General features: G+C 49.7%; 106 protein-coding genes and 2 tRNA genes (2 of these 108 cut by a window edge). 62 read left to right on the plus strand and 46 right to left on the minus strand.

The features are described from left to right. The 7 genes from BW972_RS13330 to BW972_RS13360 all read left to right on the plus strand — a co-directional run. On the plus strand, positions 1-551 hold the end of the coding sequence (locus BW972_RS13330; RefSeq protein ID WP_234986380.1) for a glutathionylspermidine synthase family protein. Its footprint begins 637 nt before the window's first position; only the last 551 of its 1,188 coding nucleotides appear in the window; the start codon falls outside the window, past its left edge; it ends in the stop codon at positions 549-551. Between the two features lie 28 nt (positions 552-579). Beyond that, positions 580-1,338 (plus strand): type I methionyl aminopeptidase, encoded by a 759-nt coding sequence (gene map, locus BW972_RS13335; protein WP_076422503.1) that lies wholly within the window; start codon positions 580-582, stop codon positions 1,336-1,338. A 99-nt stretch (positions 1,339-1,437) separates the two neighbouring features. Continuing rightward, a complete protein-coding gene (locus tag BW972_RS13340) occupies positions 1,438-2,541 on the plus strand; it encodes a complex I subunit 1/NuoH family protein (protein WP_076422504.1) in 1,104 nt (367 codons plus the stop codon). 108 nt (positions 2,542-2,649) lie between these two features. Beyond that, a complete protein-coding gene (locus BW972_RS13345; RefSeq protein WP_076422505.1) occupies positions 2,650-3,255 on the plus strand; it encodes a NuoI/complex I 23 kDa subunit family protein in 606 nt (201 codons plus the stop codon). Between the two features lie 122 nt (positions 3,256-3,377). After that, a complete protein-coding gene (locus BW972_RS13350) occupies positions 3,378-3,890 on the plus strand; it encodes an NADH-quinone oxidoreductase subunit J family protein (protein ID WP_040574190.1) in 513 nt (170 codons plus the stop codon). Further along, positions 3,890-4,204 carry an NADH-quinone oxidoreductase subunit NuoK gene (nuoK, locus tag BW972_RS13355; RefSeq protein ID WP_007656695.1) on the plus strand — a complete coding sequence of 105 codons (315 nt, stop codon included), beginning with the start codon at positions 3,890-3,892 and terminating at the stop codon, positions 4,202-4,204. The genes BW972_RS13350 and nuoK overlap by 1 nt, the downstream gene beginning before the upstream one ends. A 310-nt stretch (positions 4,205-4,514) precedes the next feature. After that, positions 4,515-5,813 carry a T9SS type A sorting domain-containing protein gene (locus BW972_RS13360; protein WP_076422506.1) on the plus strand — a complete coding sequence of 433 codons (1,299 nt, stop codon included), beginning with the start codon at positions 4,515-4,517 and terminating at the stop codon, positions 5,811-5,813. Between the two features lie 130 nt (positions 5,814-5,943). Here the strand turns inward: BW972_RS13360 and BW972_RS13365 are convergent, their stop codons facing one another. The 4 genes from BW972_RS13365 to BW972_RS13380 all read right to left on the minus strand — a co-directional run bounded on the left by BW972_RS13365 (position 5,944) and on the right by BW972_RS13380 (position 8,428). Next, positions 5,944-6,270: a HesB/IscA family protein gene (locus BW972_RS13365; protein ID WP_007656691.1), complete on the minus strand. Its 327-nt coding sequence runs from the start codon at positions 6,268-6,270 to the stop codon at positions 5,944-5,946. Between the two features lie 13 nt (positions 6,271-6,283). Next, positions 6,284-6,691, minus strand: a complete 408-nt coding sequence (locus tag BW972_RS13370) for a hypothetical protein (protein ID WP_007656689.1) — start codon at positions 6,689-6,691, stop codon at positions 6,284-6,286. A 15-nt stretch (positions 6,692-6,706) separates the two neighbouring features. Then, positions 6,707-7,120, minus strand: coding sequence for a Fe-S cluster assembly scaffold IscU (iscU, locus tag BW972_RS13375; RefSeq protein ID WP_007656687.1), 414 nt, complete (start codon positions 7,118-7,120; stop codon positions 6,707-6,709). Between the two features lie 93 nt (positions 7,121-7,213). Then, a complete protein-coding gene (locus BW972_RS13380; RefSeq protein WP_076422507.1) occupies positions 7,214-8,428 on the minus strand; it encodes an IscS subfamily cysteine desulfurase in 1,215 nt (404 codons plus the stop codon). Positions 8,429-8,545: 117 nt separating this feature from the next. Here BW972_RS13380 and mce point away from each other — a divergent pair, with 117 nt between their 5' ends. From mce to BW972_RS13395, 3 genes are all read left to right on the plus strand, one after another. Continuing rightward, positions 8,546-8,947: a methylmalonyl-CoA epimerase gene (gene mce / locus BW972_RS13385; protein WP_076422508.1), complete on the plus strand. Its 402-nt coding sequence runs from the start codon at positions 8,546-8,548 to the stop codon at positions 8,945-8,947. Between the two features lie 89 nt (positions 8,948-9,036). Beyond that, the gene (locus tag BW972_RS13390) at positions 9,037-9,609 is read left to right on the plus strand and encodes an L-threonylcarbamoyladenylate synthase (RefSeq protein ID WP_076422509.1); all 573 of its coding nucleotides are present in this window, start codon (positions 9,037-9,039) and stop codon (positions 9,607-9,609) included. A 147-nt stretch (positions 9,610-9,756) separates the two neighbouring features. Continuing rightward, positions 9,757-11,184, plus strand: coding sequence for a CCA tRNA nucleotidyltransferase (locus BW972_RS13395; protein ID WP_076422510.1), 1,428 nt, complete (start codon positions 9,757-9,759; stop codon positions 11,182-11,184). A gap of 184 nt (positions 11,185-11,368) precedes the next feature. Here BW972_RS13395 and BW972_RS13400 read toward each other — a convergent pair whose 3' ends face one another. The 3 genes from BW972_RS13400 to BW972_RS13410 form a co-directional block, all read right to left on the minus strand. Beyond that, positions 11,369-11,734: a hypothetical protein gene (locus tag BW972_RS13400; RefSeq protein ID WP_076422511.1), complete on the minus strand. Its 366-nt coding sequence runs from the start codon at positions 11,732-11,734 to the stop codon at positions 11,369-11,371. A 114-nt stretch (positions 11,735-11,848) separates the two neighbouring features. Beyond that, positions 11,849-14,368 carry a GIN domain-containing protein gene (locus BW972_RS13405; protein WP_076422512.1) on the minus strand — a complete coding sequence of 840 codons (2,520 nt, stop codon included), beginning with the start codon at positions 14,366-14,368 and terminating at the stop codon, positions 11,849-11,851. After that, positions 14,365-14,709 (minus strand): PadR family transcriptional regulator, encoded by a 345-nt coding sequence (locus BW972_RS13410; protein WP_007656671.1) that lies wholly within the window; start codon positions 14,707-14,709, stop codon positions 14,365-14,367. Before BW972_RS13410 ends, BW972_RS13405 begins: the two co-directional genes overlap by 4 nt. A 281-nt stretch (positions 14,710-14,990) precedes the next feature. Between BW972_RS13410 and BW972_RS13415 the strand changes: the two genes are divergently transcribed. Together BW972_RS13415 and porU2 are read left to right on the plus strand one after the other, a co-directional pair. After that, positions 14,991-16,085, plus strand: a complete 1,095-nt coding sequence (locus BW972_RS13415; RefSeq protein WP_076422513.1) for a putative type IX sorting system protein PorV2 — start codon at positions 14,991-14,993, stop codon at positions 16,083-16,085. A gap of 28 nt (positions 16,086-16,113) precedes the next feature. Next, complete coding sequence (gene porU2 / locus BW972_RS13420; RefSeq protein WP_076422514.1) at positions 16,114-21,192, plus strand: putative type IX secretion system sortase PorU2; 5,079 nt, start codon at positions 16,114-16,116, stop codon at positions 21,190-21,192. 194 nt (positions 21,193-21,386) lie between these two features. Here porU2 and BW972_RS13425 read toward each other — a convergent pair whose 3' ends face one another. The 3 genes from BW972_RS13425 to BW972_RS13435 are packed head-to-tail and all read right to left on the minus strand — an operon-like array spanning position 21,387 to position 24,044. Further along, complete coding sequence (locus BW972_RS13425; RefSeq protein ID WP_076422515.1) at positions 21,387-21,878, minus strand: dihydrofolate reductase; 492 nt, start codon at positions 21,876-21,878, stop codon at positions 21,387-21,389. Next, positions 21,875-22,810 carry a methionyl-tRNA formyltransferase gene (gene fmt / locus BW972_RS13430; RefSeq protein ID WP_007653824.1) on the minus strand — a complete coding sequence of 312 codons (936 nt, stop codon included), beginning with the start codon at positions 22,808-22,810 and terminating at the stop codon, positions 21,875-21,877. The genes BW972_RS13425 and fmt overlap by 4 nt, the downstream gene beginning before the upstream one ends. Positions 22,811-22,814: 4 nt before the next feature. Continuing rightward, positions 22,815-24,044 carry an exo-beta-N-acetylmuramidase NamZ family protein gene (locus BW972_RS13435; RefSeq protein WP_007653826.1) on the minus strand — a complete coding sequence of 410 codons (1,230 nt, stop codon included), beginning with the start codon at positions 24,042-24,044 and terminating at the stop codon, positions 22,815-22,817. Positions 24,045-24,221: 177 nt separating this feature from the next. On the opposite strand from BW972_RS13435, the gene BW972_RS13440 reads away from it, so the two are divergent. Next, the gene (locus BW972_RS13440) at positions 24,222-25,370 is read left to right on the plus strand and encodes an ABC transporter permease (protein ID WP_234986381.1); all 1,149 of its coding nucleotides are present in this window, start codon (positions 24,222-24,224) and stop codon (positions 25,368-25,370) included. Between the two features lie 111 nt (positions 25,371-25,481). Here BW972_RS13440 and BW972_RS13445 read toward each other — a convergent pair whose 3' ends face one another. From BW972_RS13445 to BW972_RS13455, 3 genes are all read right to left on the minus strand, one after another. Continuing rightward, on the minus strand, positions 25,482-26,342 hold the full coding sequence (locus BW972_RS13445; protein WP_076422517.1) for a mechanosensitive ion channel family protein: 861 nt from the start codon (positions 26,340-26,342) through the stop codon (positions 25,482-25,484). Between the two features lie 92 nt (positions 26,343-26,434). Next, complete coding sequence (locus BW972_RS13450; RefSeq protein ID WP_076422518.1) at positions 26,435-27,136, minus strand: peptidoglycan DD-metalloendopeptidase family protein; 702 nt, start codon at positions 27,134-27,136, stop codon at positions 26,435-26,437. A 46-nt stretch (positions 27,137-27,182) separates the two neighbouring features. Next, on the minus strand, positions 27,183-27,737 hold the full coding sequence (locus BW972_RS13455; RefSeq protein ID WP_040573668.1) for an HNH endonuclease: 555 nt from the start codon (positions 27,735-27,737) through the stop codon (positions 27,183-27,185). A 258-nt stretch (positions 27,738-27,995) separates the two neighbouring features. On the opposite strand from BW972_RS13455, the gene BW972_RS13460 reads away from it, so the two are divergent. The 3 genes from BW972_RS13460 (at position 27,996) to BW972_RS13470 (ending at position 32,241) form a co-directional block, all read left to right on the plus strand. Then, the gene (locus BW972_RS13460) at positions 27,996-29,081 is read left to right on the plus strand and encodes a ferredoxin--NADP reductase (RefSeq protein WP_076422519.1); all 1,086 of its coding nucleotides are present in this window, start codon (positions 27,996-27,998) and stop codon (positions 29,079-29,081) included. Between the two features lie 116 nt (positions 29,082-29,197). Next, entirely contained in the window at positions 29,198-30,928 is a 1,731-nt protein-coding gene (locus tag BW972_RS13465; RefSeq protein WP_076422520.1) for a M3 family oligoendopeptidase, read from the plus strand. 188 nt (positions 30,929-31,116) lie between these two features. After that, on the plus strand, positions 31,117-32,241 hold the full coding sequence (locus BW972_RS13470) for a copper resistance protein NlpE N-terminal domain-containing protein (protein WP_076422521.1): 1,125 nt from the start codon (positions 31,117-31,119) through the stop codon (positions 32,239-32,241). Positions 32,242-32,480: 239 nt separating this feature from the next. Here BW972_RS13470 and paaD read toward each other — a convergent pair whose 3' ends face one another. From paaD to BW972_RS13495, 5 genes are all read right to left on the minus strand, one after another. Next, complete coding sequence (paaD, locus tag BW972_RS13475; protein ID WP_076422522.1) at positions 32,481-32,966, minus strand: 1,2-phenylacetyl-CoA epoxidase subunit PaaD; 486 nt, start codon at positions 32,964-32,966, stop codon at positions 32,481-32,483. A gap of 7 nt (positions 32,967-32,973) precedes the next feature. Continuing rightward, positions 32,974-33,729: a 1,2-phenylacetyl-CoA epoxidase subunit PaaC gene (gene paaC / locus BW972_RS13480; RefSeq protein ID WP_076422523.1), complete on the minus strand. Its 756-nt coding sequence runs from the start codon at positions 33,727-33,729 to the stop codon at positions 32,974-32,976. After that, positions 33,726-34,361: a phenylacetic acid degradation b gene (locus BW972_RS13485; RefSeq protein ID WP_076422524.1), complete on the minus strand. Its 636-nt coding sequence runs from the start codon at positions 34,359-34,361 to the stop codon at positions 33,726-33,728. Before BW972_RS13485 ends, paaC begins: the two co-directional genes overlap by 4 nt. A 91-nt stretch (positions 34,362-34,452) precedes the next feature. Then, positions 34,453-35,439 (minus strand): 1,2-phenylacetyl-CoA epoxidase subunit PaaA, encoded by a 987-nt coding sequence (paaA, locus tag BW972_RS13490; RefSeq protein WP_083674181.1) that lies wholly within the window; start codon positions 35,437-35,439, stop codon positions 34,453-34,455. Positions 35,440-35,520: 81 nt separating this feature from the next. Further along, a complete protein-coding gene (locus BW972_RS13495) occupies positions 35,521-36,093 on the minus strand; it encodes a TetR/AcrR family transcriptional regulator (protein WP_076422525.1) in 573 nt (190 codons plus the stop codon). A 349-nt stretch (positions 36,094-36,442) separates the two neighbouring features. Between BW972_RS13495 and BW972_RS13500 the strand changes: the two genes are divergently transcribed. From BW972_RS13500 to BW972_RS13545, 10 genes are all read left to right on the plus strand, one after another. Beyond that, positions 36,443-37,216, plus strand: a complete 774-nt coding sequence (locus BW972_RS13500; RefSeq protein ID WP_076422526.1) for an enoyl-CoA hydratase/isomerase family protein — start codon at positions 36,443-36,445, stop codon at positions 37,214-37,216. Positions 37,217-37,260: 44 nt separating this feature from the next. Continuing rightward, the gene (locus BW972_RS13505) at positions 37,261-37,767 is read left to right on the plus strand and encodes a sterol desaturase family protein (protein WP_076422527.1); all 507 of its coding nucleotides are present in this window, start codon (positions 37,261-37,263) and stop codon (positions 37,765-37,767) included. Next, positions 37,740-38,627, plus strand: a complete 888-nt coding sequence (locus BW972_RS13510; protein ID WP_076422528.1) for a MerR family transcriptional regulator — start codon at positions 37,740-37,742, stop codon at positions 38,625-38,627. Before BW972_RS13505 ends, BW972_RS13510 begins: the two co-directional genes overlap by 28 nt. A gap of 211 nt (positions 38,628-38,838) precedes the next feature. After that, positions 38,839-39,348, plus strand: coding sequence for an RNA polymerase sigma factor (locus BW972_RS13515; protein WP_007653845.1), 510 nt, complete (start codon positions 38,839-38,841; stop codon positions 39,346-39,348). Positions 39,349-39,384: 36 nt separating this feature from the next. Beyond that, on the plus strand, positions 39,385-40,893 hold the full coding sequence (locus BW972_RS13520) for a phytoene desaturase family protein (protein ID WP_076422529.1): 1,509 nt from the start codon (positions 39,385-39,387) through the stop codon (positions 40,891-40,893). A 16-nt stretch (positions 40,894-40,909) separates the two neighbouring features. Continuing rightward, complete coding sequence (locus tag BW972_RS13525) at positions 40,910-41,743, plus strand: phytoene/squalene synthase family protein (protein WP_007653847.1); 834 nt, start codon at positions 40,910-40,912, stop codon at positions 41,741-41,743. A 3-nt stretch (positions 41,744-41,746) separates the two neighbouring features. Next, a complete protein-coding gene (locus BW972_RS13530; RefSeq protein WP_007653848.1) occupies positions 41,747-42,283 on the plus strand; it encodes a hypothetical protein in 537 nt (178 codons plus the stop codon). A gap of 5 nt (positions 42,284-42,288) precedes the next feature. Then, positions 42,289-42,987 (plus strand): lycopene cyclase domain-containing protein, encoded by a 699-nt coding sequence (locus BW972_RS13535; protein ID WP_076422530.1) that lies wholly within the window; start codon positions 42,289-42,291, stop codon positions 42,985-42,987. 6 nt (positions 42,988-42,993) lie between these two features. Continuing rightward, positions 42,994-43,845: a 4-hydroxy-3-methylbut-2-enyl diphosphate reductase gene (locus tag BW972_RS13540; RefSeq protein ID WP_076422531.1), complete on the plus strand. Its 852-nt coding sequence runs from the start codon at positions 42,994-42,996 to the stop codon at positions 43,843-43,845. A gap of 119 nt (positions 43,846-43,964) precedes the next feature. Continuing rightward, the gene (locus BW972_RS13545) at positions 43,965-44,654 is read left to right on the plus strand and encodes a fatty acid desaturase (RefSeq protein WP_076422532.1); all 690 of its coding nucleotides are present in this window, start codon (positions 43,965-43,967) and stop codon (positions 44,652-44,654) included. Between the two features lie 47 nt (positions 44,655-44,701). On the opposite strand, the gene BW972_RS13550 is transcribed toward BW972_RS13545, so the two are convergent. From BW972_RS13550 to BW972_RS13560, 3 genes are all read right to left on the minus strand, one after another. Beyond that, entirely contained in the window at positions 44,702-45,052 is a 351-nt protein-coding gene (locus BW972_RS13550; protein WP_040574510.1) for a heavy-metal-associated domain-containing protein, read from the minus strand. An 87-nt stretch (positions 45,053-45,139) separates the two neighbouring features. Then, positions 45,140-47,359 (minus strand): TonB-dependent receptor, encoded by a 2,220-nt coding sequence (locus BW972_RS13555; protein WP_076422533.1) that lies wholly within the window; start codon positions 47,357-47,359, stop codon positions 45,140-45,142. A gap of 78 nt (positions 47,360-47,437) precedes the next feature. Beyond that, complete coding sequence (locus BW972_RS13560; protein ID WP_234986382.1) at positions 47,438-47,842, minus strand: HYC_CC_PP family protein; 405 nt, start codon at positions 47,840-47,842, stop codon at positions 47,438-47,440. A 394-nt stretch (positions 47,843-48,236) separates the two neighbouring features. On the opposite strand from BW972_RS13560, the gene mraZ reads away from it, so the two are divergent. From mraZ to ftsZ, 13 genes are all read left to right on the plus strand, one after another. Continuing rightward, complete coding sequence (gene mraZ / locus BW972_RS13565; protein WP_076422535.1) at positions 48,237-48,704, plus strand: division/cell wall cluster transcriptional repressor MraZ; 468 nt, start codon at positions 48,237-48,239, stop codon at positions 48,702-48,704. Positions 48,705-48,724: 20 nt separating this feature from the next. Beyond that, the gene (gene rsmH, locus BW972_RS13570; RefSeq protein ID WP_234986383.1) at positions 48,725-49,606 is read left to right on the plus strand and encodes a 16S rRNA (cytosine(1402)-N(4))-methyltransferase RsmH; all 882 of its coding nucleotides are present in this window, start codon (positions 48,725-48,727) and stop codon (positions 49,604-49,606) included. 72 nt (positions 49,607-49,678) lie between these two features. Next, on the plus strand, positions 49,679-50,101 hold the full coding sequence (locus BW972_RS13575; protein ID WP_040573407.1) for an FtsL-like putative cell division protein: 423 nt from the start codon (positions 49,679-49,681) through the stop codon (positions 50,099-50,101). Further along, positions 50,091-52,190, plus strand: a complete 2,100-nt coding sequence (locus BW972_RS13580) for a penicillin-binding protein (RefSeq protein ID WP_076422537.1) — start codon at positions 50,091-50,093, stop codon at positions 52,188-52,190. Before BW972_RS13575 ends, BW972_RS13580 begins: the two co-directional genes overlap by 11 nt. Continuing rightward, positions 52,190-53,656 carry a UDP-N-acetylmuramoyl-L-alanyl-D-glutamate--2,6-diaminopimelate ligase gene (locus BW972_RS13585; RefSeq protein WP_007652470.1) on the plus strand — a complete coding sequence of 489 codons (1,467 nt, stop codon included), beginning with the start codon at positions 52,190-52,192 and terminating at the stop codon, positions 53,654-53,656. The genes BW972_RS13580 and BW972_RS13585 overlap by 1 nt, the downstream gene beginning before the upstream one ends. A 40-nt stretch (positions 53,657-53,696) precedes the next feature. Beyond that, a complete protein-coding gene (gene mraY / locus BW972_RS13590; protein WP_007652469.1) occupies positions 53,697-54,917 on the plus strand; it encodes a phospho-N-acetylmuramoyl-pentapeptide-transferase in 1,221 nt (406 codons plus the stop codon). Positions 54,918-54,922: 5 nt separating this feature from the next. Then, positions 54,923-56,266, plus strand: coding sequence for a UDP-N-acetylmuramoyl-L-alanine--D-glutamate ligase (gene murD, locus BW972_RS13595; protein WP_007652468.1), 1,344 nt, complete (start codon positions 54,923-54,925; stop codon positions 56,264-56,266). A 27-nt stretch (positions 56,267-56,293) separates the two neighbouring features. Continuing rightward, entirely contained in the window at positions 56,294-57,442 is a 1,149-nt protein-coding gene (locus BW972_RS13600) for an FtsW/RodA/SpoVE family cell cycle protein (protein WP_007652467.1), read from the plus strand. Next, positions 57,435-58,547 (plus strand): undecaprenyldiphospho-muramoylpentapeptide beta-N-acetylglucosaminyltransferase, encoded by a 1,113-nt coding sequence (gene murG / locus BW972_RS13605; protein ID WP_076422538.1) that lies wholly within the window; start codon positions 57,435-57,437, stop codon positions 58,545-58,547. The genes BW972_RS13600 and murG overlap by 8 nt, the downstream gene beginning before the upstream one ends. After that, the gene (gene murC, locus BW972_RS13610) at positions 58,544-59,938 is read left to right on the plus strand and encodes a UDP-N-acetylmuramate--L-alanine ligase (RefSeq protein ID WP_076422539.1); all 1,395 of its coding nucleotides are present in this window, start codon (positions 58,544-58,546) and stop codon (positions 59,936-59,938) included. The genes murG and murC overlap by 4 nt, the downstream gene beginning before the upstream one ends. Before the next feature lies 1 nt (position 59,939). Beyond that, on the plus strand, positions 59,940-60,701 hold the full coding sequence (locus BW972_RS13615) for a cell division protein FtsQ/DivIB (RefSeq protein ID WP_007652464.1): 762 nt from the start codon (positions 59,940-59,942) through the stop codon (positions 60,699-60,701). A 12-nt stretch (positions 60,702-60,713) separates the two neighbouring features. Further along, positions 60,714-62,009 (plus strand): cell division protein FtsA, encoded by a 1,296-nt coding sequence (ftsA, locus tag BW972_RS13620; RefSeq protein WP_076422540.1) that lies wholly within the window; start codon positions 60,714-60,716, stop codon positions 62,007-62,009. Between the two features lie 46 nt (positions 62,010-62,055). Continuing rightward, a complete protein-coding gene (ftsZ, locus tag BW972_RS13625) occupies positions 62,056-63,672 on the plus strand; it encodes a cell division protein FtsZ (RefSeq protein ID WP_076422541.1) in 1,617 nt (538 codons plus the stop codon). A gap of 87 nt (positions 63,673-63,759) precedes the next feature. Here the strand turns inward: ftsZ and BW972_RS13630 are convergent, their stop codons facing one another. The 4 genes from BW972_RS13630 to BW972_RS13645 form a co-directional block, all read right to left on the minus strand. Further along, the gene (locus tag BW972_RS13630; RefSeq protein WP_076422542.1) at positions 63,760-64,284 is read right to left on the minus strand and encodes an NADPH-dependent FMN reductase; all 525 of its coding nucleotides are present in this window, start codon (positions 64,282-64,284) and stop codon (positions 63,760-63,762) included. A 147-nt stretch (positions 64,285-64,431) separates the two neighbouring features. Then, on the minus strand, positions 64,432-65,184 hold the full coding sequence (locus BW972_RS13635; protein ID WP_076422543.1) for a succinate dehydrogenase/fumarate reductase iron-sulfur subunit: 753 nt from the start codon (positions 65,182-65,184) through the stop codon (positions 64,432-64,434). A 123-nt stretch (positions 65,185-65,307) separates the two neighbouring features. Beyond that, entirely contained in the window at positions 65,308-67,242 is a 1,935-nt protein-coding gene (locus tag BW972_RS13640) for a fumarate reductase/succinate dehydrogenase flavoprotein subunit (RefSeq protein ID WP_007652459.1), read from the minus strand. Between the two features lie 21 nt (positions 67,243-67,263). After that, the gene (locus tag BW972_RS13645; RefSeq protein WP_007652458.1) at positions 67,264-67,953 is read right to left on the minus strand and encodes a succinate dehydrogenase cytochrome b subunit; all 690 of its coding nucleotides are present in this window, start codon (positions 67,951-67,953) and stop codon (positions 67,264-67,266) included. Between the two features lie 228 nt (positions 67,954-68,181). Between BW972_RS13645 and BW972_RS13650 the strand changes: the two genes are divergently transcribed. The 3 genes from BW972_RS13650 (at position 68,182) to fabD (ending at position 72,527) form a co-directional block, all read left to right on the plus strand. Further along, positions 68,182-70,944 carry a T9SS type B sorting domain-containing protein gene (locus BW972_RS13650; RefSeq protein WP_234986384.1) on the plus strand — a complete coding sequence of 921 codons (2,763 nt, stop codon included), beginning with the start codon at positions 68,182-68,184 and terminating at the stop codon, positions 70,942-70,944. Continuing rightward, positions 70,944-71,372, plus strand: coding sequence for a thiol-disulfide oxidoreductase DCC family protein (locus tag BW972_RS13655; protein WP_076422545.1), 429 nt, complete (start codon positions 70,944-70,946; stop codon positions 71,370-71,372). Before BW972_RS13650 ends, BW972_RS13655 begins: the two co-directional genes overlap by 1 nt. Before the next feature lie 273 nt (positions 71,373-71,645). Further along, positions 71,646-72,527, plus strand: coding sequence for an ACP S-malonyltransferase (gene fabD / locus BW972_RS13660; RefSeq protein WP_007652455.1), 882 nt, complete (start codon positions 71,646-71,648; stop codon positions 72,525-72,527). A 101-nt stretch (positions 72,528-72,628) separates the two neighbouring features. Here fabD and BW972_RS13665 read toward each other — a convergent pair whose 3' ends face one another. The 3 genes from BW972_RS13665 to BW972_RS13675 all read right to left on the minus strand — a co-directional run bounded on the left by BW972_RS13665 (position 72,629) and on the right by BW972_RS13675 (position 74,748). Beyond that, complete coding sequence (locus BW972_RS13665; RefSeq protein ID WP_007652454.1) at positions 72,629-73,249, minus strand: hypothetical protein; 621 nt, start codon at positions 73,247-73,249, stop codon at positions 72,629-72,631. A gap of 151 nt (positions 73,250-73,400) precedes the next feature. Beyond that, entirely contained in the window at positions 73,401-73,898 is a 498-nt protein-coding gene (folK, locus tag BW972_RS13670) for a 2-amino-4-hydroxy-6-hydroxymethyldihydropteridine diphosphokinase (protein ID WP_007652453.1), read from the minus strand. Next, positions 73,891-74,748, minus strand: a complete 858-nt coding sequence (locus BW972_RS13675) for an alpha/beta hydrolase family protein (RefSeq protein ID WP_076422546.1) — start codon at positions 74,746-74,748, stop codon at positions 73,891-73,893. The genes folK and BW972_RS13675 overlap by 8 nt, the downstream gene beginning before the upstream one ends. A gap of 176 nt (positions 74,749-74,924) precedes the next feature. Between BW972_RS13675 and BW972_RS13680 the strand changes: the two genes are divergently transcribed. Together BW972_RS13680 and BW972_RS13685 are read left to right on the plus strand one after the other, a co-directional pair. Then, the gene (locus BW972_RS13680; RefSeq protein WP_076422547.1) at positions 74,925-75,905 is read left to right on the plus strand and encodes a polyprenyl synthetase family protein; all 981 of its coding nucleotides are present in this window, start codon (positions 74,925-74,927) and stop codon (positions 75,903-75,905) included. Between the two features lie 425 nt (positions 75,906-76,330). Then, positions 76,331-76,954 (plus strand): class I SAM-dependent methyltransferase, encoded by a 624-nt coding sequence (locus BW972_RS13685; protein WP_076422548.1) that lies wholly within the window; start codon positions 76,331-76,333, stop codon positions 76,952-76,954. Between the two features lie 160 nt (positions 76,955-77,114). Here the strand turns inward: BW972_RS13685 and BW972_RS13690 are convergent, their stop codons facing one another. After that, positions 77,115-78,353, minus strand: a complete 1,239-nt coding sequence (locus BW972_RS13690) for a peroxiredoxin family protein (RefSeq protein WP_076422549.1) — start codon at positions 78,351-78,353, stop codon at positions 77,115-77,117. A gap of 196 nt (positions 78,354-78,549) precedes the next feature. On the opposite strand from BW972_RS13690, the gene BW972_RS13695 reads away from it, so the two are divergent. Next, positions 78,550-80,829, plus strand: coding sequence for an aconitate hydratase (locus BW972_RS13695; protein ID WP_076422550.1), 2,280 nt, complete (start codon positions 78,550-78,552; stop codon positions 80,827-80,829). 167 nt (positions 80,830-80,996) lie between these two features. Here the strand turns inward: BW972_RS13695 and BW972_RS13700 are convergent, their stop codons facing one another. Then, positions 80,997-84,122 (minus strand): S8 family serine peptidase, encoded by a 3,126-nt coding sequence (locus BW972_RS13700; RefSeq protein WP_234986385.1) that lies wholly within the window; start codon positions 84,120-84,122, stop codon positions 80,997-80,999. Between the two features lie 367 nt (positions 84,123-84,489). Here BW972_RS13700 and paaN point away from each other — a divergent pair, with 367 nt between their 5' ends. After that, positions 84,490-86,163 carry a phenylacetic acid degradation protein PaaN gene (gene paaN / locus BW972_RS13705; RefSeq protein WP_076422552.1) on the plus strand — a complete coding sequence of 558 codons (1,674 nt, stop codon included), beginning with the start codon at positions 84,490-84,492 and terminating at the stop codon, positions 86,161-86,163. Positions 86,164-86,227: 64 nt separating this feature from the next. Here the strand turns inward: paaN and BW972_RS13710 are convergent, their stop codons facing one another. Next, on the minus strand, positions 86,228-86,524 hold the full coding sequence (locus BW972_RS13710; protein WP_007652445.1) for a sll1863 family stress response protein: 297 nt from the start codon (positions 86,522-86,524) through the stop codon (positions 86,228-86,230). Positions 86,525-86,742: 218 nt separating this feature from the next. Between BW972_RS13710 and BW972_RS13715 the strand changes: the two genes are divergently transcribed. From BW972_RS13715 to BW972_RS13725, 3 genes are all read left to right on the plus strand, one after another. Continuing rightward, positions 86,743-89,073, plus strand: coding sequence for a TonB-dependent receptor (locus BW972_RS13715; protein ID WP_076422553.1), 2,331 nt, complete (start codon positions 86,743-86,745; stop codon positions 89,071-89,073). A gap of 79 nt (positions 89,074-89,152) precedes the next feature. Next, positions 89,153-90,316: a PepSY-associated TM helix domain-containing protein gene (locus tag BW972_RS13720; protein WP_076422554.1), complete on the plus strand. Its 1,164-nt coding sequence runs from the start codon at positions 89,153-89,155 to the stop codon at positions 90,314-90,316. Between the two features lie 212 nt (positions 90,317-90,528). Then, on the plus strand, positions 90,529-90,969 hold the full coding sequence (locus BW972_RS13725) for a response regulator (protein WP_007652442.1): 441 nt from the start codon (positions 90,529-90,531) through the stop codon (positions 90,967-90,969). 57 nt (positions 90,970-91,026) lie between these two features. Here BW972_RS13725 and BW972_RS13730 read toward each other — a convergent pair whose 3' ends face one another. The 5 genes from BW972_RS13730 to BW972_RS13750 are packed head-to-tail and all read right to left on the minus strand — an operon-like array spanning position 91,027 to position 95,106. After that, on the minus strand, positions 91,027-92,397 hold the full coding sequence (locus BW972_RS13730; RefSeq protein ID WP_076422555.1) for an ATP-binding protein: 1,371 nt from the start codon (positions 92,395-92,397) through the stop codon (positions 91,027-91,029). Positions 92,398-92,400: 3 nt separating this feature from the next. After that, entirely contained in the window at positions 92,401-93,432 is a 1,032-nt protein-coding gene (locus tag BW972_RS13735) for a PP2C family protein-serine/threonine phosphatase (RefSeq protein ID WP_076422556.1), read from the minus strand. Continuing rightward, complete coding sequence (locus BW972_RS13740; protein ID WP_007652439.1) at positions 93,422-93,826, minus strand: anti-sigma regulatory factor; 405 nt, start codon at positions 93,824-93,826, stop codon at positions 93,422-93,424. The genes BW972_RS13735 and BW972_RS13740 overlap by 11 nt, the downstream gene beginning before the upstream one ends. Further along, positions 93,819-94,229 (minus strand): STAS domain-containing protein, encoded by a 411-nt coding sequence (locus BW972_RS13745; RefSeq protein ID WP_007652438.1) that lies wholly within the window; start codon positions 94,227-94,229, stop codon positions 93,819-93,821. Before BW972_RS13745 ends, BW972_RS13740 begins: the two co-directional genes overlap by 8 nt. 4 nt (positions 94,230-94,233) lie before the next feature. After that, positions 94,234-95,106 (minus strand): STAS domain-containing protein, encoded by an 873-nt coding sequence (locus tag BW972_RS13750; RefSeq protein ID WP_007652437.1) that lies wholly within the window; start codon positions 95,104-95,106, stop codon positions 94,234-94,236. 184 nt (positions 95,107-95,290) lie between these two features. On the opposite strand from BW972_RS13750, the gene BW972_RS13755 reads away from it, so the two are divergent. Next, on the plus strand, positions 95,291-95,842 hold the full coding sequence (locus BW972_RS13755) for a DUF4136 domain-containing protein (RefSeq protein ID WP_040573402.1): 552 nt from the start codon (positions 95,291-95,293) through the stop codon (positions 95,840-95,842). A 60-nt stretch (positions 95,843-95,902) separates the two neighbouring features. On the opposite strand, the gene BW972_RS13760 is transcribed toward BW972_RS13755, so the two are convergent. The 3 genes from BW972_RS13760 to BW972_RS13770 form a co-directional block, all read right to left on the minus strand. Further along, a tRNA-Pro gene (locus tag BW972_RS13760) sits at positions 95,903-95,976 on the minus strand. A gap of 114 nt (positions 95,977-96,090) precedes the next feature. After that, positions 96,091-97,356: an APC family permease gene (locus tag BW972_RS13765; protein ID WP_076422557.1), complete on the minus strand. Its 1,266-nt coding sequence runs from the start codon at positions 97,354-97,356 to the stop codon at positions 96,091-96,093. A 364-nt stretch (positions 97,357-97,720) separates the two neighbouring features. Continuing rightward, a tRNA-Arg gene (locus BW972_RS13770) sits at positions 97,721-97,794 on the minus strand. A 191-nt stretch (positions 97,795-97,985) separates the two neighbouring features. Here BW972_RS13770 and BW972_RS13775 point away from each other — a divergent pair. Next, positions 97,986-98,402, plus strand: coding sequence for an organic hydroperoxide resistance protein (locus BW972_RS13775; RefSeq protein ID WP_007652433.1), 417 nt, complete (start codon positions 97,986-97,988; stop codon positions 98,400-98,402). Positions 98,403-98,457: 55 nt separating this feature from the next. On the opposite strand, the gene sucC is transcribed toward BW972_RS13775, so the two are convergent. Then, positions 98,458-99,660, minus strand: coding sequence for an ADP-forming succinate--CoA ligase subunit beta (sucC, locus tag BW972_RS13780; protein WP_076422558.1), 1,203 nt, complete (start codon positions 99,658-99,660; stop codon positions 98,458-98,460). A gap of 218 nt (positions 99,661-99,878) precedes the next feature. Further along, positions 99,879-100,415: an SRPBCC family protein gene (locus tag BW972_RS13785; RefSeq protein WP_076422559.1), complete on the minus strand. Its 537-nt coding sequence runs from the start codon at positions 100,413-100,415 to the stop codon at positions 99,879-99,881. A 563-nt stretch (positions 100,416-100,978) separates the two neighbouring features. Between BW972_RS13785 and BW972_RS13790 the strand changes: the two genes are divergently transcribed. The 8 genes from BW972_RS13790 to BW972_RS13825 all read left to right on the plus strand — a co-directional run bounded on the left by BW972_RS13790 (position 100,979) and on the right by BW972_RS13825 (position 110,885). Next, the gene (locus BW972_RS13790) at positions 100,979-102,061 is read left to right on the plus strand and encodes an AI-2E family transporter (protein ID WP_076422560.1); all 1,083 of its coding nucleotides are present in this window, start codon (positions 100,979-100,981) and stop codon (positions 102,059-102,061) included. 112 nt (positions 102,062-102,173) lie between these two features. Then, complete coding sequence (locus BW972_RS13795) at positions 102,174-102,839, plus strand: ABC transporter ATP-binding protein (RefSeq protein ID WP_076422561.1); 666 nt, start codon at positions 102,174-102,176, stop codon at positions 102,837-102,839. A gap of 295 nt (positions 102,840-103,134) precedes the next feature. Further along, positions 103,135-103,935 carry a hypothetical protein gene (locus BW972_RS13800; RefSeq protein ID WP_234986386.1) on the plus strand — a complete coding sequence of 267 codons (801 nt, stop codon included), beginning with the start codon at positions 103,135-103,137 and terminating at the stop codon, positions 103,933-103,935. Between the two features lie 144 nt (positions 103,936-104,079). Then, entirely contained in the window at positions 104,080-105,999 is a 1,920-nt protein-coding gene (locus BW972_RS13805; protein WP_076422562.1) for a RecQ family ATP-dependent DNA helicase, read from the plus strand. 54 nt (positions 106,000-106,053) lie between these two features. Beyond that, positions 106,054-107,046 (plus strand): 2-hydroxyacid dehydrogenase, encoded by a 993-nt coding sequence (locus BW972_RS13810; protein WP_076422563.1) that lies wholly within the window; start codon positions 106,054-106,056, stop codon positions 107,044-107,046. Between the two features lie 35 nt (positions 107,047-107,081). Further along, positions 107,082-108,533, plus strand: a complete 1,452-nt coding sequence (locus tag BW972_RS13815) for an L-lactate permease (RefSeq protein ID WP_076422564.1) — start codon at positions 107,082-107,084, stop codon at positions 108,531-108,533. Between the two features lie 447 nt (positions 108,534-108,980). After that, positions 108,981-109,733 (plus strand): helix-turn-helix domain-containing protein, encoded by a 753-nt coding sequence (locus tag BW972_RS13820; protein ID WP_234986387.1) that lies wholly within the window; start codon positions 108,981-108,983, stop codon positions 109,731-109,733. A gap of 90 nt (positions 109,734-109,823) precedes the next feature. After that, on the plus strand, positions 109,824-110,885 hold the full coding sequence (locus BW972_RS13825; protein WP_076422565.1) for a class I SAM-dependent methyltransferase: 1,062 nt from the start codon (positions 109,824-109,826) through the stop codon (positions 110,883-110,885). A 12-nt stretch (positions 110,886-110,897) separates the two neighbouring features. Here the strand turns inward: BW972_RS13825 and BW972_RS13830 are convergent, their stop codons facing one another. From BW972_RS13830 to BW972_RS13845, 4 genes are all read right to left on the minus strand, one after another. Then, positions 110,898-111,359: a hypothetical protein gene (locus BW972_RS13830; protein WP_076422566.1), complete on the minus strand. Its 462-nt coding sequence runs from the start codon at positions 111,357-111,359 to the stop codon at positions 110,898-110,900. A 95-nt stretch (positions 111,360-111,454) separates the two neighbouring features. Next, the gene (locus BW972_RS13835; protein ID WP_076422567.1) at positions 111,455-111,943 is read right to left on the minus strand and encodes a GNAT family N-acetyltransferase; all 489 of its coding nucleotides are present in this window, start codon (positions 111,941-111,943) and stop codon (positions 111,455-111,457) included. A gap of 10 nt (positions 111,944-111,953) precedes the next feature. Then, positions 111,954-112,583, minus strand: a complete 630-nt coding sequence (locus BW972_RS13840) for an HAD family hydrolase (protein ID WP_007652420.1) — start codon at positions 112,581-112,583, stop codon at positions 111,954-111,956. Further along, entirely contained in the window at positions 112,584-112,955 is a 372-nt protein-coding gene (locus tag BW972_RS13845; RefSeq protein ID WP_234986388.1) for a nuclear transport factor 2 family protein, read from the minus strand. Positions 112,956-113,076: 121 nt separating this feature from the next. Between BW972_RS13845 and BW972_RS13850 the strand changes: the two genes are divergently transcribed. After that, a complete protein-coding gene (locus tag BW972_RS13850) occupies positions 113,077-113,709 on the plus strand; it encodes a YdcF family protein (protein WP_007652417.1) in 633 nt (210 codons plus the stop codon). Positions 113,710-113,845: 136 nt separating this feature from the next. On the opposite strand, the gene BW972_RS13855 is transcribed toward BW972_RS13850, so the two are convergent. Next, positions 113,846-114,133 (minus strand): DUF1330 domain-containing protein, encoded by a 288-nt coding sequence (locus BW972_RS13855; RefSeq protein ID WP_076422569.1) that lies wholly within the window; start codon positions 114,131-114,133, stop codon positions 113,846-113,848. Between the two features lie 158 nt (positions 114,134-114,291). Between BW972_RS13855 and BW972_RS13860 the strand changes: the two genes are divergently transcribed. Both BW972_RS13860 and BW972_RS13865 read left to right on the plus strand, forming a co-directional pair. After that, positions 114,292-115,236, plus strand: a complete 945-nt coding sequence (locus tag BW972_RS13860) for an NADP-dependent oxidoreductase (protein ID WP_076422570.1) — start codon at positions 114,292-114,294, stop codon at positions 115,234-115,236. A 58-nt stretch (positions 115,237-115,294) separates the two neighbouring features. Then, positions 115,295-115,343 carry the beginning of a DinB family protein gene (locus BW972_RS13865; protein ID WP_076422571.1) on the plus strand. Its footprint extends 494 nt past the window's final position, so the window shows 49 of its 543 coding nt (coding positions 1-49); its start codon is at positions 115,295-115,297; its stop codon lies beyond the right edge, outside the window.

Raw genomic sequence — 115,343 nt, forward strand, 5'->3', positions numbered from 1 at the left:
TGAGCTTCTCTACAGAGGGTGACGAAAAAGGCGTGTGGGCACAAGTGGAGTCAGAGCAGTGGCGGCATTTTCCGTTCTTGTTTAAGTTACTGCCATGGGAGCAGATTGCCTGGGAGGAGCCAGAGCTGCTGCAAACCCTGACACTGCTTTCCCGTTCCCGCACCATCACGATTGCCAATCCGGCCTATACCTTGCTGTTCCAGAGCAAAGGCATGCTAGCCTGGCTTTGGAAGGCTTTTCCGTACCACCCTCTTCTGCTGGAGGCAGACATCGAGCCGCTGACAGGTAAGTACATCAAAAAGCCATATTTTGGCCGTGAGGGGCAGAGCGTAGAGGTAGTAGACCGTGGGCGCGTGACCAAAGTTCGTGGTGAATATGATAAGCAGCAGCAGGTATACCAGCGTTGGTGCGAGCTGCCTGAAGACGACAAAGGCTACCAGTACCAGGCCGGTGTATTCTGGTCAGGTGAAGGAGCCGCCATCGGCTTTCGCCGCGAAAAAGGCATCATCACCAACCTGTCGCAGTTTGTGCCGCATATTGTGGAAGGTTAGTATTTATCAATATTGAAAAGGTATAGCTATGTCAATAGACTCAAATGAGGATCTGGAAGGTATAAAAAAGGTGAGTGAAGCTGTGGCTATCACCCTCAGAAAAATGCGCGAACATGCCAGGCCAGGTATGACCACAAAGGAGTTGGATGACTTTGGATACAAGCTGCTGCAGTCTTACAATGCACAGTCGGCACCCAAGATCACCTATGATTTCCCCGGCTATACCTGTATCAGTATCAATTACGAAGCTGCACACGGTATACCCTCCGACAAAACCGTTCTTAAAGAAGGAGACCTGGTAAACATAGATGTGTCGGCGGAACTCAATGGATATTATGCGGACAACGGCGGTTCTTTTATTTTGGGAGAAGACGTGCATGGTTTGAACAAACTGGTAGATGCTTCTGTCACGGCACTGTATAAAGCGCTGAAAGAAATAAAGGGAGGCAAAAAGATAGCTGAAATAGGCCGCATTATAGAGACAGAAGCGAAGAAGAACGGTTTCAAGGTAATCAAGAATCTGGTTGGTCATGGCGTTGGTCGTAGCCTGCACGAAGAGCCGCACGAGATTCCATGCTTTTATGACAAGCAGGAGACCCGAAGGTTCCGCAAGAACACCGTGGTCGCTGTAGAAACCTTTATCTCCACCAAAGGAAGTTATGTGCATGAGAAAGGCGACGGCTGGACTCTATTGGCAGATGCAGGAGCTTTTGTAGCGCAGCACGAGCACACGATCCTGATAACTGACGGCGAGCCGATTATCCTGACCGCTGCTAATGGGATATAGTTATGATCAGCTAAGTAAAAGCTGACTGTAGTATCTGGCTCGACTAGCACATTAGCACATTAAAAACTACCTTTGCCCGTTCATAAAACCTAACCGCTTATGCTTGCCTTTCTGCTGACACTTATGCTATTGCTGGGTATCGTCATTGTGCTGGCGTATGCGGAGCGCAAGGTGGCAGCCTTTATGCAAGACCGCCTGGGACCAACCGAGGCGGGGCCCTACGGCTCGCTTCAGTCGGTGCTGGACGTACTAAAGCTGCTGCAGAAAGAAGACATTGTACCTGCCGCGGCTGACAAGAAGCTATTCAAACTGGCCCCCATCCTGATCTTCGCCGCAGTGTTTGCAGGCTTTGCCGTTATACCTTTCACACCTGAACTTATACCTGCCAGCATTGGCATCGGTGTTTTTTACCTGCTGGCTATTATTTCACTTGATGTAGTAGGCTTGCTGATGGCGGGGTGGGGCTCCAATAATAAGTACGCCATGCTGGGTGCCATGCGATCCGTGGCGCAAATTGTATCGTATGAAATACCAGCCGGATTGGCTATTCTCTCCGTTGTGATGATCTGCCAGTCACTGGACTTTCAGGAGATCAGCTATCAGCAAGGTATATTGCTAAACCGCTTTCCCGGACTTGAGTTTGAAAAGAACTGGCTCTTTGGTATCGAAGCGCTGGGTATAAACACGACAAACATAGGCGGTATCACTACCTGGAACATCTTCAGAGCTCCGCTTTTGCTTGTAGCCTTTGTGATCTATTTTATCGCATCCCTGGCAGAAAGTAACCGGGCACCATTCGATATACCGGAAGCGGAATCGGAACTGGTAGCCGGGTTTCATGTGGAGTATTCGGGCTTCCGGTTTGCCGTGCTGTTTCTGGCGGAATATAGCATGATGGTGCTGGTTAGCCTGGTAGCAGTTATTCTCTTCCTTGGGAGCTGGAATACGCCTTTGCCAAACCTGACTACGCTTAAGTTTGCAGACTGGACAACAGGCACAATAGGGTCACTTTCAGGTATACTATGGGGTGGCTTCTGGCTGCTCAGCAAGACCTTTGTGCTGCTGTTTCTGCAGTTACAGATCCGCTGGACCTACCCGCGTCTGCGCGTGGACCAACTCATGCACCTGTGCTGGAAGGTATTGACACCCGTTGCGCTGGGTGTAGTATTGCTAGCTGGTATTTGGCGTTTGCTAATGGTTTGAGTCCAGGAGTTTTAAGATTTATTGAGTTTAGAAGTAAGAGCATTGGTAATTTATTTCCTCTTGGTAGGGGCAGGGATGGGTTTCGACTTATACCCTTTTAAATAAGATATGGAGAAATCGTCTGTTCAACATAAAACCGGATTTTGGGAAGTGGTAAAGTCGCTGCTAAGCGGATTGCTACTGACATGGCGGCATTTCCGGAATGCGGACAAGCGGCGTGCGCCTGTGCCGGTCATGGACGATAATTACTTTAAGCAGCCAGAGGGCTTGGTAACGCTTACATACCCTTATGAGGCTATACCTGTTCCAGAAAACGGCCGCTACCGCCTGCACAACGAGATCGACGACTGCATTGTGTGTGATCTTTGCGCCAAGATTTGCCCAGTGAACTGCATCACAATTGAATCTGTGAAGGCAACGGAGGAGATCGGGGTGACGTCAGACGGTACAAAAAAGCGTCTTTATGCACCTGTGTTCGACATTGACATGGCTAAGTGCTGCTACTGCGGCCTCTGTACTACCGTTTGTCCAACAGATTGCCTGACTATGACTCCGGTATACGATTTCGCTGAAGTAGATATCAAGAACATGATTTACCACTTCACTGACCTTACTCCAGAACAGGCAGAGGAGAAAAAGCAATTGCTACAGAAGCAGCAGGAAGAAATGGCCGCAGCCAAAGCAGCGGCATTAGCGGCCCGAAAGCAGCAGTAAATTAAATTGTTAAATAGCTATACGGTTTCAACACATGCAGTATCTGATGCTGGGGAATGGTTTCCATTATCAGCTCGAATCTGACAAACCAAGTATTTAAAAACAGACGAATCAAAGAGAAGATGCTATTCTACGTTTTTGCTCTATTAGCCATAGTATCGGGTGCTTACATGGTGCTGACGCGGAACCTGCTATATGCAGGCTTCTCCCTGCTGCTCACCCTGCTGAGTGTAGCGGCCATTTATGTGTTGCTCTTTGCCGATTTTGTTGCTGTCACGCAGCTAATGGTGTACGTGGGTGGTGTGCTGGTGCTGATCCTGTTCGGTATTATGCTCAGCAGTAGGGTGCACGACAAGTCTGTCATGTCAGAGAATGTAAACGTAGGATGGGGAATTACTATTGCGCTTCTAACACTTGTTGGGCTGAGCTATACCATCTGGCAGGCAGGATTCAGTTCACTGCCATGGCTTCAACAAACTGACACCGATGTGCTGGCAGGCCAGAAAAGCACGGTGCAGCACATCGGTGTAAAACTGATGACCGACTTTGTGTTGCCTTTCGAAATAGCCTCTCTGCTACTGCTTATAGCACTGATGGGTGCAGCCTATATCGCCACAGACAAACAGAAGGTATAATGTTAGATCAGATTCCTTTAGAGCACATCCTGCTGTTGAGCGCAGCCTTGTTTACGATTGGCATTTTGGCTGTTATCACAAAGCGTCATGCAGTGGTGGTGCTGATGGGTATAGAATTAATTTTCAACGCCGCCAACCTGAACCTAGTAGCCTTCAGCCGTCACGATCCTGTGTTGATGCAAGGACAAATGTTCTCCCTTTTTGTTATCCTGGTTGCCGCTGCTGAGGCTGCCGTTGCCCTTGCTATCGTGCTGAGGGTATACCAGCATTTCAAAACTGCTAATCTTAATCAGATTGTGACTAAGGAGGGGTAGCCCTGAAATAACATCCAGATATTTGCCTGTCCTAAAAGTACTTAGGTTTCTCTTCTTATTTGACTGCTCATACCTCTTAAGTATAACAATACAAGTATAGCATTACCTCATATACCAACATTTTGGCACTATTCAGTTCATTCATTACTAGCTCCTTATATGCTTATATTTAGTGTTTAAACATGAAATTTAAGCTACAATAAAAGTGGGGATTGATTGAACTTAAGTAAGTAGCTAAAAGTTTAAGCTTTAATTTATTCAGAAGGTAGTATTACTGTAGTATGTTAAACTTTTACTTTTAGCTTTTCACATGAAAACAATTATTGCCCAAGCCGTAAGGTCTACGGCGCTGGGAGCTCTTTGGGTCATAGCTGGTTATACTATGCCTGTTTATGGGCAGGCAATTGAGATGGGCAGTTTTGTTACCACTTATGAACAAGATTTCAATACCCTGCCAAGAACAGGAACTACAGCAGAATTAGGTGTAAACGCATTTATACCTGACGGCTGGACTGTGCTGAGTTCTAAAATAGAGGTTAACACTATTAGTATTAGTACTGGCTCATCTAATACTGCTGCTTTGTTCAGTTATGGGCATACAAACTCTACTGATAGGGCATTGGGTGCTTTGACCGCAGACAAAGTCGGTGATTTTGCTTACAATCTACTGTTACAAAACACCTCCGGAAAGACGATTACTCAGCTCGATATAGCGTATGCAGCGGAGCAGTGGCGGGTGGGTAGTACTAATACAGATGTGCAAAGACTGCTTTTTATGTATGCTATTGCCGAGTATTCTTCCTCTTTTAATTTAACCGTTAACCTCAAAACGGGCGGGTGGACAACTGTTCCTTCTCTTCAATTTAACAGTCCTAAAAATAAAACTACAGCAGGCCATATTGACGGAAACATACCTGAAAACCGAAAGCAATTCAGCTATACCCTGCCCGAAGCTATACCCGATGGCTACTACGTAATGCTGCGCTGGTATGACCCCGACGAATTACAACAGGACCATGGACTTGCGATTGATGATGTACAGGTAACTTGGAAATTTCAGCCTGATTATGTGCCACTACCAGTAGAACTGACCAAGTTTACTGCCCGAACTATCGGCAAAGGCGTTGAACTTAACTGGACAACAGCTTCAGAACTCGATAGCAAACATTTTGAAATAGAGCGTAGTACCGATGCAAGAAACTTCGAGACTGTTGGCATTGTGAATGCAATGGGTACGACGAGCATGACCACAAACTATACCTTTCACGATAGAGAACCTCTCTTAGGTACGTCCTATTACCGACTTAAGCAAGTTGACGAAGATCTTTCTTATACCTACTACCATGTGGTTGCAGTAACAAATCGGCAGGCCAAAACAGCCACGGTATACCCAACCCTGGCACAGCAGGAGCTCAAGGTAGAACTACCGTTTGCGCACATACCTTACGATGCAGCTGTGTATGACAAGATGGGACGTGTGGTGCTGCGCCGAAACTTGAAGGGTTTTACTCATTCACTGGATGTCAGCCGTTTGGGGCATGGGAACTATACCTTGGTGCTCTCTGACGAAGCTGGGCAAAAGCAGACTTTACGGTTCCTGAAGAAATAACGCTATACTTGGGGAGTATCCTTACCTAAAAACTAACTATCCCTGAAGAGTGGCTATACCTGCCAAAGACATAAAATCAGAAGGGCCAGCTAGAATAGCTGGCCCTTCTGATTTTATAAGCTGTCGTTCCTTAAACGGAGAAGCTGTCGCCGCAACCGCAGGTACGGGAGGCGTTCGGGTTGTTGAAGTAGAAGCCCTTGCCGTTCAAGCCGTCCGAAAAGTCAAGTTCGGTGCCAGCCAGGTATAGGAAACTCTTCATGTCCACTACTACCTTGATACCTTTGTCCTCAAACTCCTGGTCCATCGGCTTTACCTCGTCGTCGAAGTCGAGGTTGTAGGAGAGCCCGGAACAACCACCTCCTGCCACAGATGCGCGCAGGCGAAACGTATCATCCAGCTGCGCATCTTGCTTCAGCTTCAATACTTTCTCTTTTGCTTTATCTGATACTGTTATCATAACAATTCGTTCTTTAAGACACTGGATTCAGTACCACACTGAAAACAGTAATCGTGTTCATGTCGCGACCAAAGTATAACTTGTCGAGGGCCTCGTACATATTACGAGCTCTGAAGTAAGAAGTATTCAACTCCTTGTCTCCGCGGGCCATCCACTGTACGGTATAAGGGCTCTCTTTTTCTTTATAACTCTGCACGTAGTCCCACATTTTACGGAGCGCGTCCACTCTGTCATACCCAACTTCTGTGTGGAAGAGGAAAGACTGCAAGTGACGCGGGTTTACCGTAATCAGGTCCAGACGCACTTTGTTATCCAGCTTTCTGAATTCGAAAAGCAGACTGTCGCCACTTAAGCCTAAGTGGTTTTCAATCTGCTTCTGAATGCGTGCACTTTCTACATGCACCTCGGTCGTTGACTCCATGCGTGAGTCCAGGTCTTAGTGGTGTGACTTCGGCATTTCCAGTGCTGGAAGGCCGTTCTTTACTCTATAGTCGTTGATGGCAGACTTAATTGCGTCTTCAGCCAGCACCGAGCAGTGAATTTTCACAGGAGGCAATGCCAGTTCTTCCACAATGTCCATGTTGTCGATGGCAAGGGCCTCGTCAACAGACTTTCCTTTCAGCCACTCGGTAGCTAAAGAAGAAGATGCGATAGCAGAACCACAACCGAAGGTTTTAAACTTCGCGTCAGTGATAATCTGGTTTTCGTCAACTTCAATCTGTAGGCGCATTACGTCACCGCACTCAGGCGCACCTACAAGGCCTGTACCCACGTTGTTCTTCGCCTTGTCAAGCGTACCAACGTTGCGTGGGTTGTTATAATGGTCAATTACTTTATCTGAATAAGCCATGGCTATTTATAATTACTAGTTGTTAATGATTAATGAATAATAAGGGGAGAGAACAATTCATCATTATTCATTCCCCATTATTAAATTAAACTCTTAGTGTTCTGCCCACTCAATTGAGTTCAAGTCGATGCCCTCTTTGAACATCTCCCACAGTGGCGACATCTCACGCAGTTTGGCAACAGCCTCTTTCACGTGGTCGATGGCGTAGTCTACTTCCTCGTCAGTCGTGAAGCGGCTTAAACCGAAGCGCAGCGAAGAGTGTGCCAGGTCGTCACTTAATCCTAACGCTTTTAGTACGTAAGAAGGTTCTAAAGATGCTGATGTACAGGCAGAACCAGAAGACACGGCGATGTCTTTCACACCCATCATCAGCCCTTCACCCTCTACATACTTAAAGGAAATGTTAGTTACGTGTGGGAGACGATGCTCACGCGAACCGTTTACATAAGACTCCTCGATTGTCAAAAGCTCTTTCTCGAGTCTGTCGCGCATGGCAGAAAGACGGGCTGTGTCTTTTTCCATGTCCTGCTTGGCAATCTCGCAAGCCTTACCCAGACCCACAATACCAGGCACGTTCAACGTACCAGAACGCATACCACGCTCATGTCCGCCACCGTCCATCTGGGCGGTTACTTTCACACGTGGGTTCTTACGACGTACATACAATGCACCAACACCTTTCGGTCCGTACATTTTGTGGCCAGAGAAAGCCATCAGGTCGATGCCGTCAGCTTCCACATCCACTGGAATTTTACCTACCGCCTGCGTAGCATCTGTAAAGAATAGCACGCCGTGCTTCTTGGCAATAGCAGAAATTTCACGGATCGGCTGGATAACACCAACCTCGTTGTTGCCATACATGATCGAAATCAGGATGGTCTTGTCCGTAATCGCTTCCTCCAGTTGCTTTAGGTCAATCAGGCCTTCTGCGTTCACAGGCAGATAAGTTACCTTTCCACCGATCTTCTCGATGTGCTTGCAGGTATCCAGAACTGCTTTGTGCTCTGTAGTAGCCGTGATGATGTGGTTACCTTTAGAGGCATACATCTCAAAGACACCTTTGATAGCCAGGTTGTCTGACTCAGTAGCGCCCGAAGTGAAGATGATTTCTTTTGGTGAACAGTTGATAAGTGAGGCGATTTGCTCACGTGCATAGTCAACAGCCTCCTCGGCATGCCAACCGAATGCGTGGTTACGGGAAGCGGCGTTACCAAACTTGCCTGTGAAGTATGGCATCATAGCCTCCAGCACGCGCGGGTCAAGCGGTGTAGTGGCGTTGTTGTCTAAGTATATCGGAAATGTTAGCATATCACTATTTTTTATCTCTTTTTGTCCTGTCTGATTAACAGTTGTGAGAAATTATTAGTTTTGAATTCCCTGCAAAATTAACAAAAAAAGGTTACTTAGACTAATTACAAATTGAAAATGGTAAACGTAGAACATATAGGTATAGCGGTTGAAAATTTCAGCGAGGCAAATGCCCTGTATTTTAAATTGCTGGGTGTGGAGCCTTACAAAACCGAGTTTGTGGAGTCAGAGGCAGTAAACACCTCTTTCTTTAAGGTAGGAGGCACTAAAATAGAGCTTTTAGAGGGTACGACACCCGATAGCGCCATCAGCAAGTTTATCGAAAAGCGTGGCGAGGGTATACACCATATTGCCTTTGAGGTGGAGGATATTTTGGCTGAGATGGAGCGGTTGAAAGGTGAGGGCTTCATTTTACTGAACGAAACGCCAAAGAAAGGCGCCGATAACAAGCTCGTATGCTTCGTGCATCCTAAAAGCGCCAACGGCGTGCTGGTAGAACTGACGCAGGAGATTAAGTAAATTTTGGTTGTTAATTGCTAGTTGTTTTTTTCAAATAATATGGGAAAACCACGAGGAGATCAAACAATCAACAGTAAACAATTAAAGCTATGAAACACTTACTGAAAGAGATTCAGGCAGCGGAAGAGGAGTTACTGATAGGTAACGTTATTTTGTACCCGACCGATACAGTTTGGGGAATCGGTTGCGATGCCGAAAATGCTGCGGCCGTCAAGAAGATTTTCAAGATAAAGGAACGGGAAGAGTCGAAGTCGATGATTGTGCTGATGAGCGACGTGGCTATGCTGCGGCGCTACATCGAACACGTGCCCGATGATTTTGAGAAACTGGTGGAGTCACAGGAGCGTCCGACAACTTTTGTGCTCTCTGGTGCTCAGAACCTGCCCAAAGAGCTGGTGGCTGACGACGGTAGCATCGGTGTGCGCATCGCCAAAGATGAATTCTGTCACCGCCTGATGCAGCAAATAGGCCGCCCGCTGGTATCCACCTCAGCCAATGTGAGCGGAGAGCCCTCGCCTCGTACCTTTGCCGAGGTGTCGGATACCATAAAAGAACGAGTTGACTACGTGGTGCAGTGGCGACAGGATGAAGATGTGGAATCGCGGCCATCGCGGATTATCAAGATTGATGAAAGCGGGAGGCAAACTGTAATCAGGGAGTAGGGTGTAGGTATAGCGCGTAACGGGCGGTGGGTTATACCTATGTTTCAGAGCCGTCTACGATTTTTTAGCCTTGCTCTGAATTTATCTCTTTATTTTTGTGCCTCAGGCGTATGTTTTCTGTACAGCCTGAGGTTTTGATTTTTCTGAATGGATACGATAAAATTACCTGAGCACCCCATATTCGATACCGTGGCCGCTGCGGCTGCAGAGGTAGGCGTAGACGCTTACGTGATTGGGGGCTTTGTGCGTGATCTGGTCCTCAAAAGGCCATCTAAAGATATTGACGTGGTATGTGTGGGCAATGGCATCGAGCTGGCTGAGCGGGTATCGCATAAGCTGCCGCACAAGCCCAAAGTGTCTGTTTTTAAGCACTTCGGTACGGCTATGCTGCGCTCAGGTGAATGGGAAGTGGAATTTGTGGGTGCCCGCAAGGAATCGTATCGCGAGGAATCCCGCAAGCCAGATGTAGAAACTGGTACGCTGGAGGACGACCTGAAACGCCGCGACTTCACCATCAACGCCTTAGGCATAAGCCTGAACGAAGGTACCTACGGACAGTTGATTGACCGCTTCGATGGGGTAAAAGACATGAAGCGCAAAATCATCCGTACGCCGTTGGAGCCGGGTATCACCTTCTCCGATGACCCGCTGCGCATGATGCGGGCCATCCGCTTCGCCTCTCAACTCAACTTCGATATCGCTCCCGAAACCTTCGATGCCATCATTGACAACAAGGAGCGCATCAAGATTGTATCACAGGAGCGAATCACGGATGAATTGAACAAGATCGTGCTCTCACCGGTGCCTTCTTACGGCTTCAAACTGCTTTTTGCTTCCGGTCTGTTGCAGCTTATTTTTCCGAAAATGGCAGAATTGCAAGGTGTGGAAACGATCAAAGGCAACTCGCATAAAGATAACTTCTACCATACTCTGCAGGTGCTTGATAATGTGTCGGAGGTTACGGATGACCTGTGGCTGCGTTGGTCGGCCATCATGCACGACATTGCCAAACCTGACACTAAGCGCTACCACGAGAAAGTAGGCTGGACTTTCCATGGTCATGAAGAGCGCGGCGCCCGTATGGTACCCAAGCTTTTTAAAGATCTGAAACTGCCACTGAACGATCACATGAAGTTTGTGCAAAAGCTGGTTCGCCTGCACCTACGCCCCATCGCGCTGGTAAAGGATACCGTAACCGACTCTGCCATTCGCAGACTTTTGTTTGAGGCGGGCGACGACATTGATGCGCTGATGAAACTATGCCGCGCTGACATCACTTCCAAAAACGACAGCAAGGTAAAGCGCTATCTGCAGAACTTCGATAAGGTGGAGAAGCGATTGGTAGAGGTAGAGGAGAGCGACAAGCTGCGTAACTTCCAGCCCGTGATTACAGGTGAGATTATCATGGAGACGTTCGACCTGAAGCCATCCAAGACAGTAGGGGAGTTGAAAGAGGCCCTGACGGAGGCGATACTGGAGGGGACTGTTAAAAACGAGTTTGGCGAAGCCTTTGCTTTTCTCCTCGAAAAAGGAAAAGAACTGGGACTTCGCCAGGTAAACTCACCAAACAACTAAACAAACAAATCACTTAGGTATAGAACCTGTAAGTGGGTATAAAGTTTTATTTTGTACAAAGTGGCAGGTATAGAAATAGGGCGGGCCGATAAGTTTGATTGTCCGCAGGGAAATTGGTACAGAAAGCAAGGACTTCAGCATTAAGACCAAATCAATTATTGTCTTTATTTGTTGCAGGACGAGTCTATTCGTACATCTGGAAGCTCACCGTGCTGCTGGTTCTAGATATGCCATAATTTTCTTCATCTCGGAAATTCACCACACCAGTTTTAATTGGTTCCTTGTCTTCCCGAAGTTCCTGTGCTAGCTTTCCAATTTCTCGAGCAACCTGCTCTTTTTTCGCTGGAGAGTAATCATCAAATTTTGAGTCAACAAGTGATACAGTTAGCTCACTTTTGTTTTTGATGTTTATTTCTACTTTATCGGTCTTATATCTTTCTGAGATAGACTTTTTTAGTTGATTCATATAGTTGAATTCTCCGCCCATCTCTGAACAGCTGAGCAAGCTGATTAGCAGCATCGTCAGGACTACGAAAGTATATTTTCTCATTCTTAGGTTTAGATTTATCAGGGAAGATTTATTATAACTTATACCCAACAGGTATGATACAGGTATAGAAAAGGGATAAGCCAAATGGCCTATCCCTTTTTTGTTGTAAAGCTCCTACATGCGAGACACCTTGCTAGCACCGCCAACATCGGTCACCACATTGCCTGGGTTGCCTTTGTAGCGTATTTTGCTGGCACCTGCAGCGTCGGCTCGCAGTGTATTCGTGGCGTGCACATCGGCAGAGCATGCGCCTGCAGCTTCAATTTCCACCGTGTTGGCAACCAGTCTGGAGGCGTCCATTTTGCTGGCTCCTGCAATATCCATATCTACATAGTCGGCACGACCCGTAAAAGTGCTCTTGGAGGCGCCTGCAATATCGGCTGTTAGTCGGTTTACGTTCACATCCACAAAAGCCTGCGTAGCACCCATCAGCGCGAGGTTGAGGTTGTTCGTCTTGATGTGCCCGATGTCTGCTTTGATGGCACCGCTCAGGTCGAGGCTGCGCAGCTCAGGCACGGTAATCTGAATCAATACCGTTTTCTGACGATCGAAGAGCTTGATGGTGCGGTCTTCGTGCTCAATCACCAGTTCGTTGCCGTCTTTTCTGATTTCCATCTTCTTCAGGTCATCGGCATCGCCGCTGGCTGTCACGCTGTACGTGCTGCCTTGTGTAATCTGTACGTGGTAGGCACCGTTCACGGTAATCGCGTCGAAATCGCTGAAATCATACGTCTGCTTATTCGAGCTATACTCTGACTCGTTCATCAGCACACTTCCTCCGGCGCCCATGGTGGCTGCCGCATTGTAGGTGAAATCGCTATCGGCTACGTCGAGCGTATCGGAGGCGCAAGTGATGCAGCTAAGGAGGTTGCCCTTTACCTGCCACAGGTTGCGCAGGGTCTTTTCACGGCTATACTCTTCCTCAAATGCACTGCTTGGCACCATGCGCAGGAAGTTGTTGGTCAGGCGTAGTTGCTTGTCCTGCGGTATAAGCAAGGTCACATCCATGCGCTGGCTACGGTAAGCTGCTCCGGATGCAAACTCGAAGCTGTCGTCGAAACGGAGTGTAGAGTCAGTTTGCACCACGCGGTAGGTTACCATGCGGGCGTTTTCCTGTGCCTCAGCCTCGGTTTTGCCTTTAGCCTGCAGGCGTTGCTGTACGTCTACACTGGAGCCATTGTGCCCCTGTACATCAAAATAGATGCGGTTTTCATACGACGAGTTCGTGTTGTACCCGTCCAGCGTAATGGTAGGGTATGGCCCCACCGGGAAGGACTGAGTCGTAACCACTTCGCCTGAACGGCGGAAGTTTTCAGCATGCGCCGCGATGAAGGCGATCATGGTAAACAAGCTAATCAACCAGATGCCGAACAGGGACCAACCTACCAATGGACGCATAAAGAAGCGCTTCGCCAAAAGACCAATTGCCAATAGAATTAGAAATAGTATTGGGATAAGACCTACAAAAAAACCAGCCACCAGTCCGAGCCGGGGAAAGCCCTCCAGAAAGATGGAGGCCGGAAAATCACCCATCATGAATGCGCTGTGTTCATCTACTATGCCCAAAGACACAAACAGGGAAGTGAAAAGAGCCACAGTAAGGCCTAGGGAAATGAACAACAACGTAATACCGGCAGCCACTCTGATCAGTGTGATAAGTACCGCAAGTATAGGGCCTAATGCTCTGCCCAGCCAGTTGATCACCTGGGAGATGATGCGAAAAGGCAGGAGCAATACCTTAGCAGCAGTGCTTTCCTCCCCGTCGTGATCCTTCATGTTCAGGTTCTCTTTCAGGGTGTGCTCAATACTGGCCAGCGTAACCGGGTTTCCCTGCATTTGCATACGTTCGGTCAGGCTGGCCGCCTCCGGGACCGCTACCCAGAGGATGATGTAAGCCAGTATACCAAAGCCACCCGCAAAAATCAGGGCCAGGAACAGGATGCGAATAACTGCAACATCCACCCCGAAATACTTAGCGATACCGCTCGCTACCCCCGCCAGTTTTTTGTCATCAGGGTCGCGGAACAGTTTTTTCACTGTGATCTCAGGCAGGGAGTAGTTCACAGGCAGCGCGATCCAGAGGATAATGTACAGGATCAGTCCAAAAGAACCCGAGATGCCGTCTGTGATAGGCGTGCCGATTACCAGGAACACGAAGATCAGGCGAATCCACACTGGGTCTACATTCAGGTAATTGGCTATACCTGATGACACACCGCTGATCACTTTGCGGCTTGCATCGCGGTACAGGCGCTTCGGACGGGCAGTTGCAGCAGCGGCTGCGGCTCCGCCAGCCTCGGCGTACTCTGGCTCAGGAGCACCGGCTCTGTATGCTTGTTTGGCATGCGGCATTTCCTCTTCCATTGGCTCCAGTATCTCGAAGTCGGTCACATCGCCCATTTGAGCAATCAGAGATTGTACATCCTCTATCGTGATGACCTGTTTGCCAGGAGAAAGGCGCGTCGAGAAAATCTCCGCTATGCGAGCCTCGATATCAGCCACGATTTCCTCATGCCCTTCGTAGCTCGAAAAGTAGTGGCGAATAGAAGCAAGATAGCGACTAAGTTGCTCATACCCATCCTCCTCAATGTGGAAGATAATGCCTTGCAGGTTGACGTTTATATTCTTTTTCATGATTGCTGCGCTTTCTTGTTGTGGATGATGAATTCGGTGGAAGCTACCAGTTCGCCCCATGTTTCCCGGAGTTGATCCAGAAAAGTGCGTCCGGTCTCGGTAAGCGTGTAGTACTTGCGGGGTGGTCCAGAGGTAGATTCGACCCAACTATAGTCGAGAAGCCCCGCGTTCTTGAGACGAGTAAGGAGAGGATAAAGAGTTCCCTCCACTACTATCATCTTGGCAGCTGTCAGCTCCTCCAACATATCGGACGCATATACCTCACCACGAGAGATAATCTCCAGTATGCAGAACTCCAGAATTCCCTTCCGCATCTGCACTTGTGTGTTTTCTACTTTCATGATGATTCCGTTTAATGTTGAAGCAAAGTTATTAAAAGGTACTATGTAAAACAAGGTACTGTTTAAAAATAATTACGAAAGTTTTTTCAAAGGGTTTAAGCGGCCGCTAATTGTGGATAAAAATGATTATTTTTGAATGCGAAAAAATGTCGTTTAAAGTCAACTTATTCGCTTTTCATGGTGTTAGGAGGCAAAACTGCTTCCATTGATCGGGTAATAAACGAAGCCTGAATTTTTTTAATAGTTCTTAAAAGCCCATTTGAGATTGTATTCCTGTGCCTATGACCAGATTTACCCTTTCGGTTCTATTACTAGTGCTATGTTTTGTGAGCGATGTTGCCCAGGCGCAGGTAGCCACTCCAAAGTATAGTAATGAATTTTTAAATATCGGGGTGGGGGCTCGGGCCCTTAGTATGGGTAATGTGCAGGTCGCAGTTGCCGATGATGCCACAGCCGGATTTTGGAATCCGGCGGGTTTGCTGCAACTGCGCAATAAGTACAACATCGCCCTGATGCACTCAGAACTGTTCGCAGGCATCGCCAAGAATGACTTCGGCAGCTTTGCCATGCCCATCGACTCGAGTAGTGCCCTTGCTGTTTCGGTTATCCGCCTCGGCGTAGACGATATTGTGGACACCCGTCGCCTTCAAAACGAGTACGGCTACATCCAATACGACAGCATTCGCTTTTTTTCGGTGGCGGACTATGCCATGCTGTTATCCTATGCTCGTAAAAGTAACTTGATACAAGGCCTAACACTGGGAGTAAACGCGAAGATTATCTACCGAAATGTGGGGGAGTTTGCCAATGCCTGGGGCTTCGGTTTTGATGCGGGCGCCCAGTTACGCCGTGGTACATGGCAATTTGGTGTGATGGCCAAAGACGTAACCACTACCTTCACGGCCTGGACCCACAATGTAGAGGCGCTGGAAGCCACCTATCAGCAGACAGGTAACGACCTGCCTGAGAGTACAGCCGAACTTACGTTGCCCCGCTTAGTTCTGGGAGTTGCCAAGAACTTCACTTTCTCTGATAAGTTTACAGGTTTACTGGCCTCTGACATTGACTTCACTTTTGACGGAAAGCGTAACGTGCTGCTCAAGTCTGATTTTGCCTCCGTGGATCCGCATGTGGGCATGGAACTCGCCTATGCCAATACAGTATTCGTGCGTGGAGGCATCAACAACTACCAGCAGTTCCGCAATTTCAATGGAAGCATGTCCTCTAAGGTGCAGCCAAACTTCGGTGTGGGCTTTGAGAACAACGGTTTGAACATAGACTTGGCTCTATCACGCGTGAGCGGTAACGATGGAAACACGGCCAATGCAAACGGACTTTACTCCATCATCATCTCTTTAGGTTATTCTTTCAATTAAAAATATACGGTTTCAAGTATTACAGCCGATGAATATAAGTAGACTCATAAAGCAGTTTTTGTTTGTATGCACCTTCGTAGTAGGCCTGCAGTCTGTAGCCCTTGCCCAGTCACCGACACCTTACGGCAACGAGTGGATCGACTATAACAAAACCTACTACAAACTCAAGGTCGTTAACACAGGCCTACATCGCTTAAGCTATGGCTTTCTGGACAGCCTGGGGCTGGCTGGCACCAACCCGCAGCACTTCCAGCTTTTCCGAAGAGGCAAGGAAGTTGCTATCTATGTAGCCGGCGAGGCTGACGGCAGATTAGATAGAGAAGACTTTGTGGAGTTTTATGGCGAACGTAACGACGGCCGTTTAGATCAGGACCTATATAAAAACCCAGCACATCAGCCGCATCAGTTGTACAGTTTGTATACTGATACAGCTGCCTATTTCTTAACAGTTAATCCTGCTGGTGGAAAGCGCATGCAGCAAGTGAACCCCTCACCGGCAGGGAAGACACCTGAGCCGTATGTGTTGAGGAAGGTGACGCAGTACTTTGTGGATAGATATTATGATGGTATCACATATCATACAGTTGTCAAAGCTCAGCAGGCTTGGATGGATCAAGGGGAAGGTTTTTCTGCAACAGGTAGTGCCAGTGCAAAGAGCTATAACCTTACTTCTGTAACTAACTTAGTTATGACAGGACCAAAACCAGTTATTCAGTTTAACTTAATAGGGATTAATGGGGGGACTCAAACGGGATTAATAAATGTTGTGCCGTCTTCAGGGGGAGCAAGGCAAATATCATCCTTTATGTTTGGAGCATATGGATATCAACATGTAAATGGTCAAATTGAGTTTACCGATATTTTACCTGATGGAAGGGTTACTTTTCAAGTTGTCCCAAACACAGTGCAAAAAAGTAATGTTAGTATGTCGAATATGCGGCTAACTTTTCCGCAAAGACCAATACTAACAACGAACTCTATTATATTCTTTACAGATTCTACTCGTTCTGAAAATCCCTACTTTGAGGTTGGAGCAGCTCCGGTAGAATCTTTTGCTTATGATGTGTCAGATCCTCATAATCCTGTCAGAATAGAGGGTAATATGAGTGGCAATGGTAAAGGATTCGTAGTTCCAACAAACCTAAAGAACTCCCATAGGGTACTAGTTGCTAATTCAGCAAAAGCATTCAAGCCGACTGGTAAGGTGGAGTCACTACGTTTTCGTGAGGTATCTCCTGCAAATCATGACTATATAATTATCACGAATAAACGGCTTATGAAAGTAGCCGCAGGTACTCAAAGACCTGCACCGCTTGAGTATGCCTCCTATCGGGCTTCTTCAGCTGGCGGAGGTTATGATACTTTGCTAGTTAATATGGACCAGATTGTGAATCAGTTTCATTACGGTGAATTCTCATCCAATGCTATTCGGAAGTTTATGTCTTATATGTTAACTTCTAATAGGCCAAAACACTTATTTATTATTGGAAAGGGCATGAAGTATGCGCATCCTGATTACAGATCTATAAAAGATGCTTATTGGACAGGTACTCATAACAGGTATAGTTTCTATCATATCAATGGGAGACATCCAAAAGTACATGAAATGGATCTGGTTCCCACTGGAATGCTACCAGCTTCAGATGTATTTTTTACTTTCGATTTTAGGAATAACAGTTATGAGCCACGTGTGCCGACAGGCCGATTACCTGCTACATCGGCAGAAAATGTTATTGCTTATTTAAACAAAGTCAAGGAGCATGAAGCATTACCAGAAGGACTAGCTTGGAGAAAGAACATACTTCAACTTGGAGGTGGTGACAGGGATGAAGTGCATATTTATAAGGATTTCTTGTCTGCCTATAAACCTATTGCAGAAGGGCTATTCTTTGGAGGTAATGTAATAGAAAAGTACAGAAGTGATATGAGCACTCCGTCCAACTATGTAAATGTGTCAGCAGAGGTTAACTCAGGAGTATCTCTTATTACATTTTTTGGGCACAGTTCAGTAGAAGTATCAGATCTAGAAATAGGGTTTGCATCAGAAAACCTGAATGGGTACCGTAATAAAGGGAAGTATCCTGTCATCCTAATGAACGGATGTTACAGTGGAGATGCTTTCATTTACAACAGGGTTTCCTTTGGCGAAGATTGGTTATTAACACCAGATAGAGGGGCCATTTCCTTTATGGCTGAATCTTATATTGGCGGTAATAAGCCCTTAGATGCATTCACAACACGTTTCTATAGGACCACATTTCAAGACAATACATTCTATGGTCGTACCATAGGGGAGATACATAAGGAAACTATTAGTAAAATGTATAAGGAGTATAGAGTTGGAGATATTGATGTTAATATCGCCACAATGACTCAAATGGTTCTTCAAGGAGATCCAGCCGTAAAGATATACGCTCCTGATAAGCCAGATTATGCATTTGAAGATAATAATGCTTCTATCAGTGATGGTTCGGGAGGAAATGCAATAGCTGCATCAAATCAATTTGTATTTAAAATTAATACAATCAATTTGGGGAAAGCATTACCTGATTCTATTAGCGTAGGTATAAAGCGAATCTTGCCTGATGGAAAAGAGTTGCCCATAGTACCTGTTAGAATTAAACCAATTTATTTTAAGGAGCAAATTAATCTTGAGATACCTAATACCGATACTACAGGGGCAGGTATGAACAGGTTTGAAATTGTACTTGATAATACTAAACAAGTTGAGGAGCTTAACGAGAGTAATAATACACTTCAGTTTAGTGCTTTCTTACCTAAGTCGGGGCTTTCAATTTTAGCTCCTATGAATTTTGCCATTGTGAACAGCACGAATGTGAATTTAGTTGTTCAATCAACGCAATTGAGCTCAGAACCCAAGGGAGTACACTTTGAATTAGACACAACAAGTAGCTTCAATTCATCAATTAAAAAAACTTATCAAGCTTCTCCGGGTGCTGTGCCTTCCTGGAATGTTACGATTCCAGTGCAAAACTTTGATACAGATAGTACTGTTTTCTTCTGGCGTGCTCGGTTTGATAGCTTTGTTCCCGGAGAAGATACTCTTTGGGTAAAGAGTTCTTTTCGATACATTAAAAATTCTGAAGGTGGTTGGTCGCAAAGTCATGTTGATCAGTTACTTAATTCAGAAGTTCAGAACACCATTATTGTTGAAAATAAGAAGTGGGATTTCAGCCCTTTAGCAAGGAATATTCAAATAAGGACTGTTGGTGGAGATGGTAACTTTAACATGCCTGCCCATGGTGTTTATATCGATGGGATTTCACAAATGGATAATGCATGTGGAGGTTTTAAAAGTTCTAAAGCACCTCGGATGTACTTCTTCGTTTTAGATAACCATACGTTAAATAACATAGTAGTCCCAGGATTTAGTCCATGTAGGTATATGGATAATTTGTATCAATTCGGTGATTTAAATAATGCTACAGTTAGGGCTAATATGCAGCGTTTCATAGAGGCGATTCCAACGAATAGTTATGTGGTGGTGGTAAGTGTACATCAAGTACCATTTGAGCAGTTTTCACCTGAGCTTAGGAATGCATTTAAAAGCATAGGAGCAAACCTCATTTCCAATGGTGAGATAAACAATGGATACCCATATGGACTTATAGGAAAAAAAGGAGTAGAGTCAGTGAATATAAAAGAAATCACAGCAGACTTAAGCAGTGAAATTTCGCCTAGATTGCAAGACATTGTATTAGAATCAATGATTTACTCTAAAAACACTCAAGGTTCTATCACTTCCTCCATAATAGGTCCGGCACTGTCATGGGGGAGTCTGTACCACAATATTGAGCGGTATAAAGATGGAAATGATAGCTATGCTTTGAATTTGTACGGCATTAGTCCTGACGGTAATAGGGAGCTGCTAAATAATAATGTGACTTCGAAAACTTTTGATTTAAGTAGTTTGAGTGCTGATCAGTATCCAAAGTTGCAGTTGCAGGCAATTCTGACTGATACAGAAGACCGGTCAGCACCTCAACTGAAGCAGTGGATGGTATACTATCAAGCCGCCCCTGAGGGAGTCATAAGGCCCGATCTAGTAGAAGTGAGTGAGGAAAAAGTGGTTCAACAAGCTAGTAGAGGCCGGATTGAGTTGCCAATGGCATTTCAAAATGTGACGCCTTACGCCTTTCGAGATTCAATTACGGTGGAAACAACGCTAACTGGGCAAGGTATAGAACCTCGAGTTTCACGATTCAAAATTGAAGCGTTGGATGGTAACAAGACAGCTATATTTGACTATACCATGTCTACTTCAGACTTGGATGGTAACTATAAGCTGACTGTGTTTGTGAACCCAAATATGCAGCCTGAACAACAGTACCAGAATAACATCTACGAGGTGAACTTTTCAGTAAAATCAAAGTTACACCCAATCATGGATGTGGCTTTTGATGGGGTTCATATAATGGATGGGGAATTGGTAGCCCCTAGTCCACTCATCAGCATAACGATGAGAGATGAGAATAAACACGTATATCTGGAAAGTGCTGATGCCATGCAGGTTACGCTTGTAGATGAAATGAACAACCAGAAAGATATATCAATTGGTAATAACCCAGGCGAGGTACAGGTTTTCCCAGCAAGTGAGAAGAACGATTTCCGTTTTGAGTATAAACCAAAACGACTGGAGAACGGCAGATACAAACTTGTTGTCAGAGGAAAAGATGTGACTGGCAAATCTTCTGGGCTTTCTCCTTATGAAATCAACTTTGAAGTTGAAAACGAGTCAAAAATCACCAATTTCTATCCATACCCGAATCCGTTCTCAACCAAGACCCAGTTCATCTTCACGTTGACAGGTGGTGTAATTCCAGATCAGTTCAAAATACAGATCATGACTGTGACTGGTAAAGTGGTAAAGGAGATTATGCGGGAGGAAATCGGGCCGATTCGTATCGGAAATAACAAAACCGAGTACGCTTGGGATGGTACCGACATGTATGGCGACAAGCTGGCCAATGGCGTGTACCTGTATCGGGTGGTAATGCCTAAAGATACTGAGGAGATGAAGCATATCTGGAAAAAAGGAGATAAGGGCTTCGTGAATGGGTATGGTAAAATTTATATCCTGCGATAAGTAGAAACCCTAAGGTATAGCCGAAATAAAAAGGAGCGCCCAAAAGCGCTCCTTTTTATTTCGGCTATACCTTTCGGCTATACCTTTCGGCTATACCTTTCGGCTATACCTTTCGGCTATACCTTTCGGCTATACCTTTCGGCTATACCTTTCGGCTATACCTTTCGGCTATACCTTTCGGCTATACCTTTCGGCTATACCTTTCGGAGTAGCTCTTTAAAGGTATAGGCATACTTGTTCTTCTCGTCAGGCTGGTGGCTTTCAGAACTCACTTCCTGCCACTCCTCTTTCTTCAACTCAGGAAAAAAAGTATCCCCATCAAAGGTATGGTGCACCTCAGTCAGGTAGATCGTATCCACGTGGGGCAAGGCTTGCTTATAGATTTCGGCGCCGCCAACAATACTCACTTGCTCGCTGTCTAACGCTTTGCCTTTCGCAAGAGCTTCCTCTACCGAGTTCACTATGATACAGCCCTCTACCTGATAATCTTCCTGCCGCGTTACAATAATGGTTGTGCGGCCAGGCAGAGGCTTACCGATGGACTCAAACGTCTTGCGGCCCAAAATCATAGGGTGGCCCATGGTCTTTTGTTTGAAGTGGCGCAGGTCAGCAGGCAGGTGCCAGATAAGCTGATTATCCTTCCCGATGACGTTGTTATCAGCGATAGCGACGACAATGGCTATCATGCTTGCTCTGTTTTAAAGGTATAGCCCCTCAGCAAATCCTGTACCGGCATGCGCTTCTTACCCTCCATTTGTAGGTCTAAAATCGAGAGGACTCCATCGGCGGTCTGTACATGCAGGTAGGTTTTGTTGTCTGTTTTGATTTGGCCCGGCGCTAAGGAATAGGCAGTGTTTTCTAGTTCTTCCGTCTTGAAAATTTTGAAGGTTTTGCCGTCAAAGCGAGTCCATGCTGCCGGGTAAGGGGAGAGGCCGCGGATGAAATCGCGCACCTGATGGGCTGGCTGATTCCAGTTGATTTCGCAGGTTTCTTTGAAAATCTTCGGCGCGTGCTTCGTTTCGGCATTAGTTTGCTGCGGCTGGGGCTTCACTTCACCTCGCTCAATGGCCTGCACGGTGCGCACGGCTAGTTCAGCGCCCTTGTACTTCAGCTTTTCGTACATGCTGCCGAAATCGTCTTCTTCCAATATCGGCACCCGGTCCTGAAAAATAAGGTCGCCGGTGTCGATTTCGTGTTTCAGGAAAAAGGAAGTGACGCCTGTTTCTTTCTCACCGTTGATGATGGCCCAGTTGATAGGCGCGGCACCTCGGTACTGCGGTAGCAGGGAGCCATGTATGTTAAAAGAACCCAGCTCCGGCATGGCCCACACTACCTCCGGCAGCATGCGGAAGGCCACGATAATCTGAAGATTGGCTCGATAGCTGCGCAGCTCTTCCAGAAAAGCCTCTGATTTTAGGTTGGTCGGCTGCAGGACAGGTATACCTTGCGATATGGCATACTCCTTCACCGGCGATTGCTGTATCTTCTGGCCACGGCCCGCTGGTTTGTCAGGAGCGGTAACTACGGCTACCACATTGTATTTATGTTCGACGAGTGCTTGCAGGGTAGGCACCGCAAAGTCGGGCGTACCCATAAACACGATGCGTAATTCGGGCATGGTTCTATTCAAAATCAGGGTATAGCAAATAGTTTTTGCGGAGTACTTTGTAGTTCGACAGCTCTGGCTCCCAGCTGGCTCTAATCTCTGTTTCGGTTTTGCCGGCAATTACCTGCTTACGCAACTCAGAGGTGCCTGCCAGTTTCTCAAAGAAGTTGTTGAAGAATTTTTCCTTGTTCGATGAGTTGTTGTACATCTCCAACAGATACTTCAATGTGAACGGCTGTGCATGCGATACGTCAGTCAAATCCATACCGTAGCACTTCACGCCTTTGTGCGGGGGATCAGTGGCGCCCGGGGTACTCACGGGTGTAAATGAGTAGTCTTTCTTCTGGTAGAAAGGTGACCCTATCACCTGAAACGGAGTAGGCGTGCCTCGGCCCACGCTCACATTAGTGCCTTCAAAGAAACAGATAGAGGGGTATAGCGCAATCGACTGGGCGTTTGGCAGGTTCGGAGAAGGGCGCACCGGCAGGTCGTACGCCATTGTATGGTCGTAGTTCTCCATCTTGATCACGGTCAGGTCACAGCTTCTCTCGCCCTCCAACCATTTCTCGCCGTTGATCATTTCTGCGAGTTCGCCCACTGTGAGGCCGTGCACAATCGGAATAGGGTGCATGCCCACAAAAGACTTGTGCTCCATCTCCAAAACAGGCCCATCTACGTAGTGACCGTTCGGGTTTGGGCGGTCCAGTACGAGCATCTTTTTGCCGTTTTCGACGCAGGCCTCCATGGCATAATGCATGGTGCTGATGTAGGTATAGAATCGTGTGCCCACGTCCTGAATGTCAAACACAAGCACGTCGAGGTTCTTCATCTGGTCTTTAGACGGCTTCTTGTTGCTGCCGTAAAGCGAGACAATCGGCAGACCAGTTTTGGTGTCTTTTGCGTCTTTGATATGTGCGCCTGCGTCAGCCTCACCTCGGAAACCGTGCTCCGGCGCAAAAATGGTGGTCACTTCCACACCACGGCTAATCAGCGTGTCTACTAGATGGGTGTTACCCACCATAGAAGTCTGGTTCACGACCATACCTACCCGCTTTCCTTCGAGGTGTTTCAGGTAGCGGTCGAGTTGTTCGGCGCCCAAGGCCAGAGGTTTTCTAGCTGGAACTTGAGAGGGTTCTTCAGTGGCCGGGGCGTTTTGCTCAGCGGCGGTGGCAGGTGCCTGTTTGGGTGTGCAGCTGTTAAAGCTGAGCAACAAGGCACCGCAAAGTATAGCAAGTGGTTGTATCATCAGTGTTCTTTTTTCAGGGCCGTGTTTGGAGATTCGCTCGCAAAAACGAAACTTTAACAGGCTCTAAGTCAAAATTCATACCTATCTTTAAGGCAGTTTAGACGCAAGCGAGTGAACGTATCCAAATTCATATCTGATAAGATTTCCGAAGTACAGGCAGGTTCTTTCACCACGTCTGTGACAAAAATAGCAATTATAAGCATAGCTGCAGGCATTGCCATCATGATTGTGTCATTTGCGATTTTGGAAGGCTTCCGTGACGAGATCAGAAACAAGATTTTCAGCTTCGGGGCGCATCTGCAAATCAGCAAGTACGACACGAACAATTCCTTTGAAGGTGCTCCCATCAGCACGGCCACAGGTATAAACAGCACCGAAGAAATAGCGGGTATACAGCACATACAGGGTTTCGCCCGCAAAACGGCTATCATCAAAACTGAAGACGAGGTGCTGGGCGTCGTGATGAAAGGCGTGGGCGAAGACTATGACATGAGTGCCATGCAGGCTAACCTGGACGAGGGAGGTGTAGTTTCTTTCTCAGACACTGCCTCCTCCAAAGACGTCATGCTCAGTCGGAAAATTGCCAACAAACTCCGCCTGAAAGTGGGCGACGAGGCGATTTTCTATTTCATCCAAAACCCGCCCCGAGCCCGGAAACTTAAAGTAGCAGGGGTTTTCAATACAGGATTGGAAGAGTTTGACGAGGTGTTCGTCATCGGTGACCTGCAACTGATTCGGGAGCTCAACAATTGGCCCGATACTTTGGTGGGTGGTGTGGAGATTCTGCTCAAGGACTTCGAACAGATTGACCAGGTAGCTGACCAGGTGTTCGACCAGATGAACTACGACCTGCAACTCGAGAAAATCACTGACCGACACGCCCAGCTGTTCGACTGGCTGCAGCTGTTGCGCAAAAATGTGGTCATCTTCCTGGTGTTGATTATTTTCGTGGCTACGTTCAACATGGTGTCCACGGTTTTCATCATGATCATCGAGCGTATCAGCATGATTGGTGTGCTCAAAGCCATCGGGGCCACCGACGCCCAGATACGGCAAATCTTCTATTTCCGAGGCCTCAGCCTGACGCTCAAAGGCATGCTCTGGGGTAACGTCATTGGCTTGGGCTTCTGTGTTATCCAATACTATTTCCAGGTCATTCCACTCGACCCCGAAAACTACTACATGGACACTGTTCCTATCAGCTGGAACTTTGCCATCATTATCGCTCTCAATGTCATCACCCTCGTAATGACCATGCTCGCCATCCTGATTCCTGCCGCTATGGTTGCGCGTATTAAGCCGGTACGTGCGATCAAGTTTGATTAAAAGAAATGTTATTAAATAATTAGTCTAGCAAAAAGCGGATTAGTATATAAAACAAGAAACGGCAGCCCATCTCAGAGCTGCCGTTTCCATTTTCACAAATCTATACCTAAGCTATACCTGTGACACAGCCTTCGGAGTCTGCCCATTGCTTGAGCTGCCACCCACCATCTCTCTACGAGGCACCGGCATTTGGATACCTTGTTCTTCGAAAGCTGCTTTGGCGCGTTCATTCATGTCCCAGGAGAAAGCCCAGAAGTTTTCTTTGTTCACCCACGTGCGCACGCTCAATGTGAGGGAGTGTTCGGCAAAATCTGTTACAACAATCACAGGTGCTGGCTCGGGCAGCACTCTTTCATCAGCGTTGATCAGGTCCTGCAGAATCTGGCGCACCTTACCAATGTCGTTGTTCACTGACACGGCAAACTTCAGCTCCACGCGGCGGGTCTTCTCGATGGTATAGTTCACCACCACACTGTTAGCCAACGGACCGTTGGGTATAAAAATCGTTTTGTTGTCAGGCGTTTTCAATACTGTGTTGAAAATGTTGATCATGTGCACGGTTCCTCCCTGTCCCTGTGCTTCAACGTAGTCGCCTACACGGAAGGGCTTGATGGTAAGAATCAGCACACCGCCTGCAAAATTAGAAAGGCTACCCTGCAAAGCCAGACCGATGGCCAGGCCTGCTGAGCCCAGTATGGCGATGAACGATGTCATCTCGACACCCAGTTGCGCAATCACCAGAATGATCAAGAGTACGCGCATGACAACGGCAAGCACACTCTTCAGGAACGGACGCAGCGATACGTCCACATCTTTTTTCACCATCAGGTTAAATACCATTCGATTAAGCCAATTGATAACCCAAAGGCCGATTAAAAGGGTAATGATGGCAGCCACCAGGCGCATGCCGTAAAGCATGACAAAATTGGTGATGTTAGTGCTGTAAGCTTCAAAATTAAAAAGGTCAAACATGCGGAGAGCTTTGTGTTAAAATGTAAAACTCTGGCACCTATTAAGAGAGTGCCAGAGTTCAAATTTGGTTAATTTCCAGGGCAAAGCCAAAACTAGGCCAGATGGCGGCAGTTCAGAATCAGGTTTGGGTCAGGACAAAGGCCTTCATACACAGCTCGTTCCGAGAGCCGTGCCACACCCGGATAATCTCCTTGCTTTCCGTCCATGGAGCACATTACCTGAAAGTGCAGGTGCGGAGGCCAGTCACCGTTTTCAGGGTAAGGACCTACTTCTGCAATCTTGTCGCCTTTGCGGAATTCCTTGCCAACTGCTAGTCCAGTCAAGCAATCTATGTTCAGGTGGCCATACAAGGTATAGAACGTCACACCCTCGAGTTCGTGTTCCAGAATGATGGTTGGGCCGTAGTCGCCGAAGTTAGCGTTATCGGCGAAGCTGTGCACCTTGCCATCAAGCGGAGCAAACACAGCGGTACCGGCGGGTAGCCAAACATCTATACCTAAGTGCAGGTCACGACTCTCTTCAGCCACATCAAAGTGCTGACTGCGGCGGTAGATAAAGCGGTTTTCCATGTAGCCGCCCACGCCGATGGTGGCATTTCGCTTTTGAAGCATTTGGTTTACGGCTTTATCAAAAGCTCCCGTATCGCGCAGGTCTGTTTGCTGCAATAGCTGGTTGGCTGCCGTAAAATCAAGACGGCACACGTGCTCGCCGTTCAGGTCCGCATCGAGTACGGGCCCAAAAGCAACAGTGTGCCGTCTTAGAATGTCGCTAAGTTTCTTTTCGGTATTCAGCATGAGTAAACATGACGGTGGGTATACCGTCACGCAAGTATAAGAAGAATTATGCTACTTCTTCCACATACTTGGAGAGTGTCTTCAGACTTTTGGTTTTGCCAAAAAGCTCTTCTGACTTTTTGCTGTAAGCCTGCGCAGCTTCCTGCAGCGTGTCGAAGGTGCCGAGGTTGATGCGTTGCTTGTTATGGTGAATGATGGCGCGGTATTTCTGTGCCTCTTTGTGCACACCGCGTACACCCAACTTGTTCTCCGTTTTGGATGTGTTACGCACGATCTTGCAAAGCGGAGCCCATTCCAGGTTTTCGAGGCGGCAGTCAAGCTTGTTGCCGTTTTTGAAGTGCACATAAAGCTTGATGTTGCTTTCCGGCTTCTCGATCAGCTGTTCGCCGATCATTTTGTGCAGGTAAATGGTTTCGTTGCGGTACTTGCCATTTTTCAACGGCCAGTTCTTCTGGAAGAAGGCATAACCGTTGGAGTGAATACGCAGGTGCTTCAGAAACTCAATCTGCTGCAGGTAGGCGTTGTTTTGAATATACTCGTAAGTGCGGTCATCCACCATTACGGTTTTTTCACAGTTTTTGAGAGTTAGTTTGTAGAGCATTGGTGTTTTCAGTAATTGTATGGTAAAGAACGGAATGTGGGGGTTGGTTATTTCCCGGCCACGGCACTTGTATGTACTATGTTACAAATGTGCAGCTTTTTTTTCATTCACCGTTCATTCTGTTAATGATTTGGTTATAATACGTGATTCGTGAAATCGGTTTTAAAAATTCGCCTAAATTTTCACGCAACAGCCCAGATTGTCGTAACTTTCAGTTTGAAACCATGTTTCCCCCTAAAAGACTATTAATAAAACGATATGAGTAGCCCCTATTTCACGCTGAAGGTCGTGGAGATAACCCGCGAAACCTCAGATGCGATTACGATACACTTAGAACATCCCGATAAAAAACCGATTCCATTCAAGGCAGGGCAATTCCTGACACTTATCCTTCCGATTGACGGAAAGAAAGTCCGCCGTTCCTACTCCCTCTGTTGTGCCCCAAATGAGGGTAGTCGCCTGTCAGTTACTGTTAAACGTGTAGAAGGCGGTCTGGTTTCCAATTATTTGCTTGATAATCTGCAAGTTGGACAGGAAGTTGAAGTGATGGAGCCGCTTGGTAATTTTAACCTGGTACCAGAGGCAGATAAGAGCCGTCATATTATCCTGTTCGGGGCGGGAAGCGGCATTACCCCGCTGATGTCTATGCTCAGAGCAACCCTGCGCGAGGAGCCGAATACGAAGGTGACCTTACTGTACGGTAACCGCGACGAAGACTCCGTGATCTTCAAGCAGCAACTACAGGAACTCCAGTCCGCACACCCTGAGCGCCTGCACGTGGAGTATATTTATAGTCAGCCAAAGCATGCCTGCGACTACCGCGGCCGCATGAACCAGAGTGTGATACTGAAAATACTGGAGCGCCGGCAACTGGCCAAGTCAGCTGACGCGCTCTACTATATGTGCGGACCTGAGGGGATGATGGAAGAGGTGCGCAAGGCCCTAAACGTGCTGCATGTACCTTCTGACCGCATTTTTCGGGAGAGCTTTGTAAGCAACAAACTGGTAGAGCAACACGAACAGGAGCACCACGGCGACGTGTCCTCTTCAGATGACGACGGTGAGATAACCACCCAGACTGTAACCATCATTTATGAAGGCGCCGAGTACAGCGTGACTGTGGAGCCGGATCAGACCATTTTGGAAGCAGCGCTTGACCAGGATGTGGATTTGCCATACTCTTGCCAGGCTGGTTTGTGCACCGCCTGCCGCGGCAAGTGCCTGAGCGGAAAAGTGCATCTGGACGAACGCGAAGGTCTTTCTGACGCTGAGTTGGACGAAGGTTATGTGCTCAATTGCGTAGGCCATCCGCTGACTGCCAATGTGGTCATCGAAATAGGATAAAAATACCTGTTATAACTTCAGTAAGGCTGCACTATCTTTAATGAAGATATAGTGCAGCTTTTTTTTGCACTTTCAGGAGAAGTGTATATATTACCTTTTCTTATACAGAACCATCAATGAGTAAAACAGAAGCTATGATACAAGTGCCCGAACGAAAGAAGCGGGTTTACCTGTCCGAAGACTTTAAAATAGATACTTGGGAAACCATACAGCCATATTTTGAAGAACTGAAAAGCCGTGCCATCAACTCGGTGGAGGAACTGGAAAAGTGGATGAAAGACCGCAGTGAACTCGAGAGCGTGCTCTCCGAAGACCTGGGCTGGCGCTACATCCGCATGACCTGCGACACTCAAAACGAGGATATCACGAAAGCCTTTCAGTATTTCGTATCAGAGATAGAACCCCAGATTGCCCCTTACGACCACGAGCTCAACCTCAAGTTGATGCACTCGCCTTATGTGACCGGTCTCGACAAAGATAAATACCGTATTTACCTGCGCGGTGTGGAGCGTGCCCTGGAGATCTTCCGTGAAGAAAACATTCCGCTGAACACCGAAATCAGCACCAAGCAACAACAGTATGCCGCCATAACAGGCGCCATGACCGTGACGCTGGACGGGGAGGAGATGACCCTACAACGTGCCGCAGACCGACTGAAGCGCAACGAGCGTGCAGTGCGTGAGGAAGCGTGGCGTGCCATACAGGAGCGCCGCACACAGGATCGTCAGAAACTCGATGATCTATTCGACGAGCTGTTGAAACTGCGCACACAGCTGGCCAAAAACGCCGACTTCGACAACTACCGCGACTACATGTTCGCTGCCATGGGACGCTTCGACTATACCCCACAGGATTGCTTTGATTTCCACCAGTCTATCGAGGAAACCATAGTGCCCGTGCTGACAAGTATAGACCGTGAGCGCAAGGAGAAGCTAGGTATAGCCGACCTGCGACCATGGGACCTTGATGTGGACCCAAGCGGCAAAGCACCGCTTGAGCCGTTTACGTCTGGTGAAGAGCTGTTAGAGAAGACTATACAGGTATTCTATAATCTCGACACTTACCTGGGTGACTGTCTGGCTACGATGCGTGAGATGGGGCACCTGGATCTGGAGTCGAGAAAAGGCAAAGCACCGGGCGGGTATAACTATCCACTGGACGAGATTGGCGTACCGTTCATTTTTATGAATGCCACTTCCAGTTTGCGTGATGTGATCACGATGCTGCACGAAGGAGGCCACGCTGTACATTCTTTCCTGACCCGCGACCTGACGCTGGGTGCTTTCAAACACCCACCATCAGAAGTAGCCGAACTGGCCTCCATGTCGATGGAATTGATCTCAATGGACTACTGGGATACTTTCTTTACTGACGAAGACGAGTTGCGTCGCGCCAAACGCACGCACCTGGAGAGCGTACTCGAGACCTTCCCGTGGGTAGCGACCGTGGATAAATTCCAGCATTGGCTTTATGAAAACTCGACCCATACGCAGGAAGAGCGTCATCAGGAGTGGCTCAATATTTTTGAACGATTCAATCACCTCGAAGTGAACTGGAGCGGACTGGAGAAGTATAAGCCTTTCATCTGGCAGAAGCAGCTGCACATCTACGAAGTGCCGTTCTATTATGTAGAATATGCTATGGCACAGTTGGGGGCCATTGCTGTTTGGAAAAACTACAAAGAGAATCCTGCCGAAGGGCTGGCCGCCTACAAGCGTGCCCTCAGCTTAGGCTATACCGTTTCGATTGGTGAGGTATATGAAGCTGCTGGTATTAAGTTCGACTTCAGCACCGAGTACATCAAGAGTCTGGTGGACTTTGTAAAAGGCGAAATGGCCAATATATAAGGTATAGCTATACCTGTACAGAAGCCCCGTCGTTACCAAATCAGGTAGCGATGGGGCTTTTTTTCATGTACTCCCGGTAAATTTAGTAGTTTCGCAGGTGTAATGCTCCGTAAGCGTTTTTACGATTTCACCTATACCTGTGCCGGGCTATTCCTCGTAGAAATTTCTATACCTGTTCAAGAAGAATAATGAATCCTTTTAAACTGTTGCTCCCCATCGGGATTTTCTTGCTGTGCATTGTTGCTGCCTGTTCAACTGCTCCAACTTCCGTCTCACAGTCGAATGCGGAGATGTCGAACGCTGAGGTCGCCCAGGCAGCCGTGGGTTCTTGGGTAGGAACTATACCTTGTGCCGACTGTCCGGGTGTAGACTATACCCTGGATCTCAGCCCTGACAGTACCTACCGGGAGCGCCTCGTGTACCAAGGCCGGAGCGCAACACCATTTGTGCAGTCTGGAACTTGGGGTGTGGGCAATGGGAGGGTTCAACTAAATAAGCAGGGCACTGGTAATAACCAGTTTGCCATAGAGGGTGAAGCATTGGTTATGCTCGATAGTGAAGGCAACCGCATAGAATCACAAGTTGCTGATGCCTACCGCCTACGCCGGAAAAACCCGGACGAGCCAGAGGACAGTCCTAAGCTGTGGCGTGAGAAATACGAACGTGGGATCGAATTTGCCGCCATTGGAAACGAACCGTTTTGGTCACTGGAAGTTGATTTGGATAAAATGATTGAGTTTAGGGTGCTGGACGAAGAGGATGGCAGTGTGCTGACGCCAGTGCCGGTTGCAGAAGAGCCAGAAACGGGTAAGGGAGTCGTGTATAGGGTACAGACCGTTTCGGGCAATCTCGAAATCCGGCTGATCAAGGAAACTTGTGTTAATACGATGTCAGGGCGAGAGCTTCCTTATACCGTAACAGTACTGAAAGACGACATGGAATACAGAGGTTGTGGTATGTACCTCCGTGACTCCCGCCTCGACGGCACCTGGAACCTGGTGGAATTGCAGGCGAAAGCCATCAATCCAAAAGATTTCGGACAGAACCAGCCAACCTTGGTTATATCGCTTGCCGAGGGCAGGGTATCGGGGAGTACAGGATGTAATAGAATAACAGGCACACTTGAACCGATTGCCGACAGAATCAATTTCGGACCTATCGCTGCGACCAGAATGGCTTGTCCGGATATGGAGGTGGAGAATCAGATATTGAAATTGTTGAATGATAGGGAGTTAAGGTATAAGGTGAGTGAAGAGTGGTTGGAAATGATATTGGACGGCAAAGGAGTGATGATGTTTAAGAGAGGGGAGTAGCGTTGAAATAAGTATCCATGAGCAAGATTCTGGAGGGCTTCCCTGTTTTCGATTATACAAATTATGACAATCAGCAATATTATCTGTAGTGACAAGTCGCGACCTAGCCAACCGTGCACCTCAGTAGCTGGGAGAAAAATCCTGAAAATCCTTGGGGTAGGGGCCCTATGTAAAGACTCAGACAAAATGAAATCGCCCGTCGTGTCCAACAGGCGATTTCATTTTCCTTATCAAAATATTTACAAGGGCTTAAACTGCTCAAACATCTGCCGGCAGTCGTTGCAGTAATGCATGGAGCGACAGAGGGTGGGGCCGAAAGGTGTGCGCAGGTCCGTGTTTTCGCTGTCGCAGTACGGACACTTTACATGCTCAAGTATATCTAAGTCCAGAATCAAATCATACTTAGGAGGCGGTGCCAGACCAAACTCTTTCAAATGCCGACGGCCTTTTTCCGAAAGCTTATTGCTGTCCCAAGGTTTGTCGAAAGACATAATGACGGTGTGATTGGTGATGCCATGCTTCTCCAAGGTACGCTCGACATCCTTCTTCATGTAGTCCATGGCAGGACAACCCGCGAAAGTTGGAGTCATGTTCACCGTCACATGGTCTTCGTCAGAAATGTCCACACCCGTAATCACCCCTAGGTCCACCAAAGATAATACAGGTATCTCGGGGTCTTTCACCTCCTCCAACAGGGTCAATATATTCTCTTTCGTCAATTCCATTTTGTTATTACCACTCCGCCGTCGGGTCGATCTTAAACACCTCGGCCATTTCATCGAGTAGTGGCTGCAGGTGCTCAGTGTGCTCACCGTATCGTCCACCCATTTTCGGTTCTATTGTGGCAAGATCCGGCAACTTCAGATCTGTCTTTTCTATTACCGCCTCAATTCGCTTCAACCACTCAGCTTTCACGGCTTCTTCGCCAGCGTATACGCCAGCATCGATCAGCTCCTGCTCGTACTTCGATGGCTCGAACATACCCAGTGCGTAAGGTATAGCCTCGTTCAGCGAGGACTGCAGGCGCAGAATGGCTTCTTCAGTTGAAGAGCCCAGGTTCTTGATCCAGGTGTTGGCGTGCAGCACGTGGTACTTCACTTCGCCTTTCAGTTTGGTGGCTACTTTGGCAATCGGCTCGTAACTCGACTGACTCAGCATTTCGAAGCGAATGATCTCGGCATTGTCGTACAGGAAGTGACGAATCAAGCTGAAATCATACTCACCATTCGGTAGCTCCACAAGTTGGCTGTTGTGAAACTGATTGGCGTTGCGGGTGAAGGCAACGGTATCCGGATCAGCTTCGCCAAGCTCCTGCAGCAAGGTATAGAAGGCCAGGCTGTGGCCAATCTTGTCCTGCGCCATCGACGAGAAAGCAATGTCCTCCTCCAGTATCGGGCCGAAGCCAGTCCACTCGGAATTGCGGTGGCCAAGTATCAATTGGTCGTCAGCCAGTTTGTATAACAGGTCTTTTATCGCTAGCTCGTTCATTGTGGGGCAGTCGTTTTGTGTTCTTCTTTATACTTCGTGATCTTGTCCATCACCTTGTAGGCAATGGCTTCGCGGTACTTCTTTTCAGGTATAGTGGTCCACATGTCCTTGTCCTCTTCCGCTGACTGCAGTACATGTTTTGACTTTACCACCCACACGTTTACAATCGGGCCTTTCTCGCCAAAAGCCTGGCGGGCTTCCTGCAACGCCTCTTGGTAAGAAGTTGCCATCACACGCCCGGCATGGGTATGCGCTTTACCGCGCTTCTTCAAATGGAAGATCTCGTACGCTTCCGCCTCTTCGCTTCGCTCAGTCGGCTCTTTCACGCGCATCATCTCATATACATTCTCACCGTCACCAGCATAAGGAGTTACCTGGATATGCTCCGTGCGCGCGATCCAAAGGCCCACGCATGGGAAGCGGCGGCTGTACTGTTCTTTGGCAAATAGGAAAGCTACATCCTCATTCGGCGCGTGTACCGGGCCCACGTAGGTATGTGCAGCGCCTTCTTTCTTCTGATGGAAGGCTTCATATGTTTCAAACTGATCCAGTTCCGGCTTCGGCTCAATAGCCGGCGCCTCTTCCGGCAGGTTCAGTCGGGTTACTCTCGGGTCTAAGGATGTCAAAGACATAGTTTTTAAGTTAAGAGCTTGAGTTAGTTAAGAGTTAAAAGTTGAGGGTTGAAGGAAAAATTACTCTCAACTTTTAACTACCGTTATGCCTCTAGGCTAACGGCTTCACGTATTTTGCTTTCGGGTTGAGGAGGGCTCTGCGAACCCAAGCGCCGCGCTCTTCGGCGGTGCGGCGTACGGCAAGGCGCTCGGCGTTGCAAGGACCATCGCCATTGATCACGCGCTTGAACTCATCCCAGTCCGGCTCAGTGTATTCCCATTGACCCGTCTCCATGTTCTTCTTCAGATTCGGATCCGGCACGGTCAGGCCAAGCTCCCAGATCTTCGGCACGTACATGTCGAGGAACTGCTGACGGCATTCGTCGTTAGAGGCCATCTTCACTTTCCAGCGCATCAGCGTTTCGGTGTGCGTGCTCATCTTGTCAGACGGACCGAAGAACGTCATGATCGGCGGCCACCAGCGATTGAGGGCGGCTTGGATCATTTCGCGCTGCTTCGGCGTGCCTGTCGCCATGTGCACTACCGCATCGTGGCCATACTTCAGGTGGAAAGCCTCCTCGGCGCAGATACGCTCCAACGCACGGGAGTAAGGGCCATAAGAACCTTTGGCATTCGCCATCTGGTTCACGATCGCGCCTGCGTCGATCAGCCAGGAAATGATGTTGGAGTCAGCCCAGGTAAAGGCCGGGTAGTTAAATACGTTAGAGTACTTGCTCTTGCCGTTGATCAGGTCAGTGAGCATCTGCTCGCGTGTTTTGCCCAACGTTTCGGCTGCGCTATACAGTAGCTGTGCGTGCCCTACTTCATCCTGTACTTTGGCCATCTGAGCCATCTTGCGGCGGAAGCCAGGGGCACGGGTAATCCACGTACCTTCCGGCAGTGCGCCGATGATCTCAGAGTGCGCATGCTGCTCGATCATGCGGATCAGCTGCTTGCGGTATAGTTGCGGCATCCAGTCGTTTGGCTCGATCTTCTCGCCTCGTGCGATACGTGCTTCAAACTCGGCCAGCTTTGCAGGATCTTCTGTCTGCAGGTCGTCGAATTTGGTGGCTTCGAAAACGTTTCCTCCTCCGTACATAATATTTTCAGTTTTAAGGTTCAGTAAAAAGCGCCGGACTGTTAAGGTGGTACAGTCCGGCTAGGGTTAGGTATAGATAAACTAGTTAAGGTTCGTCTTTAGCCCGTTCAGCAGCATGGCCGACAGGTTATCGGCAATCTCGGCCGGCTTCATCTTTCCCTCTGGCTTATACCAGGTATGGATCCAGTTCAGCCCCGAAAGTATAGTGAGCACGGCAAACTTCTCGTCCGGCACCTGAAACTCTCCGCTAGCTATACCTTGGCGGATGATCTCGCGGAAGTAATTTTCATAACGGTCGCGCAGGGCCAGAAACTCCGTGTGGTATGGTTCGCTCAGGTGGCGCCACTCCTGCAGGAACACTGCCGATGCCTCTGTGTTGCGGGTCAGCACCTGTACGTGTGCCGAGATAGCTCTTTTCAGTTGCTCGGTGGCACTGACATTATCGGCTTTCACAGCCTCAATAACACCAAAGAACTCGTCTGCCATCCGGAAGCACACCCGCTGCAGAATCTCTTCTTTGGAACGGATATGGGAGTAAATACTGGCGGCTTCTATACCTAAGGCGTTGGCCAAGTCGCGCATGGACGTGGCCGAAAAACCTCTGGTCTTGAATAAGGCCGTAGCCGTTTGCTCTATCTGTTCTTTCCTGCTCAAAGTATACTCCTTATATAGATAACAACAAATGTAAACAACCTAACGTTCGTTAGCAAATAAATTTTACGGGTTTACAGCATTTATGTTGTGTGGCAGACAGTGATGGTTAGACTAGGTGCAGGAAGTTGTTATGTTGTGCGATCGATTAACAAATAGCCAAAAACAAATGAAGTGTAAGAACTAAGAATTTGTGCTCATTTTGTCGCGACATTCACTGAATTTGCTTATCTTTTTCGAGCATTACTGATTAACTCGCGTATTATCTGAAACCGGCTCGCCGGTATATGGAATTATAATTTAGAAGACTATAATCATGACTGACACGACTCAACCACCTATCACGCAAACTATGGACTTTGTGCATTACGAAGTGAAGGAGCGTGTAGGATATATCACCCTGGCCCGATCCGAGAAGCGAAACGCGCTGAATGCTGAGATGGTCTCGGAACTGAAACGAGCCTTTGCCGCCGCCGAAGACGATGAAACCTGCAAAGTGATCGTGCTACGGGCCGAAGGCAAGGTGTTCTGCGCTGGTGCCGACCTGGAGTACCTGCAGCGCCTGCAGCAATACGACTACCACGACAACCTGGCTGACTCCACGCACTTGATGGAGCTCTTCCGGCTGATCTATACATTGAAGAAAGTAGTGATAGCCCAGGTGCACGGTCATGCCATAGCAGGTGGCTGCGGACTGGCGGCAATCTGCGATTTCACTTTTGCTGTACCAGAGGCGAGGTTTGGCTACACCGAAGTGAAGATCGGTTTTATACCTGCTATTGTAAAGGTGTTCCTGCTCCGCAAGATAGGGGAGGCTCGTGCCAAGCAACTGCTGCTCACCGGCGACCTGATCTCAGCAGAGGAAGCACAAAACTTCGGCTTAGTGAATTATGTGGTGCCTGCCAATGAACTGGAGGATCGTGTGTTCAGCTTCGCCCAAAAGCTCTGCAAAGAAAACTCTCGTCAGAGCATGGAGGTGACCAAAGAGATGATCGCGCGGGTGCAGGAGATGTCGCTGGAGGATGGCCTGCAGTATGCGGCCGAAATGAACGCCGTGGCCCGTGGCAGCGAAGACTGTCAGCGCGGCATTGCGGCTTTTTTGAATAAAGAGGCGCTGACCTGGTAATTTTCTGTTAAAGTTTCTAAACCATTTGTTAAACTTGTTGTTTGATGAGTATGCTGATGGGCCTTGGAATCATGTTGATTACTTTTGTGGCAATGGAAGGTGTGGCCTGGGCCATGCACAAGTATGTGCTGCACGGTTTTCTGTGGTTCCTGCACAAGTCCCACCATACCCATCATAAGCACGCTTTTGAGTGGAATGATCTGTTTTTTGCCTATTACGGTACCCTGGCCATGCTGTTCTTCGTGTTTGGCAGCGACCCCATCGATTACCGTTTCTGGATAGGAGCAGGCATTACCCTCTACGGTGTGGCTTATTTCCTGATACACGATGTTTTCATCCACAGGCGCATCAGGGTTTTCGGAAGTACGTCTAATGTTTATCTGAAAGCCTTAAACATAGCGCACAAGGTGCATCATAAGCACAAGGGGCGCGACGGCTCCGAGTCTTACGGCATGCTGTGGGTGGCACCCAGGTATTTCAGGGATGCATACGCAATCATTCAGAAACAACAAGGGGAACAGACGTGGCGCAATACACCATTAAAGAGCTAGAGCACCTTTCAGGTATAAAGGCTCATACCATCCGCATCTGGGAGCAGCGCTACAACGTGCTTTGTCCCCAGCGCACCGACACCAACATCCGCTACTACAGCGATGCCGACCTGAAAACCCTGCTAAATATTTCGTTACTGAACGAACAGGGATATAAGATCTCCAAAATAGCCAAGATGAGCCCCGAGCAGCTGAAGCTGACGGTGCAGCAGCTTGCCGAACAGGAGGCATCATCGCTTTCACATCATATTACCAATATGGTGACGGCCATGATCGACATGGACGAAGAGCAGTTCGATAAATCCTTCTCTACTGTGACTTTGCAGGTGGGCTTTCATCAGGCGATGCTGCAGGTGGTGTACCCATTCCTGCATAAGATCGGCATCCTGTGGCAGACCAATAATATAACACCTGCGCACGAGCACTTTGTGAGTAACCTGGTGCGGCAGAAGCTGATTGTGGCTATAGACGGGCAGGTGGTAAAGCGCAAAGAAGGCGCGCCAACTTACCTGCTATACCTGCCGGAGGGCGAGCTGCATGAAATTGCCCTGCTTTACATGAACTACCTGATCAGGTCGCATCACCAGCAGGTGCTCTACCTTGGGCAGAATCTGCCATTTAAGGATCTGCAACTTACCTACGACCAGCTCAAGCCTGATATTATCTGCACAGTCATGACGATTATACCTGAGCGCGATCAGGTGCAGGACTACATAGATAAACTTGCCGCTACTTTCCCGGCTGCGCAGATATACTTGTATGGCTACCAGGTGCAGCACGATTTCCTGGTATTCCCCGAAAACACACACCGACTCAGTTGCATCGAAGATTTTATTCGCGTGTTAACGCAAAAGAGCTAGCGAGTTAAACAAAATAATACAGCTGCTATTGTTCAACAAAAAGGGCCAAATCCGATAGGGTTTGGCCTTTTTTGTTGGCAAAAGTTCAAATTGAGGGTATATAAGGTGAGATAAATTGTTTAATATGATGAAAAAAATATTAAACAAAATTTGACCTTTATTTTTTAACGGCGTATAATTGTTTAGTGATTAGGTTAAAAAGTTAAACATTATGACAGCGTTAGAATTTTCCAACCACATTCAGCTGGCAGCTGGTTCGTTGAAGCCGGTAGCCATGAACCTTACCCGCAATGCGGACGACGCGAAAGACTTAGTGCAGGAAACGTTACTCAAAGCGCTCTCGAATCGGGAGAAGTTCAACGCTGGCACTAATCTGAAAGCATGGCTTTACACGATCATGCGCAATACGTTTATAAACAACTACAACAAGATCACCAAGCGCAGCAGTAACATCGACAGTACGGAGTACCTGCAGTACCTGAATACTGATGATAGCTTTGTGACGGTAAACAAAGGCACAGCTGCCTTCGTCATGAGCGATATCAAGGCTGCCATTGCCAGGCTAAATGAAGAGCATCGTACCCCTTTCATGATGTATTACATTGGGTTTAAATACCTCGAGATTGCCGAGGAGCTGAATATTCCGATTGGCACGGTGAAAAATCGCATCCATATCGCCCGCAAGGAGTTGAAGAAGATGCTGCAGGTTTATGGCGACTAAAAACAACTTAAACTAGTTTTTTTAGTAAATTTCTAAATGATGTCAAAAAAAGTAATCGTGATTGGTGCCGGTTTCTCAGGCCTTTCGGCTGCCACCAGCCTGGCTGACCAGGGCTATGAAGTAACGGTGCTGGAGAAGAATGCCACCCCGGGAGGCCGTGCCCGCAGCTTCGGAGCCGAAGGCTATACCTTCGACATGGGGCCAAGCTGGTATTGGATGCCCGATGTGTTTGAGTCCTACTTCAACAAATTCGGCAAATCCGTTTCTGATTACTACGACCTCGTGCGCCTCGACCCATCTTATACTGTGGTCTTCGGTGAAGATGATTTTGTGGATGTGCCTGCCTCACTTGACGAACTGAAGGCCCTGTTTGAGAGATGGGAGCCGGGAAGTGCCGCCCGACTCGACCAGTTTCTGAAACAGGCCGCTTATAAGTATGAAGTAGGTATAAACCAGCTTGTGTACAAACCCGGTCGTTCGATGAGCGAATTCATGAGCCTGCAGCTTTTGCTGGATGTGCTCCGCATGGATGTGTTTCAGTCGATACACGCGCACATCCGCCGCTTCTTTTCGCATGAGAAAATCATCAAACTAATGGAGTTTCCGGTGTTGTTCCTCGGAGCGCTGCCGCAAAATACGCCCGCCCTGTATAGTCTGATGAACTATGCTGACATCAGCCTCGGGACCTGGTACCCGATGGGCGGTATGTACAAGATTATCGAGGGCATGGTGCAGCTAGCAGAGGAGAAAGGCGTGGCTTTTCTTTATAACCAGGATGTGCAGGAGATAGAGGTGGAGCAAGGTATAGCCCGTCGCGTACACACTGCTTCGGGTACTTTTGAAGCCGATGTGGTGGTGGCCAGCGCTGACTATCATCATGTAGAACGCCACCTTTTAGCTCCGGCTCTACGTAGTTATACCGAGGAATACTGGGGCAAGCGTGTAATGGCGCCTTCCTGCCTGATTTTCTACCTGGGTATAGGAAAGAAGCTTAATAACCTGCGGCACCACAACCTGTTCTTTGACGAAGACTTCGGGCCGCATGCGCACGAAATTTACTCAGATCCTAAGTGGCCGGCCAAGCCGCTCTTCTATGTGTCAGCTCCGTCAGTGACAGACGATAGTGTGGCCCCGGACAGTTGTGAGAATCTGTTTGTGCTGATGCCGGTGGCGCCTGATCTGGAAGATACAGAGGAGCTGCGTGAGCGCTACTATGACATTATTATGAACCGTCTGGAGCACCTGACGAAGCAGGATGTGCGCAGCGCTGTGGTGTTTAAGCGCAGCTACGCCCACCGCGATTTTATATCTGACTACAATGCCTTTAAAGGTAATGCCTATGGCTTGGCCAATACACTGATGCAGACTGCCCTGCTCAAGCCCAGCCTGAAAAGTAAAAAAGTAAAGAACCTGTACTATACCGGTCAGCTGACGGTGCCGGGACCCGGAGTGCCGCCATCGCTTATCTCAGGACAGGTGGTGGCAAAGGAAGTGGCGAAGGAATATGCGCTGGCTGCGGGTCAGCGGGAAATAATGAGTAAGTAACGCCCCAGATAAAACTATGGATTTATACAAAGACACCTGCCTGAACTGTAGCAAGCTTATAACGGAGGCGTACAGTACCTCCTTTACGCTTGGAATAAAAACACTTCACCGCAAATTCCATCAGCCCATTTATGCCATCTATGGCTTCGTGCGCTGCGCCGACGAGATTGTGGATACTTTTCATGACTTCGACAAACGCAAACTGCTCAGCGAGTTCCGTAAGCAGACTTTTGAAGCCATTGAGCAAGGTATAAGCCTGAACCCCGTGCTGCATGCCTTTCAGTGCGTGGTGAATGAGTATAAGATCGACCGCGAGTATATCGAAGCCTTTTTGAACAGCATGGCCATGGATCTGGAAGACCATGTGTACGATCCGGCGCTGTACAAAGAGTACATCTACGGATCGGCTGAAGTGGTGGGGCTGATGTGTCTGAAGGTGTTCTGTGAGGGAGATCAGGAGATGTTTGAACGGCTGAAGAAACCAGCTTGCAGTCTGGGGGCTGCCTTCCAGAAGGTGAACTTCCTGCGCGATATGCAGAGCGACTTTAAGGACCGGGGCAGAGTCTATTTTCCGGCGGTGGACATCCGTACCTTCAACAATGCAAGCAAAGAAGAAATAGAAGCCGACATCGCGCAGGACTTCAAAGACGCCTACGTTGGTATACTTGGTTTGCCGCGTTCTGCCCGCATGGGCGTATACCTTGCCTATGTGTATTACCTCAAGCTTTTCCACAAAATCAAAGGGCTGCCGGCAACCCATATCTTGAATGAGCGCGTAAGAGTACCTGATAATACAAAGTTAGCCTTACTTTTGGGCTCTTATCTCAGGTACCAACTAAACGCCATCTGAATCGTGAAGAATAGCTTACTGATATTACCCTTTTTACTCTTTTTTTACATTACGGCTCTGGCCGATAATACCAAGTCCTACAAGTTGCCTGACCTGCGTGTGCAGTTCCTGGAGGCGAGTCAGAACAGCAAAGCTGGCAAGGAGTTTCACAAGCTGATGAGTGACTACGAGGATAATAACCCTGTGGTGCTGGCTTACAAGGCAGTTTCGGAAGCCATTATGGCGAAACATGTTTGGAATCCTTATATGAAAATGAAGCACCTGCAGCGGTCTTCGGAGATATTTGAGCAGGCCGTTCAACTGAACGCAAGCAATCCGGAAATAAGATTTCTGCGCTTCACAGTAGAGCACTATGTGCCGCGCTACTTGAACATGAGCAAGAACCTGGAAGACGACAAAGCCAAGATCATCGCCGGGCTGGAGCGTCACCCGAAATCCGGTTTGTCCAATGACATGGCCCGCGACATCCGGGATTTCATGCTAACGAAAGACCACTGCACCGAACAGGAAAAAAGAAAAATCAAAAGCATACCCATATAAGCCGCATGCCACTCTACCTGTACCTGAACATCTTCACTATCCTGTTTCCACTGTTGCTCTCCTTCGACAGGAAAGTGGCTTTTTATAAAAACTGGCCATACCTGTGGCCTGCCATCATTATCAACGCTGTCCTGTTTATTATCTGGGACGAACTCTTCACCCAAGCTGGTGTATGGGGCTTCAATCCGGAATATCTGGTAGGTGTCTACATCTTTAACCTGCCGCTTGAGGAGGTGCTTTTCTTCATCACAGTGCCTTATGCCTGCGTCTTTATCTACGACTGTCTCAATGCTTACATCACCAAAGACCTGCTCCAGCCTTACGCCAAGGTAATAACCTTTGCGCTTATACCTGTGCTCTTGCTTCTGGCGGTCTTTAATTTAGAAAAGCTCTATACTTCCATCACCTTTACCTTGCTGGCCGCTATGCTGGGGGTGCACTATTACTATTTCAACACAGAAAGACTAGGGCGGTTTTACCTGGCCTACATGGTGCACCTGGTTCCGTTCCTGCTGGTAAATGGTGTTTTGACTTACTTGCCAATAGTTTGGTATAACAACAGCCACAACCTGAGTATCCGCATTGTATCTATACCTGTAGAGGACTCTATGTACTCCATGCTGATGCTTTTGCTGACAATTTCGATTTATGAAGGCTTAAAACAGCGCTTCGCTCTTAAACAATATCAACGCTTGGCTGTATAAAGGTATATGCGAAACCTTCAAGTCACGATCGATTCTAACTCAGGCTTTTGCTTCGGCGTGGTCTATGCCATCCAAATGGCTGAGGACCTGCTCGAAGAGCAAGGGTATCTTTATTGTCTGGGTGATATTGTGCACAACGACGTGGAGGTAGAGCGCCTGCAGAAGCGGGGCCTGCGCATTATCGACCACGCTCAGCTGCGGGAGCTGCGTGACGAGGCCGTGCTGATACGTGCCCACGGTGAACCCCCTGCGACTTATCATGTGGCCCTGCAGAACAACCTGACCCTGATCGATGCCTCCTGTCCCGTGGTGCTTAAGTTGCAGAACCGAATTAAAACGTCTTACGACAAAGACGAGCGGATCTTCATCTATGGCAAGCATGGGCATGCTGAGGTGATGGGCCTTTTGGGGCAGACGAGCAACAAGGCCGTGGTATTTGAGAATCTGGACGAACTCATGCAACATGAGTTGCCGCCTAAAATTACGCTTTACAGCCAGACCACCAAAAGCACCAACAGCTTCTACAACATAAAAGACACACTGGAGCAAAAAGGCTACGAAGTGGACGCCAACGACACCATCTGCCGCCAGGTATCGAACCGCGACAAAGACCTGCGAAAGTTTGCCGCCCAGTTTGATAAGATTATCTTCGTGTCGGGCACCAAGTCGAGCAACGGCAAAGTGCTCTATCAGGTATGCAAAGACACGAATCCGGCTACATATTTTGTTTCGAAGGTAGAAGAAATACAACCCGAGTGGTTTGCCGACGGAGACAAAGTGGGTATTTGCGGGGCAACTTCTACACCCATGTGGCTGATGGAGAAGGTGCGTGATACCTTGCTGAAGGAAGCGGTATAGTCAGGTATGGGTTGGGGCTGCGGAAAAATAGGTATAGCCAAAGCTTAAATTTAGGCAGGTATACCCGAAGTTAAACACTCAATGTAGGTATAGCCAGGGTGCAGCCGTCAAAGAATCAAATGGCAAAAACAATCAATAGAGACAACAGAGGGATAGCCATTGCTGCCATCATCGTGGCGTGCTGGTTTGTGCTGCTCGCATACCTGTTGCGCTTTCCGGTTGACTTTGCATCGCCTTTGCCATACTTGTTCATGCTGCTGCAGACGCACCTATATACGGGGTTGTTTATCACCGCCCACGATGCCATGCACGGCGTTGCCGCTCCCGGCCGCCCCAAGTTGAATCGTTTCATCGGAACCGTCACGGCCTTTCTTTTTGCCTACAATTGGTACCCGAGGCTCCTGCCTAAACACCACCAGCACCACAAGCACGTGGCGACGGATGAAGACCCCGACTACCACCACGGCTCTTTCTGGCCTTGGTACTACAGCTTTCTGAAAAACTACATCACGTGGTGGCAAATCGTGCTGATGGCTATTACCTATAATGTGCTGCAGCTTTTTTTTCCGCTCGAGAATGTGATTATGTTCTGGATGGTGCCAGCTATTCTAGCGACTTTTCAGCTGTTTTACTTCGGTACCTACCTGCCGCACCGGGGTGAGCATGCGCCAGATAACAGGCACAAATCCGGTACGCAGGCCAAGAACCACCTGTGGGCCTTTGTGAGTTGCTACTTTTTCGGCTACCATTACGAGCACCACGACAAACCGTACCTGCCGTGGTGGCAGCTGTATAAAGCAAAAGGGTAGCCGACTTTGTGTTAGCTACCCTTTTGCTTTGTAAGGTATGGACGAATTTAGTGCGCGCCAGCTTCCTTGCGGCAGCAATCGTCCAGCTTGTTATAAGCACGTGGCGTAGCTGGCTTGTCGTCGGCGTCGTAACCTGTGTCGTTCACTGCCTTACGGATTTTGTCCTCGTTGGTCTTCTTCGGGTCGTAGGTTACAGTCAGCATCTTTGAATCCACGTCCAGGTTCGATTTCTTAACGCCCTTCTCGTAAGCCATTGTTTTTTCAATGCTCTTCTTACACATGCCGCACACAGCTGAAGTTTTGATTTGAACTGTTTTCTCGTTGCCGTTCTGAGCCTGTGCGCTCAACGTAGCGAAGAACATAACGAGTGCTAATCCGAGGTTTCTGAAGATTTTCATAATGTGAATTATTGTTGGTGAATGTTAGATATATGATAATGATTTAGTTTCTATTAGGGTTGCTGGAGCTGTGCAAATGATGTGCCGCTATTCGATCTTGAAACGCATACCTGCATAGATAACCCGTCCGGTAATCGGTCCCCATACCATGCTCGCGTCGAAGTTAGGGCCGAAAGGATTGTCTGCTCCTCTGATCGCCTCCGGCTGACGGAAGTTCAACAGGTTTTCACCGCCTACGTAAATTTCCCAGCGTTTGAAAGCCCGCGACACCTGTCCGTTCAGGGTATAGAAAGCGTCGGACTGCCGCACGTTGGCTGCACCACTATGGCCTTCCATGTAAGCCAGCGGCATTTGTCCAAAGTACTGCGTGGTTAGGTCGGCACGCCATTTGTCGAATGGCGTGGCAAAGCCGAGGTTCACAAAAAAGCGGTGCTGCGGAATCATCGGGCGCTGCTGCAGTGTGCCGTTGTAGGTGGTCTGCACGTCGTAATACTTGTAGGCCGTCTTCACATCAAAGCCCTTTAGTACCTCGTACTGCAGTTCCGCTTGGAAGCTGCGCGAGAAAGAGCGGCCCTGCAAGTTGTAAAACTCCACCTGGTTGGCGCTACTAAACATGTCGGCCACTACTTGATTCTGAAAGGTGGTATAGTAGTAGTCGGTGATGAAAGCGCCCGGACGACCGCCCAGCTCAAAGTATTGCGTGAAAGAGCCGCCTAGGTTCCAGGCCTTTTCCGGCTCCAGCGTTTCCCGGAACGTAAAGGCGCGGTTACTCACCAAAGCCGCCGTGTTCTCCGCAATTGGATTGGCTACCCGGAAGCCTTTGCCTGCCGCCACCCTGAAAATGGTGTTTTGGGTAAGGTCATACTTCACGTTCAGGCGTGGGGTGAACACTGTCCCATAGAGGTTGTGGAAGTCGGTGCGGGCGCCGGCCACGATGGTCAGGTTCTCGGCATTGTTAAAGATGTACTCCGCGAAAATGCCCGGTACTTGCTCGGTGCGGGCCAGTCTGGTTTGCTCCAGTCGCTCGGTATAGTCGTCGTAGAGGAAGCTGGCGCCTACTTTATAGGTATGGCCTGTGTGCCCGATGATGGACTGGAAAATAAAGCGTAAATCACCGGTGTTCTGTTCGCCATTGTAAGCCCGGCGGCCATAGAGCGAATTGAACTTGTGGTGCACGCCTGAGGAGATAAAGCCCAGACTCTGGTATGGCCGGCCCGGGAAGGTATAGGAAGTCTTGTTGTAGAAAGACAAGCGGTCCGTCTCCGATTCGGTGCCATAGCGCTGGTTAGGCCCCACTGGTTCACCTTTTACATAGTCCATCTGTCCGCCCAGCTTGGTTTCGCGCAGCGCATTGATACCGAATTCAGACACCCAGTCACCGTGGGTATACTTCCACTTATTATATACATTGTGGTGCGTACCCAGCGCCAGGTCCATAAAGCCGTCCTTGTTGCGGTCCACGCGGTTGCCCAGGTGGTCCGAGTGTAACATCAGGATGGTGCTCCACTTCGGGCTTACCTGCGCCGACACGTTCAGGTTGGCGTCGAACTTGGCGAGGCTGTTGCCATACAGGTTCAGGTATAGCCGCTCACTTTTCTCCGGATCCTTCAGTTTCACATTCACCTGCCCCGAAATCGATTCATAGCCGTTCAGCACCGAGCCCATACCTTTAATAATATCAATCGACTCGATGTAGGTGCCTGACAGATAGTTGAGGCGGTAGGGGGTGGAGAGGCCACGCAGGGCGGGGACGTTGTCGGTGGTGAGCAAGGTATAGGAACCGTCCAGTCCCAGCATTTGGATCTGCTTGGCTCCTGAAACCGCGTCAGTCGTGCTGACTTCTACGGAGGCATTCGTCTCAAAGCTCTCAGCCAGGTTACAGCAAGCTGATTTCTCCAGGTCACGCGTCGTGATGATCTGCGAGTTGGTTGGCGTGAGGGCGGAGTAGCGTGTTTGCTGCCCCTCGACCACTACCTCTTTGAGAGAACTTGTCGGACTGAGGGAAATCATGATGGCGGTTTTGCCACTGACATCGATGGTATCCGGCTTATATCCTAAGTAAGACACAATAATCTCCGGCGTAACGGCGTCGCTGAGCTGCAGGGAGAAGCTGCCGGTTGCGTCAGTGGAAGTGCCTTTGGTGGTGCCTTTCCAGGCGGCGTTGGCGCCGATAAGCGGGGAGTTGGTGGCTTTGTCTACCACTGTGCCCGTCAGTTGCTGGGCAGCGGCAGGGTATAGGATACTTATAAAGAGTACGAGCGTGCCGAAAACACGGTATAGGGCTCGCGAAGGTATGTTAAAATGCATATTTCTTATTCGTTTGAAAACTAAAGCATACAGGTATAGGCACAGGTATAGCACCAGCGCCTTAGGTTGCAGCTAAGTCTAGACGATAAGAATATGGAGCCGATGGAGCAGCTCAATGCCAAAGAGCGGGGGAGAGCTGTCGGAATAGGTGAGAATGCGCTGGTCAGTGGCAATGGCCGGTGACCAGGTGGTAAAAAGTGGAGTGAACGCTACTGCAACGAATACCGGAATCTCAAGCGACAGGCTCTTAATAGAAGAGACCGGCTCCAGCTTTTCGAAAGACAGCGCTGTTGTGCAGCAATCATCTTCAGTAGTTTCCTGAGTATCAGATTCCTGGCAGCAACCATCCGTTTGCTCCTGCGCAGCCGACATCTTCAGGCCGGTCATCAGGCAGAGTTGTTCGCTCAGGGCCACGCCAAAAGAGCCCAGCAAAATGCTCAGGGTCAGCAGCAGTATTACCGTATGGCGGATGGTCTGATTCACAACACAAATATACGGGATTTTCCTCCACAATATCACCAAGCTTTATCCACTCTCGGGATATTACCCCACTTTGTCCCACATTCTCCACTTTGTCCCACTTTTGCTGAAAACACGCTGCAGGAGGTGCTGTTTATACCTGTTTTATTAATTAAGTATCTGTTATTCAGTTGTTTAAAATATATGCAGTCTCGTATATTAACGAACGGCCATATTTTATGCAAATAAACTTATCCGCAAAATGAAGCTGCAAAATGTGGATAATGTGGATAAGTGGGGTGGATAACCGTAATTTATCCACAAAGTGGTAAAAAGTGGGAGATTGTGGTTGCGGTGTTTTGTTGAATCGTTACATTTGTATACTCCGAAAAACTACACGGACCAAACTGTCATATACATGAACTTCCTGTCTGGCGAATACGAATGCAAGATTGACCCAAAGGGAAGATTGGTTTTACCTGCGAAGATAAAAGCCAATCTGCCGGAGGCGTCTGGCAATCATGTCGTTCTGACGAGGGGTTTCGAACCTTGCCTTGTGCTCTACCCGAAATCGGAGTGGAAGACGATCTACGACAAGGTGGCAGGTCTGAACGAGTTTAACGAGGAGTACCGCCAGTTTCAGCGCAACTTCTTCCGTGGCAACACGGAGATCGAGCTGGACGGCACCGGCCGTTTCATCGTGCCCCGTACCATGGCCCGTTTCGCCGATTTGGAGAAAGAAGCCATTGTGGTGGGCTTGGGAAACCGCGTAGAAATCTGGAACCCGGACAGGTATGAAGACTTCCTGATCAAGGACCAACAGAGTTTCTCGCAACTGGCCGAGAAGTTTTTAGGAGATAAACCGGCGGAAGCGCCTTTGATTTAATGCAGTACCACAGACCGGTTATGCTACAGGAATGCATAGACGCACTGGAAATTAAACCAGACGGCGTGTATGTGGATGTGACGTTTGGAGGAGGCGGGCACTCTAAGGTAATCGCCAGTAAGCTGACAACAGGTCGGCTTTACTCGTTTGACCAGGACCGCGACGCGGAGGAGCAGTCGAAGAAGATCGACAGCCCGGCTTTCACATTTGTACGCGCCAACTTCCGGGACCTGAAAAAGTACCTGCGCCTCTACCGCGTGAAAGAAGTAGACGGTATTCTGGCTGACTTAGGCGTATCGTCACATCAGTTCAACGAGGCCGAGCGCGGTTTTTCGACCCGCTTCGACGGACCGCTGGACATGCGCATGGACCCGGAGTCGGGTATGCCGGCAAGCGAAGTGGTGAATACCTATAGCCAGGAGCAATTGCACAGGATTTTCGGTATTTACGGCGAGGTGAAAAACGCCAAAACGCTGGCTGGGGTGATCGTGTCACAACGGGCCCGCAAGCCGATCGAGACGATCGGTGAGTTTAAACAAGCCATCAGCTCCTGCACCCCGCGTGGGAAGGAGAACAAATATCTGGCGCAAGTGTTTCAGGCGCTGCGCATAGAAGTAAACGACGAGCTGAAGGCGCTCGAGGAAATGCTGGAGCAGGCGGCCGAAGTGCTGAAACCCGGCGGACGACTGGTGGTGATGTCTTACCACTCACTCGAAGATCGGCTGGTGAAGAACTTCATCGCCAAGGGCAAGTTCTTCGGAGAGGTGGAGAAAGACCTCTTCGGAAACGAAAAGAAGCCGCTCGATGCTGTGAACCGGAAACCGATCGTGCCATCAGAACAGGAGTTGCTCGAGAACAGCCGCTCCCGCAGTGCCAAACTCAGAATCGCAGAGAAAAGATAGCGAATGAAGAAATAGAATAAAGAATCAACCAACAGTGTAGCATACCTAAATTCAACTATGGCTCCTAACCTGATGACTAAGACAGCTGCCGCACCCAAGGGGAACACGCCACGCGTGCAACCAGCGGAGGAGGTGAAGCCGGAGGTGAAGGCAAAAAAGAAGGGGTTTAGCCTGTTTAAGTGGCTGGACAGGTATACCAATGTTGATTTTCTGTTTCAGGAGGGCGTGCCGACTAAGTACCTGCCGCATGTGCTGTTCCTGACAGGTATCACGCTCTTCTACATTGGCAATACCCACTACGCCGAGAAGACCATTCGCAAAATAGCCAAGATCAAAGTAGAGACAGAAGACCTCCGGGCGGATTATACCACCCTGAAGTCTGATTATATGGGTGCCAGCAAGCAGTCTGAAGTTGCGCGCAATGTGGCCCCGTTGGGTCTGGTTGAAAGTTCATCTCCACCTTATCAAGTAGAAGTGCCGGCAGATGAATATTAAAAAGGAAATAGTATTGCGAGTGCGGATCGTGTTCTTGCTGGTCTGCCTTTTTGCGTGTGCTATCGTGTACAAAGTGGTGCAGATACAGGTGCTGGATGGTACTAAGTGGAAGCAGATCTCGAAAGAGCGCCGCATTCGCTACCAGCCGGTGCCGGCCACCCGTGGCAATATATACTCCGACAACGAGAGTATATTGGCCACATCGCTGCCGTTTTACCGCGTGGCGTTCGATCCGGCGATTGCGCAGACGGAGACGTTCAACGCAGGTATAGACTCGCTGGCTATGTTGCTTTCGCGCTTCTACAAGGATCAGTCACCGGAGCACTATCGTCGCAAGATCAAGAACGCAAGGCATGCCGGCAGGAGGTATATCAGGCTGAACAGCCGCCAGATCAATTACCAGGAGAAGAAGATGATGGCAAGCTGGCCGATCTTCCGGGCGGGCAAGAACAAAGGCGGGGTGATCTTCGAGAAAGTTGAGAAGCGCTTCAAGCCTTTTGGTATGCTGGCAGAACGAACGATCGGCTTTATAAATGAAGACAAGAACGGCGCGGGACTGGAGTACAGCTTCAATGGCGATTTGGCGGGCACCGATGGGGAGGCCCTTTTTGAGCGTATAGCGGGCGGTAACAAACCGATCTATGACGGTACGGAAGTGGCCCCGCAGAACGGCTATGATATTAAAACGACCATCGACATCAACCTTCAGGACGTGGCGGAGAACGCCCTCTACAAGGCGTTGGTGGAGAAGAACGCCGACTACGGTTGCGTGATCCTGATGGAGGTGAAGACAGGTGAGATAAAGGCGATGGCAAACTTAGGTAAAACCAAGGGCGGCTACATCGAAGACTATAACTATGCGGTTGGTAACCAAGGACGTACGGAGCCGGGCTCTACCTTTAAGCTGGCTTCCATGCTGGCTTTGTTTGAGCACACTGGCATGGCACTGACCGACACCGTGGACACGGGCGACGGCCGTTACCGCATCAAAAATACGACCATGACCGACGTGAAAATCGGCGGTTACGGTAAACTCACGACACAGGAGGTTTTTGAGAAATCTTCGAACATAGGTATAGCGAAGCTGATACAGGAAAACTTCGGTGACAACCAGCAGGCTTTTGTGGACTACCTGCATAAGTTCGGTCTGAGCAGCACATTGGGCTTCCAGATGGATGGGGAGGCAAGACCTTACATTAAGAACACCAGTGATAAGACCTGGTATGGCACATCGCTTACCTCCATGTCGATTGGCTACGAGATGAAGCTGGCGCCGCTGCAGACATTAGCCCTTTACAATGCCGTGGCAAACAACGGCGTGAAGGTGCAACCGATTATCGTGAAAGAGATTCGTCGCGCCGATCAAGTTATCCAGACCTTCCAGACGAGGGTGTTGAACGAGCGAATTGCTTCAGAAGAAACCATTAAAAAGGTGCGGACCATGCTAGAAGGTGTAGTGCAGAACGGTACCGCAAGGAATATCAGAAGTGCCGACTACAAAGTGGCCGGCAAAACCGGAACTGCCCGCAAGGTGAAAGACGGTAAATACGTGAAGCTCTACTCGACCTCGTTCGCCGGTTATTTTCCGGCTGACAATCCGAAGTACAGCTGCATTGTGATCATCGACAGCCCGAGAGGGGTGAACGTGTACGGCGGCGATGTGGCCGCGCCGGTGTTTAAGGAGGTGGCCGACAAGGCCTATGCCCGCGACCTGGCTATGCACCAGCCGCTGCGTGCTAGAGTGGTGCCGAACAAAGACAGTCTGCCACAGGTGAAAGCCGGCAGCCTGGATGATCTGGGTCTGATATTGAACAAGATCGGCGTGAGTAACCACTCCACCGCAACAAGCGATGACGAGTGGGTGCGCGTGACGCCGCAAATGCGCTCGCTGAAGTTTGAGCCGAACCCAGTAAGGGGCGGTCAGGTGCCGGACGTAACCGGTATGACGCTGCGCGACGCGCTGTTCATTCTGGGCAATCAGCACCTGAAAGTGAGTGTGGAGGGCATGGGCAAACGTGTACAGAAACAGTCTGTACAGCCGGGCACTGAAATTAACAAAGAAACTAAAATTACGATTGTACTGAGCTAATGCAGCTATTGCAGGACATATTGAAAGACGTTACCGTGCTGGAAAGCCACGGCCCGCTGGATGTGCAGGTCGAGTCAATAACCTTCGACTCGCGCCAGGTACAGCAAGGGGTGCTGTTCGTGGCCATGCGCGGCGTGCAGGTCGACGGGCACGACTTCATGGCGAAAGCCGCGGAGGCGAAGGCCGTTGCCATTGTGTGTGAGGAACTGCCGGCAGAACTGGCAAGTGGGGTTACCTATATCAAAGTTAAAAATAGCGGTCAGGCCCTGGGTTTGATGGCTTCTGCGTTTTACGGCCACCCGTCCCGCAAACTGAAGCTGGTGGGTGTGACAGGTACGAACGGCAAGACGACTTCGGTGACCTTGCTGCACAAGCTGTTCCGCGAGCTGGGCTACCATGTGGGCATGATATCCACGGTGCAGAACCAGATTGACGAGGAGGTGATCCCATCGACGCATACCACGCCGGACGCCGTGTCGCTGAACGCTTTGCTGGACAAGATGGTGAAGGCCGGCTGTGCCTACGCTTTTATGGAAGTGAGTTCGCATGCCATGGTGCAGCAGCGCGTGGCAGGTATAACGTTTGCCGGCGGTGTATTCACCAACATCACGCATGACCACCTGGACTACCACGGCACCTTCGATGAGTACATCAAAGCCAAGAAGTCTTTCTTTGATATACTGCCAGCCGGTGCTTTCGCCCTGATCAACGCCGACGACAAGCGTGGTCCGGTGATGGTGCAGAACACCAAAGCGGAGGTGCGCTATTTCTCGCTGCGCAAAGTAACCGACTTCAAAGCCCGCCTGATCGACAACACTTTGCAGGGCTTGCATTTGGAGATCGACGGTCACGAGATCTGGGCCAAGCTGATCGGCGCTTTCAACGCATACAATTTGCTCGGCGCTTATGGGGTGGCCGTGTTGCTGGAAGAAGACCCGATGGAAGCGCTGACAGTGCTTTCAAGTCTGAATACGGCGGCGGGTCGTTTCGACTACATCGTGTCGGAGACGGAGCAGATCACAGGTATAGTGGACTACGCCCACACGCCGGACGCGCTGGAGAATGTGCTGAACACCATTCAGCAGATCCGGACGCCGCTGCAGAAGGTGATAACAGTAGTTGGCTGCGGCGGTAACCGCGACGCAGGCAAGCGCCCGGTGATGGCCGACATCGCCTGCCGCCTGAGCGACAAGGTGATCCTGACATCCGACAATCCGCGCTTCGAAGAGCCGCAGGCTATACTCGAGGACATGCAGAAAGGGGTGAAGCCACTCGACTTCAAGAAGACCCTGAGTGTGCTGGATAGGAGAGAGGCCATCCGCACGGCCTGTATGCTGGCCGGCAAGGGCGATATCATTCTGGTAGCGGGCAAGGGCCACGAGACCTATCAGGAGATCAAGGGCGTGAAATACCCATTCGACGACAAACAAGTGCTGCAGGAAGCCCTGCAACAGCTTGGCAAATAGACAAACTTAAGAAAGACCAAAGGAAACGATTACCGAATAAATGCTTTACCACCTCTTTACATACCTTGACCGTGAGTACGACCTATTAGGGGCGGGTGTATTCCAGTACATCTCGTTCAGGGCGGGTATGGCAACGCTGACATCCTTGCTGATCGCGATGATGTTTGGCGGACGACTGATTAAGATTTTGCAGCGCAAGCAAGTAGGCGAAAGCATACGCGACCTCGGCTTAGAGGGTCAGATGGAGAAGAAAGGCACCCCAACCATGGGTGGTCTGATCATCCTGTTGGCTATCCTCGTACCGACACTTTTGTTCGCCCGTCTGGACAACATTTACGTGCTCCTGATGATCGTTTCAACGATCTGGCTGGGCTTGATCGGCTTCCTGGATGACTACATCAAAGTGTTCAAAAAGAACAAAGAAGGACTGGCCGGAAAATTTAAGGTGCTGGGTCAGATTGGCTTAGGAATTATTGTGGGTTTGACCCTATACTTTAGTGACGATGTTGTCGTAAGACAGTACATTTTCACCGATGGCTCTACCTCCGCCGTGAACGCCACGAGCAAGTGGGTAGACATCAAGTCCATGATTACAACCATTCCTTTCCGCAAAAATAACGAGCTCGATTACTGCAATTTGTTTTCTTTTGCCGGTCCGCTTTTCGCAGACTGGTCGTGCTACCTGTATATCCCGTTCGTGATTCTGGTGATCACGGCCGTGTCCAACGGCGCCAACATCACCGACGGGATCGACGGTTTGGCGGCTGGTACCTCGGCCATCATCGGCCTGACGCTGGCGATCTTTGCTTGGGTGTCCGGTAACACTATTTTCGCGGATTACCTGGACATCATGTTCATCCCGAACTCGGGTGAGCTAACCATTTTTGCGCTGGCCTTTGTGGGAGCCTGCGTGGGTTTCCTGTGGTATAACTCGTATCCGGCCCAAGTATTTATGGGTGACACCGGAAGTTTGGCCATTGGCGGTATCATCGCGGTGATGGCCCTGATCGTGCGTAAGGAATTGCTTATACCTATTCTGTGCGGCATTTTCCTGATCGAGAACTTGTCGGTGATGCTGCAGGTGAGCTACTTCAAGTATACGAAGAAGAAATACGGGGAGGGCCGACGCATCTTTAAGATGTCGCCGCTGCACCACCACTACCAGAAAAACGGCTACCATGAATCCAAGATCGTTTCGCGCTTTTGGATTGTGGGCATCATGCTGGCGATTTTGACATTGGCAACCCTGAAACTGCGATAGGAATTATGAAACTAGCGATACTCGGAGCGGGAGAAAGTGGCGTAGGGGCAGCATTGCTGGCCAAGGCGAAGGGACTTGACGTGTTCGTTTCGGACATGGGGCAGATCAAGGAGGTTTACAAAGCCAAGTTGGCAACAGCGGCTATACCTTACGAAGAGGGCACCCATACCTTTGAGCGCATCCTAGAGTCCAACGAGATCATCAAAAGCCCGGGTATACCCGACAAGGCGACCATTATTCAGGAGGCGATCAAAAAAGAGATTCCGGTAATATCGGAGATCGAGTTCGCTGGCCGGTATACCGACGCGAAGTTCATTTGTATTACCGGTACGAATGGCAAGACCACGACGACGCTACTGACTTACCACTTGCTGAAGAGCGCGGGTATCAACGTGGGACTGGCCGGTAACATCGGTGAGAGTCTGGCCGAGAAAGTAATTGACAACAAACACGAGTACTACGTGGTGGAGCTGAGCAGTTTTCAGCTCGACAACATGTACCAGTTCAAAGCACATATTGGAGTACTGTTAAATATTACGCCAGACCACCTTGACCGGTATGGCTATGACTTAAACAAGTACGCCGCCTCGAAGTTGCGCATTGCGCAGAACATGAGCGGCGCGGACTACTTTATCTACAACAACGATGATGATATTATCCGTAATGCGTTCGATTCTGCGTCTTTTGGCGGAACCACAATCCCATTCTCGCTCCAAGGAGCGGCAGGTACGAAAGTACTATGTGAAGGGACGCATGTAAAGGTTAACGTCAAGTTCTTTGAAGGCGACATTGACGCTTCCCGCTCTGCCCTGATCGGCAAGCACAATCAGTACAACACGATGGCCGCCGTAGCGGTCGCCAAACTGATGGGAGTGGAAGACAGCCAGATTGAAAAGGGGCTGGAGACGTTTGAGAACGCCGAGCACCGTTTGCAGGTGATCACGGTATCCAAGGAAGTTACATACATCAACGACTCAAAAGCGACCAATGTGGAAGCGGTGTATTATGCCCTCGAAGGTATAAAGCAGCCGATCATCTGGATTGCGGGCGGTGTGGACAAAGGCAACGACTACAGCGCGCTGCAGGATCTGGCCAAAGAGAAAGTGAAAGTGCTGGTGTGTCTGGGCAAGGACAACGACAAGCTGAAAGAAGCCTTCGGGCGCATAGTGCCGGTGGTGGTGGAAACGACTTCGATGGAGTATGCGGTGCGAATGGGCCGCTTGCTGTCGACACCGGGTGATGTGGTGCTCTTGTCACCGGCCTGCGCGAGTTTCGATTTGTTCAACAATTACGAGCACCGGGGGCAGCGCTTCAGGGAGGCCGTGGAGAAGATAGTTTTGAAAAAGTAAGATTTTTAATTTTTAGCCAAAGGTAATATGATCAAGCAGTGGTTACAGCGGAACCTGAAAGGGGACGCGGTGCTTTGGGGCATCGTGCTGATGTTCTCGCTTATCAGCATGGCAGTCGTATATTCGGCTACCGGTACCTTGGCGTACAAGCAAAAAGACGGTAACACGGAGTACTTCCTCTTCAAGCACTCCTCGCTGATCTTCATTGGACTAGCCTTCATGTGGCTAGCGCACAAGATCGATTACCGTTACTATTCCCGATTGTCGCTGGTGGCGCTTATTCTGTCGGTGCCGCTATTGCTCTATACCTTCTTTTTCGGTTCGAATATCAATGAAGCGTCCCGCTGGATTACCATCCCAGTGATCAACCAAACCTTCCAGCCTTCGGATTTGGCGAAACTGGCACTGATTTCCTATCTGGCCAGTATGCTTTCGAAGAAGCAAAACAACCTCGACGACTGGAAGCGTAACTTGCTGCCGATCTTTGCTTGGACTGGTTTTATCTGCGCCCTGATCGCGTTGACGAACACTTCAACAGCGGTATTACTGTTCCTGACCAGCCTCTTGCTGATGTTCATCGGACGTGTGCCGATGAAATCGTTGGCGGCTTTCGTGATAGCAGGCGCTATGCTGGGCGGTGTTGGTCTGGCAGCTGGTCAGCGTCTGGGCACAGCGATCAGCAGGGTAGAAGCCTTCTTCGATGAATCGGAAACCGCTTTTCAGCTCGAGCAATCCTATATCGCTATCGCAACAGGTGGCGTGGTGGGCAAAGGTCCGGGCAACAGCGATCAGCGCGATATTCTGCCGCACCCTTACTCTGACTTTATCTATGCGATCATACTGGAGGAATACGGGTTATTAGGTGGTGCTTTGGTGCTCTTCCTATACCTTGCCTTGCTCTACCGGGGCTTGGTGACGGTCACGAAAAGCAACGGTGCCTTTGGAGGCTTACTGGCAGCCGGTCTGAGTTTCAGTTTGGTGCTGCAGGGTATGATCAATATGGGCGTGGCCGTTGGGCTTGGTCCGATTACGGGTCTGCCATTGCCGCTTCTGAGTATGGGGGGGACATCCCTGATCTTCACAGGTATATCCATCGGGATCATCCTGAGCGTGAGCCGTACCGTGAAAGGAGAAGAGTCATTTAGTTCGACCTCAAAAGTGACGGCCAATGCCTAATCCGCAGCGTCCATATCGTTTCATCATTAGCGGTGGTGGCACTGGCGGGCACATTTACCCGGCCATCGCTATTGCCAACCAGATCAAGGTGGTGCACCCTGATGCGGAGATCCTATTTGTGGGAGCGATCGGGCGTATGGAAATGACACGCGTGCCGGAAGCGGGCTATAAGATTGTGGGTCTCTGGATCAGCGGACTGCAGCGCCGTCTCACACTGGACAATCTCTCTTTCCCCTGGAAAGTGATTTCCAGTATCCGGATGTCGAACAAGATCATCCGTGAGTTCAAGCCGGATGCCGTGGTAGGTGTGGGCGGCTATGCCAGCGGTCCGTTGCTGTATGCTGCGACTTCTAAGAAAATCCCGGCCCTGATTCAGGAGCAGAACTCTTATGCCGGCATTACCAACAAGCTGTTGGCAAAACGGGTGCAGAAGATCTGTGTGGCTTACAACAACATGGACGCCTTCTTCCCGGCTGAAAAGCTGGTCATGACGGGCAACCCGGTTCGAAAGGACATCATGGAGCTAGAAGGCAAGCGCCGCGAGGCCCTGTTGCACTTCGGGCTGACCTCTGAAAAGAAAACGATACTGGTGATAGGCGGAAGCCTTGGTGCCAGAATGATAAACCAAAGTATAGCCGCAGGCTTGCAGCAAATTGCAGACGCAGGCTATCAACTGATCTGGCAGACGGGCAGAGCATTCTATCCGCAGGCGCAGGAACTGGAGAAGCCTTTTACCGATGCAGGTATACGTGCCTTTGATTTCATCAGGCAGATGGGTCTAGCTTATGCCGCCGCCGATGTGGTGGTATCCAGAGCCGGGGCGCTCTCGATTTCGGAGCTGTGTCTGGCCGGAAAGCCAAGTATACTGGTGCCTTCGCCGAATGTGGCCGAAGACCACCAAACCAAAAATGCCATGTCACTGGTGCAGGAGCAGGCTGCCCTGTTAGTGCGGGATGCTGAAGCGCAGCAACAGCTTATACCTGCCGCCTTGGAACTGGCCGGTAACGAGACAGAGCAGCACCGTCTGGCGCAGAATATATTGAAACTGGCGCGGCCAAATGCCGCTGTCGATATTGTGAACGAACTGTTAAAGTTGATCAAGTGAGACTGGAAGATTATAGCTATATCTATTTCCTTGGCATCGGCGGCATCGGCATGAGTGCCATCGCCCGCTGGTTCAATGCCCGGAAGCTTCCGGTATGGGGCTATGACAAAACACGAACCCCACTCACTGAGGCACTGGAGAAGGAGGGCATCCGGGTGCATTATGAAGATGATGTAAACCAGTTGCCAAAAGAAATACTGGATAACAAAGAGACGACCTTGGTGGTACTCACGCCGGCTATACCTGCCGAGCACACGGAGTGGGCCTACCTGAAGACCCAAGGCTATACCATCAAGAAACGTTCGGAGGTGTTAGGCATTATCACCGGTTCGGCCTATACCGTAGCAGTGGCTGGTACGCACGGCAAGACGACAACTTCGTCTATCGTGACACATTTGCTGCACGAAGGCGGCGTGGATTGTTCAGCTTTTCTGGGAGGTATAGCAACCAACCTAAACTCGAATCTTTTAATCGGAAAAGGTACGGCTGAGCAGGAGACGATTGTGGTAGAAGCCGACGAGTATGACCGTTCGTTCCTGACGCTTTACCCGGACATAGCCATTGTGACTTCGGCCGACCCCGATCACCTGGATATTTATGGTGACAAAGAGGAACTGATCAGAACCTTTCAGAAGTTCATCAGTCAGGTGAAACCAGGCGGTTTCCTGATTTTGCATAGCGACACTGATCCACGTCTGCTTGAAAAAGTGCAGGAGGGTGTGCGGGTGATTCGCTACAGCTTGGACGAGGGTGAAGGGCATGTGCAACAGCTTGAAATACAGGGATACAGCTTCTGTTTTGATACAGAAACACCCTTTGGTAACATAGCACGTTTGGTACTCGGTTTACCCGGATATCATAATGTGGAGAACGCCCTGGCTGCACTGATAGCGGGTCAGATCATGGGCGTGTCAGACGACAGACTGCGTGATGCTTTGGCAAGTTACAGAGGTGTGAAGCGACGCTTCCAAGTGATATACGAAGGGCAGGGCAAAGTATACATCGACGACTATGCGCACCACCCGAAAGAGATCGATGCGTTCATGACGTCTTTGCGTGCCATTTATCCGGACAAAAAGCTGACAGTGGTGTTTCAGCCGCATTTGTTCAGCCGCACCCGCGACTTTGCAACCGAATTTGCACAAAGTTTGAGTGCTGCTGACGAACTGATCTTGCTGGATATATACCCAGCACGGGAAAAGCCAATTGAAGGTGTGACTTCAGAAATGATTTTGGGCTTGATAAATGGTCCGAAAAAAAGACTTTTGCATAAAGAGGATGTGGCGGCTTATTTAGCTGAAAACACTGATTTTGAGGTATTGGCAACAGTTGGAGCCGGTGATATCGATACATTAGTAAAGCCTATAAAAAATATTTTAGAAAATAACTGAAATGGGCTTGAATAGTAAAATAAAATCTTTAATTTTTGCATGTTGTAGCGTGGTTACGATCGCCGCTCTTGCAGGATTTGCCTCTTCTCGCCAAAATGAAAAAAAGTGTGAGAAAGTGTCAATAAATATTGATAATGAGTACAACAATTACTTTATTGGGGAAGAGGAAGTAAGAGATCTCCTAACCCGAGAAGGTGAACGAAAACTGGAAGGTTTGCCCAACCAGGAGATCGATCTGAAAAACCTTGAAAAACGTATCGAAGCACATAGCTTTGTGAAAGAAGCAGAGGTTTATAAAGGTCTCGACGGCAACATCAAAGTAAGTATTAAACAGAATAGGCCTATAGCTAGAATTATACGACCAGATCAAGATGTCTACATCGACGCAGAGGGTAATATGCTGCCCCTGTCCGACCGATATACCGCTCGTGTAATACCCATTACGAAGACCCAGTCCGGCAGACCGTTCGGCAGGGATTTCTTTCAGGACTCTACAGGCCAGGCCTATATTTCCTTGCTGCGTTTCATTGAAGCCGATCAGTTTTGGAAAGCCCAATTAGCCCAGATGCATATCGATGAAAAGGGCAAAGTTTCTTTTCTGCCACAGGTAGGGGAACACACCATTGAGTTTGGGAAGCCAAATGACATGGAACAAAAATTTAAAAAGTTGATGGTCTTTTATAAAGAAGTACTGCCCGTGATGGGCTGGGATAAATATAAGAGAGTCAATGTTGAGTACGAAGATCAGATTATTTGTGAATAACATATACAGCATATGCAGAACGACAAAATAGTAGTAGGCTTGGACATCGGCACAACCAAAGTTTGCGCACTTGTTGGTCGGAAGAATGAGTATGGAAAGCTGGAAATCCTGGGGATGGGCAAAGCCATCTCGGAAGGGGTGGTACGTGGTATTGTCAGCAATATCGACAAAACCGTAGAGGCGATCAGAAAAGCCGTTCAGCAGGCCGAAGATCAGGCGAGCATCAACATCAAGGTGGTGAACGTGGGTATTGCCGGGCAGCACATCAAGAGCCTGCAGCACAATGGCAGCATTACCCGCCAAATGACGGATGATGAGATAACGGTAGAGGATGTGAACCGCCTGACAAATGACATGTACCGACTGGTGACCCCTCCGGGAAGCGAGATCATCCATGTGATGCCGCAGGAATACAAAGTAGACTATGAAGAAGGTATAGTGGACCCGGTAGGTATGTCGGGTGTCCGTCTGGAGGGTAACTTCCATATCATCACCGCACAGTCTAATGCGATCAGCAACATCAACAAATGCATCGCCCGTGCCGGACTCGAGATTGATAACCTGATCCTGGAGCCGCTTGCTTCCAGCATGTCGGTACTGAGCGACGAGGAGAAGGAAGCCGGGGTGGCGCTGGTTGACATTGGCGGTGGTACGACAGACCTTGCTATTTTCAAAGACAATATTATCCGCCATACGGCAGTTCTTCCTTTTGGGGGCAATATCATCACATCTGACATTAAGCAGGGCTGCATGGTGATGCAGAACCAGGCGGAGCAGCTGAAAGTGAAGTTTGGAAAGGCGATTGCCGACGAAGCTTCAGAAAACGAGATCGTTTCGATCCCGGGCTTGCGTGACCGTACGCCTAAGGAGATCTCTCTGAAGAACCTGGCCTATATTATTGAGGCGAGAATGGAAGAGATTGTGGAACTGATCTACTCGGAAATTGTTCGTTCAGGGTATAGCAACAGCCTGGCAGCCGGTATCGTGATTACAGGGGGAGGCGCTCAGCTTCAAAACCTGGTGCAACTGGTAGAATACATCACCGGCATGGATACCCGCATTGGCTATCCGAACGAGCATCTGGGCAAGTCGAAGATCGATGCCGTGAAGAGCCCGATGCACGCAACGGGTGTAGGGCTGGTGTTGGCCGGCTACCAGTCACTTGACCAGCGTGAAGAGAAGCATGTGGAGGTGCAGCAGCACGAAGAGTATAACAGAGTGGTAACAACAAAGACCGCCAGCAAAGAAAGCAGCGGCAAGGGATTGCTTGACAGAATTAAAGGACTTCTGTCAGACGATATCGATTAGTAAGAAGCATAATTATTAGAAACCCATAATAGCAGGAGATTTTAGTATGACATCAATGTACAGTTTTGACCTGCCGGCAAGCGGTAAGTCCATCATCAAGGTGATTGGCGTCGGGGGCGGTGGCAGCAACGCGGTTAACCACATGTATAACCAAGGTATCAAAGATGTGGAATTCGTGATCTGTAATACAGATATGCAAGCGCTGAAAAGCAGCAGTGTTCCAAATAAACTACAAATAGGCTTGAACCTGACTGAAGGTCTTGGCGCCGGTGCCAACCCTGAAAAAGGAAAACATGCAGCGCTGGAGAGCAAGGAAGAGATACGAGAGTTACTGAGCAACGATACCAAGATGGTGTTTATCACGGCTGGTATGGGTGGTGGTACAGGTACAGGTGCAGCTCCGGTTATCGCAAAGGTGGCTAAAGAACTCGGTATCCTAACTGTGGGTATCGTTACAGCTCCTTTCGTTTTTGAAGGAAAGAAGAAAAAGACTGCCGCTGAGAACGGTATCAAAGAACTAAGCGAAAACTGCGACACAATACTTGTTATCCTCAATGATAAGCTGCGCGAGATGTTCGGTAACCTGACCATTCGTGAGGCTTTCTCCAAAGCTGACAATGTGTTGACAACAGCCGCTAAATCTATTGCTGAGATTATCACCGTTACAGCCGAAGTGAACGTTGACTTTGAGGACGTGAAGACTGTAATGAAAGACTCTGGGGCTGCAGTGATGGGTTCTGCAACTACAGAAGGTGAGGGCCGTGCCCTGCGTGCTGCTGAAGAGGCGCTTTCTTCTCCTTTGCTGAATAACACTGACATTCACGGTGCTCAGAGAATCCTCCTTTCAATTATGTCTGGTGAGCAGGCTGAGCTTGAAATGGACGAATTGACTGAAATCACTGAATATATCCAGGATAAAGCCGGACAGGAAGCTGAAGTTATTTTCGGTCACGGTATCGATTCCTCACTTGGTCAGAGTATTCGTGTAACTGTAATTGCTACTGGTTTTGCCAGCGATGCAGAGGTTATCATTGAACCAAAGAAAACGGTATTTGACCTGGATAGCCAAAAAAAAATTGAAGTAGCAGAGCCAGCCAAGCCAGAGCAGCCTAAAATGGTGAACTTTGTGCCTGAGCCAGTAGTAGCGCCTGTTGTGACACCACAACCTCAGCAGCCGGTGCAGCAGCAGTTTGAAATTCGTCGCCCGGTGGTGGAGCAGCCGCAACAGCCAGTTCAACCGCAAGCGCCTCAGCAACAGCAGTACCAGCAGCCGCAGGCCCCACAGCCACAGCAGCCTGTACAGCAACAACCGCAGCGCCGTGTTTTTAACCTGGAGGGTTCTACTACGCAGGAGTTCAGCAACGGCTTTGGTGTGCAGCAACAAGAAGACTATGCCACACGTGAGGCAAAGCGCCTTGAAGCTGAGCGTGAGCTGATGAAGCAAAAAGCGATTGAGCGCCGTGAGCGCCTGAAAATGCTGAGCGCCGACATGACCACGAGCGAAGCGATGAAAGAGAAGCTGGACGTACCGGCTTACCTGCGCCGCAATGTTGCCCTGGATTCAGTTGCACACTCTTCTGAACGCAACATATCCCGTTTCAACCTAAACGATGACAACGAGATACTAGGCGACAACCGCTTTCTGCATGATAATGTAGACTAATTTTAATCCTGTTTTCTAATAATGTGAAGAGCCCGCTGTCAAAGCGGGCTCTTTTTTTATACCTATACCTACACAACAACCTGGCTATTAGAAATGGATGAATTGATCAATCTGCTGTTTTAGCAGTTCCAGGTATAGCTCGTTTGTGATAGCAGCGCCATCGAAGTTCTTCTCAATTTGTGCCAGGCGCGGTTTTAGCGCCAGTACGTGCATACCCAGGTAATTGAAGATATCTGTCAGGTGGCTCATGGCCAGGCCACTGCCTTGCACTCCGGATGAGAGGCCAACCAAGGCTGCCTTCTTGTTGCGAAAAGTGTTTGGGTAGGAAAGGCCATCAATAAAAGCCTTGAGCACACCTGGGAAAGAACCGTTGTATTCTGGAACAATGAAGACAAACTTATCTGACTCACCGATAAGCGCGCTCAGGTCGTTAAAGGCTTGGTTTGTGCCGATGTTATCATACAGGGCTGAAGTCGTAAAGTCAGCCGGAAGATTAGCCAGATCCAGTATTTGGTTGCCAACCTGGCGTTCATCCAGCAGTTTCGCGTAAAGTTTGGCAACTGCTGTGGAGTTAGAGGATGGCCTGTTAGTGCCCGTTATAATGGTGATCATAGTATTGTGTAGTGTCCTTTTGTAAACAGACGCTAGTCTCTACGGTTTACAGAAAAGTGTAGATGTCAGAATATTTGTGCTAATATAAAAGCAAAAGGCGAGAACAGTTTCCTGTCTCGCCTTTTGAGCTAAATAGAATCAGGTGAACTATACGTTCTCAGAGCTTGCTTTAGCACCAAGATACTCACGGTTCAACATGGCAATGTTGTCTAGTGAGATGCCTACCGGGCACTCAGCAGCACAAGCACCTGTATTAGAGCAGGCACCAAAGCCTTCTACATCCATCTGTGCTACCATGTTCTCTACACGTGTCTTGGCTTCTACTTTACCCTGAGGCAGCATCGCCAGCTGCGATACCTTTGCACTGACAAACAGCATGGCAGAGGCATTCTTACAAGCAGCTACACAAGCACCGCAACCGATACAGGTAGCTGCATCAAATGCCTTGTCAGCAATTGTCTTAGGTATAGGAATTTCGTTTGCGTCAGGTACACCACCCGTGTTTACGGATACATAACCACCGGCCTGCTGAATGCGGTCGAAGGCAGAACGGTCAACGATCAGGTCTTTGTGTACTGGGAAAGCCGCTGCTCTCCAAGGCTCGATTGTGATGGTATCGCCGTGGTTAAAGTGACGCATGTGCAACTGGCACGTGGTTGTGCCGCGCTCCGGACCGTGAGCCCGGCCGTTGATGAACAAGCTGCACATACCGCATATACCTTCGCGGCAGTCATGGTCAAAGGCAACAGGCTCTTCACCTCTCACCAGGAGTTCTTCGTTGAGCACGTCCAGCATTTCCAGGAAAGACATATCCGGGGATATGTTCTTAAGCGTATAGGTTACCAGCTGACCTGCAGTATTTCTATCTTTTTGGCGCCAAATCTTCAATGTGAGGTCCATTGGTTTAGCATTTGGATTACTTCCAGCCATTTCTTTATTAATTACGAATTAAGAATTACGAATTAAGAACTTCAATCATCTGTTTCCCAGATCTATTATTCATTCTTAATTATTAATTATCCATTATTTATAGCTACGCTGCGTCAGCTTCACGTTCTCAAACTTCAGCTCTTCCTTGTGCAGGATTGGCTCGTTGCCTACCCCTGTAAACTCCCAGGCGGCTACGTAAGCATAGTTCTCGTCATCACGCAGGGCTTCGTTTTCTGGTGTCTGGTACTCCTCACGGAAGTGACCGCCGCATGACTCATTTCTGTTCAGTGCGTCGTCTACCATCAGTTCACCCAGTTCCAGGAAGTCGGCTACGCGGTGCGCTTTCTCCAGTGTCTGGTTCAGCTCTTCGTTTACACCAGTCACTTTCACGTTCTGCCAGAACTCGTCGCGCAGCTTGCGGATCTCCTGCTTGGCAAACTGAAGACCTTCAGCATTACGGGCCATACCGCAGTAGTCCCACATCAGCAAACCAAGCGCTTTATGGAAGTCATCTACTGTGCGGTTACCTTTGATAGACAGTAAGCGATCGGTAGTGGCTTTTACATTTTGCTCTGCTTCTTTAAAGGCAGGGTGATCAGTGCTTACTTTGTCGTAAGGCGTCTGAGCCAGGTAATCACCGATTGTGTAAGGAATTACAAAGTAACCATCGGCCAGACCCTGCATGAGGGCAGAGGCACCAAGGCGGTTGGCACCGTGGTCAGAGAAGTTACACTCGCCAGTAGCGTACAGACCAGGGATGTTGGTCATCAGGTTGTAATCCACCCAAAGGCCACCCATGGTATAGTGCACGGCAGGGTAAATGCGCATCGGTTTTTCATACGGGTTTTCATCCGTAATCTTGGCGTACATGTCAAACAGGTTGCCATACTTGGCAGCGATTGCTGGTTGTCCCTCGCGTCTGATTGCATCAGCAAAGTCGAGGTATACGGCCAGTCCAGATGCGCCCACGCCACGTCCTTCGTCGCACATCAGTTTCGCGTTACGCGAAGCTACGTCACGTGGTACCAGGTTACCGAAGGCAGGGTACTTACGCTCCAGATAGTAATCACGATCTTCTTCTTTGATATCGTTTACAGTGATCTCACCTTTGCGCAGGCGCTGGGCAATCTCCACCGTTTTAGGAACCCATACACGTCCGTCGTTACGCAGGGACTCTGACATTAGCGTCAGTTTCGACTGGTACTCACCGGATACAGGTATACAGGTTGGGTGAATCTGCGTGAAGCAAGGGTTAGCGAACAAAGCCCCTTTCTTATGCGCTCTCCAGGCCGCCGTAGCGTTAGAGCCCATCGCGTTAGTAGAAAGGAAGAAAACGTTACCGTAACCACCTGTTGCCAGCACTACAGCATGTGCACTGTGCGACTCAATTTTACCAGTGATCAGGTTACGCACCACAATACCGCGGGCTTTGCCGTCCACCATTACGAGGTCCAGCATCTCCGTGCGTGGGTACATCTTTACCTTACCGTAAGCAATCTGACGGTTCAGGGCAGAGTAGGCACCCAGTAGCAGCTGCTGTCCGGTCTGGCCGCGGGCGTAGAAAGTACGGGATACCTGTGCACCACCAAACGAACGGTTAGCCAGCAGTCCGCCGTACTCACGGGCGAAAGGTACACCTTGAGCCACGCACTGGTCGATGATGTTCACTGACACCTGAGCAAGGCGGTATACGTTTGCCTCACGGGCGCGGTAGTCACCACCTTTGATGGTGTCGTAGAACAGACGGAAGATCGAGTCACCGTCGTTCTGATAGTTTTTTGCGGCGTTGATACCACCCTGTGCAGCGATAGAGTGCGCACGGCGAGGGGAATCCTGGAAGCAAAACGCTTTCACGTTATAGCCTAGTTCGCCGAGTGTGGCAGCAGCAGAAGCACCGGCAAGACCAGTACCCACTACAATGATGTCGTATTTACGTTTGTTGGCTGGGTTTACCAGCTTCACATTGAATTTATGCTTATCCCATTTTTCAGCTAAGGCGCCTTCCGGGATTTTTGAATCTAATATCATAGCAACTAATGAAAGTTTATGTTATGCAGCGAAAAAGAAATAAATCGGAATGATGGCAAAGCCAAAGCAAACCGCTATAGAGAATACAACACCGAATGTCTTAATGAACGGGGTGTATTTTTTGTGCGTCAGGCCCAGTGACTGGAAGGCACTCTGGAAGCCGTGGATCAGGTGATAAGCCAAAGCGATCATGGAAATTACGTAGATCAGCACATACCACCAGATTTGGAAAGACTGCACCACCTTCAGGTAAAGGTTGTCATAGTCTACATTCTCAATCACAACACCCTCCAGGCCACCAGCGGCACCAAAACGAGCCGGAACGAAGAAGTTCCAGAGGTGAATGATCAGGAATACGAGAATCACAGTACCTAAAAGGCCCATGTTACGGGAAGACCACGTGCTGTTCTCCTGCGGATGATTCTCTGCGTATCCAACAGGGCGGGCTGCTTTGTTACGGCGCGTCAGTACAAGCGCATCGTAGATGTGAAACACAAATCCCAGAACCAATACAATTTCCATGGTGCGGATGATCGGGTTATTCGCCATGAAGTGAGAGTACAGGTTAAATGTCACGCCGTCATCACCTTTGAATAGCGTTAAGTTACCTATCAGGTGCACTACCAGGAAAGAGCACAGGAAAAGACCTGTGATAGACATGATGATCTTGCGGCCGATTGTACTGGAAAACGTTTTAGTAAACCAATTCATCTGTATTTGTTAGAAGGTTAAGTAATGAATGCTTTTTAATGCCCAAAGGTACAAGCGGAGCCCGTATAAAACAATTAAATAGCATATTTTGAATCAATCTAAATTGCAATGCGTAGGACTGAAAACCATATATTATAAACCCACTTTTCTTGTGATTGTTGATAATAAAAAGGTAAAAATTCAGTTTTCATTTTACCTTTGTTCAGCGCCAAACCTAACTCTACGCTTATGCCAAATAGTTTACGCTTGAGCTGTTGCTTGCCTGGCCGCATTGTGCTGTTGGTATTGATGTTGTTGTTGGGATATGCATACGAGGCGCAGGCAACACATATCAGGGCGGGAGATATTACAGCCCGCAGGGACACAGGTCCCAACCCCAATCCCCGGAAGTTCTTCTTCACCATGGTGATGTACACCAAAACCAGCTCCCCGGCCGATGATCCCTTTGTTTTTATTTCGATGGGTACAGGGGAGACAGTGCGGGTAGAACGGCAGTCTGTAACACCGGTAAAGCCGGATGTAGACCGAGAAGTATTTGTGTGGGAGTATATTTTCCCGGCCAATGGTACCTATCCTGTCACATGGGTAGGGGAAAACCGCAATGGGGGCATCCTGAACATGGCCGCTCCAACCGATCAGCTTACCTTTTCTATTACGACCACAGTTTCGATCAACCCGCTCCGTGGCCTGAACAGTACACCAGTACTCACCGTGGCACCTATTGACGAAGCGACTGCTGGTGAGCGCTGGGTACATAACCCAGGGGCTATTGATGACGATGGAGATAGTCTGGCATACAAACTGATACAACCGCAGCACCGCAATCAGGCTACTGGCACGATCACCAACGTGCCTGGCTACCGCGATCCGCATACGGTGGATAACTGTCGCAACTCCGCTAACACCGGGCCTTCTACTTTTACCCTTGACCCTATCACCGGACAGTTAACCTGGGACGCGCCCTGCCGACTGGGTGAGTATAACGTAGCCTTTGTGGTGGAAGAGTGGCGTGTAACAGGCGCCGCACCCGTGCTGATCAGTACGGTGGTGCGCGACATGCAAATCCTGGTGGTGGATGCCCGTAACCGTCCGCCGGTGCTGGTTCCCCGCGACACCTGTATCGTAGCTGGCGAAACGCTGCGCACTACCATCACAGCTACTGACCCTGACGGTCACCTGATCACGCTTACTGCGCCTGGTACCGGTGGTGTTCTGCCACCTGCCACCTTCAACGTGACCGTTAACCAGCCTGGCCGCGCAGCAGGACAGCTGGTATGGAATACTTCCTGCAACGATGTGCGTGCCAACCCATATCAGGTAATTTTCAGGGCAGAGGATAACCCGCCGCCGCCATCGAGGCAGCTGGCTGACCTGCAGCCTTATCGCATCAGAGTCATTGGACCGCCGCCTCAAAACCTGCTGGCAACCGGACAGGACCGTACCGTGCGGCTGACCTGGGACAGCTATATCTGTCAGAATGCCGCAACCATCCGGATCTACAGGCGCGAAGGACCCTCTGGCTGGACCCCCGGCCCTTGCGAAACTGGCGTGCCTGCCAGCACGGGCTATGTGCTGATAGGAGAGGTGGGCAAGGATGCTACTGAGTTTTTGGATGATAACAACGGGCAAGGGCTGGCAGCAGGCGCAGAGTATTGCTATGTGATCTATGCTGAGTTTCCAAGACCGGCTGGCGGACAAAGTATCGCTTCGCTGGAGGCCTGTGTTGTAATAGAGCGTGACATACCTTATATCACAAATGTAACAGTAGACCGCACCGACGTGACTAACGGACAGATTACCGTCCGCTGGACGCAGCCGGGGCCAGGAATCGAACGCCTCAATCCACCATTTGAGTACCGACTGTACCGTAAGACAAGGCAGGAGCCAGGCGGAGCCTATCAGCGGGTATTTACTTCCCGCAGACTGAGCGACACCGTCTATGTGAACAGCGGCTTGAATACAGAGGAAAACGCCTATCGATATAAACTTGAGTTCTACAGTACCACTGCACCAGGTGGCGCTACACCGGATATGCTGCGCGATTCGACATCCGCCTCCAGTGTGCGACTGGCTGCCGAAGCACAGAGTACAGGCGATGAACTGGGTGTGACACTCAACTGGACCTATAATGTGCCGTGGCGTAACGAAGTGCTGGAGCACCAGATCTTCCGGGTAGTGGGAGATGAACTGGTGCAGGTAGGCAGCGTAGCAGCATCAGCTAGCAGCGGCACCTTTACCGACAATGGCACTGCCGCCGCCCCACTGGAGCGAGGCCAGACCTACTGCTACGTGGTACGCACCCAGGGCACTTACCAGATAGACGGTCTGCCGGAGCCACTGCAGAACCTGAGTCAGGAAGTGTGCGTGGAAATACCACTGGTGATCTGCCCGCCTGAACTGACCCTGGATGTGCTCAACTGTGAGGCTTTCTTTGCAAACCCAACCCGGCCACCTTACCAGAATGTGCTGAACTGGGTGCCACAGATCGAAAATGGATGCACGGATGAGATCGACTTCTATACGGTATACTTCAGAGGACCAGGCGAAACGGATTATCGCGCCATTGCCACGACGAAAGAGACCACCTTTACCCATACCGGGCTGGAGTCTTTTGCGGCTTGCTACTACGTGACGGCCACCAGTCTGGCGGGAGAGGAGAGCGAGCCAAGCAACGAAGAGTGCAAAGACAATTGCTTCTTCTTTGAGCTGCCGAACATTATCACGCCTAACGCTGACGGCAAAAATGATGTGTTCAAGCCAGATCCAAGGGCTGCGTTTATTCGCTCCACTACCTTCAAGGTATTCAACCGATGGGGCGTGAAGGTATACGAAAGCAACTCAGATGCGTATATCAATTGGCCAGGCACCGATAACGATGGTAAGCGCCTCACAGATGGGGTTTACTATTACGAGGCCGAGGTTGAGTTTATATCCATTGACCCGAACCGCAGCCGCAGTAAGTACAAAGGCTGGGTAGAAATAGTACGCTAATGACAAAAGATGAACTGGACCGGCTGCAGGGTTTGCCCATCGTGTTTTACGATGGAACCTGCGGCTTTTGCCAGGCCAGCATACAGATCGCTTTAAAGTATAACACGCGGCAGAACCTGCATTTCGCCGCTTTGCAATCCGGATTGGTGGAACAACTCGTGCCGCAGCAGCTGGTGCCTGATCCTCTGCCCGATTCTATTCTTTTCTTTGAAAACGGCCAGCTCTATACGGAGTCTGAAGCCGCCCTCCGCATTGCCCGCCATCTCAATTTTCCGTGGTCGGGGCTTTACTATTTCAGGTTTATTCCCTTATCTTTCCGCGATTTTGTGTATCGCTTCATCGCGAAACACCGCTACCGCATAGCAGGACGCAACGAAGCCTGTATGTTGCCCAGCCCCGAGGAGAGGGCCCGGTTTGTAGCGTATTGAATTGTTAAATTGTTGATGGTTAAATTGTTGTTGGGTCTTACTTTGGCCGAGCAGCTAAGAGCTTTGTTGCTACCCCTTATACCTTATGCAGGTATAAGCGAGGTAGGTATAGACAATCGGAACGTTGATTATACCTGAAAACTCAAACAGGTCGGCAGGTATAGGCGCAGGTCAGGTATACATCGGACCTCGCAGCATGTACCTGGCTTTTCAACCATTTAACAATTTACCCACTCAACAACCAGCAACTAACTATCAACAACTAATATTAGCATGAAAAAGGCATACGTTTTCCCGGGACAGGGTTCGCAGTTTGTGGGCATGGGCAAGGACCTGTATGAGCAGCACGAGACTGCCCGTCAGCTTTTTGACAGAGCAAACGAGATTCTGGGATTCAACATTACAGACATCATGTTCGGTGGTACAGATGATGAGCTGAAGCAAACCAGAGTGACACAACCGGCTATCTTTCTGCACTCAGTAGCACAGGCGGCTGTTGCCCAGGATTTCAATCCGGATATGGTCGCTGGACACTCACTGGGTGAGTTTTCGGCTTTGGTAGCCAGCAAGGTGCTGAGCTTTGAGGATGGCCTGAGATTGGTATATAAAAGAGCGATGGCGATGCAGGCAGCCTGCGAGGCCAATCCGTCTACCATGGCGGCTATCCTTGGTCTGGACGATGCGAAAGTAGAGGAAGTATGTGCCTCAGTTGAAGGTGAAGTAGTGGTGGCGGCGAATTACAACTGTCCGGGTCAGCTGGTGATCTCGGGCACTAACAAAGGGATAGAAATCGCCTGCGAGAAGATGAAGGAAGCCGGTGCTAAGCGTGCCTTGCCACTACCTGTGGGCGGCGCTTTCCACTCCCCGCTGATGAAGCCGGCGGAAGAGGAGCTGGCCAAAGCCATTAAAGAAACGACTTTCAGCCAGGGCATCTGCCCGATTTATCAGAACGTGGACGCTCAGCCGCACACTGATCCGCAAGAGATCAAGCAGAACCTGATCAGCCAGCTGACAGCCCCGGTACGCTGGACGCAATCAGTACAGCAAATGGTGGCTGATGGCGCGACGCATTTCGTAGAGTGCGGCCCAGGCAAGGTATTGCAGGGATTGGTTAAAAAGATAGAACGTACGGCTGAGGTGAGTTCAGTGGAATAAAACCTTAAAGCAAGACATAAAAAAAGACCATTGTGGCTGCTGCTGCAATGGTCTTTTTTTTATGGGAAGTAGATGTCTTAATGACGGTGCTTAGGCAGGGCTTACTGCCCATTCCCGTCTACGGCCATCGGTGTTACGCCTAGTCTGCTTAGTTCGTCCGACAGTTTCAAGAGTTCGTTTCTAATGATGTCGCTGTGTTGCAGTTCCTCTTCCGGAAGATTGATCACGCGTGACAGGTATAAATTCTCCTTTAGCTTTAGCTCTTGCATGAGCCGGTCCAGTAACTCCTGGTTTTGACCGACATAGATGAGGGGTGAGAGCTCAACCTGAATATTGTGCTGTCTTGGGTTGGTGATGTTCACCCTGAAAAAGTAATTGCCTGCTTTGCCGAACAGATAGGTCGAAATTTCTTTTACAATCGAGTTGTATTTTTCAACAGCTCCGTTGAAGTGAAGCGATGAAAAGGCAGGGAGGTCATACAGCCGCTTCTTCTGCAGCAGCTTTTCGTAATTGTTGAGTAGCAGCAGGATAATTATGCCAGCGGCGATTAGTGCTGCAACCAAAGCCTTATCTGGCAATTGCTGGCTAAATGTTTCTGCAGTAAAGCGCTGCGTGAACAGAACAGGTATAAAAGTAAAAGGAAGCACCAGGATAAACACAACCAGGAAGCCCCGCAAAAGGCTTCTTCTTTCGTTTGTGATGATGGTGAGGAGGTCGTTCATAAGCTATTGGGGAGAAGCGAACCACAAGCGCATCAAATCATGCATAATCGCAAGTATAGTTATCTCACAATATAAGTAAAATTTTGCTCTCTTGGCTGTATTCCGCTCTAAAGTAAGGTATTTTAGAGGAAATTCACAGCTCCCATACAAGCTATTGGTTTGAAGTTGAATTAAATAAATAAACGGGAAGTTCGTCTGGGCAATTTTGTAAGAGCTGTGTTACCTGCATGTGAAGTACTGGGTGCTGCATATGCGGTGCTATCTCACCCAGTGGCAGGAGCGTGAACCGGCGCAGGTGTAGCTGCGGATGGGGGATAGTCAGGCGCTGCGATTGTAGTACAAGTTCGTCATAGAACAAAATGTCGATGTCTATGACGCGTGCTCCCCAGTGCTCGTGCCGGATGCGGCCGAGGTCCTGCTCTATCTGATTGATCGTTTGCAGCACTTGCTCCGGACTGAGAGTAGTCTGTACCTCTAATACCTGGTTCAGGAAAGCAGGTTGATCCGTCTTGCCCCAGGCAGCTGTTTCGTAGAGAGAGGAGCTTTGCGTGATCGGGCCGACCTGTGCGGCAATGCGTTCGCAAGCTTGGGACAGGTATAGCGTGCGGTCACCGAGGTTACCGCCCAGGAGCAGGTATAAATTAGGCATGTTTGTTAAAAAAGGCGATACTCAGGTCGGCAGCGGCTTTAGCTGCAAGTGGTAATTCTTCCTGCTGGTATGGGTGCTGGCCCCCGAAAGAGTGATCGGCGCCGGGTAGCAGGTGCAGCTCCGCATCGGGTTTCCAGGTATGCAGGTCGTGGGCCATCTGCACGGGCAGTGTCTCGTCCTCTTCGCCATGCAGGATGAGCAAGGGCTGCTGCATTTTCTGAATCACTTTCGGAATCTCCAGTCGCTCGACATTGGCCAGGTAGTCCTCCACGATCTGGTAGTACAAGGGCATTTGCTGACCTGTGCGAAAATTAGTAACCCACTGCACCCCTTCTTTTTTCCACTGTTCCTGCTCCAGCTCGTCCCAGCGTTGGTCAAAGTTGTTGACGGCGGCCCAGGTAGCCACAGCACGCACACGGGTGTCTTCTGCAGCTTTGAGTATGACAGACCCGCCACCACGGCTGTGGCCTATCAGGTAAATCCGGTCGAGATCTAATTCGTTCTGTGGAAGCGGGCCTTCCTCGTCGTGCACCATGTCGATAAGCGACTTCAGGTCCTCCAGCTCAATGCTGAAGTTGTTGCGTCCAAAAGCCTCCATGTCGTGCAGATCGGAATCGTTGTCGATGCTGGTGCCGTTGTGAGAGAAGTTGAATTTGATGAACACAAAACCCTGCTCGGCAAAATAGTTTGCCAGCAGGTTGAAATGCCCCCAATCTTTGAAGCCTTTGAAACCATGGGTATAAAGCACGACCGGCTTTCTGTTTCCGTCCTGGGTATAGGTGGCGTCAGCGGTGAAAGGACGCTCGTGCTCCGGGTATACCACGAAGTCTACTTTGAGTGTGTCTGCCATAACAGTCTGCTGTGTTATCAGAAGGCAATATAGTTATTTTAGGCATGCGGCAAACCAGCACTAGGCTGTGCTGTTGGTTACGTATACCGCCTGGCTTATCTAAGATTATTTAAACGCCGATTTGCTATACTTGTTTGGAAACGACCCCCACACCTAGTAATATTGCGGAATATCGCATGAGCATTAGCCTAAAGGAAATACAAGCGCCGATTGCGCAGGAAATGGAGCTGTTCGAGAAAAAGTTCAGGACTTCGATGAAGTCTAAGGTACTGCTTCTCGACAAGATCATGAGCTACATCGTAAAACGCAAGGGCAAGCAGATGCGGCCGATGTTTGTGTTTTTCATGGCCAAGCTCTTCCGCGGCGATGCCATCGGGGATGCCACCTATCGTGGTGCGGCCTTAATCGAGCTGTTGCATACCGCCACCCTCGTGCACGACGACGTGGTGGACGAGGCCAACTACCGCCGCGGTTTCTTCTCTGTAAATGCCCTCTGGAAAAATAAGATTGCTGTGCTGGTGGGCGACTACCTGCTCTCCAAAGGCCTGCTGCTATCGCTGCAGAACGACGATTACGAACTGCTCAAGATCGTGTCGAATGCCGTGAAGGAAATGAGCGAAGGGGAGCTGTTACAGATCGAAAAAGCACGCCGCCTGGACATTGACGAGTCTGTGTACTTCGACATCATCCGACAGAAGACTGCCTCCCTGATTGCTTCCTGCTGTGCAGTGGGAGCTGCCTCTGCCGGCGCCTCTAAAGAAGACATAGAAAAAGCTCGACTCTTCGGTGAGAAAGTAGGCATTGCCTTCCAGATCAAAGACGACCTGTTCGACTACGGCACTGCTGAAATCGGCAAGCCGGTAGGTATAGACATCAAAGAAAAGAAGATGACCTTACCCTTGATTCACGCCTTGCGGGAAGCTGATTGGATGACCCGCCGCCGAGTGATCTACAACGTAAAAAACAACAACGGCGACAACAGGCGCGTGCAGCAGGTAATCGACTACGTGAAAACCTCCGGCGGTATACAGTATACCATCGAGGTCATGAACCAGTACCATGCCGAGGCGCTCGCTATTCTTTATACCTTCCCGGCCTCCCCATCCCGCACCTCCCTGGAGCAGCTCATTGCTTTTACTATCGAAAGGGAGAAATAAATTGTTAAATTGTTGATGGTTAAATTGTTGATCTTAGATCAGCAGGATGTTCTCTGTGCCAGGTATGCCGACCTCGGTAGGGACAGGGGGTGACCTGTCCGAATCGTGCACAGGTATAGTTTATCAGAATCAGGATTTCCAAGATCAGAAAAGACTCCTAGGATGGATATACCTATACCCTATACCAGACTGGCAGAGGCGGACCTGCCTCGTAACTCCTGTGTCATTTCGAACGCTAGTGAGAAATCTGGAGCCTACAGCATTAAGACCTCAGATCTCTCCCATCGGTCGAGATGACAAAAAAGTAATCGCTGTTTTAACTGCTATACCTGGAGCGAAAATATCTGTAAACTTTGGAATGAAATCTGTAAGCCTGAAAGACAGGAGCGGAGGTAATTTTGGGGGCACAAAATAACCTATGAAAAATGAGTCTCAATACGAACAACTGGAACCGACTGCGCTATACCCTATACCTGCCGGTGTATGACCTGATCGCTGACCGTGTTTTCCGCAAGCACCGCCAGCGTTCCATCGAGCTGCTGCAAGCTAAACCCAACGATGCCATTCTTATCATCGGTGCGGGCACCGGACTGGACCTCCCATACCTGCAAGGCTATACCCACATCACCGCCAACGACATTACGCCAGGTATGATCACTAAACTAAAAGCCCGTGCCAAGCAGTTGGCTATACCTGTGGAGGCCCATGTGATGAACGGCCAGCAGCTTGCCTATGCCGATAACAGTTTCGATGCGGTGATCCTGCACCTGATCATCGCGGTTATACCTGATCCTGTTGCCTGTATAAAGGAAGTGGAGCGAGTGCTGAAGCCAGGCGGCACGGTCATGGTCTTCGATAAGTTTCTGCCTGACGGGCAGAAGCCTTCGCTGCTGCGCCGCCTCTTCAACCAAGTCGCCAGCACGCTCTTCTCTGATGTGAACCGCAGCATTGGCAAGATCGTGTGCCATACCTCGCTGCAGGTGGAATTGAACGAGCCAGCAGCTTTTGGCGGAACTTTTAGGATTGTGCGGCTTCGGAAACATGCCTAAGCATAGATCTCCAGGATGAATGGTAGCCCGAAGTTACTGTATGGAAGATCCATAAAGTGATGAAATCGCAAGGCGGAGATACAAAAACACAAAGGCCGCTACTGGTAAAGTAACGGCCTTTGCTATACCTGCCGATCATCTGACAATCAGCAACTAACAATCAAATCTTCTCCGCCAGCAGCTCGTCCATTGTCTTATTAAATTCTGCCACCCACTCTTCGTAGTACTTTCCGGTCCCAGGCCCCGAGAAGCCAGTATGGATCTTGCGCACTTTGCCCTGGCGGTCGATGAAGATGGTGGTCGGGAAGGAGAGCACATGGTTGAGGGCTGGGAGCGCCTGCGCGGCAGCTTCTTTGTCGGCCGGACCGGCGTAGAGCAGGTCATACTCAATGTTGAAGCGATCCTTCATTTTAGTCAGACGTGGCACGGCTTGTTCGTAGCCTTTGGTGCGCTCAAAACCCAGGCCGATAATCTCAAGTCCGCGGTCTTTGTTCTTGGCGTAGTAAGGAGCCAGAAATTGTGTTTCGTCCATACAGTTCGGGCACCAGGAGCCCAGCAGCTGCACTAGCACTACCTTGCCCTTGTATTTGTCATCCGATAGCGACACCTGCTTGCCCTCCAGGTCAGGGAATGTGAACTCCAGCGACTCGTAGCCTGGCTTCAGGTAAGTCAGTTCGTTGGCATTGGCCAGTTCGGCGTTTTCGTTGCGTCTGGCAGTCCAGGTCTCGTAGTCATAGAGGCCGGCAAAGTACTCGCCTTGCAGCGTTTCATCAGCTGTTGGCTGTGCCGTGAACAGGTAGTCGTGGTTACCGTCAAAAGTAGAAAGCTTCAACTCATTGCCTTCTACCTGACCCTCCAGATAGCGGTAGTCACCGGTTTGGGTAATAAACGTGCCGGTCACGTAGTTGTCTTTCTGCTCAAATACACCGATTGCCGGGTAGGTTTTGCCGTCTTTCTTCGTGAAGGTCACTTCCCATTTGCCGGAAAAGTCATAAGTAGCCGGAGCGGGATTTTCCTTGAAGCGGTTGGTCTTGCCATGCTCAGCCGTGAAAGGTACAGAGTAGCGCTTGGTCAGGTCGTTACGGGTGAAGCGGCCGGCCATCTTGTCGCCTTCTACTTTGGCGATCAGGTCGGCGTCGAAGATGTGCAACCTGATCTTGAGCGAGTCGCCCTCTTCCTTTATTTCGTCCACAAGTATGCGCTCGTCGGCATTCACTAGGTATAGCACGGTCTTGCCGTTCTGCTCTTCAGCTTCCATGATGAACGGAATCTCCTGGCCTTGTGCCTGCAGCACAACACGCCATGGGCCAGGTTGTATGGTGTTATCGTTAGATGTGGAAGAGCCACAGGAGGTTAAAAGCTGTGAGGTGGCCAACGCCAACAACAAAATCAGCTTCATTGGGGTATTAAAACAAGTAAGTTTCATGTCGCGAAATTACTAGATGAATTCGTGAAAAGCGAAACTTAGACTAAATAGCAATAGCAGGTGTGGAAATGTTATATTCCTATCTGCTAATGTTGTGCTAAAACACGCATATTTCGTACATTTGTAAACTTCACAACGAAGCATTAAAAATAATAACAATAGCAAAACTATGGCATTTGATTTAGGAATGATCAAGGCAGTGTATGCCGGGATGGCCGAGCGCGTGAATGCTGCCCGTAACGCAGTAGGCAGACCGCTTACCCTGACAGAGAAAATCTTGTACGCGCACCTCTACGACGGTAACGCGACACAGTCCTTTGAGCGTGGAAAGTCTTACGTAGACTTCGCTCCTGACAGGGTGGCTATGCAGGACGCCACGGCGCAAATGGCCTTGCTTCAGTTCATGCAGGCTGGTAAGCCGCAGGTGGCTGTGCCTTCAACAGTGCATTGCGATCACCTGATCCAGGCACGTGTTGGTGCTGACCAGGACTTGCAGGACGCTTACAGCGAAAACAAAGAGGTATACGACTTCCTGGCCTCTGTTTCGAATAAATACGGTATCGGTTTCTGGAAGCCGGGTGCAGGTATCATCCACCAGGTAGTGCTCGAAAATTACGCTTTCCCGGGCGGTATGATGATCGGTACAGACTCACATACACCAAATGCTGGTGGTCTGGGTATGGTAGCCATTGGTGTAGGTGGTGCTGATGCCGTGGACGTAATGGCCGGAATGGCCTGGGAACTGAAGTTCCCGAAAGTGATCGGTGTGAAACTGACCGGCAAGATGAACGGCTGGACTTCACCAAAAGACGTGATCCTGAAAGTGGCTGGTATCCTGACTGTAAAAGGTGGTACAGGTGCGATCGTAGAATACTTCGGCGAAGGTGCTGAGTCTATGTCTTGTACCGGTAAAGGTACCATCTGTAACATGGGTGCTGAGATCGGCGCGACTACATCGGTATTTGCTTACGACGATAGCATGCGTGCCTACCTGCGCGCTACAAACCGCGAAGAAGTGGTGCAGATGGCCGATGAGGTAGCTGACCAACTGCGTGCCGATGACGAGGTATACGCTGACCCGGCTGCTTTCTATGATCAACTGATCGAGATCGACCTTTCTACACTGGAGCCACACGTAAACGGACCATTTACCCCGGATGCGGCCTGGCCAATTTCTCAGTTTGCTGCTGTTGTAAAAGAGCACAACTGGCCAGCTAAACTGGAAGTAGGTCTGATCGGATCTTGCACCAACTCTTCTTACGAAGACCTTACCCGTTCAGCTTCCATTGCCGAGCAGGCTGTAACTAAAAAACTGGTAGCCCAGGCTGAGTTTACCATCACACCAGGTTCTGAACTGGTACGCTTTACCACAGCCCGCGACGGCTTGTTGGATACCTTCGCTCAGATGGGCGGTGTGGTACTGGCAAACGCCTGTGGTCCGTGCATCGGCCAGTGGGCGCGTCACACAGACGACCCTACACGCAAGAACTCTATCATTACTTCTTTCAACCGTAACTTCGCTAAGCGTAACGATGGCAACCCGAACACACACGCGTTCGTGGCATCGCCTGAAATCGTAACAGCTTTCGCTATCGCCGGTGACCTGACCTTCAACCCATTGGTTGATAAGCTGATCAACGCAGATGGAGAAGAAGTAATGCTGGACGAGCCTAGAGGTATCGAATTGCCTCCACAGGGCTTCGCTGTAGAAGACGCGGGCTATGTAGCTCCTGCTGAAGACGGTAGCAGCGTAGAGGTAGTGGTTGATCCGAAGTCTGATCGTCTTCAATTGCTCGAAGGCTTTAAGCCATGGGAAGGCACTGACCTGAAAGGTCTGAAGCTGCTCATCAAAGCACAGGGCAAGTGTACAACTGACCACATCTCTATGGCTGGACCTTGGTTGAAGTACCGCGGTCACCTGGATAACATCTCCAACAACATGCTGATCGGTGCGATCAACGCGTTTAACGGTGAAGCCAACAAGGTATACAACGACATGACCCGCGGTTATGACACCGTACCTGCCACAGCACGTACTTACAAAGCTGCTGGTATCGGTACTGTTGTAATTGGTGACGAGAACTACGGTGAAGGTTCATCACGTGAGCATGCGGCCATGGAGCCACGCTTCCTGGGTGTTCGTGCCGTTATTGTGAAGTCATTCGCTCGTATTCACGAGACTAACCTGAAAAAGCAGGGTATGCTGGGTCTTACGTTCGTCAACAAGGCTGACTACGACCTGATCGAGGAGAACGACACAATCGATATCCTGGGTCTGGAGAACTTCACACCTGGTCAGCCACTGAAAGTGGTATTGACGCACAAAGACGGTTCTCAGGATGCCTTCATGGTAAACCATACCTACAACGAAGGACAGATTGAGTGGTTCAAGGCTGGTTCAGCCCTTAACCTGATTCGTTTGCAGCAGAAACAGTCAACTAACGCGTAATAAGCAGTTAGCTGCCGATAATGAAAACGCCCCGCTCGAAAGAGTGGGGCGTTTTGTTTTTGTAAGGATGTATATTTATTTCTATTCTATGCGACTTGCTATCAGGTGCCGTACAGGCTGACGAAAACTAACCTTAGATTGGCCATTGGAGAATGGAACAACTTTACTTAAGGTCTCATGATTAGCAAACGTTTCGTGACCGTGTTTTGCTCATACGTAAGCTGGACAATATAGAGACCTTCAGCCAGGCCGCTGAGGTCATAGATAGCCTCGTGCGGCAGGCGGCTGCGTAGCTTGGGACTGACACGACGGCCCATGGCGTCCGTCATAAACAAAGCCAGAGCAGCATCAGCCGTAGGCATCGCGACATACAGTTCGTACACGGCCGGGTTAGGGTACACTACAAATTGTTGAGGAGCTTCTAATGGCGGTATTACCGTTTCGCTTTGCTTAATCTCTATTCGCCTTGTGACAGTGTCTTCAGCACAGTTATAGGCATTCGCTACAATCAGGGCCACATCATAGGAGCCAGGCAAGTCATAGCTATAAGTAGGGTGTTGTTCAGTAGAAGTGTCGCCGTTGCCAAAGTCCCATCGCCAGCTACTGCCATGTTCGCTTTCATTACGGAAATCAATGCTCATGCCGGGCTCCAGAGCTTCCGGTTGCTGTGCAATGCTGAAACCGGCTACAGGAGAGTTGGCTACCACGATCCGGAAAGGTACCAACGGGCTGTCAAACAAGGAGTCGGCGTTGCAAACGTATAGCACCGTGCTTGTGTCGAGGGCAGCCAGTTCGAAATTATTGCCTGCGCCCAGAAGCTTCGTTTTAGTTTCGTCAGCGTAAAACTTGAACTGCTTGCCTCCCACCGGCGAAAGACTAACCGACGAGCCAATGCAAACAGTATCACTGATAGCCAGCGGAGCCGGCCCTGCTTTCATGACCTGGTATTTTATAAGGGCGGCTTTTGCATTTTCCTGAAGCTGTTCCAAATCATCTCCAGCGACAATGGCAAACGAAACCAACTGGCTTTCACCTGGCGCTAACCCCTTGGCCGTGGTGCCCACAACATGTGCCACGTCATTGCCATAGCCACTGCCCCATGCTTTTTTTCGTGCCACGCCTCCCGACAGTGCTCTGTATTTTTCCTGCGTACTAAAGCCGTCGGCTATCGCAAAAGTAGAGGAGCCCCCAGACAAGTTGTCGATCGCATAGTAGGAAGGAGGTGTCACCGAAAGCAAACTGATACCAGCATATGGCGAAGCCTGGCCCATGTTATAGACATAGCCCATCTTGAGTGTTTCGTCCCAGTCTGCTACGTTCATGTAAGCGTCGGTTATATTCCAATCTGCAAATAAACCGGCATGCAGGGTTTTGATCGTATCAGGGGTCATATTACGGATGCGATACTCTAGTATGATGTAGTCAGCGTCTGCAGTATCGCTCCATGCCATCCCTTTATAGCTGACCTGCACACCCGCCTGTGTTGGCGCCGGAAATTTGTCACGCATCATCCCGGTGATCTCCTGGTCTGCATCGTCTGTGTGGTGGCGGAGCCGTGCGGAGTTCACAGATATAAAGTCGTTGTCTGTTTGCCAACTGGCGTTGCGGACATTGTCCGACACGCGGTCAGGGGTAGTGGCAACCAATAGTCCGCCCTCAAAAAGCATGGAAGCGCTTCCCTTGTAAGTGATGCCGATGCCCTGTCTGAAATTATACCCGTTGTACCCCAGGTTGCCTTTGCTGTTCAGGGTGATATGCAGGTTGTTAGCCGTAAGGGTGATATAATCCGGGTTGACAGGTAACTGAAAATACTGGAAATCCTGGTAGTCCCCATCTGTAAAACCAAGTCTGAAAGTAGCCATGGCATTATGGGGAGCATCCGGGAGCACTACGAAACGGAATGGCTTGTTGTGATTATTACGTGAAGCCAAAGTAGCCATGGCACCAACACTCAGGTCTTCCTCGAGCACTTTGATAAAAGGTGAGGTTGAAGTAAGTCTTAGCTTCAGGTCAGTAGTAGGGTCGAGGTAATTCGTCAGGCTCAAGTGTAATGACAGAGTATCTCCGATCTGCGCCACCTTGTTATCGACAACGTTAAATGAAGTGTAGCGAACTGATTTTACCTGTTTGTCGCGAAGTGCCCGTTTCATATTGAGGCGACCTTTGCCAAGAAGTTCATGGTAAGGAGAGTTGCCAGGCAATTGATAAATATCGTCAGACGTAGCACGTAATCGTTGGATGACCTGTACCGCATTGAGGTGCGGCAATTGAGAGCGCAACAAAGCGGCTGCACCGGCTACAATCGGAGAAGCCAGTGATGTTCCTGTATCGGTGCCATAGGAGTTGTCACGGCTGTGAGTAGTACTGTATACACTCTGACTCGGTGCTGACAAGCCTATCCTGTAGTTCCAGGTATGCCCATTTGTCTTCACATCGTTATGGATGCCACCTACTGACAGCACATTCTCATATGCCGCCGGATATATTTCTACAAAAGCGTTGGTGTTTCCAGCCGCTGCTACAACAACGACATCCTTCTCCAGCACAGCGTAATTGATGATGTCTTGCTCATACTTGGAAGAACCCGTGCCACCCCAGGATAAGTTGATGATACTACAGCCTTTGTCAGCAGCATATACAATGGCCTCATAGCCGCCAAAGCTACCAACTGAAGTGGACGGGAAAACCTTGATGGGCATAAACTTGGTATTGAAACCTGTGCCTGCTATACCTAACCCGTTGTCGGCCTCGCCAATTGCGACGCCTGCTACCTTCGTGCCGTGCCCTCTATATGGGGAATCATCTGTTAGATTATTGTCCCTGTCACCGAAGTCCCAGCCGTAGAAATTATCGATCAGTCCGTCGCCGTCATTGTCGATCCCATCTATAGGATCGTCATAGTTAAACTTGATCTTATTTTTGATGTCTTCATGGCTAAAACGGAATCCGGAATCCAGTACGCCTATCACAATATTGGTATCGCCTTTCTGTACGGCCCAGGCACCATAAGCCTGTATCAGTTTTAGGTAAGCTTGCGTTGTTTTTGTTGAGTCGGAGGCCGGGTCATTAGGCTGGTAGAGCGGTACCCGTTCGTAGAGCGGTTCCACATACTCCACCATACCGGTTGCCAGCAGGGCCTGCTGCACAGCTTCGAGGTTGTGCGAAGGGTCGTATGACAGTTCGTAGATAAGCGAGAGGTCCACGTGGGCCTTGCGGGCAAAAGGAGAGGGGGCTTTCCCCGGGAACTTCTGTTCAACCGGTTTGGCTCCTACCTTTTGCAGGGCTTTTTGCATAGGATTACCGGTAGCCATGCGTAGCTGATTTCCTGACTGAGGCTTCAGCTTGTAGACAACGGTATGAGGTTTAGTCGCGTTTCCTATACCCTTTGGAGCAGGCAAATGCTGCGCCGCAAGCAGGGAAGAACTAAGGACTATAAACAGTAAAGAAAGTATGCAGCGGTAAACCACTGGCCCTTGGGTAAACATTAAATCATATTAAACTATTAGGTGAATACGACCTCCACTGAGTAGGCAGAGGTATAGAGTAAAAGCGCATATTACACGGCGAAATTTAAAGATGCTTCCCGTGCGTATTAAAAAAATACGTAACTTTCCAACAATTGATTCTAATATATGTGTTTAATTATATAAAATAAATACTATGACCTCGGATTTGAAAAATAAAAATCTTCCCATCATAGAAAACGCCGTGAAAGCCCTGCATGAGCGACGTTTTTTTGCGCAATATCCTGAAAACCCGATGCCCGATATTTATGGCGAAACCGCTGATAAAGAAGGCCGTGAGAGGTATAAGCAGCACCTTAACAACAAATTTACAGAATTGGTGCATGATAATGCTGAAAATTGGGCAGGTCAGGAAGAATCACCTTATGAACAACAACCATTAGGTATAAAGTACCCTTATTTCAGTGCAGAAACGCTGGTGTCCCGCGCCGATGATGCTTTCCATCAGTGGCGCAAGGTAAAGCCAGTTGATCGTGCCGCTATTCTGGTGGAATCGCTGGAGCGCATGAAGGAGCGTTTTTTCGAAATTGCCTACGCTACGATGCACACTACCGGGCAGGCTTATATGATGTCGTTTCAGGCATCAGGTCCGCATGCAGCTGACCGTGCGCTGGAGGCCATAGCAGCAGGCTACGAAGAGCAGACCCGCTTTCCGGAAAACATGGAGTGGGAGAAGCCGATGGGTAAGTATAACCTAAAGCTGAATAAGAGCTGGCGAGCTGTGCCTAAAGGTATAGGCCTGGTGATCGGCTGCTCTACCTTCCCAACCTGGAATACGGTGCCGGGCATGTATGCAAGCCTTGTTACCGGCAACCCGGTTATCGTAAAGCCACACCCAAAGGCTGTGCTGCCTATAGCAATTGTAGTGGCCGAGGTACAGAAGGTGCTGGTAGAAAACGGACTGAACCCCTACATCTGTCAGCTTGGAGTGGATGCGGACGATCATCTGATCACGAAAGAACTGGCAGAAAACCCGAAGGTAAAACTGATCGACTACACCGGTGGAACGGAGTTTGGTAACTACGTGGAAAGCCTGCCGGGCAAAGTGACTTTCACAGAAAAAACTGGCGTGAACTCGATCATACTGGATTCGGTGCAGGATATTGATAAGGTAGCCCAGAATCTGGCTTTCTCGCTCAGCCTGTACTCCGGGCAGATGTGTACCGCTCCACAGAACTTCTTCGTGCCAGCAGCTGGTGTGAAAGTAGGAGATGAGATGATGCCTTATGATGAGGTAGTGAAGAAACTGGCTGATGCGGTGACTGGCCTGGTGAACAACCCAAAAGCTGGTCCACACATATTGGGAGCTATCCAGAATCCGGCCACATCGGAGCGTGTGAAAGAGGCAGCAAGCGTGAAAGGCAAAGAAGTGCTGAGCACCTGCGACTTTAGCAACCCTATGTTCGAAAATGCCCGTACCTGCACGCCAGTAATCTACGAGGTGGACGCTACTGAGAAGGAAAGCTTCAGCCGCGAACTGTTCGGCCCGATTGCGCTTGTGATCAAAACAAAGGACACGGATCAGTCGATTGAGCTTGCCAAAGAAATGGCGATGAACTACGGAGCGATTTCCTGCGGCGCCTATACCACAAACGAGGATACAAAAGAGAAGATCATGGATGAGATGAGCTTGGCAGGTACGCCGGTGAGCTTTAACCTGACGGGTGGTATTTATGTGAACCAGAATGCGGCTTTCTCTGACTTCCACGTGACGGGTGGCAATCCGGCCGGTAACGCTTCTTTTACAAACCCTGAATTTGTGATCAAGCGCTTTACCTGGGTAGGTTTCCGTGAGCCTGTGGCTGGCTAATCGGCGTATAGCTTAAGCTATAAAAAAGCCCCGGTGCTATACCTAGTACCGGGGCTTTCTGTTTTTATTTGAACAGGTTGTCCATGTCATTTTTAAGGCTGTCGAGGCCATCTTTGAGGCCTTGCCACTTGCTTTGGCTGTCCTCTTGGTCGCCGAGTTTGTTGGCGATCAATTCGCGTTTGGCTTCCAGTGCCGCTATGTGCTCGTGGTAGGTATGGTTCGAGTCGGCCGCAGTGGCATTTACACGGGCCTTCAGGGTTTTGATCTTGTTGTCGAGCTCACCCAGACTTTTCTCTATTTCTTCGCGTGTCAGGTTATTAGGGGCACGCATGTGCTCAGGTTTCAGGTTATAAGTATCCATATCTTCTCTTTCTGATTCAATTAAAACGATACCGCATGCTGCTTCAGGTATCACTCTAAATACTTAAAAAGCTTTCAAAAAGATGTACGTTGCTACTCATAGAGAGGCTTAAGGGGATTTTTGTCACTTATTTAGAAAATATCTAAATAACTCTTTTCTCTTATAGATATGGTGCTTACTTTTGCGGCACTTCTTAGAATAAATCTAAATAAGAATAGATGCAACGCGTACTCACCATTATGTTTGCCTTCGTGCTTCTGGCGCAACAGGCATATGCTCAAACCACAGGCCGTATAGAAGGCCGTATCCAATCAGAAAGAGGAGAAGGTATAGCCGGTATCAGCGTTGGGCTGGAAGGCACGTCTTACGGTTCCACCACAGACGACGAAGGCAAATTTCTGATCAGAAACATACCTGCCGGCAACTACACGCTGGTAGCATCAGGTATAGGCTATACCTTACAGAAGCAGCTGCTGGAAGTGGCAGGAGGGAAGGCGTCCTTTGTGAACGTAGACCTGGCTGCTTCTTCGCATTCACTCGGAGAGGTGCAGGTGACGGCACATCGCAGCGGTGAATACCTGCAGCGCACCGCCACGACAGCCACAAAGATGGAAGCACCTATCAAATCGGTGCCACAGTCAGTACAGGTGGTTTCGCGCCGTGCCCTGGACCAGTTGCAGGTGCTTCGCCTGGAGGATGCCATGCGTAATGTAAGCGGCGTATCCATGGAAACAGGTTTCGGTGGTCGCTCCGATATTTTCCAGATCCGTGGTTTCCGTACCGATATGCAGAGCGTGTTCAAAAACGGCTTCCGCAACACGGTGCGTACCTACCGCGAGAGCGCCAATATCCAGCAGATTGAGGTGATGAAAGGCCCGGCATCGGTGCTGTATGGGGTGAGCGATCCGGGTGGTATGGTGAACATCTCCACCAAGAAGCCGACAGCCCATACCTTCCAGGATATCCAGATCACGGCGAATAACTTTGGTCTCGTAAGACCTGCTATAGATCTGGGCGGTGCTTTGAACGAAAGCAAAACATTTAAATACAGATTGAATGCCGTGTACGAGCGTGCTGACAGCTACCGGGATTTCGTGAAAACGAAGCGTATTTTCGTGGCCCCGGCTATCACCTACGATTTCTCTGACAAGACTTCCCTCACCGTAGAGACAGAGTTCCTGAACCACGACCAGCCATCCGACCGCGGCATCTTCTCCGTTAACGGCCAAATTGCTCCGGTTTCTAGAAGCCGCGTTTTGATTGAACCGAGTAATACAGGTGAATTCAAAAACCGCATGGCGCAGTACAACCTGCAGCACAAATTCTCTGAGGCGCTGAGCTTCCGCCATGCCTTCAACTACAACTATGCTACTGAAACACGCGATGTAGTAGAGCAGACAACGGTATTGAAAGACGGTTCATTCCGCATCAATCGCCAGCACCAGGACCAGGATACCTACGACCGCAATATTGCAACGCAAAACGAGCTGTACGCCAGTTTTAACACAGGCGCACTGGTGGAGCACAAAGCGGTGGGAGGTATTGAGATCTCACGTTCGATATTCGATATCTGGGTGAAGCGTGCCCCTTATGATGTGTTAGATATCCTGAACCCACAATACAATACTAAGCCGAAGGACTATTCGCTACTGACTTACTCGCAAGACTACCAAGATCGTGTGGATGTGCTGGGTTTCTACCTGCAGGATTTTATCACCATCAACCAGCGCCTGAAAGTGCTGCTGGGCGGTCGCTATGACATCTGGGAGCAGGAGAAAGAAAACCGGATGAAAGACGAAACCACAAAGCAAAGCAACAAGGCCTTCAACCCAAGACTGGGTGTGCTGTACGAGGTGTACGGGCCGGTTTCAGTGTATGCCAACTACTCAAAAGGCTTCCAGCCAGGTATAGGCCAGACCTTGGAAGGAGAGGCCTTTAGACCGATCACTTCTGTGCAGTATGAAGCCGGTACCAAAATCGGTTTGCTGAACGACCGCGTGAACCTGACGGCTGCTTACTTCGATATCACACGCCAGAACGTGGTAGTACCGCACCCGACACAAAGCGGCGCTAGTGTGCAATTAGGTGAAGTGCAGAGCAAAGGTATAGAAACCGATATTACCGGTGAGGTACTGCCTGGCCTGAATGTGATCGCTACTTATACCTATACTGATGCCCGTGTAACGAAAGATGCGTTGAGTGCAGACGATCCAAGACGCACGGTAGGTCGACGCTTCAGAGGAGTGGGGTATAACAATGGCAGCCTTTGGACGACCTACGAATTACAGGACGGCCTGTTGAAAGGCCTGGGCATTGGCGGTGGCTTCACGTATGTAGAGGACCGTCCGGTAGACGATGCCAACAGCTTTATGCTGCCAGGCTATACCCGGTACGACGCTACCATGTTCTACAACAGCAAGCGTTTCCATGCGGCCCTGAACGTGAAGAACCTGACCAACGTGAAATACTACGAGGGATCTCAGTCAGCAACCGTGATCATGCCGGGTGCACCTACTGCAGTGCAGGGCACCGTTGGCGTGAGATTTTAATTGATAGAAACATAGATAATAAGTATATCGGCGGTATTGCTCTGCAAAGGGCGATGCCGCCGATTTCAAGTTCAGGTACATGCGTAAACTTCTTCTTCAGCTACACCTCTGGATCGGCCTGACAGCGGGCGCCGTACTGGCCTTTGTTGGCTTGACGGGCTCGCTTTATGTTTTCCAGCCTGAGCTAACGGTCGCGCTATACCCTGAGCAGTACAAAAGCTCAGACCCGGGGGCAGTGACAGTGGACGTGCGCCTGGTTGTCAGCAAGGCCGAAGAGCAGTTTGGCGCCCCCGTAACCAATATTTTTTTTCCGGTAAGAGAGTTGGAGAACTACATCGTCAAGGTGAAAGGCAACAAGCAGTTTCTGTTTTTTGACGCCGCGACTGGCAACTACGTAGGACAGCTCGAAAAGCGACGGGGCGTAATGGATACTGTACTGGAGATGCACCGCCAGCTAACCATAGGAGATACCGGCGCTTTGATCACAGGTATAAGTGCATTGTTGCTGGCCTTTGTGCTACTAACCACAGGGCTATACCTGTGGATGCCGCGCAAGAAAAGAAACCTGAAAGACGGCCTGGGCCTGAAGGCCAACGCCTCTTTCAAAAGACGCAATTACGATCTGCACAACGTGTTTGGCTTTTACTTTAGCATACCGCTTTTTTTTGCTGCTATCACCGGCGTATATTTTGGCTTTCAGGAAAAGACCCAGGCAGTGGTGGACAAACTAACCTTTGCTAAAGAGCCTACGCCTTTTGTCAAAGCACTGCAATCATCTCAACCAACTCAAGGTATAGCACCACTTAGCGTGTACCAGGCAATCGACCGCATGGATGACTTATACCCGGGCTACGTCAGGCGTACCCTCGTGATGGCCCCCGACAGTGCAGGGACACTCAACCTGACATACCTGGCCACCTCGGATCTGGAAGCAGGCCCACAGGATCGGCCGATGGTATACCTGGATCAGTACACGGGCGCTATTGTGTATGAATACAATCCGCACACAGCTCCCATAGGCCGTCAGCTTACGCGCAACTGGTTTGTGCCGATACACTTTGGCGAAATAGGAGGCTGGATTACCCGGATACTTTGGTTCTTTTTGGGGCTAATGCCGGCCACCCTGTGGGTAACAGGTATTGTGATGTGGCGTGGCAAAAACAGAAAGAAAAATAAAAGAAGCAACGTGCAGGTTAGAGGTGGTGCGAAGGCTGAAAATTTAACAAAGATAACAGCCAAATAAGCTTTAAATTTTACAACCAAAAATGTATTTTTGCGGCGCTGTGGTGTAGCATATCCTGTATTGCTTTTGTTGTACGGGGGTATAAACCATAAAGAGTGGCAATATTGAACATTAATTGTTTACAATGTGTTAGAAGCTCAACTGGGTAATAGCGCATCCGGGAGTATAATTTGTACCCTACCGTTGAATTAAGAGAGATAAGAGAACTGACTATGAAGGAAGCATCTGAAGTGCTTGACCTAGTGCTGCTGGTAGACGATGACGACACCACAAACTACCTGAATCAGCGACTGCTGAGGGACATGAAGGTAGCAAAAGAAATCCTGGTGTTGAAAAACGGGAAAGAAGCAATTGACTATCTGAGCAAGGCTTGTGGCGATCAACCTGATGGAGCTTTCAAATGCCCTGACCTCATCTTCCTCGACATCAAAATGCCAACTATGGATGGCTTTGAGTTTCTGGAAGAATACCAGCGCAAAGGCCTTGATGCCGGTGATCATGTGATCATCCTGATGCTAACCTCTTCAGCAAGCTTTTATGACCTGGAGCGTATCAAGAGCTTTAAGAAAGTGAAGAAGCACTACTCCAAAGCCTTGACTAACCATGACGTGAAAGAGATACTGGCTGAGTTTTTCCAGAATCGCAAAAAGTAGAGGGACTTGCCCTAAACAAGAAAGCCTGTATACCGCAAAGTATACAGGCTTTCTTGTTTATTCGGCTTCTTCCGGTTCAGTGACGATTTCGCTGGCTGGCCACGAGAATACGAAGCGAGTGCCCCGCCCTGTTGACTCTACCCATACGTCACCCTGTTTTTCTTCCAGTATGCGCTTCACAATAGCCAGGCCCAAACCCGAACTGTCGGGGCGTGTCAGGTTGTGGCCGAGTGCTTCGTATTTTCTGAATATCTGCTCCTGATCTTCGGGGGCTATACCTGGGCCATTGTCCTGCACGGCTATGTAAATAAAATCAGACTTCAAATCATACTGTACTGCTATCTCGGCTTCTTCGGGTCTGTCGTGGTACTTTACGGCATTACCCAGCAGGTTGCTGAATATTTGGTACAGGTAGATCTCTTGGGTATAGAGCGTGGGCAGGTTTTCCGGGAATATGATTTTGAAAGTCGCTGGTACATAAAGCGATTCCAACACCTTTTGCAGCACAGACCGCAGGGGTACAATCTGGCGGTGCAGGCTGTGGTGGCCGGCAAGTGAATAGGCCAGTATACCTGTGATCAGTTTGTCCATTTTGCTTGCCTGCTCACGCAGCATCGGCAGCAGAGAAGCGGCGTCTTCGCTATTGCCGTTCCGCAAACTGTTTTCCATGAAATTGATAATGCCCCCAATGTTCTGCAAAGGAGCACGCAGGTCGTGCGATACGGTATGGGCAAAGGCATCCAGGTCTGCGTTGGCTTGCTGTAGTTCCAGGTTGCGGCGCTCTCGCTCCTCCGAGAGTGACTGAATTTCGAAGTTGGACTGCTGCAGCTGCAGGTTCAGCCTTCTGATTTCCTGTAGTTGCTGCTCTGCCTCCAGATTGCGCAGTCGCAGCTTCTCCAGCAATTCAAGCTGCTGCATGTTCTGCTTTTTGATCTCTGCATAAGGGGATATTCCTTCTTCGTCGTTAAACTCGCGCAGCCAAAGTTCTTGCAGGCTTTTGGTAAACACTGGGGACTGGGCCGGAATGCGCTTGCGAAGGGTGACGCTGGTACCTTGCTCGTGCTCAGACTTGATGTCGAAAAAATCGACCAGCTTGCGTGAGTTTACAATGCCCATGCCGCGGCCTGTGACATTGCTTCCGTAGCTGGCCCGTTCATAGATTTGATCCAGGTTCCCAATGCCTCTTCCTCGGTCCGACACTTTGGCCTCCAAGTAATTGTGTCCTTTCTCCTCGATAATGCCAAACTGAATAGTCCCGTTGCCGACATGCTCCACCACATTGCGGCATATTTCCGATACGGCCGTCGCAAACTTGGTTTGGTTGGCCTGCGCCATACCTGTTTTTTCAGATAGCTGCATTGCCCGCTTGTAGGCCAGCACTACATCCAGTTCATTGGAAATATTTATTTTAAGAAGACTCTTCGGCATGCGCTATGGCTTTGCTTTACATACAAGAACGAGCGTATCATCAGTCTGTCGGCTATGGTCTTTGTAAAGTACAGCCGCAATAGTGGTAGGTAAGTGCCGGCTCAAATTAGGGTAGCGGCTCAGGTCCCAGCGTGATTTCAGTCCGTCGCTGTGCACAATCAGTATCTTGTTACGGTTCCAATCGAGGTGCTGGTTATTGAAAGTCCCCGGGATATTGTGCCCGAGTATACCGTTGTACGAAATCACATTCTTATAAGGCATGTTGCCCAGCGGGCTTTCCGTAGAGTAAAGTTTACCGGCTATGTTGCCAATGCCGCAGTAACTGAACTTGTTCTGACTGAGATCGATGTTGGCTGCAAAACCTACTGCGCCTCGTGTGCGTCGGATGCTCGTATGGATGACCTGCAAGGCCAAAGCTGGGTCGGGTATCGGTTTGTCACAGTACGTCTTAACGGCCAGCTGTGCAGCCTCCTGCGCATGTGTGCCATGCCCAAGCCCATCGAGTGCCAGCAGGTAAGCTCCCCGTTCATGATGAATGACTGCATACCCATCGCCACAGTCTATCTCTTTCGGTTTGGGTACCATGATGTTGCCGATGTCGTAGCGCCGGACAGGAGGTATAGATCGGTTCGATTTGTATACCTGCGCTAAGATCACAGTGCCAACCTGGGGCAGTGAGTAGATATCGAACACATCAGACTGCCGCTGAATGGCCCCGAGACCTTCACCTGCCGACCCGAATGTGGACACGCCATCCTCCAGCATGCGACCGGGATCGCTCATACCGGGCCCGTTGTCCAGACATATGATCTCAATGCCATAAATAGGTTTGCCGATGGCCTTAACCAGCAGCTCTCCACCGTGCGTCGTGTGCTTTTCCAGGTTGGAGAGCATCTCCGACACAATAATGTTGACTTTGCCTACAGCACCTTCCGGTAAGGCAAAGCTTTCAGCAAGTCGGGTGATGTCTTTTTTGGTGAGGCTAGCGTAGCTGCGGTCAGGTACTACGAAGCGGTAATGTTGATTAACGTCCATGTTTCCAGTGGATGACAGTAACAGTTGTGCCTTCTCCCGGATTACTCTTAAGGTCGAATTCGTTGACTAATCGTTTAGCGCCGGGCAGACCAAGACCAAGGCTTCTGCCAGTAGAGAAGCCGTCGCGCATGGCTAAAGCTATGTCGGCTATACCTGGACCTTCGTCTTTGAAGGTAAGTCTTACGCCGGTTTTGGCATTGTGGCTGATTATTTCGAGGATTACTTTGCCGCCGCTGGCGTACTTGAGCATGTTACGCACCAGTTCGCTTGCTGCAGTAATCAGTTTCGTCTGGTTCACTAAGCTCATACCGATGCGCGTGCTAAACTCCCGGACGCGGTTCCGAAAGGGGACCACATCCTGTTCCCGCACGATCTCCATCGTGTCTTTAGTCATTACGATCATTCTGATCTTCCTCCTCTTCCTCGTCCTGCTCTAGGTTACCGATCAGTTTTGTGTTGAGCAGCTCCATGCCTTTTTCCACGTTCAGGGCAGTGTGTACACCCTGCAGTGTCAAGCCTAGTTCTACAAGTGTGATGGCCACAGCAGGCTGCATACCCACCACCACTGTTTCAGCATCCATGATGCGCGACATGGAGGCAATGTTGCCTAAGATGCGACCCATGAAAGAGTCGACAATGCTGACGGCTGAAATGTCGATCAGTACACCCCGTGCTCCCGTCTGGCTTACCATGTTGATCAGGTCGTTCTCCAATGTCAGGGCCAGCCTGTCGTAGAGGTCGATCTGAATGGTAACCAGCAGGAAAGGGCCCATTTTGAGTATTGGTATCCTTTCCATAGTGTTAGCGCATTATGTTTAAGCCTTTATTTTTATCGTTGCGGCGCACTTCGAGGTTCGTCATGCTGAAGGCAAGCTGCAATGCGCTAGCTAGGCTGGCTTTTGTTTTGATGTTAGACAGGTCGATGCCCAGATGCACGATTGTTTGCGCTATTTCAGCACGTATACCACTAATGATGCACTCAGCACCCATCAGGCGGGTCGCACTTACCGTTTTGATCAGGTGTTGTGCTACCAACGAGTCAACGGCAGGTACTCCGGAAATGTCGAGAATGGCGATGTTGCTGCCTGTATTCACGATTTCCTGCAACAGGTTTTCCATCACGATTTGGGTGCGGGCGCTGTCCAAGGTGCCTATAATCGGTAGGGCCAGTATACCGTCCCATACACGAATTACCGGCGTCGATATCTCACTGATTTCGTCTGTTTGACGCAGGATAACTTCTTCGCGACCTTTGATAAACGTCTCGAAAGTAACGATGCTCAGGTTGTCAAGCAGCGTGTTGAGCTGCATAATCTCCATGTAGAGCGTGCTGGTGTCATCCTGACGCTGCTCAACCAGTACTTCAATCAATGCCTGCTTCAGGCTTAGCACATAGGTTCCGGTTTCACGCGGACTAAATCCCTGTCTTGCTCTGGTAATAGAAATATCGCGGAGCGTGTCAGTTACCTGCTCAAACTCCGTGTCGTAGATGTTATCGTGATTTCCTTTAGAAACTGCTCTGAGCAGACCGTCGAGCATCTCTTTTGATTGACGCTGTAGTTCATCACTTGTCATCAGATCATCACGGAGTGACGCATCCGACAATTGATTTTGCATCCACTTTTCCAGGATGCGTTCCTTGTTTTTTTCGAGTACTTGTGCCGTTGTGTTCATGGAGGGCAAAACGTAGCTTGTGGACGTATGGTTTAAACGATGCTGATATTTTACATCGCGGAATAGTTGTAGTAGCAGGTTAGGTGCTAAGTTAAATATAAAAATCGCAATCAACGCATACTTCTCAGATTACTGCTCACGTATATAGATTATTTCCTGTGTGATGATCTAAGAACTTTCGGAAATGAGAAAACTAATATTAAGTACTGCTTGTCTTTTGCTCTGGCTGTTCACGGGGTGTAGCTCTTCCACCAGTATCCACTCTGAGCCGGCACCCGGTTTCGGTTTGAGCACTTACCGTCAGTTTGCCTTCATGGATGTAGATACCGACTTAGAGAAGACGGGACGAGATTATCAGGGGCATGTACACTTCCTGAAGCAGGAATTGGCCCGACAGCTGGAACTTCGCGGCCTGAAGCAGGCACCGACGACAGAAGAAGCCGACCTCCTCATCAACCTGGGTATAGTGGTAGACAGGCAGGTACAAACCAGGGAAACGGATATCATATCTGACCCGCCCCGCTACATAGGACAGCGACGCTATACCTGGCAGAGCAGGGAGGTAGAAGTCGGGCGCTACAGCGTGGGCACGGTATCGGTACACTTGGTTGATCCGGTGCAGAACGAACTGGTATGGCAGGGTACGGCTGAGCGTGTTATTTCTGATAAACCTGAAAAACTGCGGGAGCAGATTGAGAAAGGTATAGAAAGGCTGGTGAGTGAAATTCCATCCTAAGTAGCTTCAGCCTATACTAGAAAAGAGAAGCCTTCTATAGCATAGAAGGCTTCTCTTTCGTCGGAGTGGCGGGATTCGAACCCACGACCTCCAGCACCCCATGCTGGCGCGATACCAGGCTACGCTACACCCCGAAAATTTTATGCAACATAGCAAAAACGCTGCATTGCTGCAATACTGTTTCAGGCATTATAGTTTCATTTCTTTTGCAGGAGTTATGCCTGAGCTCAAAAGTATTTTAATGCAAATCACTTATCGTATACTTTGTGAAAAACGAACCGAAGTGCAAAGCCGAACCCAAGCAGGCCTATGCCTGAAAGAATCACTGCTAAAGGTAAAGATACAGACATAGCTAGGCAGCCAATCAAACCCAGCACAGGAATAATTTTACCATACAACTGTTCGTCGGCAGGTTGGCGCAGGGCGGCTATATTGGTAATGCTGTAGTAGAGCAGAATTGTGAAGGAAGCCGAGCGCAGAATAAATTCAAAGGAGCCCGCGATTGTGAGCAAAAGAATGATGGCCCCTGTAAGGAAAATGCCCACGTGCGGTACCCGGTAACGGGCATGCACGCGCTCAAATACAGGCGGTAAATCATGGCGGCGGCCCATAGCCAGCAGCATCCGGCTTATACCTAATATCTGACTCAGCAGTACGCCGAGCATGGCGGTGGATGCACCCAAAGTGATGATAGGTCGAATGGCAGGAGTGTTGAGCGAAGCGGCAGCCACCTGTAGCGGCGATTTGCTACCTGCCATGCTTTCTGTCCCGATCACGCCTACCGCTACCAGCGACACAGCCGCATACAATAATATAGCCGAAACAATGGTGATGATAACGGCGCGGGGAATTGTTTTGTGTGGTTCCTGTACTTCTTCGGCCAGCGTGGCAATGCGGGCATATCCAGTGAAGGCAAAAAAGAGCAATGCCGAAGCTTCTGCTATACCTGCCATACCAAATGGCGCAAAAGGCTGAAAGTTTTCCTGTTCCATAGCAGGCGCTCCGCTGAAAACCAGGTATAGTAAGGCAAGCAGGGTGAAGGATACGATCGCCAGGTTCAGCATACCGGCTTTCTTAATTCCGAAGTAATTGGCAAGCGTCAGGAACACCACAGCCGCCAGTGAGAGCGCAAGGGGAGAGTGGACCGGAACAAGCTGGTAAAAGTAGCTCCCAAACCCAATGGCCACGACCCCTGCCGCCGAAAGCTTACTGATCAGGAACATCCATCCGGCCGAAAAGCCAAAAGCCGGGTTTAGCAATCGGTAACCGTACTCGTAAGTGCCACCCGACTGTGGGTATATCGCCGCCAGTTGTGCTGAAGACAGGCCATTGAAGGCAGCGATGATTCCGGCAAAAAGTAACCCGACAAGGAAAGCCGGACCGGCTATACCTGCGGCCACACCTGTCACCACAAATATACCCGCACCTATTATCGCGCCCAAGCCGACACCCACTGCGTCTTTCAGCGTGAGTGCGCGCAACAGTTCATGCTGCTGTGGACCTGGTTTTTTCATAGGCTCTTCCAAGGGTTATAATTTTCTGTCCTACAAAGTTCTGTCAACTGGCTTGATTTCTTAACTTTGGTATTCTATGTTTTTCTCTGATCACTCCAAATGTGATCTTACCATTTTACTTTAAAAAGTGTTAAAAGCGCTTCTCTATATACTAGTAGTAACAGGCTTTGCCTACTTCTTATTTTACCCGATCCTGAAGCGATACATTAGCAGGAAGAGGCTTTTCAGATGGTTGCTCCTGATCTATGTCATCGCACTTGCTATCTCTTCTGTAAATAGCTATTTCCTATAGCGGCACTCAATTCTGTATTCAACAAAAAAACGCCAGCCACTTCTGCAGTAGCTGGCGCTCTAAATTGTAATGTGCACCCGAGAGGATTCGAACCCCTAACCCTCGGAGCCGAAATCCGATATTCTATCCAGTTGAACTACGGGTGCTCTCCGTGTTGCAAAAATAGGAACAATGCGCTAAAAAGGAAATTTTAGGATCAATAATTATAATTCAGAAAAGCAGATCCAGCAGGTTTAGCATTGATATAAATACATAATTAGTTCATACCTAAAACAATATGGATAAATTGGGAGTTACTAAATAATACTTAGGATCAAGCAAACAGAATCAGAAAGCTATGGAAAAAGTATATACGGCAGAGGTAACTGCTACAGGAGGCCGCCGAGGCCATGTGACGTCGTCTGACGGAGTTATTGATATGCCACTCTCATTACCTGAGGGCTTGGGAGGGGAGAAGGGAAAGTCCAACCCAGAGCAGTTATTTGCGGCGGGCTATGCGGCCTGCTTCCAAAGCGCTTTACTGCTGGTTGCCGGTAAGCATCACATCCGCCTTAATCCCGAATCTACTGTGAAAGCACATGTGGATCTGCTCAAGTCAGAAGAAGGTAAATACGGACTGGGAGTGAAGCTGGAGGTGCACTTGCAGGGACTTGAAAAGGACAAAGCAAAAGAGCTCGTGGACGAAGCACATGAGGTATGCCCCTACTCGATCGGTACGCGGGGCAACATCAATGTAGAGTTAGAGATTGTATAAAAACAGAAAGGGCTGCCAGTGATGGCAGCCCTTTCTGTTTTATGTGCTATAGGAATTAAGCTCTTACTTCAGCCAATACCTGCTTCACTTTCTCAGCAGCTTCTTTCAATGCTACGGCAGAGTATACTTTCAGGCCAGACTCGTCGATAATGCGGGCGCCTTCTTCGGCGTTGGTTCCCTGCAGACGAACGATGATTGGCACGCTGATGTCACCGATGTTCTTGTAAGCCTCCACTACACCATTGGCAACACGGTCGCAACGAACGATACCGCCGAAGATGTTGATCAGGATAGCCTTCACGTTCGGGTCTTTCAGGATGATGCGGAAACCAGCCTCAACCGTCTGTGCGTTTGCCCCACCCCCTACGTCCAGGAAGTTAGCAGGCTCACCGCCAGAAAGCTTGATGATGTCCATGGTTGCCATCGCAAGGCCGGCACCATTTACCATACAGCCAACGTTACCGTCCAGCTTCACATAGTTCAGGTTCGACTCGCTTGCCTCTACTTCCAACGGATCTTCTTCCGTGATGTCGCGCAGGGCAGCCAGGTTCTTGTGACGGAACAGGGCGTTGTCATCCAGGTCAACTTTCGCGTCAACAGCCAGAATCTTGTTGTCTGAAGTTTTCAACACAGGGTTGATCTCAAACATAGAAGAGTCTGTCTCCACATAAGCTTTATAAAGGTTGGTGATGAACTTCACCATCTCTTTGAAAGCCTCGCCTTGCAGACCGAATGCAAAAGCTATTTTATTTGCCTGGAATGGACGCAAGCCGATAGCCGGGTCGATCCACTCTTTGATAATCTTCTCAGGAGTTTTCTCAGCCACCTCTTCGATGTCCATACCACCTTCAGTAGAGGCCATGATCACGTTGCGGCCTTTGGCGCGGTCCAGCAGGATGCTCAGGTAGTACTCCTTCGGATCAGATTCGCCAGGGTAGTATACGTCCTGCGCTACAAGTACTTTCTGTACCAGTTTGCCCTCAGGACCAGTTTGGTGCGTTACCAGGGTCATGCCCAGGATGTCGTTTGCGATCTGCTTCACCTGATCCAGGTTCTTCGCCAGTTTCACGCCACCGCCTTTACCACGGCCACCCGCATGAATTTGCGCTTTGATCACGTGCCAGCCTGTACCGGTTTCCTCGGTCAGTTTCATTGCCGCTTTTACAGCCTGGTCTGGCGTATCTGCCACGATGCCCTCCTGTATGCGAACGCCGTAGCTTTTCAGAATTTCTTTAGCCTGATATTCGTGTATGTTCATGCTTTCAATTTAATGGTCGCACGAAAGTAATCGTTTATCGGCTTAAATTCAAGTAATAGGTTTTTAAAATATAAACGGAAGTGCACAGTGCTATGGCTGGCCAAGACGCTACATGCTATCAGACGGGATCCACAGGTGCAGCCTTGTAAGCAATTACATACCTAAATGAAGAGAGTTGTCTAATGTTCGGGGATTATCCTACTCATGTGCACCTGGGGTCAGGCATGCGCTAACACTTGCCTGTCAGGTTTAGACTGATAAGACCGGGGAGTGTCAGAATACCCTTTTAATACAGATTTCCACCTGCCTGTCTCAGCAAAATGTTTAATTACTCTATTTTTCTTCTGGAGCAGAGCGGTAATATATTTTTGCAGAAACAGTCTATCTAACATGATTCCCAACGCTCCGAAAGGAGATGTGTAATTAAAGACATCAACCATGATGGAGCCTTCAGCAGTTTCCTTAAAATAGCGTTCGTGCTTGAATTTTATAAAGGAACGCTTTTCCATCTCTTCGGCGAAGTAGCGGGGCTGATCAAAAATCGTGATCCGGCTGGTTATGTTAAGCCAAAGGAAAAAATGCTTCGCTCTCCACGTAACTGTTTCGTTGTAGCCTATCAGACCAGTTGTAACACCGGCAATGGCTTGCTGGCCGGAATGACGAGTCGAGATAGCGTGCAGGTCTATACTTCTGGATAAGTCGAAGCAAATGGGTATTGGGGCATCGATAACCGTTTCTAATGTGATAGTAGGCATAAGGTACAACGTGTATAATGTATACTGCTTCGTAAAATCTCCTTTACCTTATCTGGTCTCTGCAGACAGAGGATAGCGATTGCAAGCGTAAACTGAAATTAGGCAACCTGGTAGGTTCATCCAGTTTTTGGCAATGCACTCTAATGCAGTGGAGGCGATTAGAATATGTAAATATAACTATTCTTTTATAATGATTGCTATGATTTTCACTGTTTGTGCTTTATACCTTGTGCCAATTAAGGACGAACCTTCTTTTCTATCAGCAAAGAGGATAGGGTGGCAGGCCGGATTTTATAAGCTGTAGTACTTGTCAACTCAGTTTAGCAGCTTTTTCCTTCTCAGGAACCTTGTGTTGCTGCCATACCTCTGCTTAGGAAATTATGATGCTATGTATAAAGTTGCGTTTATCGGAAACAGATAATTGCAATGTTTTTACTATTGTGAGCAATGCTGGTGTGTTCATAAATAAAGATTCCTAAATGATTGCTTTGCAACGATGGATATAGTTTCTGAGTAATATACATAATCCGATATGGATACATTGCATTCCTCAGAAACGCTACATGCAAGACATCTACACATATGCTCGCCGAATTGCACTGGCCGCTTTTATTTTCTTTCTGGTGGCGGCAGCCTTTTACCTGTTCATACAGCTCACGCATTTTCTACTGCTGGTGTTCGCAGGTATACTGCTGGCGGTGCTTTTCACGAGCCTGTCAGAGTGGGTGAGCGCTAAAACAGGCTTCGGAAGGGGGCTTAGCCTGACTATTGTAACTATTTTACTTTTTGGGATGCTGGTCGGACTGGGCTTTATTGTGGCGCCCACGGTCGGGGAGCAGGTCAATGAAATGGGCGATTCCATACCTCAGGCCTGGGAAGATCTGAAAGATAAACTGCGGGAGACCACATGGGGCGAGCAGGTGCTCCACGAGGTGGAAAATGGAACGGGCAAGATGATACCGGAGTCTAAAGCCATCTTCTCTCGCGTCACCAATATGTTCACTTCCACGCTGAGCATTTTTACTGACTTACTGATCGTTCTGATCACAGGCTTGTTTCTGGCGGCAAACCCGCTGCTCTACACCAAAGGCTTTGTGAAGCTCTTTCCGGTCATGAGGCGCAACCGGGTATACGAGGTGCTCAGCCTGTGCTACGATACCCTGCGGCAGTGGCTTTGGGGCATGTTTCTGGCCATGTGCCTTATTGGAGTGACAGTATGGCTGGGCTTTACGATCATAGGGCTGGAACTGGCACTGCTGATGGCGCTGCTGGCTTTTTTCTTTGCTTTTATTCCGAACATAGGGCCTATCATAGCGGGGGTGCCACCCATCCTGCTGGGCTTGCTGGACAGTCCGCAGATGGCGCTGCAGGTACTCCTGGTCTACAGTATCATTCAGGGTATAGAAGGCTATGTGCTGACGCCTCTTATCTTTCAGAAAACAGTGGCACTGCCTCCGGCGCTATTGCTGTTCTTCCAGGTGCTGCTGGGCATCGTGCAGGGTGGGCTGGGACTTTTTCTGGCAGCACCGTTGCTGGCAGTCGTCATGGTGATCGTGCAGGAAGTATACATCAAGGATGTCCTCGAACGGCCTGATTCAACTAAGGCAGCTGGTGCCGGGGGCAGTACAGGCACAGCAAGCCCCTAGATCCGGTCGTACCGGAAGGCTGAAGCTAAATTTTGGGGAGCAGGTACCGCACTTATACCTTTTGTTTTGTAGCTTTGGAAGGTCCAACACTTTCAAACCAATTCGTTAAGCTGTGCTGCAGGTAGTCAACGTTCACAAAAAATACGGTTCGCTAGAAGTCCTTAAAGGCATTGACCTGACCATCCATGCCGGAGAAGTCGTTTCTATTGTAGGTGCTTCCGGTGCCGGCAAGAGTACGCTGCTGCACATCCTGGGCACGCTCGACTCAGCTGACAGCGGCGATGTGCTGTTCGATGACAAGAACATTTCCCGCCTCAATCCGACTGAACTGGCACGTTTCCGTAACCGGCACATTGGCTTCATTTTCCAGTTCCATAACCTGCTGCCCGAGTTTACAGCCCTCGAAAATGCCTGCCTGCCGGGCTTTCTGGCCGGTCGTCCGGAGTTGGAGGTGACTGAACGGGCCGCCGAATTGCTGAGTATGCTCAACCTGAGCCACCGCATGCACCACAAGCCCTCCGAAATGTCGGGAGGGGAGCAGCAGCGCACGGCAGTGGCTCGTGCCCTGATCAACTCACCCCGCATCATTTTCGCTGATGAGCCCAGCGGTAACCTCGACTCCAAAAACGCCCAGGAGCTGCACGAGATTTTCTTTAAGCTGCGCGACGAGTTCAACCAGACCTTCGTGATCGTGACGCACAACGAGCAGCTGGCTACCATGGCCGACCGCACCCTGATCATGAAAGACGGCTTGATCGTGCAGGAAGTAAGGGCCTAAGCTATACCTTATCCGCTGTTTACAGTGCTATAAGCGACCATCACCTGGGCGAATATTTCCCATGCCCTCTGTATTGACTGGCTTTCATGTTCACCCGACTATCTCAATTGCAGTTTTCACGTACAATATATCCCCCCTTTGCCTTTTTGTGCTAAAACAGAGGCTGGTTTCGGGGGAAATATACCTGGCTAAAATTATTTTATAAACAACTGATTATCAATTGTTTATAATGGATATTTTTTTAGTTTTTTTGCACCATTTCAGGAGCAGGTATGTTTGATATATATACTAAAACATGAAAACTAACGAAAGTATGAGTCAAGTGAATAAAGAAACAAAAGTGGAGAGAAAGCCGAAGATTGAGAGCTATGATATAGCTAAATCTGATGAGACGCTTCACTTAGCTGTTGACCTGGCTAAGTTTATAAAAGAGAACAGGTTATATCAAAATATACAAGGGAAAGAGTACGTGAACGTAGAAGGCTGGCAGTACGCCGGATCTCGTCTGGGTATCCTGCCGGTAGTAGAGCATGTGGTAAATATCAGCACCGACGAGGAAATTAAATACCAGGCGAAGGTAAACCTGCTAGACCTACGCAGTCAGCAGGTGGTGGGTGCCGGTTTTGCGATTTGCTCCAACAAAGAGCAGGGCAAGAAGTACTACCAGGAATTTGCGATTGCCTCTATGGCGCAGACCCGGGCTATTGGTAAAGCATACCGTAATATTCTGGCTTGGATCATCCGTGCGGCCGGTTACGAACCTACTCCGGTAGAGGAGATGGACTATGCCGGCAACGAATCATCTGCTAAGCCAGCTGTGCCAACCGAGAAGAAAGCAACCATGAAAGCCGCCTCTGCCACTCCTGTGGCTGAGAAGACTGAGGTTGATGAGCAGGTGGCCGGTGTGCGATACGCCTCTGCAAAGCAGAAAGAGGAAATCATCCGACTGCTGAACAACCCGGTAATCACACGCCAGGAGAAAACGAAGATGCTGCTCAACATCAATAGATTTGACGAAGAGCGTGCCGCACAGGCGATCGATAAGCTGAAGAAGGTGATCGAAGACCGTGAAGATGGTCAGTCTGCCGCTGCTTAATTTGAAACATACCGCACTTAAAAACCCGCCTCTATAGAGGCGGGTTTTTTTATACCTGTCGCCGTATTTTTCCAAGTCCTGCCTCAGGCCTGGCAGCTAGTTTAGCCGATATACCTTATCTTCGCCTTTGTAAAGCACACACCCTTGCAAGACATTCACCACATACTTAAAACCTACTGGGGCTACGACCAATTCAGGCCGCTGCAGGAAGATATTATCCGCTCGGTGCTGGATGGGCAGGATACGCTGGCGCTATTACCGACGGGCGGGGGCAAGTCGATCTGCTTTCAGGTGCCGGCCATGGCCATGGAGGGAATCTGTATCGTGGTCACGCCGCTGATCGCGCTGATGAAGGACCAGGTGGAGCAGCTTAAGAAGCGCGGTATACCTGCTGTAGCTATCTTCTCGGGGATGAACCGCCGCGAGATCGACATCGCGATGGACAACTGCGTGTATGGCAATATCAAGTTCCTATACCTGTCTCCGGAGCGTTTGCAGACCGACCTGTTTCAGGAGCGGGTGAAGCGGATGAAGGTGAGCCTGCTGGCGGTGGACGAGGCGCACTGTATCTCGCAATGGGGTTACGATTTCCGCCCGCCATACCTGGAACTGGCCGCCCTGCGCGAAACGCTGCCGGCTATACCTGTGCTGGCCCTCACGGCCACGGCCACCGAGCAAGTGCGCGTCGATATACAGGAGAAACTGGCTTTCAAAAAGCAGAATGTGTTTGTCAAGAGCTTTGCCCGGGCCAATCTGTCTTACTCATGCCTCTATACCGAAGACAAAGTAGGTCGTCTGCTCGAGATCCTGCAGCGCATGCAGGGGCAGTCCATTGTGTATGTGCGCAGCCGGAGGCAGACGGTTGAGATCGCCCGCTTCCTGCAGAGCCGGCGTATACCTGCGGCAGCCTACCATGCGGGATTGAAGTTCGAGGAGCGCAACAAGACGCAGCAGGCCTGGATCGAGGACAAGGTGCGGGTAATGGTGGCAACCAACGCCTTCGGGATGGGCATCGATAAACCCGATGTAAGACTGGTGGTGCACCTTGATCTGCCGGAAAGCCTGGAGGCTTACTACCAGGAGGCAGGACGTGCCGGTCGCGATGAAAAGTACGCTTATGCCACGCTACTTTACGGCCCGAGCGACACCAAAGACCTGCTGCAGAAAGTGAAGGAGGCGCATCCGCCACTGGAGCTGATCCGGCGGGTATACCAGTGTCTGGCCAATTATTACCAGATTGCGGTGGGCAGCGGCTTTATGGGCAGTTTCGATTTCGACCTGGCTGCTTTCTCCAAGAACTATAAACTGTCGGCCCTCGAAACCCACCACGCCATCAAGCGGCTGGAAGGAGAAGGCTACGTGCAGCTCAACGAAGCTTATTACAGCCCGTCGCGGCTATACCTGCTACTCGACAACATGGCGCTTTACGAGTTCCAGGTGGCCAATGCCGAGCACGACGCCCTGCTGCGCCTGATCCTGCGCATGTATGGGGGCGAGGCTTTCACAGGCTTCGTGAAGATATCGGAGCGCAAACTGGCCGAACAGCTCAAAAAACCGGAACAGGAAGTGCGCCGCAAACTCGAGTACCTGCACAAGCTGCAGGTGCTGGTGTACGAGCCGCAGCACGATGCGCCGCAGCTGGTCTTCACGGTGCCCCGCCTGGATGCCGCCAACCTGCCGCTCAACCACAAAAAGCTCGACCAGCTCCGCGACCGTGCCATGAAGCAGGCCCAGGAAATGGCCCACTATGTAGAGACCACCGACCGCTGCCGCACACAGTTGCTGCTGGAGTACTTTGCCGAAGTCAGTGACAAGAGCTGCCGCATCTGCGACTACTGCCTGGCGCAGCGCAAGAAGGAGCGGGAAGGGCAGGAGCAGCAGGCTTTGCGGCAGAAGCTGCTGGAAGTGGTGCAGTCCAAAAATCTGCTGCCGAAAGAGCTCGTGCAGCAGTTCGAAGCCAGGCAAACCGACTCGGTAACCGAATTGCTGCGTGAACTCCTGGACACAGGCATTGTCAGGTACGCCGAGAGCGGCAAGTTATACCTAGCAACAGAACGGGTATAACCCACCGGAGGTTTTGCGTATAGTCTTATACCTGCTTATCAAAACCGTCGCGATATGAACGTACTCTTTTTCAGCTCCAAGGTATACGACAGCACTTTTTTTAATGCCGCAAACAAATCACACCAGCACAAACTCAGCTATCTGGAGGTACCGCTTAACAAGAACACCGCTGTGCTGGCCAATGGCTATGGGGCTGTCTGCATATTTGTGAATGACACCGCCAATGCCGAAGTGCTGCGGTTACTGGCAGAGCAGGGAGTGAAATTGATTGCGCTGCGATGTGCCGGTTTCAATAACGTAGACCTTGGTGCAGCTGCAGAACTGGGTATGAAAGTGGTGCGTGTACCAGCCTACTCGCCTTACTCGGTAGCAGAGCATACCCTGGCGCTCATCCTGACGCTCAACCGCAAAACTCACCGCGCCTACAACCGCGTGAAAGAAGGCAACTTCGCGCTAAACGGACTGATGGGCTTCGACCTCAACGGCAAGACTGTTGGCCTGATCGGACTCGGAAAGATCGGGCTTGTGACAGCAAAAATTCTGAAGGGCTTTGGCTGCCGCGTGCTGGGCTATGACATTGAGAAACGGGGTGAATTTGACGAGATAGGTATAGAATTCACCGACCTGAGCAGCCTCTACGCCAACTCCGACATTATCTCGTTGCACTGTCCGCTTACGCCGCAAACCCACCATATTATCAAAAAAGAAACCATCGCCCAAATGAAGCCGGGTGTGATGCTCATCAACACCAGCCGGGGTGCCCTGGTGGATACCAAAGCCGTCATTGCCGCACTCAAGAGTGGTCAGATCAAATACCTGGGCATCGATGTGTACGAAGAGGAAGCCGATCTTTTCTTCGAAGATCTGTCAGACCGCGTGATACAAGACGACGTGTTCATGCGGCTGCTTTCGTTCAACAATGTGCTGATCACGGGACACCAGGCCTTCTTCACCAGCAACGCCCTTGAAAGCATAGCAGGCATTACTTTGCAAAATATTGCTGACTTTGAACAAGGACGGCAATTGGAAAATGAAGTAAAGGCCTAAGCTATACCTCTCTACCTTCGCTATCGATCGACAAGATGCCTTATCTGCTCTCCCTGTTGCCTATTCTGCTGCTGGTTGTGCTCTCCCTTACCAGAGGGGTGAAGGTGGCGGTGCTGGTTGGGGCGATCTTCACGACTGTGCTGTTCTTTTACTGGGGCGCTACGGCAGCACATTTTATGGCTGCAATGGGGGCGTCGCTGCTCACGACCATCAATATCCTGATGATTGTACTGGGTGCTACCTTCCTTTACAACATCATGTCCCGGAATGGTCTGATCAACCAGATCACACATTCGCTCGATCAATTACACCCTTCTAAAGAGTTACGCTTTTTTCTGCTGGCTATCGGACTGACAGCTTTTTTTGAAGGAGTGGCTGGGTTCGGTACGCCGGGTGCCATTGTGCCGCTTATACTGATCGCCCTGGGTTTTGATGCCGTGCTTTCGGTGGCGGTGGTGCTGCTTTTCGATGGCTTGTTCGCTATTTTCGGGGCCGTCGGTACACCTTTGCTCACAGGCCTGCAAGTTCCTCTGGGTCTGCCTGATGCTGCCATACGCGATATCGCCTGGATGGCGGCAGGTATCAATGTGCTCGTTGGGCTGCTGATCCTTTGGCTGGTATTCCGGATGGTGGTACGCAGCCATGGCGACTTGAAGCACCGCAGGCAGGTGTTGTTGCTATACCTGTTCATTGCCTTGCCTTTTTTACTGCTGGCCTGGCTGGCTGCCGAGCTAGCCACCGTACTGGCTTCCCTGACCATGCTGGGGCTGTCAGTGCTATACCTGCGGCAGAAAAATGTAAAGATCGATTTGAAGCCCTGGTTACCTTATGCGCTGCTCGCAATAATGCTGCTGTTGCCAAAGCTCTCTCCTGTGTTGCGGAGTTGGCTTGGTTGGGAGTTGGCCTTTGAAAACATGTTCGGTACAGGTATACGGGCTGCCATCAGGCCGCTTGCCTCCCCCTTGCTGCCTTTTGCAGCGGTGGGGCTGGGGGTTGCGGCGCTGTACCGGAGTAAGTCCCTCTACCTGGCAGAGCCACTCAAAAAGATGCTGGCCGTGTTTGCCGTGCTTTTCCCTTCCATCGCCATTGCCCAACTGATGATCCATTCAGGTGTCACGCAGCCTTCCATGGTTCGGTACATTTCTGAAATGCTAAGCGGCCTGGGACCTGCCTATGTCGTGTTTGCACCTTTTGTGGGCATTATGGGTGCTTTCATCACAGGCAGCACCACCATTTCCAACGTCGTGTTCGGGGCTTCACAACTCGAGACGGCCGCGGTGCTGGGGCTCAATCCCAATGTGCTCCTGGCGCTGCAGCTGAGTGGTGCCGGACTGGGCAATGCCATTTGCCTGTTCAATATTATCGCGGCAGCATCAGTGGCAAACATCCAGAACTACAAGGCCATCCTGGCAGCCAATATGCTGCCTACGCTTCTGGCAGGGGCACTGGCAGGCGCATTTGGCTGGCTCGCTCTGTCCCTATTTTGATGCAATTAATTTGCTCCCTTTTCTGCTACAGGTTTTGTTAACTTACGCTTTATGGCCCTATATCAGTGTCTCAGTGCGATTCACCCAAAAGCGGATCTATGCTTTAACTAAATGTATAAAAATTGCTACTTTTTTTGGTGAAATGATGTTATGATAAATAGAGAAACCCTGCGGTTTTCAGTGAGTAACAGGCTCAAGTGAGAACAAAGAGCGATTGGCGGGGAGAGCATCCTTCACATTACGGGCGAAATAGGCGATGGAGGGTATGTAGGGAAATTTAACAAGGTATTTGTGCCCAGAAATGAAATATTGACCTTTGAAACAATTGCTGCCTTTGAAAGAAAAATAAACCACGATACACGGCCCTATGATCCGGGCCTTCAGTTCCTGCCAGGGCGTATGGAGGAAAGGCACCAACATGTTGACCCAAAGCTGGGGATTCCAGCTTTGCGGAGAAACTTTAACCTGATCTACCTTCTCCTCGATGGCCTCCATGATATACGCCTTGATGATAAGCACCGCTGGCTCATGCCGCATGATCTGGTCATTGTGCCGGCCAATGTGCTTTATGCTTCCACTAACATCAAAGACTGCAGGGGCTTCTGTATTGAATTTACAACGGAGTTTCTGGAGCCAGTCATGCAGGGAGCCCTGTCAGAACAATTTCCATTCTTTGATCTGGATGCTGAGCATGTCATCAGTCTCACCTCATACGAAAGCAAACTGTTGCAGCGGTCTTTTGAGGATATCATAGAAGTGTACAATGGCCATTCGAGGGAGAAAACACAACTGATCCGAAATTATATTCATATCCTGCTCTTGCTCATCCGTGACTGCTACAAAGCCAGGTACACAGTTTACATCAAAGAGAAAGCTACCCGTGCCGTGCAATTGACAAGCGGCTTCCGGCACCTGGTTGACGAGCACTTCCGCGAAATGCACGAGGTGCAGCAGTATGCCAGCTTGCTCAATATCACACCGAAGCACCTGGCTGATGTTGTGAAAAGCACCACCGGCAAACCTCCGCACGAAATGATCCAAAATCGGCTCTTACAGGAAGCTCGTACGCTGCTCAGCCATACAGAAATGAGTATAGCTGAGATCGCCTATGCGCTGCATTTTGAGGACCAGTCCCATTTCAGCCACTTCATCAAACGCAAAACCGGGCAGACTCCACTAGAGATTCGCAAAAACTTCTAGTCTGCACAAATTATTCCGAAATTCATACAATACTTTCCATTGTAAGTGTTTTAATTTTAAGGTGTTATCTTCAAACTAAACACTACTGCTATGAAAGAGAATACAATTAATAGAAAGCAGGTCAGGCCGGAGCGGGTAGAGGATTTTGCACACCACGTACTGGATGACCTGAGCGCTGCCGAGCGAGTCAGGATGTCTTTTCTGGGCAGTCAACTGGGGCTTTACAAAGCGATGGTCAATGCAGGACCTATGACTGTAGGTCAGATTGCCCGAAGCGCCGGAGCCAGCATCAAACTGGTCAAGCGATGGGTGGACAGCTTGGCTGCAGATGGCTACCTACTGCACGAACCAGAGACCGATACTTTCTGCCTACCCGAGGCGCATGCCATTGCGCTGACCGACCCAACCAGCCCCCATTACATAGGCAACCGTTTCCTGAAAGGAAATGGGGACCAGTATGGCAAACCCCATGATATGATACTGCCAACAGTAAGTAGCCACGCCAAAGGAATTAACTTATTGCCTGAAGATGTATCTGGGCGGTTTTTCAGTGAGGAGTACCTGGCTAGTCTGCTGCATGACTGGATTCCTGCTGTGGAAGGACTTTCTGAAAAACTGGAAACAGGTATACTGGTAGCGGACCTGGGCTGTGGTCGCCACGGAGCTTCGACGCTAGTGATGGCTCGCGTGTTTCCTAAATCTACCTTCCTGGGCTATGACAGGTATATCTCCTCTGTAGAGCGGGCTAATCTGCTTGCCAAAGAGAAGCATATCGTGAATGCGCACTTTGAGTGGGCCACCGAAGAACAGGTGTATGCTTACGAGTATGACCTGATCACGCTTATCGAAACTTTGAACTGCATGGGGGACAGCCTACAGGATCTGCTATCTGAATGTTACCAGGTACTCAAAGCAGACGGTGTGCTGGTGATAGCGGAAGCCAAAGACAGCAGCATCGTAAGCGAAGAGCAGTACCAGCGCCTGCGCTCCTCCAAAGTACTGCCTGTTTTGGAAGAGCACATATACCGGGTAGAGCGTGGTATTGACGGACACGAGCACGAACTGCATAGAGCATCCACAGCAGCTGGTTTTTCAGTTTTCCGTAAGGTATCGGAAACCCTCTACGACAAGGTATACGAACTGCGGCGCTAAGGTGCCAGTTAACTAGAGTTTGACTTCTACTGTCTCCTGTCGCTTGTCATGGTCCAGTGTCTGGTCGTAGTGAAACACTGTTTCGTAGCCGTTGATAGATACGGTTTTGGTTACGTCCAGCACCAGCCGGTCCTGCTCTTTATGAATTTCCCGCAGTTGTTGGTCCAGCTGCAGGGGCGCAGTTCTGAGGGGCAGCTCCTGGAATGGCATCCAACCGAAGGTAGTGTCCAGTACGATCTCGTCTTTGGGCAGGGTGGTGCTGATGCGGCGCAGCCTGAGGGTCAGGTTCAATTTAGAGTCCTGCCAGCGGGTTTCACTGTAATCTGTTTCCGTAAAAATTTTGAAGGCCACCTCTTTGTTATACACAGGGGACTCAGGGATCGGCATTTCTTCTTCTTTTTCTTTGTCGCAGCCGCTTGTGAGCAACAATAAAAGCGCCAGAAAGGGCGCAAGGGTGCGTGATTTTAGAACCATGGTAATCGTAAGTGAAAGCTGTTAGGGGGAAGGCAACATGCGGTGTTACCTTCTTAGCATTACGAAGCGCCCCAGCTTCAGTTTTCGGTTCCGGCTTAGTTTTTTCTCGAATTTCCCGGCTCCTGCAGAGGCAGCACCATGTGCTGTGTAGAGGGGGTGAAGCCCAGTGATTCCCAGAAGCGGATGGCCTTCGGGTTTTGCACCGACACCTGGAGCTCGAGGTGATCGGCTCCCCGGTCGCTGAGCCATTTGCGGGCGGCCTCAAACAATTCCTTGCCGATGCCTTTGCCCCGATATCCGGCACGCACCACCGTCTCGCCAATGTAACCTTTGCTGGATAGCTTGAAGCCTGCCGAGCCGGGCCGTAGACTGGCTACCAGCATACCTGCCCAGGTATCCGCATCCTGGTACACAAACACCCGGGTGCTTTTGTCCTTGAGGCGGTGGAGCAGCTCTGCCTTCAGAGCCTGCTCGCTGCCCGGCTTAAAGCGGAATACGGCATGGTGGGGCTGATGCAGATCGAGCAGCAGGCACCAGAGCTCGTAGAACTCATCAATATCCTCAGGCTGGGCTTCATAGATCATAGCGGAGCTGCTAGAAAAGCGTGGTCAGATCATTGATGCGCTCCAGGCGGTGCTCATACTCATCCACTTCGCGGTAGCCGTAACCGGCGTGTATAAACGGAACGCCCGCTTTCCGGGCGGCATCCAGATCACCGGGGGTGTCACCTACATACACAGGTGCCTGCAGGTTGTTGCGTTCCACGATGGCTTTCAGGTTCACATCCTTCGGGTCACCAGTACGGCCGGAGCACTCGAAGTCACCGAAGTACCTGCCCAGGTCGTGCCGCTCCAGAAAAGCCTCGATGTAGCCGTCCTGGCAATTGCTCACGATAAAGAGGCGGTACTTGCCGTGCAGGTACTGCAGGGTTTCTTCCAGGCCCTCGTACAAGTCGCCTCCATGCGCGCGGATATGGGCCATTTCTTCTTTACCACTCACTTCCATCAGTTCCTGGCGCTGAGCCTGGTCCAGGTGCGGGAAAAGCATATCAAAGATCAGGTTGTGCTGCGTGCCGGCAATGGAGCGGATCTTGTCAGGTGTGATCTCCTGTATCTCAAAGTCAACTTTCTGGCGGGCGGCGCTCCATGCTTTGGCCACGGTCTGGGCAGCATCCCAGAGGGTGCCGTCCAGGTCAAATATGATACTGTCTATCTGGTTCGTCATTTATTGGGTATTGTAAGGCGGTATAAAAGTCACCTCTACGATCAAGCCATCCTTTACGCGGTATACGGCTATGGCGTCGGTGCGCGGTTCACCTTTTTTTCGCTGCACCTTCTCCTGGTCGATCACCACGTCGCCTGCCACAATGCGGTTCACGATTTCGCAGTGCAGGTCCGGGGTGCTGGAGAACATGGCGCCGTAGCGCTTGTGCAGTTCGTCGCGGCCCTGGTAGGTGAGCACGCCGGGCTGGCGGTATACCTTCACGGTGTCGCTGAAGGCGCTGGCAAACAGATCAATGTCGCGGCTGTTGTAGCCTTTCAATTGCAGCTCTACCGGTTTTACAACGGCAGGCGTTTCAGGTTTGCTTTGGCTCATGGCAGGGATGCTGCTAAATAAAAGGATGGTGAGAGGTAGCAGGTATTTTTTGATCATGTACAAAATTAGGCAATTTTGTGGGGATATACCTTGCCCATTTACATTGCGTATAAGCGGAGCTATGATAGAAGAACTCATCATTCGCGCACTTTGCGATACAATACCTGAAGAGCCGGTAGACGGTTTGTTTCTGTTCGGCCAGACCGAAGACAATCAGCAGGCGGCCTTTGAAACAGCCCATCAGTTTTTACAAAGCGGCCGCACCGATAAGGTGCTCTGCCTCGGAACCAAAGCCATGAGCGGCTACCCCGGATTTGAGGTATGGAAAGAGGAGATGAAAAAGCTAGGTATAGGAGCGGAGCAAATTATACCTGTGCCGCCCGTGCCCGAAGATACAGAGATGCTCCATACCCTGATCGAGGCTACTTCGGCAGTGCGCTATGCCAGGGAGCAGGGCTATAAAAGAATGGTGGTAACGGCTGCTCCGTTCCAACAGCCACGTGCTTTTATGACAGCCATCACCGCTGCACTGCGGGAGCACCCGTCACTATACCTGTACAGTCTGCCAGGCAAGCCCATGCCCTGGCAGGAGGAAGTGACCCATTCGCAGGGCAAGCTCGAAGACACCCGCGCCGGGCTCATCGCCGGTGAGATGGAGCGCATCCGCTGCTACCACGACCGCAACGACCTTATCTCTGTGAAAGAGGCGCTGGACTATCTGAATCGGCGCGATAAAAAGAAGTTAGATTCGTAATCTGTCTCTATCTCCAATTTCAGTCTAAGGAACAATTTGTTTAATCTGTCATCCCGACAATAGGAGAGATCTGAATGATTTCAAGGCCTAAGCCATGTTTCAGATTTCTCCCAAAGGTCGAAATGACAGGAAAAGCTTAAAATCCCTCCACCGCGATCATGCGTGTGCTAGAGGCGCTTTGGCGCAGAGCTTTGGCCGGGGCGTATTCTTCTGACGACCACCAGGCTTTGGCTTTTTCCATGGTTGGGAATTCCAGGATCACGATGCGCTGTGGCTCCTGCTCACCTTCCAGTAGCTCCGTAGCGCCACCGCGCACGATGAACTTGCCGTCAAATGGTTTTAGGGAGCCCGGTGTTAGTTTTTTGTAATCTTCGTAAGTGGCAGGATCTTTTACTTCCACCTCTACTATAATGTATGCTGGCATAGGTTTATTGTTTGAGTTTATTGCGTATGCATATTAGGTATAATCTGCTGCAGCTGCAAATGTCAGGTACATTACGGAGACTCCTATACCTGTCGGTACAACTTTTTGCTCTGGCTTCAGTTTAAAATAATCTTGGTACAGGATAAGATTTTTAAACTATGAAAGCATACATTTTACATGAACCGGGAGGGCCAGACAAATTACAATTGGAAGAAACGGACCGACCCAAGCCAGATAAAAACGAGGTGTTAGTAAAAGTCAGGGCTTTGAGTATAAATCCTGTCGATACCAAAACCAGGGAAGGCAAGTCGCTTTACGACAAGCTGAAGGAGACACCGCCCGTTATTCTGGGTTGGGATATTTCGGGTGAAGTAGTGGAAGTAGGGGAAGAGGTGCAGTATTTTAAACCTGGTGACGAAGTGTTCGGGATGGTAAATTTCCCGGGACACGGAAAAGCCTATGCCGAGTATGTGGCGGCACCGGAGGCACATCTGGCGCATAAGCCGGCTAATGTGCCGCACCACGAGGCAGCGGCTGCCACCCTGGCGGCTCTCACGGCCTGGCAGGTGCTGGTGCACGAGGCCGGTATTCAGCCTGGTCAACGTGTGCTCATTCATGCCGCTGCGGGAGGGGTAGGCCATTTCGCGGTGCAGATCGCCAAGTATTTCGGCGCTTCCGTAATCGGAACGGCCTCAGCTGAGAACCACGATTTTCTACGCAACATGGGGGCTGACGAGCAGATCGACTACCACGATTTCAAGGTAGAAGACGTGGTGATGGACATTGATATCGTGTTCGACTCGCTCGGAGAGGAAAACACGCGCCGCTCCCTCCAGACGCTGAAAGACGGGGGCAAGATCATCTCCATACTTGGGGGTGCCAAAGAGCAGGTGCAGGCGCTGGCAAAAGAGCGCAACATCGAGGCAAAGAATTACCTCGTGCATTCCAGCGGCGAAGATATGGCTAAGATTGCTGACCTGATGAGCCAGGGACGGCTGCAGGCACATGTGTCGCACGTATATGACTTTGCAGACATGGCCAGGGCGCACCAGCAGTTAGAGACCCGCAAAACACGCGGCAAGGTTGTCGTGCATGTGAGCTGAGGTCGGGAAGACCTGCCGCAGCTGCTTAAACCAAGGAGTATACCCTAAACCTAATTTTATGACACAGACCAAAAACCTTGAAGTATGGCTGCGCGGTCCGCTGCCTG

It is taken from the genome of Pontibacter lucknowensis, assembly GCF_900156415.1.
GTDB lineage: Bacteria > Bacteroidota > Bacteroidia > Cytophagales > Hymenobacteraceae > Pontibacter > Pontibacter lucknowensis.

What these genes read in the sequence shown, in the direction of transcription:
- map (WP_076422503.1), top strand. Translation starts at nt 580, where the DNA reads ATGTCAATAGACTCAAATGAGGATCTGGAAGGTATAAAAAAGGTGAGT.
- BW972_RS13340 (WP_076422504.1), top strand. Translation starts at nt 1,438, where the DNA reads ATGCTTGCCTTTCTGCTGACACTTATGCTATTGCTGGGTATCGTCATT.
- BW972_RS13345 (WP_076422505.1), top strand. Translation starts at nt 2,650, where the DNA reads ATGGAGAAATCGTCTGTTCAACATAAAACCGGATTTTGGGAAGTGGTA.
- BW972_RS13350 (WP_040574190.1), top strand. Translation starts at nt 3,378, where the DNA reads ATGCTATTCTACGTTTTTGCTCTATTAGCCATAGTATCGGGTGCTTAC.
- nuoK (WP_007656695.1), top strand. Translation starts at nt 3,890, where the DNA reads ATGTTAGATCAGATTCCTTTAGAGCACATCCTGCTGTTGAGCGCAGCC.
- BW972_RS13360 (WP_076422506.1), top strand. Translation starts at nt 4,515, where the DNA reads ATGAAAACAATTATTGCCCAAGCCGTAAGGTCTACGGCGCTGGGAGCT.
- BW972_RS13365 (WP_007656691.1), bottom strand. Translation starts at nt 6,270, where the DNA reads ATGATAACAGTATCAGATAAAGCAAAAGAGAAAGTATTGAAGCTGAAG.
- BW972_RS13370 (WP_007656689.1), bottom strand. Translation starts at nt 6,691, where the DNA reads ATGGAGTCAACGACCGAGGTGCATGTAGAAAGTGCACGCATTCAGAAG.
- iscU (WP_007656687.1), bottom strand. Translation starts at nt 7,120, where the DNA reads ATGGCTTATTCAGATAAAGTAATTGACCATTATAACAACCCACGCAAC.
- BW972_RS13380 (WP_076422507.1), bottom strand. Translation starts at nt 8,428, where the DNA reads ATGCTAACATTTCCGATATACTTAGACAACAACGCCACTACACCGCTT.
- mce (WP_076422508.1), top strand. Translation starts at nt 8,546, where the DNA reads ATGGTAAACGTAGAACATATAGGTATAGCGGTTGAAAATTTCAGCGAG.
- BW972_RS13390 (WP_076422509.1), top strand. Translation starts at nt 9,037, where the DNA reads ATGAAACACTTACTGAAAGAGATTCAGGCAGCGGAAGAGGAGTTACTG.
- BW972_RS13395 (WP_076422510.1), top strand. Translation starts at nt 9,757, where the DNA reads ATGGATACGATAAAATTACCTGAGCACCCCATATTCGATACCGTGGCC.
- BW972_RS13400 (WP_076422511.1), bottom strand. Translation starts at nt 11,734, where the DNA reads ATGAGAAAATATACTTTCGTAGTCCTGACGATGCTGCTAATCAGCTTG.
- BW972_RS13405 (WP_076422512.1), bottom strand. Translation starts at nt 14,368, where the DNA reads ATGAAAAAGAATATAAACGTCAACCTGCAAGGCATTATCTTCCACATT.
- BW972_RS13410 (WP_007656671.1), bottom strand. Translation starts at nt 14,709, where the DNA reads ATGAAAGTAGAAAACACACAAGTGCAGATGCGGAAGGGAATTCTGGAG.
- BW972_RS13415 (WP_076422513.1), top strand. Translation starts at nt 14,991, where the DNA reads ATGACCAGATTTACCCTTTCGGTTCTATTACTAGTGCTATGTTTTGTG.
- porU2 (WP_076422514.1), top strand. Translation starts at nt 16,114, where the DNA reads ATGAATATAAGTAGACTCATAAAGCAGTTTTTGTTTGTATGCACCTTC.
- BW972_RS13425 (WP_076422515.1), bottom strand. Translation starts at nt 21,878, where the DNA reads ATGATAGCCATTGTCGTCGCTATCGCTGATAACAACGTCATCGGGAAG.
- fmt (WP_007653824.1), bottom strand. Translation starts at nt 22,810, where the DNA reads ATGCCCGAATTACGCATCGTGTTTATGGGTACGCCCGACTTTGCGGTG.
- BW972_RS13435 (WP_007653826.1), bottom strand. Translation starts at nt 24,044, where the DNA reads ATGATACAACCACTTGCTATACTTTGCGGTGCCTTGTTGCTCAGCTTT.
- BW972_RS13445 (WP_076422517.1), bottom strand. Translation starts at nt 26,342, where the DNA reads ATGTTTGACCTTTTTAATTTTGAAGCTTACAGCACTAACATCACCAAT.
- BW972_RS13450 (WP_076422518.1), bottom strand. Translation starts at nt 27,136, where the DNA reads ATGCTGAATACCGAAAAGAAACTTAGCGACATTCTAAGACGGCACACT.
- BW972_RS13455 (WP_040573668.1), bottom strand. Translation starts at nt 27,737, where the DNA reads ATGCTCTACAAACTAACTCTCAAAAACTGTGAAAAAACCGTAATGGTG.
- BW972_RS13460 (WP_076422519.1), top strand. Translation starts at nt 27,996, where the DNA reads ATGAGTAGCCCCTATTTCACGCTGAAGGTCGTGGAGATAACCCGCGAA.
- BW972_RS13465 (WP_076422520.1), top strand. Translation starts at nt 29,198, where the DNA reads ATGAGTAAAACAGAAGCTATGATACAAGTGCCCGAACGAAAGAAGCGG.
- BW972_RS13470 (WP_076422521.1), top strand. Translation starts at nt 31,117, where the DNA reads ATGAATCCTTTTAAACTGTTGCTCCCCATCGGGATTTTCTTGCTGTGC.
- paaD (WP_076422522.1), bottom strand. Translation starts at nt 32,966, where the DNA reads ATGGAATTGACGAAAGAGAATATATTGACCCTGTTGGAGGAGGTGAAA.
- paaC (WP_076422523.1), bottom strand. Translation starts at nt 33,729, where the DNA reads ATGAACGAGCTAGCGATAAAAGACCTGTTATACAAACTGGCTGACGAC.
- BW972_RS13485 (WP_076422524.1), bottom strand. Translation starts at nt 34,361, where the DNA reads ATGTCTTTGACATCCTTAGACCCGAGAGTAACCCGACTGAACCTGCCG.
- paaA (WP_083674181.1), bottom strand. Translation starts at nt 35,439, where the DNA reads ATGTACGGAGGAGGAAACGTTTTCGAAGCCACCAAATTCGACGACCTG.
- BW972_RS13500 (WP_076422526.1), top strand. Translation starts at nt 36,443, where the DNA reads ATGGACTTTGTGCATTACGAAGTGAAGGAGCGTGTAGGATATATCACC.
- BW972_RS13505 (WP_076422527.1), top strand. Translation starts at nt 37,261, where the DNA reads ATGAGTATGCTGATGGGCCTTGGAATCATGTTGATTACTTTTGTGGCA.
- BW972_RS13515 (WP_007653845.1), top strand. Translation starts at nt 38,839, where the DNA reads ATGACAGCGTTAGAATTTTCCAACCACATTCAGCTGGCAGCTGGTTCG.
- BW972_RS13520 (WP_076422529.1), top strand. Translation starts at nt 39,385, where the DNA reads ATGATGTCAAAAAAAGTAATCGTGATTGGTGCCGGTTTCTCAGGCCTT.
- BW972_RS13525 (WP_007653847.1), top strand. Translation starts at nt 40,910, where the DNA reads ATGGATTTATACAAAGACACCTGCCTGAACTGTAGCAAGCTTATAACG.
- BW972_RS13535 (WP_076422530.1), top strand. Translation starts at nt 42,289, where the DNA reads ATGCCACTCTACCTGTACCTGAACATCTTCACTATCCTGTTTCCACTG.
- BW972_RS13540 (WP_076422531.1), top strand. Translation starts at nt 42,994, where the DNA reads ATGCGAAACCTTCAAGTCACGATCGATTCTAACTCAGGCTTTTGCTTC.
- BW972_RS13545 (WP_076422532.1), top strand. Translation starts at nt 43,965, where the DNA reads ATGGCAAAAACAATCAATAGAGACAACAGAGGGATAGCCATTGCTGCC.
- BW972_RS13550 (WP_040574510.1), bottom strand. Translation starts at nt 45,052, where the DNA reads ATGAAAATCTTCAGAAACCTCGGATTAGCACTCGTTATGTTCTTCGCT.
- BW972_RS13555 (WP_076422533.1), bottom strand. Translation starts at nt 47,359, where the DNA reads ATGCATTTTAACATACCTTCGCGAGCCCTATACCGTGTTTTCGGCACG.
- mraZ (WP_076422535.1), top strand. Translation starts at nt 48,237, where the DNA reads ATGAACTTCCTGTCTGGCGAATACGAATGCAAGATTGACCCAAAGGGA.
- rsmH (WP_234986383.1), top strand. Translation starts at nt 48,725, where the DNA reads ATGCTACAGGAATGCATAGACGCACTGGAAATTAAACCAGACGGCGTG.
- BW972_RS13575 (WP_040573407.1), top strand. Translation starts at nt 49,679, where the DNA reads ATGACTAAGACAGCTGCCGCACCCAAGGGGAACACGCCACGCGTGCAA.
- BW972_RS13580 (WP_076422537.1), top strand. Translation starts at nt 50,091, where the DNA reads ATGAATATTAAAAAGGAAATAGTATTGCGAGTGCGGATCGTGTTCTTG.
- BW972_RS13585 (WP_007652470.1), top strand. Translation starts at nt 52,190, where the DNA reads ATGCAGCTATTGCAGGACATATTGAAAGACGTTACCGTGCTGGAAAGC.
- mraY (WP_007652469.1), top strand. Translation starts at nt 53,697, where the DNA reads ATGCTTTACCACCTCTTTACATACCTTGACCGTGAGTACGACCTATTA.
- murD (WP_007652468.1), top strand. Translation starts at nt 54,923, where the DNA reads ATGAAACTAGCGATACTCGGAGCGGGAGAAAGTGGCGTAGGGGCAGCA.
- BW972_RS13600 (WP_007652467.1), top strand. Translation starts at nt 56,294, where the DNA reads ATGATCAAGCAGTGGTTACAGCGGAACCTGAAAGGGGACGCGGTGCTT.
- murG (WP_076422538.1), top strand. Translation starts at nt 57,435, where the DNA reads ATGCCTAATCCGCAGCGTCCATATCGTTTCATCATTAGCGGTGGTGGC.
- BW972_RS13615 (WP_007652464.1), top strand. Translation starts at nt 59,940, where the DNA reads ATGGGCTTGAATAGTAAAATAAAATCTTTAATTTTTGCATGTTGTAGC.
- ftsA (WP_076422540.1), top strand. Translation starts at nt 60,714, where the DNA reads ATGCAGAACGACAAAATAGTAGTAGGCTTGGACATCGGCACAACCAAA.
- ftsZ (WP_076422541.1), top strand. Translation starts at nt 62,056, where the DNA reads ATGACATCAATGTACAGTTTTGACCTGCCGGCAAGCGGTAAGTCCATC.
- BW972_RS13630 (WP_076422542.1), bottom strand. Translation starts at nt 64,284, where the DNA reads ATGATCACCATTATAACGGGCACTAACAGGCCATCCTCTAACTCCACA.
- BW972_RS13635 (WP_076422543.1), bottom strand. Translation starts at nt 65,184, where the DNA reads ATGGACCTCACATTGAAGATTTGGCGCCAAAAAGATAGAAATACTGCA.
- BW972_RS13640 (WP_007652459.1), bottom strand. Translation starts at nt 67,242, where the DNA reads ATGATATTAGATTCAAAAATCCCGGAAGGCGCCTTAGCTGAAAAATGG.
- BW972_RS13645 (WP_007652458.1), bottom strand. Translation starts at nt 67,953, where the DNA reads ATGAATTGGTTTACTAAAACGTTTTCCAGTACAATCGGCCGCAAGATC.
- BW972_RS13650 (WP_234986384.1), top strand. Translation starts at nt 68,182, where the DNA reads ATGCCAAATAGTTTACGCTTGAGCTGTTGCTTGCCTGGCCGCATTGTG.
- BW972_RS13655 (WP_076422545.1), top strand. Translation starts at nt 70,944, where the DNA reads ATGACAAAAGATGAACTGGACCGGCTGCAGGGTTTGCCCATCGTGTTT.
- fabD (WP_007652455.1), top strand. Translation starts at nt 71,646, where the DNA reads ATGAAAAAGGCATACGTTTTCCCGGGACAGGGTTCGCAGTTTGTGGGC.
- BW972_RS13665 (WP_007652454.1), bottom strand. Translation starts at nt 73,249, where the DNA reads ATGAACGACCTCCTCACCATCATCACAAACGAAAGAAGAAGCCTTTTG.
- folK (WP_007652453.1), bottom strand. Translation starts at nt 73,898, where the DNA reads ATGCCTAATTTATACCTGCTCCTGGGCGGTAACCTCGGTGACCGCACG.
- BW972_RS13675 (WP_076422546.1), bottom strand. Translation starts at nt 74,748, where the DNA reads ATGGCAGACACACTCAAAGTAGACTTCGTGGTATACCCGGAGCACGAG.
- BW972_RS13680 (WP_076422547.1), top strand. Translation starts at nt 74,925, where the DNA reads ATGAGCATTAGCCTAAAGGAAATACAAGCGCCGATTGCGCAGGAAATG.
- BW972_RS13685 (WP_076422548.1), top strand. Translation starts at nt 76,331, where the DNA reads ATGAGTCTCAATACGAACAACTGGAACCGACTGCGCTATACCCTATAC.
- BW972_RS13690 (WP_076422549.1), bottom strand. Translation starts at nt 78,353, where the DNA reads ATGAAGCTGATTTTGTTGTTGGCGTTGGCCACCTCACAGCTTTTAACC.
- BW972_RS13695 (WP_076422550.1), top strand. Translation starts at nt 78,550, where the DNA reads ATGGCATTTGATTTAGGAATGATCAAGGCAGTGTATGCCGGGATGGCC.
- BW972_RS13700 (WP_234986385.1), bottom strand. Translation starts at nt 84,122, where the DNA reads ATGCAAAAAGCCCTGCAAAAGGTAGGAGCCAAACCGGTTGAACAGAAG.
- paaN (WP_076422552.1), top strand. Translation starts at nt 84,490, where the DNA reads ATGACCTCGGATTTGAAAAATAAAAATCTTCCCATCATAGAAAACGCC.
- BW972_RS13710 (WP_007652445.1), bottom strand. Translation starts at nt 86,524, where the DNA reads ATGGATACTTATAACCTGAAACCTGAGCACATGCGTGCCCCTAATAAC.
- BW972_RS13715 (WP_076422553.1), top strand. Translation starts at nt 86,743, where the DNA reads ATGCAACGCGTACTCACCATTATGTTTGCCTTCGTGCTTCTGGCGCAA.
- BW972_RS13720 (WP_076422554.1), top strand. Translation starts at nt 89,153, where the DNA reads ATGCGTAAACTTCTTCTTCAGCTACACCTCTGGATCGGCCTGACAGCG.
- BW972_RS13725 (WP_007652442.1), top strand. Translation starts at nt 90,529, where the DNA reads ATGAAGGAAGCATCTGAAGTGCTTGACCTAGTGCTGCTGGTAGACGAT.
- BW972_RS13730 (WP_076422555.1), bottom strand. Translation starts at nt 92,397, where the DNA reads ATGCCGAAGAGTCTTCTTAAAATAAATATTTCCAATGAACTGGATGTA.
- BW972_RS13735 (WP_076422556.1), bottom strand. Translation starts at nt 93,432, where the DNA reads ATGGACGTTAATCAACATTACCGCTTCGTAGTACCTGACCGCAGCTAC.
- BW972_RS13740 (WP_007652439.1), bottom strand. Translation starts at nt 93,826, where the DNA reads ATGACTAAAGACACGATGGAGATCGTGCGGGAACAGGATGTGGTCCCC.
- BW972_RS13745 (WP_007652438.1), bottom strand. Translation starts at nt 94,229, where the DNA reads ATGGAAAGGATACCAATACTCAAAATGGGCCCTTTCCTGCTGGTTACC.
- BW972_RS13750 (WP_007652437.1), bottom strand. Translation starts at nt 95,106, where the DNA reads ATGAACACAACGGCACAAGTACTCGAAAAAAACAAGGAACGCATCCTG.
- BW972_RS13755 (WP_040573402.1), top strand. Translation starts at nt 95,291, where the DNA reads ATGAGAAAACTAATATTAAGTACTGCTTGTCTTTTGCTCTGGCTGTTC.
- BW972_RS13765 (WP_076422557.1), bottom strand. Translation starts at nt 97,356, where the DNA reads ATGAAAAAACCAGGTCCACAGCAGCATGAACTGTTGCGCGCACTCACG.
- BW972_RS13775 (WP_007652433.1), top strand. Translation starts at nt 97,986, where the DNA reads ATGGAAAAAGTATATACGGCAGAGGTAACTGCTACAGGAGGCCGCCGA.
- sucC (WP_076422558.1), bottom strand. Translation starts at nt 99,660, where the DNA reads ATGAACATACACGAATATCAGGCTAAAGAAATTCTGAAAAGCTACGGC.
- BW972_RS13785 (WP_076422559.1), bottom strand. Translation starts at nt 100,415, where the DNA reads ATGCCTACTATCACATTAGAAACGGTTATCGATGCCCCAATACCCATT.
- BW972_RS13790 (WP_076422560.1), top strand. Translation starts at nt 100,979, where the DNA reads ATGCAAGACATCTACACATATGCTCGCCGAATTGCACTGGCCGCTTTT.
- BW972_RS13800 (WP_234986386.1), top strand. Translation starts at nt 103,135, where the DNA reads ATGAAAACTAACGAAAGTATGAGTCAAGTGAATAAAGAAACAAAAGTG.
- BW972_RS13810 (WP_076422563.1), top strand. Translation starts at nt 106,054, where the DNA reads ATGAACGTACTCTTTTTCAGCTCCAAGGTATACGACAGCACTTTTTTT.
- BW972_RS13815 (WP_076422564.1), top strand. Translation starts at nt 107,082, where the DNA reads ATGCCTTATCTGCTCTCCCTGTTGCCTATTCTGCTGCTGGTTGTGCTC.
- BW972_RS13825 (WP_076422565.1), top strand. Translation starts at nt 109,824, where the DNA reads ATGAAAGAGAATACAATTAATAGAAAGCAGGTCAGGCCGGAGCGGGTA.
- BW972_RS13830 (WP_076422566.1), bottom strand. Translation starts at nt 111,359, where the DNA reads ATGGTTCTAAAATCACGCACCCTTGCGCCCTTTCTGGCGCTTTTATTG.
- BW972_RS13835 (WP_076422567.1), bottom strand. Translation starts at nt 111,943, where the DNA reads ATGATCTATGAAGCCCAGCCTGAGGATATTGATGAGTTCTACGAGCTC.
- BW972_RS13840 (WP_007652420.1), bottom strand. Translation starts at nt 112,583, where the DNA reads ATGACGAACCAGATAGACAGTATCATATTTGACCTGGACGGCACCCTC.
- BW972_RS13845 (WP_234986388.1), bottom strand. Translation starts at nt 112,955, where the DNA reads ATGAGCCAAAGCAAACCTGAAACGCCTGCCGTTGTAAAACCGGTAGAG.
- BW972_RS13850 (WP_007652417.1), top strand. Translation starts at nt 113,077, where the DNA reads ATGATAGAAGAACTCATCATTCGCGCACTTTGCGATACAATACCTGAA.
- BW972_RS13855 (WP_076422569.1), bottom strand. Translation starts at nt 114,133, where the DNA reads ATGCCAGCATACATTATAGTAGAGGTGGAAGTAAAAGATCCTGCCACT.
- BW972_RS13860 (WP_076422570.1), top strand. Translation starts at nt 114,292, where the DNA reads ATGAAAGCATACATTTTACATGAACCGGGAGGGCCAGACAAATTACAA.